Raw genomic sequence first — 110,900 nt, 5'->3', positions numbered from 1 at the left:
GTCGTCCGGCCGACGGGCCAGCTCGGCATCCCGGGACTCTACGTCCCCTCCGACCCGGGCGCGCCGGACGAGATGGCCGCGCAGGGTCGCCTCGGGATCGACTTCGGAAAGCTGTTCGAGAAAGGACAGAAGCTCGGCACCGGTCAGTGTAACGTCAAGAGCTACAACCGCGAACTCCGCGACCTCATCATCCAGGGTCGGGCGGACCCCTCGTGGGTCGTCTCCCACCGCGTCAACCTCGACGAAGCGCCCGAGATGTACCAGGCGTTCGACAGGCGCGACGAGGGCGTCACGAAGGTCCTGCTCGAACCGTAACCGTCTCGGCCTCTTTCCGATCTTCCTGCCTTCCGATCTTCCGGTCGATCCAGTCGCACGCCGCGGCCGGTCGACCCGACTTAGGTGCGGAGCCAGACGCCCGGGTGGTCGGCCCGGAGGTGGTCCTGGTAGGTTTTCACCATCTCCGCGTACGACGTCGTGAGCGCCTGCCACTCGCAGTGGTCGCACCGGCCGGTCAACAGGCCGCCCTGTCGATGTGAGGGGATGTTACACATACCAGGTCATTCCCAATCTCCCGTATCTATCTATCGACTCGGCTCTCACCGCTGAGAACGATCCCGTGCCGAGTCGCGCGCGGGGACAACGTCTTGACGATGCCAGCCGAATCGACCCCCATGTGCATGTACTGCACCTTCCGTGAGGACGGCTGGACGGCCCTCCTCGACTACGACGAGGTGTATCAGGAGGCGATCGACGCCCAGCGGGCGCGGGAGACCAACTACGGGTTCTACGAGGAGTGGGACGACCTCCGCGAGCAGGTCACGCCGGGAACGGGTCGCTGAGGCGGTCGAGCGGTTCCGAGTCCCGGAGGAGACAGTCGTCGAGTTCCCGTCTGACCTCGGCCTCGTCCATCTCCGTCCCGATGAACACCAGCCGGGTTCGACGGTCGTCGTCGGGCTTCCACTCTCCCAGCGGGCCGGCCCGGACCGACGGCCCGGCCTGGCTCAGCCCCATGACCGTGCCGGGACGCCCGGCGAGTTTGAAAAACCCCTTCGCTCGCACCACGTCACCACGCCAGTCGTCGAGCCACTCTCGGAAGCGTTCGGGGTGGAACGGCCGGTCGGTCTCGTAGGTGAACGTCGACACCGCGTGGGCGGCCCCGGCGTGGCGGTGGTCTCCGTGCCCCCGTCCGTGTTCCTCCCCGCCCTCGCCCGAGAGGTGACGCTTCCACCCCGCGGCGCGGCGTGCCTCCTCGAAGTCGAACAGACCGGTGCCGAGGACGGCCTCGGAGGACACGTCGGCGTACTCGGTTCGGTACAGGACCGCCCGCGGCTGGAGTTCGCGCACCAGCGCCGCCACCTCGTCGAGGGCGTCGTCGGGGACGGTGTCGCACTTGTTCAACAGGAGCACGTCACAGAACTCGATCTGGTCGACGAACACCGCCGAGAGCGCCCGGCCGCCCTCGCTGACCTCCCGGCTCGTCTCGGGGTCGAACTCCTTCCAGAAGCCGTAGGCGTCCACGACGGAGACCATCGTGTCGAGGCGGAACCGCTCGGTCGGGTCGACGTCCGAGGCGTCGGTCCCCAGGGTGAACGCCTGCGCGATCGGGACGGGCTCGGAGACGCCCGACGCCTCGACGACGAGGGAGTCGAACGTCCGCTCGTCGGCGAGGCGGGACACCTCGGTCAGGAGGTCGCCCTGCAGGCCACAGCAGATACAGCCGTTCGAGAGGTCGACGATGCCCGTCTCCTCGTTCTCCGCTTCGATGAGTTCCGCGTCGACGTTCACGTCGCCGACGTCGTTGACGACGACGGCGATCGTTCGCCCGCCCGGGTTCGCCAGCAGACGGTTCACGAGCGTCGTCTTGCCGGCACCGAGCGCGCCGCTCAGCACCGTCACTGGAACGCGGTCGTCGGATCCCCCACTCATGTTCGAACTGTGTATCCGAACGACATTAACCTCATCGCGGAGCCCCCCGACCGATCAGTCACTCGGCCGCGCGTCGGCGTCCGGCTCTCAGGGGGCGCCGACGACGACGAACGTGCTCTCTCGCGGCCCGTTCTCGATCTGTCGGCTCGCCTCGGGGGCGACGCGGACGGCGTCGCCGGGGTCCAGCGCCACCTCGTCGCCGTCGACGTACAGCGTTGCCTCGCCGTCGACGAGGTAGTACACCTCCTCGTGGTCCCTGTCGGCGTGGTCGTGTTCCATGCCGGTCCAGTTCGCCTCGCAGTCGACAACGGTCAGGCCGAGGTTCTCACAGCCGAGCGCGTCGCGGAGGAAGTACATTCCCTCCGCCTTCGGGTCGACGTCGCGGTAGTTGACCTTGGTGTAGGACATGCGTTCGAAATCAGACACGCCAGCGGTAAGTATGCTGTCGGTCGGTTCGCTCCCACCGCAGGTCGTGACCGTCGCGCCGGGCCGTCCGCCGCCGACCGCGCGACGCGACGGGAGAGGGGCCCGGGAGTGAAGCGTCACACAGCTGTCACGGGCGGTGACTGTGTGACCAACAAGGTTGTAGCCGTCCGTGTTGAACACGCGCGCATGGCCCGTCTGTTACCCTCCCTCGGCGACACCGCCGCGGCCGACGACCCCGCCCCGCGGGTCATCGGCCTGGACTCCGCCGACGCCGACGACCTCCTCGGCGTACTCTCCTCGCGGACCGCCCGTCGGATCCTCGCGACGCTCCACGAGGAACCCGCCTCGGCCTCCGAAGTCGCCGAGGGGGTCGAAACCTCCCTGCAGAACGTCCAGTACCACCTCGGCCGCATGCACGACGCCGGTCTCGTCGAGGTGGTCGACACGGTGTACTCCGAGAAGGGTCGGGAGATGAAACTGTACGCCCCAACCGACCGGCCGCTCGTCGTCGTCGCGGGGGACGACTCCGATACCGACGGGCTCCGGTCCGTCCTGACCCGCCTCCTCGGGGCCGTCGGCGTCCTCGCGCTGGTGAGCGCGCTCGTGCAGTTCCTCCTCGGGCGGACGACGACCGCCGCGGGGGCCGCCACGAGCGCGGACAGCGCCGAAGCCAGCCGGATCGCCGCCGGGACGACCGCGGCGGCCGCGACGACGGGCCTCCCGCCCGGACTGGTCTTCTTCTGCGGGGGGCTGGCCGTCCTCGTCGCCTGGTTCGGCGTTCGGGCGCTCCGAGCGCGGCGGGCGGGGGAGTAGCTATTCATACCTACACATCAAAGGGAGCGGCATGAACCACGAGGCCGAAGTGCGGGGGATCGGCGTCGGGATGAGCGACGACGGGTCGAACGTTCCGGCGGTTATTCTCTCTGCGCGCGAGGAGTTCCTTCCGATCGTCATCACGGGCGATCAGGCACAGGCGATCCAGCTCGCGCTCTCCGGCGAACCGTTCGAGCGGCCGCTCACACACGATCTCCTCGTCGACATGGTCACCGAGTTCGGCGGTGCCATCGACTCCGTCCGCATCGACGACCTCGCCGACGGCACGTTCTACGCGAAAATCGACACCGAACAGTACGACAGCGGCGAGCCGCACAAGTTCGTCTTCGACGCGCGCCCCTCCGACGCCATCGCCTTGTCCGTTCGCGTCGACTGCCCGATTCTCGTCTCCGACTCCGTGCTCGACATGGCCGGCCAGCCGCCGTCGCGGTTCGACGTCGAGGACGACGAGGACGACTTCGCCCGCTGAGGCGTGGTCGCCGTCGACCCCTCCTTCTGCCCGACCTGCGGCACGTCGCTCGGCCGCCGCCGCGCCGAGGGACGCGACCGCCCGTACTGCCCCGACTGCGAGACGATCGTCTGGCGCAACCCGGTTCCGACGGCCGGCGTCGCCGTCGTCGACCGTCGTGGCGACGAGTCCGCGGTGCTACTCGTCCGCCGCGCCCGCGACCCCGACGCCGGCGAGTGGGGGATCCCTGCGGGCTTTCTCGAACACGACGAGGGGGCCGCGGAAGCCGCGGCGCGCGAACTCCGCGAGGAGACCGGGCTGCGGGTCGCCGCCGACGCGCTGGACCTATTCGCCGTCGACGAGTTCGACCATCCGACCGGTCGCCATCTCGTGACGGTCGCGTACGTCGTCTCGCGCGACCGGACGACCGGCGATCCGACGCCCGGAAGCGACGCCACCGCGGCGCGGTTCTGGACGCTCGACGCGCTCGCCCGCGCAGGAGAGCCCCTCCGAGCGCACGACCACGACCGACTCGAGCGCGCACTCGGCGGGCGCTGACCTCGACGGCCGACCGCAGCCGACGACACGTTTCAAGAGCGACGCGCGCCTGGCCCGTTGCATGGCAGCCGAAACCGCGACGCTCGCGGAGTCACACACCGAGATGACCGAGTACCTGCTCCCGAACGACACGAACAACCTCGGACGGGCGCTCGGGGGCGTGGTCCTCCACTGGATGGACATCTGCGGCGCGATCGCGGCGATGCGCTTTGCGAACCGGCAGGTCGTCACCGCCTCGATGGACCACGTCGACTTCATTTCGCCGATCGACCTCGGCGAGGTCGCCGTCGTCGAGGGGTACGTGTTCGACGTCGGCCGGACCAGCATCGACGTGAAGGTCGACGTCCGCGCGGAGAACCCCCGGACCGACGACGAGCGGCAGACGACCACCTCCTTTTTCACGTTCGTCGCGCTCGACGAGTCGGGCACCCCCACGGCGGTCCCCCGCCTCGACTGCCCGACGGAGGCGGAGACGGAGCTCCGGACGGCCGCCCGCGCCGAGCGCCAGGCGCAGTTGGAGGCGATCGTCGAGCGGCTGGACGGCTGAGGCTCACTCCGGCGGCGGCCGTGCGCCGACCTCGACCGGCACTGTCTGCTCGCGCCCGTCCCGGCGGACGGTCGTCTCCACGACGTCGCCGGGGGCCGTCCGGATCGCCAGATGGGTCGCGAGCGCCGCCTGCGTCGGCGTCGGTGTGCCGTCGAGCGCGAGGATCACGTCCCCGCCGACCGGAACCGACTGGCTGAGCGCCCGCCTCTCGCGGTCGCTCCCGCGCAGGGCTCCCGCGGCCGGCCCGTCGGGGACGACGTCGACGACGAGCACGCCGCGGACGGCGTTGAGGTCGTTCGCGGCCGCGACCGCCGGCGTGACGTCGAGCAGACGGACGCCCATGAACGCGTGGTCGTACGCGCCCCTTTCGACGAGTGCGGGGACGACGCGCCGGGTGAGAGCCGCCGAGATCCCGAAGTTGACGTTCTCGCCCTGGCCGGAGTTGATGACGGCGACGACGCGCCCGTCGAGCGTCACCAGCGGGCCGCCCGAGTTGCCGGGGTTCACCGCGGCGTCGGTCTGGACCGCGTCGGGGATGCTGAAGCCGGTCTGGCTCGGGAGCGAGCGGTCGACGCCGCTGACGATCCCCGCCGACACCGACCCCCCGAAACTGAACGGCGCGCCCAGCGCGACGACCTGCGTCCCGACCGGCGGTTCGGCGTCGACGAGTTCCAGTGGCCGGGCCGCGTCCGGTGCGTCTACCGCGAGGACGGCCAGGTCGCTGTACACGTCCGTGCCGCGAATCGCCGCCGCCCGCCACGTCCCGTCGTCGAACCGCACCCGGACGCTCCGTGCGCCGTCGACGACGTGCTGGTTCGTCACGACGTGCGAGCCGTCGGGGTGGACGAACCCCGAGCCCTGCCCGAGCGGACCACCGGCACCGTAGACGCGGACGAGGACGACCGACGGGATGGTCTCTCGGTACACCGCCGTGTACGTCCCCTCGTCAGCAGCGACTTCGGTGTCGGTGTCACCGTCGACGGCCACCTGCTCCGGCGACGCCTCGCTCGCCGCCCCGGCGGGTGTCCCACGCCGTGTGTCGGCGTCGTCCGTGCTGGGGGCCGTGCTCGTGGGGGCCGAACAGCCCGCGACGACGGTTCCCGCCGCGGCGACCAGTGCGAGCAGTTCGCGCCGGGACCGGACGGCGTGATCGCGCGAATCCATAGCGTCTCGAGCATCGGCACGGCGATGAGCCTTGGGGACGTGGGAGTCGGACCCGGATGGCTTCGACCCGGTTCCACCGTTCCCGGGGGGACACGCTTTACTGTCGAGCCGTCTCACTCCCACTATGCTCGACGTCCCCACGCCGGAGCCACCGACGCTGAACGAGGTCGACCCCAACGAGTACGACGACGCCGAGGTGAGCGGTACCGACTACCACCGCGCCGACCTCGAACGGTTCCTCCACGAGGGCGCGTGGGACGAGGCGTTCGGACGGTGGGCCGAGACGAGCGACCTCTCGGCCGCCGAGTGGGCCATCGTCGAGGACCTCGACCTCGTCTCGCGGTTCGACTTCTTCTGGGACTCCTTCGCCGACCGCGTCGGCTACCACGCCCCCGGACTGCCCGAAGACTGGAAGGAGCGCGAGATCCACCCCGACCTGAGCTCGTGGGGGGAGGTGTCGGGGATCAACGCGGGGCTCACCGAACTCGGACAGGTCGTCTGTGACGTGCTCAAAGCGGAGTACGTCGACTGGGAGTCCGAGTACGAAGCCCCCGACGACCTGCCGGACTTCTCCTGACCGGCGACAGGGTTTTGAGTCGACTCCGCGAACGCGGCGAGTGATGCGCCGCCGAGCCCTCCTCTCCAGCGCCGCCCTCGGTCTCGCCACCGGCTGTCTCGCCGACAGCCGCCGTCAGGTCTCCGGTCCGATCCGGTTCGGTCACGCGACCGAACGGGTCCACGACGCCGCAGACGCGTTCGTCCGCGGCGGGCTCGGCGGGTCGTCACCCGAATCGCCGTACGCCGCCTGGCTCTTCTCGACGCCGCCGTCGGCCGACGTCAGCGTCTTTACCGATGCGCTCGGCGCGGAGACCCAGCGGCAGTGGGACAACGAGGTCCACAACGAGAACTACGACGCCGGCTTCGTGGTCCTCGCGCAGGTGCGGACGAAGCGGTCGCAGGCGACGCGGCTCTCTCCGTTCTCGCTCTCCTGTGACCCCGGCTGGACGGGGTGGCGTCGGGGGCGCGTCCCGGTGGGGCTCGACCCCGCGTCGCTGTCGGCGGACGAACTGCCAGACGCCGAGGAGGTAGTCTCGACGGTCGCCGTCTACCTGGAGTCGACCGAGTCGCCACGACGGGTGACCGTGCCCTTTCTCTCGCCGGCCGCGGACTCCTGTGCGGCGGCGAACGCGACGCCGACGGCCGCCACGTGGACGCCTCCATCGGCGTCCACGGCCGGTCTCGCCGCCGCTCGCCCCCGTCAGCTGTGATACCACGAGTCATTCAATGACGGTGACAGGTGGGTCGAATTTGGGAAAACTCTCTTTATTACATCGTCCTCCGATCCGACTGAGACATGACAGAGAAGTCACGCAGAGACGTTCTTCGCACGCTCGGAGGAGTCGCGGTCGTCGGCGGTCTTGCCGGCTGTTCGTCGAACCAGGGTGGATCGACGGAGACGGAGACGGCGACGCCCGAACCGACTGAGACGCCGATGTCGACCGAGACGGAAACCTCGACACCGGCCCCCGAGACGGCGATGCTCCGCGTGGCGCACCTCTCGCCCGACGCCCCGGCCGTCGACGTCGCCGTCGACGGCTCTGCGGTGCTCGAGGGCGTCTCGTTCGGTGCCGTCAGCGAGTATCTCGAGGTACCCGTCGGCACGCGCACGGTGACGATCGCCGCGGCCGACGACCCCTCGACGGTCGCCTTCGAGGGCGACATCGACGTCACGGAGGGCATCTTCACCGTCGCCGCCGTGGGCGAACTCGCCGAGGACTCGTTCGAGCCGCTCGTCCTCTCGGACGACAACACCGTCCCCGACGACGACACCGCACGGGTCCGCGTCGTCCACGCCTCGCCCGACGCGCCCGCGGTCGACATCACGGCCGGCGGCGACGCGCTGTTCGACGGCGTCGCCTTCGGAGAGTCGGGCTACGTCGAGGTTCCCGCGAACACGTACACGCTGAACGTCCGGGGCGACACGGAGTCGAACGACGGCGAGAGCGTCGCGTCGTTCGACGCCGAACTCAACGGCGGCACGGTGTACACGATCTTCGCTGCGGGCTACCTCACGCCCGACGACGAACCGGCCGACACGGCGTTCCAGCCCATCGCGGCGGTCGACGCCGGTGCCGGCGGCGGCGGGCTCGTCGAGAGCTCGGACGACGGCGGGATGGGCGGGATGGACGGGGACGTCTCGCTCCGCGTCGCCCATCTGTCGCCCGACGCGCCCGCGGTCGACGTGCTCGTCGACGGCTCCGCCGTGCTGGAGGACGTCCCGTTCGGCACCGTCAGCGACTACCTCTCGCTGTCGGCGGGCTCGTACCAGGTGACGGTCCAGGCCGCGGGCGACCCCGACACGGTCGTCTTCGACCAGTCGCTCGACCTCGACGCGGGGGCGTACACCGCCGCCGCCATCGGCGAACTCGAAGACGGCGCGGAGAACGCTTTCGCGGTCGAACTCCTGACCGACGACACCTCGGACCCCGCCGACGACACCGCGCGGGTCCGTCTCGTCCACGCCTCGCCCGACGCGCCCGCGGTCGACGTCACCGTCGAGTCGTCCGGTGACACGCTCGTGGACGGGGCCGCCTTCGGCGACGCCGCGACCGTCGAGGTGCCCGCCGGCTCGTACACACTCGAGGTCCGCCCCGACACGGAGTCGAACGACGGCGACGTGGTCACCACGTTCGACGTGACGGTCGAGGGCGGCACCGCCTACACCGCGTTCGCCCAGGGCTACCTCTCGCCCGACGACGAACCCGTCGACGAAGGCTTCGACCTCAACGTCGTCACCGACAACTGAGGCCGATGCCACCATCGACGGGGGCCGTTCGAGTCCGCCGGGCACCGGACCACGCCACGGACGCGATCCGGCGGCTCCTCTCCACCGAGCGCGGCGGGGGGAACCGCGTCCGGATCCTCCGCGCGCTCGGCGAGCGCCCCCGGAACGCCAACCGACTGGCCGTGGCGCTGGACCTCGACTACAAGACCGTCCGCCACCACCTCGGCGTCTTAGAGAAGGTCAAGGCGATCACGCGCAGTGGCGACCGGTACGGCGCGGTGTACGTGCCGACCGCCCGCGCCAGACGGTGCTGGGACGTCGTCGACGACGCGGTCGGAGAGTGACGACCGCGGACCGACTCACCCCTCGATTTCGGATCCGTCCCCGGTGGCCGGCGGCCGAAGAGCGCGCCCGCGTCCGGCCGACGCCTGCGGCGTGAACACCACCGTTTTGATATACGTCCACGGGTAGAAACGAGTATGGACGCAGACGAGGTCTCCGACCAGTACGCCCCCGCGGACGTCGAGTCGGCGGTCGAGACGTACTGGGACGACCACGACGCGTACGAGGCGGCGAAGGCGGCACACGCCGACGACCCCGCCTTCTTTTTCGTCGACGGCCCGCCGTACACCTCTGGACAGATGCACCTGGGCACGGCGTGGAACAAAACGCTGAAAGACGCGGTCATCCGCCGCAAGCGGATGGAGGGGTACGCCGTCGCCGACCGCCCCGGCTATGACATGCACGGCCTCCCGATCGAGGTAAAAGTCGAGGAGGAACTCGGTTTCGACTCGAAGAAGGACATCGAGGCGTACGGGATGGAGGCGTTCATCGAGGAGTGCAAGGCGTTCGCCGAGCGGAATCGGGAACACATGGACGAGGACTTCCAGTCGATCGGCACGTGGATGGACTGGGAGAACCCCTACAAGACGATCTCCCCGGAGTACATGGAGGCGGCGTGGTGGGCCTTCTCGAGGGTGCACGACAACGGGCTCGTCGAGCGCGGCAAGCGCGCGATCAACCAGTGTCCCCGGTGCGAGACGGCGATCGCCGACAACGAGGTCGAGTACCACGAGATCGAGTCGCCGTCGACCTACGTGACGTTCCCGCTGAGGGGGAGAGAAGGAAGCCTCGTCATCTGGACGACGACGCCGTGGACGATCCCCGCGAACACGTTCGTCGCCGTCGACGCCGAGATGACGTACCAGGCCGTCCGCGCCGAGAAGAACGGCGAGTCGGAGGTGCTGTACCTCGCCGAACCCTGCGTCGAGGAGGTGCTGAAGAAGGGCCGGTACGAGGAGTACGAGGTCGTCGAGGAACTCACGGGCGAGGAGATGGTCGGCTGGCAGTACGACCACCCCCTCGCCGCTGAGGTGCCGGACCACGCCGCCTTCGAGGGCGCGGGCGAGGTGTACACTGCCGAGTACGTCGAGGCCGACCGCACCGGGTTGGTGCACTCCGCGCCCGGCCACGGGCAGGAGGACTTCGAGCGCGGGCGGGAGCTCGGCCTCGAGGTGTTCTCGCCCGTCCGGGGCGACGGGACGTTCACCCCGGAGGCGGGGAAGTACGCCGGTACGTTCGTCCGCGACGCCAACGACGAGATCATCTCGGATCTCGACTCCCACGGGCGACTCCTGCACTCGGGGACCCACCACCACCGCTACGGGCAGTGCTGGCGCTGCGACACGGACATCGTCTTCCTGGCGACCGACCAGTGGTTCATCACGGTCACCGACGTCAAGGAGGAACTCCTCGACAACATCGGGGACAGTGAGTGGTTCCCGCAGTGGGCCCGTGACAACCGCTTCCGCAACTTCGTGGAAGACGCCCCCGACTGGAACGTCTCCCGACAGCGGTACTGGGGGATCCCCCTCCCGATCTGGGTGCCGAAAGACGAGGCGTACACCACGGAGGACATCCTCGTCGTCGGCACGCGCGAGGAACTCTCCGAGCGCGTCGACCAGGACGTCGACCCCGACGAATTGGACCTCCACCGACCCTCGGTCGACCCGCTGACGATCACCGAGGAGGGAACGACGTACGAGCGCGTCCCGGACGTCTTCGACGTCTGGATCGACTCCTCGGTGGCGACGTGGGGGACGCTCGACTTCCCCTCGTCGAGCGACGACGGCCCTTGGCCCGCCGACCTCATCATCGAGGCCCACGACCAGACTCGCGGGTGGTTCTGGTCCCAGCTGGGGATGGGAACCGCCGCCGTGGGCGAGGTACCCTACAAGCGCGTGCTGATGCACGGCTTCGCCAACGACAGCGACGGTCGGAAGATGTCGAAGTCGCTGGGCAACATCGTCACGCCCGAGGAAGCGATCGATCGGTTCGGCCGCGACCCCCTTCGTGCCTATCTGCTCTCGCACAACCAACACGGCGAGGACCTCGCGTTCGGGTGGGACGGCCTCGCCGACGTGCAGTCGACGCTCAACATCTTCTGGAACGTCTTCCGGTTCCCGCTGTCGTACATGGAACTCGACGGCTACGACCCCGCCGCGGCCGACCTCGCGGACGGCGACCTCACGGTCGTCGACGAGTGGGTGCTGTCCCGGTTGCAGTCGGTCGAACGCGAGGTCGACGACGCCTGGGCGGAGTACCGCGTCCACGACGCGCTCACCGCCGTGTTGGAGTTCGTCACGAGCGACGTCTCTCGCTTCTACGTGAAGGCGATCCGCGAGCGGATGTGGGAGGACGAGGATTCGGCGTCGAAGCGCGGCGCGTACGCCACGCTGTCGACGGTGCTCGACGAGGTCGTCAGGCTCGTCGCGCCCTTCACGCCCTACGTCGCCGAGCGGATGTACCAGCGACTCGACGGCTCGGCGACGACCGTTCACGCGCTGTCGGCACCGACGGCCGACGAGGGGCTCCACCGGCCCGAACTGGAGGGCGAGATGGCGGTCCTCCGGCGGGTCGAGGAGGCCGCGGCGAACGCCCGCCAGCAGGGTGGTCGGAAGCTCCGCTGGCCCGTCCCGCGGGTCGTCGTCGAGAGCGACGACGACGAGGTACGCGCGGCGGTCGACTCGCTCAGCGACCTCCTCGCCGAGCGGGTCAACGCCCGCGCGATCGAGGTCGTCGAAGCGTTCGACGAACTCGTCGAGTACGCCGACCCGCAGATGGGCGTCATCGGCCCCACCTTCGGCGCGGACGCCCAGCGGATCATGGGCGCGGTCGAGGGGGCGAGCCGTGACGACCTCGCCGGCGACGGCGACCTCGCCGTCGTGGTCGACGGCGACGAGTACGAACTCACCTCGGAGATGGTCGAGTGGCACGCCGAGCCGCCCGAGGACGTCTCGGCCGCCGACTTCGAGTCGGGGACGGTGTACGTCGACACGGCACTCACTGAGGAGATCGAGGCCGAAGGGTACGCCCGCGACGTGGTCCGCCGGATCCAGGAGATGCGCAAACGGCTCGATCTGCCCGTCGACGAGGAGATCAACACGTCGGTCGACGTGGCCGACGACCGGATCTCGGAACTCGTCGACCGTCACCGCGAGCTCATCGCCGAGGAGACCCGCACCGAGTCGTTCGTCGACTCACCCGACGAGATGGACCTCGTCGAAGAGTGGGACGTCGAGGGTGTCTCGGTCACGATCGGCATCGACCGGCTGGAGGCCGACAAACCGGCCGCCTGAGCGACAGTCACGGGCGAACTGATATTCCTTCCAATTAATCCCGACAAACACTTTTTACAGAGACCGCCGTCTGTCACTCCGCCGTATGAAGAAACTCATCAACGAACCGGCGGACGTAGTGGACGAGATGCTCGACGGGATGGTCGCGGCGTACCCAGACCAGGTACGTCGGCTCGACGACATCGAGGTGCTCGTCCGGGAGGACGCACCGATCGACGGCAAGGTCGGCATCGTCTCCGGCGGGGGCTCTGGGCACGAGCCGACCCACGCGGGCTATCTCGGCGAGGGAATGCTCGACGGGGCCGCGGCCGGGGAGGTGTTCACCTCGCCCACCGCGGACCAACTGCAAGAGATGATCCAGGCCTGTGACGGCGGCGCGGGCGTCCTCTGCGTCGTGAAGAACTACGAGGGCGACGTGATGAACTTCGACACCGCCGCGGAACTCGCGGCGATGGAGGACGTCGAGGTCGAACAGGTCGTGGTGAACGACGACGTCGCCGTCGAGGACTCGCTGTACACGTCGGGACGGCGCGGCGTCTGCGGCACGATCCTCGTCCACAAGGCGGCGGGCGCGAAGGCCCACCAGGGCGGCGACCTCGGCGAAGTCAAGGCCGTCGCCGAGAAAGTCATCGACAGCGTCGGCACGATGGGGATGGCGCTCACCTCCTGTGTCACCCCCGAGAAGGGCGAGCCGACGTTCGACCTCGGCGACGAGGAGATGGAACTCGGCATCGGTATCCACGGCGAACCGGGCACAGAACGGACCGACGTGATGAGCGCGGACGAGATCACTGAACACCTCACGGAGGGCGTCCTCGCGGATCTCGACCTCGATGAGGGTCAGGAGATCGTCACCATCGTCAACGGGATGGGCGGCACGCCGCTGTCGGAGCTGTTCATCGTCAACCGCAAGCTCCAGGAAATCGTCGACGATCACGGGCTGGAGACGTGGGACGCGTGGGTCGGTGACTACATGACCTCCCTCGACATGATGGGCTGTTCGATCACCGTGTGTGCGGTCGACGACGAACTGAAGGAACTGCTCGCACACCCCTGCGACACGCCGGCGCTGACCGTCCGCGACTGACCGACGACGCCTCTCGGAAGCGCGACGGGCCGCCGCGAGAGCCCTACCCCTACCCTTATTTCGGTGCCAACTGATTCCGATGCATGGCAGACACGGACGTTCAGGTGGAGGCACTGCACGCGGCGCTCGCGAACGTCGCCGACCGACTCGCGGCGGAGAAGACGTACCTGACGGAGCTAGACTCGGCCATCGGCGACGCCGACCACGGCGCGAACATGAACCGCGGCTTTCAGACCGTCCTCGAGAAGACGGAGGGGATGGACGGGGAGCCGGCCGAGATCGTCAAGGCGGTGGGCATGGCGATCGTGAGCGAGGTCGGCGGCGCGGCGGGGCCGCTGTACGGGGGGTCGATCCTGACTGCCAGCCAGGAACTCGACGAGGGGATCACGGCCGAGACGTCGGTGGCGTTCGCCGAGGCCTACCTCGAGAAGCTCCAGGACCGCGGCGGCGCGCAGATAGGCCAGAAGACGATGGTCGACGCCGTCACGCCCGCGGTCCACACGTACAAGAAGTCGATCGAGGAGGACGACCTGCCACCCCTCGAAGCGCTGGCGAAGACGGTCGACGCCGCCGAGCGCGGCGTGAACTTCACCGTCCCCATCCGGGCGACGAAGGGACGCGCCTCGTATCTGGGGTGGCGCTCTGTCGGCCACCGAGACCCCGGGGCGACGTCGACGCTTATCATCCTCGAAGAACTGCTGGAGACCGCCACCGAGTACCTCGACGGCGAGGAGGCGCTCGACCGCGACGCCACCTCGCCGACGGTCCCCGACGACGGCGACGACGCGGAGGAGGCGTAGATGGTCGGCCTCGTCGTCGTCTCGCACTCGGCGAAGGCGGCCGAGGGGATCTGTGAGGTGGCGGCACAGATGGCCACCGACGCCAACATCGAACCCGCCGGCGGCGAGGGAGACGGCGGCCTGGGCACGTCGGTCGACCGCATCTCCGCGGCTATCGACGCCGCCGACGACGGCGACGGCGTCGTCCTCCTGGTCGACCTCGGGAGCGCGGTGATGAACGCCGAACTCGCCGTGGAGACGAGCGACGCGGACGTGCGGATCGCCGACGCGCCCGTCCTCGAAGCGGCGGTCAACGCCGCCGTCGAAGCCACCAGCAAGAAGGCGACGCTCGACTCCGTGGTCGCCGCCGCCGAGGAGGCGCGCGACTACCGGAAGCTGAACTGACGAACCAAGGACTACTCCTCGACTTCCTCGGTCGACAGTACCGATTCGAGCGCGTCCAGCGCGGCCTCGCTGTCCTCCCCCTCGGCGACCAACCGCACGCGCTCGCCCGACTTCACCCCGAGTCCCGTCACCCCGAGCATGCTCCGCGCGTTGACGAGCGTGCCCTCCTCGGGGCCGATCTGTAGCTCGCAGTCGTACTCGTTCGCGGTCTCGACGAACTTCGACGCCGGACGGGCGTGGAGGCCCGCCTCCGGGACGACGGTGACGAGTCGTTCCATACCCCTCGGAGAGTGTACGAAGTGTTAGCCGCTTCGATCGCTCGCTTCGTGAGCCGTCCGGTGCCGTCGGTCGGGCGTCGCGCCCGGGTCGTGGCCGCGGCGCCGAACGGGCCCGCGACGGACCGAAGAGTCAAGTCATGTCAGACCAAGGTGGTGTGATGACACACGAGACTGACGTACTGGTGATCGGTGGGGGTGCGACCGGCGCAGGCGTCGCCCGCGACCTGGCGATGCGGGGACTGACGGTGACGCTGGCCGACCGGGGTGGGCTCTCCTCGGGCACGACGGGTCGCTCGCACGGCCTCCTGCACAGCGGGGCCCGGTACGCCGAGGCCGACGAGGTCGGAGCCCGCGAGTGCATCGCGGAGAACCGCATCCTGCGCGACATCGCCGGCCACTGCATCGGCGACACGGGAGGGCTGTTCGTCCAGCTCGCCGACGACGACCCGGCGTACTTCGACGAGAAGCTCGCGGCGTGCCGCGAGTACGACATCGACGCCGAGGTGATCTCGGGCGACGAGGCCCACGAGCGGGTCCCCGACCTCTCCCCCGACGTCGAGCGCGCGATGGTCGTCCCCGACGGCGTCGTCTATCCCTCGCGGCTCGTCGCGGCCAACGCCGCCGACGTCGAACGGCGTGAGGGAACCGTCCTGACGAACGCGCCCGTCGAGTCGATCGTCGTCGACGACGGTCGGGTCGCGACCGTCCACCTCGGCGGCGAGGCGGACACGGACGTCACCGCGTCGTACGTGGTGAACGCCACCGGCGCGTGGGCCGGGAAACTCGCGGCGATGGCGGGCGTCGAGGTCGAGATGCGCCCGACCAGCGGCGTGATGGTGTCGGTCGACTACCCCGACCTCGGGCCCGTCCTCAACCGCTGTCGGGACCCCGACGACGGCGACATCGTCATCCCACACGACGACCAGGCCGTCTTGGGGACGACGAGCAACGTCGTCGACGACCCCGACGCCTACCCCACCGACGAGGCGGAGGTCGAACGGATGTTCGCCGAGTGTGGCGAGATGCTCCCGGCCGTCCGCGACGCGGAGGTCCTCCGAACCTGGTGGGGCGTCCGCCCGCTCTACGCGCCCGACGAGGAAGCCCGCGGGAGCCAAAGCGGGGGCAAGGGGGCGAGCCGTGGTATCTCCCGCGGCTTCTTCGTCCTCGATCACGACGACGACGGCGTCGGGAACTTCGCGAGCATCGTCGGCGGGAAGCTGACGAGCTACCGGCTGATGGCCGAGGAGACCGCGGATCTCGTCGCCGACCGCCTGGGCGTCGACGAACCGTGCCGGACCGCCGACGAACCCCTCCCGGGCGTGGACGATACGACCGAACTGAACCGGTTCGTCTCCACGTACGACGCGCGGTCGCCGACCGACGAGGACGTGGTGGCCGGGGACTGACCGGGACCGACGGTCCACGGGAGCACAAGCCGGGACCGGGCTCTCCGTCAGTCACGAGTCTGACGTGGATTTATCCACCCGGTCGACGATCTATGCATGATGAACGGTGACGACCCACACGCGACGTCACCGAGCGTGCGCGTCGTGAACGAAGTCGCCGCCGCGAAAGGGGTCGATCCCGTCGAACTCGACCCGCTCTCGGAGTATCTCGATCTCGAATCCGTCGACGCCCTGTTGGAGAACAGTTCCGGAGGCGTCCGCGTCGAGTGTTCGATCGACGAACTCCGTGTGGCGGTGGAGGTCGGCTCCGACGGCCACGTCAGGGTCTCTCCGATACCGACCGAGTGACCCCGAGCGTGCGGCGTGCGGGCCGGCGCTCGACCGCCGACTGCCGTCTCAGACGACCGCTTCTTCGAGCAACTGGAGAGGGTGGCGGATCTCGTACCCGGTACCGTGTTCCATCTGTGAGGAACACGTCGGACACTCGGTCATGCCGACGTTCCCTTTCGCGTGGTGCATGTGGTCGAACATGTCCTCGCCGATCTTCATCGACTTCTCGTACTTCTCGGTCTTCCAGCCGTAGGTGCCCGAGATACCCGAACAGGAGGAGCCGACGTCTTCGATCTCGAAGCCGTCGACGTCTCTGAACAGTTCGACTGCCTGACGGTCGAGACCCTGACTGCGAGCGTGACACGGCGCGTGGTACGCCAGGTCGGGGTAGTCGACCGTCGCGCCGTCGAGTCGCTCTTGGATGTCCTCGTGGATGCGGAGGTACTCCAGCGACTCGTAGGTGTGGTTCGACACCTCCTCGATCCCGGAGATCTGGAACAGTTCGGGGTACTCCTGCTTCAGCGACATCGAACAGGAGGTACAGGAGGCGATGACGTCGTACCCCTCGTCGATGAGGTCCTTGAACTCGGGGACGTTCACGTTCGCCGCGCGTTCGGCGTCGTCTAACATCCCGTTCGCGAACATCGGCGTGCCGGAACAGCGCTGCCGCGGGACGGCCACCTGATAGCCGAACTCCTCGAACACCCTGACGAGCGCCTTGCCCACCTCGGGGCTGTTGTAGTTCGAGTAGCAGCCGTGGAAGTACGCGACGCGCTTTTCGTCCGACTGCACCTGCGCGCCGCCGCGCTCGCGCCACCACTCGCGGAACGTCTGGGTGGCGAACTCGGGGAACTCCCGTTCCGCGGTGATACCGAGCACCTTCTCGTTGATCTTCTGCACGAGGGAGTTACCCATCACGGCGTTCGTGATCCGGGGGACCTTGCTCCCGAGTTCGGCGAGCGTCCGGTAGTTCGCGAGGATCCTGTTACGGATGTACTCCCGGGAGGTGTGGTCCATCTGGTTCTCGACGTACTCGCCACGTGCCTCGTTGTGCATCTGGCTCAGCGGCACGCTGGAGGGACAGGCGTTGTCACAGCGCATACAGTTCGAGCAGGACATGATCGAGTCGTCGATCTCGACGTCGTCCTTGCGCTTGAGCCGCCACTGTTCGGGACCCTGGAACTTCGGCCCGGGGAACTCGTCGTCGACCTCGGCGACCGGACACGACGTATCACACGCCGTACATTTGTAACAGTTGTCCGCGCCAGGGCGGAGGTCCATGCCGTCGTCGAACACCTGTACGGGTTCGAAGTCGTCGATGCTGTCGATGCCTGCGCTGGGGTCGAACTCTGGGGGGGATTGTGCGTCACTCATGCGGATTCACCTGCCTCGCGGCCCGCGACCACTCCGGTCGCGAGCGAGACGCCGCTGGCCGACTTCTCGGCCGCGACGTCGGCGCCGCCGACGACACCGCCGGCGGCGAAGAGGTTCGCGAACTCTGCGTCTCCGTCGGCGTCCTGCGGACGGAGTCTGTCGTCGGGCGCGACGCCGAAGGCCGCAAAGGGGTGGTCGCCGAAGGCGTCGTCGACGAACCAGTCGTAGCGGTCCTCGGGGTGGGGGACGTGACAGTCGAAGAGGGGTTCGCGTACCCCCTCGCGCGACGAACCGATCCCCTTCCCGACGAGCCCGCCAGTCGCGAGGACGAACGCGTCCGCGTGGTAGGGAATCTCCCTCCCTTGCCGGTCGACGACGACGGCCGACAGCGCGTCGCCGTCGGTCTCGTACCCCACCGCCTTGTTCCCCGTCGACATCCCGACGCCGGCCTCGTCGAGCGCGTCGAACAGCAGGTCCTCCAGTCTGAGTCCCGGGAGCGAGGGCGGGCCCATCGGGACCTCGAACACCTCGGCACCGAGGTAGGATTCGAGGTCGTCGCGCACCTCGTGTCGGTGGTCGTCGCCCAAGAGCGAGGGGAAGCCGACGCGTTCGGCCCCGTCGAGGTGGGGTTCGACGGCCGCCGCGAGCGCCTCGCGCGTCCCACGGCTCCCGACATCCTCGTCGGTGTCGAGCGCCTTCGCGAAGCGGGTGACCTTCGCGTCCGCCCGGAACGTCTTCGGGAACTCGACGGTCACCCCGGTGACGTCGAACGGGACGCCCGCGGCGTCGAGGTGGTCCGCGGCCAGCGACGCCTCGAAGTCGGTCATCGACTCGAATCCAACGAGCAGCATGTCGCGGTCGTCGGAGGCGATCCCGCCGGCGGCCGCTCGCGGATACCGCGCCGTCGGCTTCACCGCGCCGCCGTGGGTCGGGACGAGCGCGTTCGTGTCCGTGTGGCCACCGAGGTACTCGTCGCCGGCGATTTGATCGAACAGCGCCAGTCCCTCGCGGACCGCGTCGCTCCCGACGACGCGGTAGGGGTGACCCTCGGGGAGCGAATCGAGCGCCTCGTAGGGGTCGGCGAGCGGCCCCGAGCCGTCGGCCGTGTAGCCGAGCACGTCGATCAGCCCGCTGGCGTGTCGAAGCGTGCTCTTCTTGTGGGAGATGAGCCGCACGCTGACTCCCGTCTCCGCGGCCGATAGCGCCGCGACGGAGCCCGCGATCCCGCCGCCGACCACGATGACGTCCTCGCTAATCGGCATCCTGCCGGCCTCCGTCAGCCGCCGCTCGCTCCGCCGTCGAGTCCTCTCCGACCGCCGGCCCGCCGTCGAACGCGCCGAAGTCAACCTCGGTGCCCGTTCGGACCGGGTCGCCGTCGCGGTTCATGGTCGTCGCGTGCAGCAGGTGTTTCAGCATTGCCTGCGAGAGCTGCTCGCCCCAGAGCGCGTGTCGCTCGCCCTTCCAGCGCTCCTGGTAGAGTTCGTCCAGCGCCTCGCGGGCGACCGGTTCGGGGTACTCCATGGCGAGTTCGTTCGCCATTCGGTGACAGCAAAAGGCCCCCTGGCAGTTACCCATCGACGCCCGCGTGCGGATGCGAACGGCGTTGAGGTCCGACCCGGCCTGCTTGATCCCGTCTCTGACCTCCGCGCGGGTGACGCCCTCACACTCGCAGACGGTCGGGTTCGGACCCTCGGTCTTCAGCACCTCGTCGGCGCGCGACCCCAGCCGCTGGACGGAGCGCCGACCGATTGGCGACCGGAGGCCGAACTCGTCCATGTAGTCACGGAGCACGGAGAAGTCCTCGCTCCCGGGGAGCGGGACGTCCGCGGTCCGACACTCGGTGGTGTCGCCGAACTTCTCGCAGACGTGGTCCGTGATCTTCTCGGCCATCATCCGGTACGTCGTGAACTTCCCGCCGACGATGCTCGTCATCCCCGGCAGATCGTCGCGGTCGTCGTGGTCGAGGAGAAAGAAGTCCCGCGTGATGTCGGTCGGGTCCGTCGTCCCCGTCCCCGGCGGCTCGTACAGCGGCCGAACGCCCCAGAACGACCGGATGGTCCGGGCCTCCTTGAGCATCGGCACGAGCTTCGACAGTTCGGAGATCATGAGATCGACCTCCCACTCCTCCTCGGGGTAATCCTCGGGGTCTTCGACCTCCTCGTCGGTCGTTCCGAGGATGGCCGTGGTCTCGTGCGGGACGATGATGTCCGCGTTCCCCTTCGGTTGACAGCGGTTGATGACCGTGTCGACCTGCCGGACGTTCATTATCGTCATGACGCCCTTCGACGGGCGGACCTCGATGTCGACGCCTGCCATGTCGCCGACGCGCCCTGCCCACGCGCCGGTGGCGTTCACCACGTAGTCGGCGTAGATCTTCTCGCGCTGGGCCGTCTTGCCGTGGACGCGCTTGCCCTGCCCCGAGGCGTGTTCGACCTCGACGCCGACGACCTCGCCCGCCTCGACGAGCACGTCGACGACCTTCGAGTGGGTCTCGATGCGCGCGCCGTGTTCCTCCGCGGAGGCGGCATTGGCGACGCAGAGCCGGAACGGATCGATCGCTCCGTCCGGCACCCGGATGGCCTTGTCGATGTCCTTCGCGAGGTACGGCTCCAACTGGCGGGCCTCCTCGTTCGAGAGCACCTCGGTCGGGATGCCGCAGTCGTGACAGCCCTGGAGCTTCTTCTCGAAGTACTCCTCGGTGTCCTCCGGTCGCTTGACGAACAGGCCACCGGTCATCTCGACGCAGTGGCTCGCAATCTCTCGCAGCACCCGGTTCTCCTCGATGCACTCCTTCGCGCTCGGCTGGTCGGTGACCGCGTACCTACCGCCGCTGTGCAGCAGCCCGTGCATTCGTCCCGTCGTGCCGTGCGTGAGGTTCCCCTGCTCGACGAGCGTGGCGTCCATGCCCCGCATCGCCAGGTCGCGGACGATCCCTGTGCCCGTCGAACCCCCACCGATGACCAGGACCTCTGGTGTGTCTGTCATTAATCTTTGTAAGGCTGAGAACGCGGACTACTTTACTTTACCCCTCCTCCGGACTCGGTACGTACTACCCGTGGTATCACGAACCGCGATCCGGTGTTCACCCCCCTGCGTGACCGTCGCTCCGGTGATCGCCGGAAACGCCTCCACGAAGCCGAGACGCTCCGATACATTCTCCATACTCCCTGCGTGCGCGAGCGTGCATTGACTGTTTAGGATCGCCGGAGACGTGTTCGACCGCCGACGAATTAGCAAAGTTTATCACACTCTTTCACACTGTTTACGGATACTGCCGGACCTCAGATAAAGAAACGTCCGGCACGGGCTGGCACACACAGGGTGCTACAACAATGAGTCAGGACACATACGTCGGTGCGATCGACCAAGGGACGACAGGAACGCGCTTCATGGTGTTCGATCACGCGGGTGAAGTGATCGCGAACGCCTACGAGAAGCACGAACAGATCTACCCCGAGCCGGGCTGGGTAGAGCACGACGCGACGGAGATCTGGCGGAACACGAAGCACGTCATCAACACGGCGCTCGACGAGGCCGGCCTCGACGCCGAGCAGCTCGAAGCGCTCGGCATCACGAACCAGCGCGAGACGACCGTGGTGTGGGACGCCGAGACGGGAAAGCCGGTCCACAACGCGCTCGTCTGGCAGGACCGCCGGACCACGGACCGCGTCGAAGAGATCCAGGAGGAGGACAAGGTCGAGTGGATCCGTGGCAAGACCGGTCTGGAGTGTGACGCGTACTTCTCTGCGACGAAGGCCGAGTGGATCCTCGACAACGCGGACCCGATCAAGCTGTCGCGCTCGCGGCCCGAAGACATCCGCGACCGCGCCGAGGCCGGCGAACTGATGATGGGGACGATCGACTCGTGGCTGATCTACAAGCTCACGGGCAACCACATCACGGACGTCACCAACGCCTCGCGGACGATGCTGTACAACATCCACGACAACGAGTGGGACGAGGAGCTCCTCGAGGAGTTCAACGTCCCTGCCTCGATGCTGCCCGAGGTCCGCCCGTCGTCGGACGACGAGTACTACGGCAGCACGGGCGAGACGTCACCCGACTTCCTCGACGCCGACATCCCAGTCGCCGGCGCACTCGGCGACCAGCAGGCCGCGCTGTTCGGCCAGACCTGCTTCGACGAGGGTGACGCGAAGAACACCTACGGCACCGGTTCGTTCATGCTGATGAATACCGGGAACGAGGCTGTCGCCTCCGAGCACGGTCTCCTCACTACGATCGGCTTCCAGCGGTCCGGCGAGCCGGTCCAGTACGCCCTTGAGGGGGCGATCTTCATCACCGGCGCGGCGATCGAGTGGCTCGAGGACATGACACTCATCGACAGCGCCGCCGAGACCGAAGAGCTCGCGCGCTCGGTTGAATCCACGGACGATGTCTACGTCGTCCCCGCGTTCGCCGGGCTCGGCGCGCCGCACTGGGACGGCCGTGCTCGCGGGACCATCGTCGGCATGACGCGTGGGACGCGGCGCGAACACGTCGTCCGCGCGACGCTCGAATCCATCGCGTACCAGACGCGCGACGTCGCCGAGGCGATGGAGGCCGACTCCGGCATCGACATGGGTGCGCTCCGCGTCGACGGCGGTGCAGTGAAGAACAACTTCCTTTGCCAACTGCAGGCGGACATCATAGACACCGACATCGTGCGCCCGGTCGTCGACGAGACCACCGCCCTCGGCTCCGCGTACGCCGCGGGGCTCGCGGTGGGCTACTGGGACACGATCGACGAACTCCGCGACAACTGGCAGGTCGACCGCGAGTTCGAGCCCGACGACGACGCCGACTACGAGTCGAACTACGAGCGCTGGAACGAGGCGGTCGCCCGCTCGGAGGACTGGGCTCGCGACGGTGGTGACGACTAGATGACGTTCCTCCTGCAAGCCTCGGCGATCATCGACGCCATCGCGAACCCCGGGCTGTTGCTCGCGGCGTTTGCAGGCGGTGCGTTCGGTGCGGCGATCGGCGCCCTGCCGGCGTTCTGTTTCACCGGCTTCATGGTCATCGCCGGTGAGGCGGCCAACCTCGCGGTGAGCGCGGTCGGGAGCGCCGAGGCCGTCTCGGCCGCCAACCTGGGCGCGCCGGGCATCACCGGTTCCATCGCGTTCGGGACCGTGTTCGGTCCACACATCTCCTTCGCCGGCGGTGCGGCCGCCGCGGCCTACGCCGCGAAGAAGGGGTACATGGACGAGTTCGGCTTCGACTACCACGAGGCGAAGAACATCCCGGCGGCGCTGGGGACCCAGCCCGACGTGCTCGTTGTGGGTGGGCTCTTCGGCATCCTCGGGTACATCATCACGGCCATCTCGGGGACGGTCGGTCTCCCGTGGGACCCGATCGCCATCGCCGTCGTCCTCTCGGCGGTCGCACACCGCCTCGTGTTCGGCTACGATCTGATCGGGACCGTCCGCGGCGGCGGCCTCTTCGACATGGGGCCGTTCGAGCGCGGCGAGATGCGGTCGAGTGGCGGTGCGGCCGCCACCGACGGCGGCGAGGTCAAAGAACGCCTGGCGGTCGAGCCGTGGCTCGGCCACCAGTACGAGTGGGGTAACGTCGCCATGATCGGCCTCGTGGCCGGTCTCCTCGGCGGCGTCATCGCGCTGACGACCGGGAGTGCGTTCCTTGGCTTCGGGATCAGCGCCGCGTCGCTGACGTTCCTCAACCTCGGCGTCGCGAAGATCCCAGTGACCCATCACATCACGCTCCCCGCCTCGACGGCCGCCCTGGCCGTCACGGGCGGTGCCGCCGAAGTCGGCGCGGCCGCGATGGTCGTCGCCGGTGTCTTCGGTGTCAGTGGCGCCCTCACCGGCGAGGTCGTCCAGCGGATCTTCTACGCACACGCCGACACGCACTTCGACCCGCCGGCCGCGGCCATCGTGGTGAACACGCTCGTCATCGCGCTCCTGGCCATCGCTGGCGTCTTCAGCACCAGCGTCTGGGTTCCGACGCTGGGGCTGTAGTCGCCCTCGCCGTTCCGGCGTGGCTCCGATCTGACGAATCGTTCTCCGACCGTGCTTTCGACGGCTCTCTCAGAAGACGTGTCGCAGCAGCATCGACCCGGTAGCGCACGACAGACCCGTCACGTGACACCCCGCACCACACCCGGCATGGACCTCGACGAACGCATCGAACGACGTCGACGCGGCGAGAGCGAACGCGCACTCGTCCGTGATTTCGACGTACTGAGCCCCGTCACCCACCTGGCCGAGCCGAACGGACGCGGGCCAGTCCTCGAACGCCTGCTCGACGTGCTCGATCCGACGTTCGATAGCGGACAGCCCGACGACGCGTACGTCTGGGGCCCCAAGGGTGCCGGCAAGTCGGCGGTCATCAGCGCACTGTTCGGGCGGCTCTCCGAACAGAACAACCGGCGCCGGTCGACGATCCTCACGACCACCCGCGCCGTCGCGCCGCCGACCACGGCGTTCGTCTACGTCGACGCTCGGTACGCCACCAGCGAGTTCGCGCTGTACCACGACGTACTCGACAGCATCGTCGAGGAGTCGGTCCCGGAGGGTGGGGTCGGGACGGCCGACCTCCGCGACCGACTCGACGACGAACTCAGCGGCTCGACGCAGGCCGTCGTCGCGGTCGACCACCTCGACGAGTCCGACACGTTCTCCGTCGAACGTCTCTCGGAACTGCTCGACCTGCCCGCCGTCTCGTACGTCGCGGTCGGCCGCGAGCCGCCGGGAGAGGACTCCGACCCGGTCGCGGCCGGCGTCACCGAGACGGTCGAAGTGGCGCGGTACGAACGGCACGCGCTGGTCGACCTGCTCACCCAGCGAGCCTCGCTCGGCCTCGCGCGCGGCGCGCTGTCGCACGGCGACATCCGCGACGTGGCGTCGTGGGCCGACGGCGACGCCCACGACGCCCTCGCGGCCGTCTGTGGCGCGGCAGACCACGCGCTCGAACGCGGCGCGAACCGGATCAGGACGGCCGACCTCGAGGTCGGGATGGAGGCGGTCCCGTGGCAGTCCGTGTCGCTCGGTCGCGTCCTCGCCCTGCCGGTGAACCGCCAGCGGATCCTGCTTCGACTCCTCGACCTTGACGCGGCCTCGGTGTCGTCGGTCACCGCCGCGACGGACGCGCTCACCGCCGACCCCCAGGTCGGCCTCTCGGCGACCACGGTCAAGCGCGTCCTCTACGAACTCGCGGAGGCCGGCATCGTCAAACGGGTCGAGACCGAGGGAGATAACGGACTCGGCCGGCCACCGAGTCGGCTCGAACCGCAGTTCCCGACCCGCGTCTTCCGGCGACTGGTCGACGCGACTGTCTGACCGGCTCTCGCCGCCGCACGCCCGCCGAGCCGACGGGCGAACGACGCTTCTTTCACCGCCGCCCGCCGACCGACGGGCATGACACCACCCCTCGCGCTCGACATCGACGGGACGCTCACCACGCCCGGCGGTGCCGTTGATCCGCGCGCCTTCGACGTGCTTCCGGCGTGGGACGCGCCGGTCGTCCTCGCCACGGGGAAGTCGTTCCCGTATCCGATCGCCCTCTGTCACTTCGTCGGGATTCCCGAGACGGTCGTCGCCGAAAACGGCGGCGTCGTCTGTGTCGGCGACACCGTCCGGTTCGCCGGCGACCGCGCGCGCGCCGAACGCGTGATCGAGACGTTCGAAGCCCGCGGCGGCGACACCGGTTGGGGCGACGCCGACCTCGCAAACCGGTGGCGCGAGACGGAACTCATCGTCTCGATGGCGGCCGACGAGAGCCTCCTCCGGGAGGTCGCCGCCGAGTACGAGATGGAGGTGGTCGACACCGGCTACGCGTACCACGTGAAGACGCCCGGCGTCGAGAAGGGGAACGGCCTCGAACTCGTCGCGGCGGAACTCGGCGTCGACCCCGGGACGTTCGTCGCCGTCGGTGACAGCGAGAACGACGCGTCGACGTTCGCGGTCGCGGGCCGGTCGTTCGCGGTGGCGAACGCCGACCCGGTCGCCGGAGAAGCCGCCGACGTCGTGCTCGACGCGGGCTACATGGACGGCACGCTCGCAGTGCTGGAGTCGGTCCGCACGTAGGGTGGTCAGTCCGTCCGCGTCGACGCCTCGATCCAGGAGCCGAACTCGTCGAGCACGTCCGCCTCGTCGAACCGCTCGACGCAGGGGACGTCGTACGGGTGACAGTCGACGACGCGAGCGACGAGGTCGTCGTACCGCTCGTCGGTGGTCTTCAACAGCAGGATCACCTCGTCGTCCTCGACCACCTCGCCCGCCCAGCGGTACGTCGATTCACAGCGCACGCGGTTGACGCAGGCGGCGAGTCGCTCCTCGACGACCGTCCGAGCGATCTCGCCCGCCGCGTCGGGCGGCGCGGTGACGTACGCCGTCGGCACGATCAGTCCTCGAAGGGGGCGAACCGCCCGTTGATGTCCCACTCGTGGATACAGTAGGTGTTGCCGGCGCGTCGCTCGCCGTCCTCGACGACGATCCGCCAGCTTTCGGCCGTCGTGTCCCAGATCTCCCGACGGCCGCACCGTTCGCAGGCACGGTCGGTCGGCCGTCGCAGGTCGCCGTGAGTCATACGGACAGCGCCGTTCGCCAGGGATTTAACCCTGTCTCAGTCCGCCGTGCGGTCCCCGTCGGCGTCGGCGGCGACCGCACGGTCGACGCCGGGCGAGAGCGCACAGAGCGGTCCCAGCGGCGCCACGAGGACGACCACCTCGAATGAGAGCCCCTCCAGCCTCGTCACCCGCCGCTCGCGGAGGGTGAACCCGTGGCGGTCGTAGAACGCACGACCGACGGCGTTGGCCGCCATGACGACCGCCCGGAGCGTCCCCGCGGGGTGGAGGCGTCTGGCCGTCGCCCCCAACAGCGCCGTCCCCACGCCACGGCCCCACGCGCCGGGGTGGACGTACAGTCGCGACAGCGCGCCGTCGCCGCCGGCCACGTGCCGCCCCTGGGCGAACCCGATCACGCCCGACGCACGCTCGGCGACGACGAACGGACCGCGGTCGGCGATCTCACGCCTGAGGTCGCCCGGGGCGTACCAGGCGTCGACGAGGCGGTCGACGGCCGCGGCTCCGAGCCGGTCGTCGTACGCGGCGTGCCAGGACGGGCCGGCGACGGCACGGATCGCGGCTCCGTCGGTGGGGTCGGCGTCGCGGACGCTGAACACGACTCTTCGCGCGCGTTCCGGAGGCATTAGGCTACCGCCGCCCGTCCCCTCGGTATGGGCTTTCACACGTTCGACGTCGACCGCGCCGACGCGCTCGAAGACCCCGGGCGGTACCGCTTTTGCTCGCGCGAGGAGTTGCTCTCGCTCGTCGACCCCGCGCCGACGGACGTCGTCGCGGATCTCGGGAGCGGGACGGGCTTTTACACCGACGAGCTCGCGCCGTTCGTGGAGACGCTGTACGCCGTCGACGTCCAGACGGCGATGCACGACATCTACCGCGAGCAGGGGCTCCCCGAACCCGTCGACCTCGTCACCGCCGAGGTCGCGGACCTCCCCTTTGCCGACGACACGCTCGACGCCGCGTTCTCGACGATGACCTACCACGAGTTCGCCACCGACGAGTCGCTGGCCGAACTCGCCCGCGTGGTCCGTCCCGGCGGCCGTGTCGTCACCGTCGACTGGTCCGCCGAAGGTGACGGGGTCGACGGGCCGCCGACCGACGAACGGTACGCCCTCGGTCACGCCGTCTCCGCGTTCGCCGACGCCGGCTTCGTGACGACCCACGCCGTCGACCGCCGCGAGACGTTCGTCTGCGTCGTTCGCCGCGAGGCCTGACCGGTCCGGGATCGGTACCGACGGTCGCGATCCGTGGTGACGAAGCCGGGACCCCGACGCCCCGAACTGAATAGACGTTTATCCAATTTTCCTCCAGTGTTTGCGCGTTGCATTATGACATTATATCGTTAATGGAGGTATAGGGAGAAGGATTAAGCCGTTGTCCAGACATCCGTATGACATGGTACTGCACAACGCCTCGATCGACCCGCACAAGAGTACACACGGCTACTACGAGTGTCAGGCCTGTGGGGCCCGGACGACGAGCGACCACCGCTTGGAGACGTGCCCCGCCTGCGGCGGCGACGTCCGGAACATCGCCGTCGCCCGCGAGTAACGAACCCGGCCGCCGCCCTGCTGGTTCTTTTCTGCCGCGTGCTCCGTTTCCGTTACGCCGCGTCCGACCCGTCGCCGAGTCCCAACGACGTGCTCCGCTCGACGAGGACGACGATCACGCCGCCGACCACCGCGGCGGCGAGGAACGTGCCGACGAGCTCCGGCGTCCAGCCGCGGTTGGCCTCGGCGAGCCGACGGCTCACGTCGGCGATCGGTGCGCGCAACGCACCCACGATGAGGCTGACGAGGAAGGCGAGCGTCGCCTCGCGGCGGCGGCTGAGCGCCCACTGGACGACGTGTGAGGTGGTGAACAGCCCAACGAGCGCCCCAGTGACGAACGTCACGACGGTGACGAGCGAGGGGCCGAGACCGGGGACACTCCCCCCGAGCGCGACCGCCAACAGCCCGTCGACCGCCTCCCGCAGCGTCCCGATCATGAACTCGTACTGGCCGATGAGGATGAGGATGAGCGACCCGGAGATACCGGGCAGGACGAGCGCGCTGACGGCGATCATACCGGCGAAAAAGGTCACCAGCGGACGGTGACCGAACGCCGCGGCGGCGCGTCCGGAGACGACGAACGCGAAGGAGAAGCCCGCGACCGCGGCGACCACACGGCCCCGCGTGTCGAACTGCACGTCGCTCCACAACACCACCGCCGAGGCGGCGATCAGCCCGAAGAAGAAGCCGAACGTGAGCACGGGTACCGTCTCGATGGCCGTGTCGACGACCCGCGTGACCGTGATGACGGCCGTCACGACGCCCGTTCCCAGCACCGCCAGGAACACGAGGTCCATCTCGCGGGCGGCTCGCCACGCGTCGGCCCGCGTCTCACCGGGCACGACGACCCCCAGGAACTCCCGCAACCGACCGGGGGAGACGGCGGTGATCGCGCCGATGAGCCGTTCGTAGATGCCCGTCACGAGGGCGATCGTCCCGCCCGAGACGCCCGGCACCGCGTCGGCGGTCCCCATACAGATCCCCTTCAGGTAGATGATGAGCCAGCCGAGGGCCGCGTCGCGGCGGTTCATCTCAGCGGACGCGCGCTGCGGGATCGATCGGAGCGGACGGCGCAACGCGCTCGGCGGTCGCGTCGGACGCCGGCTCCGCCGGCGCGTCCGCCGCGCCGGTCGCGGTCGTCGACGGCGTGGTCGGTGCCGTTGGGGTCGTCGGTGTCGTCGGCTCGACACCGGCCTCGACGTCGCTGAACGACAGTTCGTTCGTCTCGCGCTCGAGGGTCACGTCGACCGTCCCCTGCTGGTCGCCGTTGACCTGTCCCTCGCTCACGGTGAGGTTCGACCGGTACTGCTCGACGCCCGCGGAGCCGTTGAGTTCGACGAGTTCGCCGGGCGTGCTGATAGTGTACGGGCCGGTCGCGCGGACGCTCACGTTGGTGTACCCGTTGTCCGGTCCGTAGTCGTCGTAGCCGGTCGTCGAGTACGGTAGCACCATCGTGAACTCGCCGTCGGCGTTCGCCTGCGCCTGCTGTCGGTAGGTGAAGGTGTAGTTGCCGGTCGGGGCGCGCATCTCGACCTCGGCGGTCACGTTCGCGTTCGGCGGTGCACCGCTCCCCTCGACGCGCGCACCCGGAACCCGCTCGAACGTCTTCAGCCACGAGGGGTTCGTGACGAACGTTCGGGCCGCCGGATAGCCCGTCAGCTGCTGGGTGAGGAGGTACTGCCGCTGGTACGACCCCGAACTGACCGCCGACTCGTTGCTGACCTTCACGAGCCGGTAGTGTTGTAGTGCTGGCACTCGCTCGGAGGGCAACGCACCGATACCGCCGACCTGGGCGCTCCCGTCTTGCTCGACGTACGCGCGCGCCTGGGTCATGTTCCGGAACTCGCGGACGCTGTCCGTCCGGTTACTCGGGAACGTCCGAACATCGATGTTCTGGCCGGTCTGGGTCTGCGCCTGGCGGTTCTCCCAGTCGACCACGACGGGCCGCGGCTCGACCGCGCTCCCGTGGTAGTGGTACAGCCGGATCATCTGGCTCTCGTAGTACCGCTGGTCGCGGACGGTGATGCTCCCGCGGAAGTTCTGGGTATACATCTGGTTGACGAAGTCCTCGCGGGAGACGTTCTGCTCGTCGTAGAAGACGACCGGCGCGCCGAACTTCGAGTTGGGCGAGGCCATCTGCCAGTCGACCATGACGAACCGCGTGTCGTTGCCCTCCTCGCTCTGTCGGGCCAACACCGTCTCTGCCTGCTCCTCCGTGGGCGCGAGCAGGTAGTTCGCGGCTTCACGCGCCCCCTCCTGGAACGGGTTGGCGTTCGGGATCCGCTCGCCGCGGACCGTGATCCAGTGGCCGTAGTCCCACCACGACTGGACGCCGTACGCCCCATCCGGGTACGCGAAGTCCTCGGTTCGCTCGAACGTGCCGTAGTAGTCCATCTCGTTCGACGCGCCGCCGAGGGTCCCCTCCGCGGGCGTCTCGTTCGCCATCCACCGGAGGCTCCCGTCCCACTCGAGGACGCTCCCGGGGGCGTTCCCCTGGGCCGTCTCCCACGCGGTCGTGCTGCTGTCGAACTCTGGGTTGCCCGTGTTGCGGACGTTTAGCGGAACCACGAGCACCGGCGCGAGGACGAGCATGACGACGACGCCGACAGTGATGACCTGCCACGCGCTGATCTCCGACACCGACTTCGGGAGCGACTGGAGGTCGATCATGCGTAGGAGTTCGCCGAGCAGGTGCGCGTTCATCACCGCGACGACCACGGCGAGGTAGTAGTTGAACCGGACCTGCGTGAACGCTGCCGCCGTGATGAACGCCGCCCAGACGACGATCAGCAGGCGGTCGGAGTCGTAGTCCGTGAGCAACGTCGCGCCGACGAGCAGAAGCGCCACGACGATGAGGCTGGTGACCTGCGAGTTCAGCCCGACGAAGTCGCCGATCGTGCCGAACACGCTCGGAACGAGAAAGATCAACGCAACGACGGCGAGCGCCCCGCCGACGTACGCCAACTGGCGCGTCTCCCCCTCGTCGACGAGCGGCTTGGCGAGCAGCCAGACCGCGGCCGCGACGCCAGTGAAGAGGGTGAAGCCGTACTCCAGGAGGATCCGCCCCGTCGCGTCGACGGACTGCTGCTGGAGGGTGCCGGGCGAGAGGAACGCCTGTGCCTCGCCGATGGTACGAGTCGCGGCCGCCTGCGAGAAGCCGACGATGCGGAAGAGGCCACCCTGGACGGCGTCGAGCGTCGAGGGGACCACGAGCGCGACGACGCCGAATCCGATGACGGCGACGCCGAACACGCCGAGTGGGAACAGCGCCGGGTCGACGTCGCGGTGCTCCCACTGGCGGGCGAGCCACGCGAAGCCGACGGCGCTGGCGGCGACCGCGGCCGGGGCAGCCACCTGGAGGAGCGAGAACTCGGCCGACGCGAACGACAGCGTCTGCAGCGGGATCAACATGAGGACGGCCGTGACGCCGCCCGCGACCGCGCCGACGAACGCGATGGGGTCGGGCGTCCGGCCGGCGACGACCGTGCTCGCGATCTTGAGCGGGAGGAAGACGCCGAAGATCCCGACGAGGAGGATGCCCGGCGGCCACACCCACATGTAGCCCGCCATCGCCACGCCGGCGAGGGCGGCGTAGATCGCCGGTCGGCGGAGTTCGTCGACCTCCCGGGCGGTGACGAGTTCCCAGATCGGCTTCTCCTCCGCGGCGACCGAGAGCGCGACGACGAGCGCCAGCACGGCGAGCGCCTGGAAGAACGGCTCCGCCCCGTTGTGGTCGGCGAAGCCGACGATCGTCCGCTGGAGGAACGTCCCGGGCAGGAGCGCCAGGATGACCACGCCGAACAGGCCGCCGGCGCGACCACCGAGGCGCGCGCCGAGGTAGTACGTCGGGATCACCGCGAGCGCACCGAACGCCACGGGGGCGACGAGAAGCGTCGTCGAGACGAGCGACTGACTGGGCGATCCGAACCCGACGACGAGCGCAACCGTGGCGACGATCTGGTCGTACAGCGTCCCGAACTGCCCGACGCTCGTTCCGTACGGGAAGTACGTCCAGGGGTCGAACGGCATCGTCGCCGGCCAGTTCCGGACCGTGTAGTTCACCTCACGCAGGTGGTACCATGCGTCGTTTCCGCGGAAGTAAACCGTCCCGTCCTGCGTGAACGTGTCCATCCGTTGGAGGCGGATGGCCACCATGAACGCCATCGCCACGAAGAGAACGGGGACGTGGAACCAGTCTTCGAAGGTGTCGAGGACGGACTGCCCGTCGGCGACGGACACCTCCTCGGCACGCTCGCTACGCTGACTCATTGTTCGTGTGGACCGCCATCGCGCGCATAAGCCTTGTGAAACGCCACGCGTCGTGGGGTTACGCCGACGTACGCACCGGCGTGCGGTGTTCTCTCGCCCCGTCTGGCGGCCGCCGATCAGTGACTCCGACCGGCGTCCCCGCACGACGAAGGACCGTCAGCGTCAGCCGGTGTCGCCCGGCGTCCGCACGCTCACCAGGTCAACCCCTCGTAGACGATCCCCTCGCGGGGTTCGACGCAGTGGCGACCGTCGAGGACGAGCGGCGTGGCCATCGCGTCGAACGCGGCGTCGAGCGCCGCGTACGCCGGCCAGGCGGTCGCCACGATGCAGGCGTGTGCGCCGTCGAGCGCTTCTTCCGGCGTGTCGACGGCCGCGAAGTCGAGGTCGGGGAACGACGCCCGGAACGTCTCGACCGCGGCGGGGTCGTGGGCGACGACCTCCGCACCCCGCTCGGAGAGCCCGCGGAGGAGCGCCGCCGACCGCGTCTCCCGAACGTCGTCGGTGCCGGGCTTGAACGCCAGTCCGAGCAGTGCGACCCGTTTCCCCGCGACGTCGACGTGGTCGTCGAGGAGCGACAGCAGCCGCTGGGGCATCAGGTCGTTCACCTCGACGGCGGCGCTCAACATGGGCGGCTCGTAGCCCGCGTCCCGCGCGGCGGCGGTGATGGCCGCGACGTCCTTCGGGAAACACGATCCGCCCCAGCCGAGCCCCGAGTCGAGGAAGGCACGCTGGATGCGGTCGTCGAGCCCCATCGCGTCGGCGATCTCGTATGTGTCGACCCCGAGTTCCTTGCAGATGTTCCCGAGATCGTTGATGAGCGAAACCTTCGCCGCGAGGAAGGCGTTGTTCGCGTACTTCATCATCTCAGCCTCCCTCGTTCCCGTCTCGACGACCGTCGTCTCGCTCCGTTCCGTGAGCGACTCGTAGAGCGCGCGCTGGTCGCGAAGGGTCCGGTCGTCGTCTGCTCCGAGAACGACCTTGTCGGGGTCGAGGAAGTCGGCCACCGCGGTCCCCTCGCGGAGGAACTCGGGGTTCATCCCCACCCCGACCGTCTCGCCGAGCGTCTTGCCGCTCGCGGCCTCGATCGTGGGCGCAATCAGGTCTTGGGTCGTCCCCGGAACGACCGTGCTCTTGACGACGACCGTGTGCCACCCCTCCTTCGCGGCGAGCGTCTCCCCGAGCTGTTCGGCTCCGGCCTCCATGATCGAGAGGTCGATGCGTCCGCTGGCGTCGGAGGGCGTCGGGAGGGCGACGAACGTCACGTCCGTCTCGAGCACCGCCTCGTAGTCGGTCGTCGCCCGGAGCCGCCCCGTGTCGGTGACGTGTCGCGCGACGAGCTCCGGCAGTCGGTCCTCGTGGATCGGTGGCTTCCCGTCGTTGATCGTGTCGACGATACCCTCGTCGATGTCGACGTTGACGACGTCGTGGCCGAGATCGGCCAGACAGGCCGCGAGCGTCGTCCCCACGTAGCCGCTCCCGATGACGCTGATCTGCATGACTGTCCGTCGAACGAGCAGTGAGAAAAAGCCGCCGTCTATCGGCGACCTGGAGTGGGCCACGCCGTCCCAGCGATGGGACCGGCCGATCCATCCGTTCGACCGACCCGTCCGTTCGACCGACGCGCGTCACCGGCGAAGACGAGAAGACATATGAGACGCGGTCGAGAGATGCCGCCCAGTGAAGGTTTCCGTCGTCATCTGCACGTACTCGCCGGCGGTGTTCGACCACTTCGTCGACGCCGCCAACAGCCTCTTGGCGCAGACGTACGACGACGTCGAACTGGTGGTCGTCGTCGACGGCGACGAGACGCTCGCCGGGCAGGTTCGAGATCGGTACGGGAGCCACGACGACGTCGTGATCCACTGCAACGACCGGAACAGGGGGCTCTCGGAGAGCCGCAACGTCGGGGTCGATCTCGCCGCCGGCGACGTCGTCGCGTTCATGGATGACGACGCCGTCGCCCACCCCGACTGGATCGAGCGCCTCGTCGACCTGTACGACCACCACGGCGCCGTCGCGGCCGGCGGGCGGATGGCCGGTCGGTGGGTCGCCGGGCGGCCGTCGTTCCTCCCCGCGGAGTTCGACTGGCTCGTCGGCGTCACCCACCGCGGCTTCCCGACCGACGAGCAGGAGGTGCGCAACACGTTCGGCTCGAACATCTCCTTTCGGCGCGAGGTGTTCGAGGAACTCGGTGGGTTCGAGACGAACCTGGGACGCTCGGGGGAGAAGAACCTCCAGGGCGAGGAGACGGAGTTCGCCGCACGGGTGCGAGAGCGGTACGGACAGGGCGTCTGGTACGACCCCGACGCCGTCGTCGAACACAAGGTGTTCGACTACCGGACCGACCCACGGTGGCTCGTCGACCGCGCGTTCTGGCAGGGGTACTCGAAGCGGACCATGGCGACGATTCTCCCAGACAACGACGACGACGAGGAGACCGACTTCCTCCGGTTTCTCCTCACGGAGTCGCTCCCCGGGCGGGCCGCCTCGCTCGTGCGGTCGCCGTCGGTCGCCGACGGGCTCCAACTGCTCTCGCTCCTCGCGTTCACCGCCCTCGTCGGCCTCGGCTACCTCTACGCGATCGTCCAGGCTGTCCGCACCGACTGAGTCCCACTACGACACCAATGCACGCACCCGACGACGCTCACACGACGACTGACGACGCGCCACTCGACGGCGCAGCGGAACCGACCGCCGCGGTCGACGGCGTGACGATCGCGCTGTTTTTCACCTTCGGCGTGACGATACGCGCGTGGTTCGAAGACGGCATGCTCGACCGCGAGGTGGCCGTCTACAACCGCCTCGCCGATCACGCCGACCACGTCTACCTCTTCACGTACGGCGACGCGTCCGACCGCGCGTACACGGACCACCTCGCCGACAACGTGGAGATCGTCCCGAAGCGCCGCGTCCACAACGACCTGCTGTACTCGTTTCTCGCCCCCCTCGTCCACTACCGGCTCCTCCGGGAGGTCGACGTGGTGAAGACGAACCAGATGCTCGGTTCGTGGACCGCGCTTCTCGCGAAGTACCTCTGCGGTCCGGCGCTGGTCGTCCGGACGGGCTACGTCCTCTCGACGTTCTACGACGAACTCGACAAGCCGCTCCCGATCCGCGTCGTGGCGACCACGCTCGAGGCGGTGGCGTACTGCTTCGCAGACGCCGTGTTCACCTCCTCTCCCCGCGGGCACGCGTCCGTCGAAGACCGGTACTGGGTTCGCGGCGAACATCTCATGCTCCCGAACTACATCGAGACCGACGTCTTCCGGCCGATAGACGTCGAGACACGCCCGAACAGCCTCTGTTTCGTGGGCCGACTCGCTCCACAGAAGAACCTTCGCGCGCTCGTCCGCGCTCTCGGCCCGACGCCGTACCGCCTGACGGTCGTCGGGGACGGAGCACTCCGCGACGATCTGGCCGAGCTGGCCGACGAGGTCGGTGCCGACGTGACCTTCGTGGGGCGGGTCCCGAACCACGACCTCCCGGCGCTGTTGAACGAACACGAGGCGTTCGTCCTCCCGTCGAAGTTCGAAGGGATGCCGAAAACCCTGCTCGAAGCGATGTCCTGCGGGCTGGCGGTCGTCGGCACCGACGTACAGGGGATCAACGAGGTTGTCACCCACGGGACGGACGGACTGCTCTGTGAGACCGATCCAGCGTCGCTTCGGGCGGCGATCGATAGAGTGATCACCGACGCGGCGCTCCGGGAGGAACTGGGGACGAACGCCCGGCGGACGATCGATACGGAGTACAGCCTCGACACGATCGCCGGGCGTGAGGCGGCGCTGTACGGGCGGCTCGTTCGGGAGGAGAGTTGATGCGGGTCGCCGTCGTCAGTTCGGGTCACGTTCCCTCGCAGTGGGCACACAGTGTCGCGGTCGCGAAGAACGCCAACGGCTTCGCACAACTGGGACACGACGTCGAACTGCTCACCGTCGAGCGGCTGTCCGAGAGACGACACCGCCGCGAGGTATCGTCCGTGACCGACTACTACGGGATCGACTCGTCGATCGACGTCCGCTTTTTCACCGACCGGACGCCGTACTACCTTCGCGACGTCTGGCCACTGGGGCTCGCGCTCGACGCGCTGACGTACGCGACGTTCGGGGCCGCCCGGCGGGTGGCCGACCCCGAACGCGCCATCGTCGACCGCTGCGTCGACGCGGGCGTCGACGTCTGCTACTGCCGGTCGTACCGAGCGGTCAACTACGCCGTCGAACGCGGTGTCCCGACCGTCATGGAGACACACACGCCGCGCATCCGGAAACCGTCGCTCAAACGAGCCGTTCGCAACAGCACGTCGCCGGAGTTCCGCCTGCTCGTGACGATCTCCGAGCGGCTGAAGACGAACTTCGTCGACGCTGGCGTCCCCGAGGAGAAGGTCGCTGTCCTGCAAGACGGCGTCGACTTGGCGCAGTTCGACGCCGCGCCCGACAAGCACACTGCCCGGGAGCGGGTGTCGCTCCCGCAGGACAGCGACGTCGTGATGTACCTCGGCTCGCTACACGCCGACAAGGGGATCGAACACGTCCTGCGCGTCGCCGCGCGCCTGCCCGACCGACGGTTCCAACTCGTCGGTGGCTCCGACGACGACGTCGCGAAGTGGCGCGGTGTGGCGGCCGACCTCAACGCCGAGAACGCTCACTTCTCGGGCCACGTCGAGAACTGCCTCGTCCCGACGTACCTCGCGGCCGCCGACGTGCTGTTGATGCCGTACGACACCGAACGAGAGGTCACGTTGATGGATCTGGAGTCGACGTCGCCGCTGAAACTGTTCGAGTATCTCGCGTCGAGGCGGCCGGTCGTCTCCAGCGACATTCCCGCTGTCAGCCGAACCGTCGAACACGAACAGGACGCGCTGCTCGCGGCGCCGAACGACATCGACGAACTGGCCGCGTTCGTCGAACGCGCCCTCGACGACGAGGCGCTGGCCGACCGGCTCTCGCGGAACGCTTATGAGACGGCGACACGGTACTCATGGCGTGACCGGTGTAAGCGAATCCTGTCCCTGGCAGGGGTGACCGAGTGAGATGTGTGGCATCACCGGTGAAATCGCGGCCGACCCCCTCGATCTCGACCTGTTCGACGCGATGCTCGACGAACTCACCCACCGAGGGCCCGACGGGCGTGGCGTCTACACGAGCGACGACGAGCGCGTGGCACTCGGCTCGCGCCGCCTCTCGATCATCGACACGAGCGCGGCGGGGGACATGCCACTCACGAACGAGACGGGCGACGTCTGGATCGTCTACAACGGCGAGACGTACAACTACCAGCCCGTCCGCGAGGAGCTACAGGCGCGGGGTCACGAGTTCACCAGCGAGACCGACACCGAAGTCATCCTCCACGCCTACGAGGAGTGGGGGACCGACTGCGTCGAGCGGTTCCGGGGGATGTTCGTCTTCGCCATCTGGGACGAACGCGAGGAGCGACTGGTCGTCGCCCGCGACCGCCTGGGTATCAAGCCGTGTTACTACTACGACGTCGACGATCGGTTCGTCTTCGCCTCGGAACTGAAGTCGATCGTCCGAGACCCCGCCGTCCCGCGGGAGGTCGACCCGGCGGCCGTCCACGACTTCCTGCTGTACCGGTACGTGCCGGCTCCCCGATCGATCTGGCAGGGCATCCGGAAGCTCCCACCCGGCCACCTCCTCGTCCACGAGGACGGCACGACGGAGCTCACGGAGTACTGGAGCCTCGACGAGGCGGTCGACGCTCGACGAGCCGAGTTGGATCGAGCAGACGACCCCGAGGCCGTCGTCGAAGGACTGCTCGACGACGCGGTCGCAGAACACCTCGTCAGCGACGTCCCGCTGAGCGTCCTCCTGAGCGGGGGACTAGATTCGAGTCTCGTGACGGCCTTCGCCAGCCGCCACCTCGACGAGACCTCGACCTACTCGCTGGGGTTCGACGGGACCGACGACGAACTCCCGCACGCTCGCACCGTCGCGGGCGCGTTCGGGACGGCCCACACGGAACGAACGCTCTCCTCGCAGGACCTGTCGGACCTCGCCGAACGGCTCATGTACTACTACGACGAGCCGATCGGCGACAGTTCGATCTTCCCGACGTTCATGATCATGGAGGCGATCAGCGAGGAGTTCAAAGTCGCGCTCTCGGGTGACGGTGGCGACGAGGCCTTCGCCGGCTACAACTGGTACAGCCGGCACCGCCGGTACGAGGCACTCGGCGACTTCGCGGGGCTGTTCGGCGCGCTCGACGGGCTCCTGGGGGTCGTCCCGTCGTCGCTCGACAACCGGTACGTCGACGCGGTTCGCTCGCGGCTCGAACCTTTCGACCGCTCGGGCCTCGACCGGTACCGACATCTCATGGCGCCGCGGTTCGAGACGAGCGAGGTGACGGAGCTGTTGAGCGACGACCTGGCGGCGGAACTGAGCGACGCCGACGACGTGCTCGCGGCGCGAGCGTCGTCCGGACTCGACTCCATCCCCGACCTGCAACGGTTCGACGCACAGACGTTCATGGTCGATGATATCCTGGTGAAAGTCGACCGCGCGAGCATGGCAAACTCCCTGGAGGTGCGGGTCCCGTTCCTCGATCACCGACTGCTCACGTACACGCTCGCGCTCGACGAGGAGACGCTGTTCGACGACGGGGAGAAGAAACACCTGCTGAAGCGAGTCGCCCGCCGGGTGTTGCCGGATTCGATCCTCGACCGGGAGAAACAGGGTTTTTCAGCCCCGCTCGACGAACTGGGGTTCATCGACGAACATCTCCACCTCGTCCGGAACTCCCGGGCGGCCGCAGACGGCGTCTTCGAACAGGACGCGCTCGACGCCCTGCTCGCGAGGTCGACCGGGAGTGCGCGCGACCAGGCGAAGCTCTGGCTGCTCATCTCGTTCGAGCTGTGGTATCGGGAGTGGGCCAACCCCGCCGACTCCGACTCGGCGCCCGAACGTGTGCGGTCTCCATCGACATGACTGGCAACGATCAACGGGTACCGGATCGCAGCCTCGTCGACACGCTCGGCGGCGTCAAGGAGTCGATCCTTAACCCCTTGTACGGCCGACTGGCCGAGTTCCGCGGTGATATCGTCACCTACCACGGTGTCACCCTTGACCTCGAACCGCCGGTCGTCACGCGGCGGATCAAGGCGGCGATCGCACGCAACCACTACGAGATCGGCGAGAAACAGCTGCTGGATCGCTACCTGGATCGCTCGACGCCACTCGTCGAACTCGGCGGCGGGCTCGGGTTCATCGGGGCGTACACCGATCGACTACTCGACCCGGGGACGACTCACGTCGTGGTTGAGGCCAACGAACGGTTGATTCCGGTGTTGGAGGACACCCGCCGCCGGAACGACGCCGCCTTCGAGATCGTCCACGGCGCGTATGCGCCGGGTCAATCAACGGCGACGCTGTACACGCACCCGCACTTCTGGAGCAACTCGACGCGGAGTTCGTCCGACGCGGGCGTCGAGGTCCCTGCGACCTCGCTTCGCGAACTTCGCGAACGGTTCGACCTCGACGAGTTCGCGCTGATCGTCGACATCGAGGGTGCCGAGGTCGACCTGCTCGACGAACTGGCCCTCGTCGAAGAGTACTGCTCGCTGCTGGTACTCGAACTCCACGACACGAAGTCCGAACATACGGAGATCGCCGACGACATCGTCGCGCTTCGCGAACGGCTCGACGCCTCGTCGATGACGCTGGTCGAAGCGGACGAGACGAAACGGGTGTACCGGGCGAACGAAACAGAGTAGCGTTACGATGATCCTCCGCGAACTCCTCAGCCAGTTCCCGACACAGCTGTTGCGGCTGGCGTTCTTCCTGTGTTTCTTTGCCGCCGCGGGTGTGGCGATCTACTTCCGCGACCGCTCGGTCTCGCGCCAGGGGTTCATCGCGCTATTTTTGGTCTTCCTCCTGTTGAGCGGGTCGACCGGGCTGTTCGCGTGGCCCTTCTTCAACTGGCACCTGTATCCGGGCGAGCGCTCCACCGAGGAGTCGTTCTACGAGCTCCGCGTGGTCGACGCCGACGGTGACGAGCTGAAATACGACGCCCGGGCGGCTCCACCGATCCTCGCGACGCCGGTCAAGCGGTTGACCGCACAGATGGCGACGGAGTACACGGCGGAGCAACGGCGGCAGATGGGCTGTTATCTCCTCGACCGGGCGCGGTCGTACAGGGCCGAAGTCGGCGAGCCGTCGATCGTCGAGGCGGTGAAGTTCCCGCGGCATCAGTTCGGGTTCCGGTGGCAGCCGCGGCACCTCGACGGAATCGATCGCATCACGGCTGTCCGTGGGTACGCCGTCACCGTCGGGGTCACCCCCGACGGTCGCGAACTGGAACGGTACGACGCCGAGGCAGCGTTCACGGTTCACGGAGACGAATGCTCGTAAACTACTGGGAGGGTGTCATAGAACGATTAGCACACCAAAGAGCAGGGTGAACGCTGAGGTGGATGAGTTCAGCGACCCTGCAAGATGATCCTTCGGTAGACTCGTTCTTCAATGCCGTGGAGACAGAGACGCTAGCGCTGTTCGAGCACCTCTCTTTCGAGTTTCTCGAAGAGTTCGACGTGTTCGCCCCGGCGAAGACGGGGCGAACACGAGACCACGAACCACCAGAACTGATGCGTGGCTTTCTCCACTGCTACTACAAGGACATCTACGGCATTCGTCCCGTTGAACGAGAGCTTCGGAACACGGTCGTCTGGCTGAGCTGTGGATTCGATCGACCGCCGTCGAGAGACGCGGTCGATCGCTTTCTCACCGATCTTGAACACGTCGTTGACAAGGTGTTCGACCACCTCGTCGAGCAGGCCGCCCGGCGCGGCCTGCTCGACTTGACCTACTGTATCGATTCAACAGACGTGAGGGCGATGCCCGCCGATCCAGACGCCTCAAAGTGCTACGATCCAACCGACGACGAGTACTACTACGGCTACGGCTGTACGATCGTCTCGACCGGGCAAAAGATCCCGATCGGAGCGGAGTTCACCGAGAGTAAGCAAGCGCCAGAAGAGACGGCGATGCGCGTCACGCGTGACGCGCTCGCCGTCGCCACACCGATCTGGATGGTCGGTGACAGCGCCTACGACACGCTCGACTGGCACGACCACCTGCTGACCGCAGGGGTCGTGCCAGTCGCTCCATACAACGCCCGGAACGCTGATGACCCGAAAGACATTGAGTACAGGGTCGAAGACCGCATCACCGAACACGGCGAGGACGTTCAGTTGAAGCAGTCCACGTTGGATGAGACGTACAACCGCCGTAGTGGAGTCGAACGAACCAACGAATCAGTGAAGGACTGCGGCCTCGGGCGAACGCACGCCCGAGGCCGCGTCCACGCACGGGCGCAGGTATTTCTCGCCCTGTGCCTTCGCCTCGTCGTCGCAATCACCAACTACGAACGTGGAGACAATCCGGGAAGTACCGTGATCACGGTGTGAGAACTCTTCTATGACACCCTCAAACTACTGGCGCAACCCGGATCGAGCGAGCCCGGTGAACCTCGCAGTCGTTCGGGTGCTCACAGGGCTCTACGCCGTCTGGAAGCTGCTCTCGTACGAGTGGCTCGCGCTCTCGACGTATCCGTACGTCGTCTTCGCCGAGAGCCCGCACGCGTACCTCGTCTCCCCGGTCGTACTGGACGTGCTCCCGGCGCTCGTCGCGGTCACAGTCGGTCTCATTTTGGCCGTCGTCGTCGGGTACCGACTCGCCGCGACCGGCTTTCTGAGTGCGGTACTCCTCGCGTACCTCAGCGGTGTCCACTACGCCGTTTCGAACCAGGGGAGCACGTTCCTCCCGGTCGTGTACCTGCTCTTGCTCTTCGCACTGTTCAGTTCGGAAGACCGCCTCTCGGTGGACGCGATCCGGCGCACGGCCGGGTGGTCGACGGCCTCGCTCAACAGACGCCTCACCACCGACACGCCCGAGACCTACCGTCACTCCGCGTTGCAGTGGACGCTGCTCGTCGTCGCGTTCGTCTACTTCTTCACCGGGCTGGGCAAGATCCTCGACGGCGGGGCCCAGTGGGCCACCGCAGGGAACCTCTCACGCACTATCCTCACCGACTCGTACATGTATCTCGACGGGGTTCCGCCCGTGGGCCGGTTCATCATCGAACACGAGGTCCTGGCGCTCGGCGCGGGCGCGGGGACGCTCGTTCTCGAACTCGGGTTCGTCTTCGTCGTCGTGCTCGGCGCCCCGCTGTGGCCCGCCGTGGTTGGGCTGTTGGGGATGCACACCTTCATCGCGGTCGGGATGCACATCCTCTTTTTCGATCAGTACCTACTGTTCACGCTGTTCCTGCCGTGGGACGACATCTACGGCCGCCTCTGGCGGCCCGAACCACTGACCGTCCTGTACGACGACGACTGTCACGTCTGCGCCCGGTTGCTGTACCCGTTCGAACTGCTCGACGTCGACGACAGCATCGAGTTCGTCACGCCGGCGACCGCTCCGGAGCGGTGTCCATCGGAGGTCGACGCCCCTCCAACGACGGCGGTGTCCGTCTTCGACGAACGTGGAGACGGATCCCACGGCTACCGTGCCCTTCGCTACCTGGCCGTTCACTCACGTGTCCTCGCACCCCTCGGCTGGGCGATGGGGATCGGCCCGTGTGCGACGCTGTGCCAGTCGGCGTACGACCGCGCTACCGCCGATCGGGCGCAGCAAGCAGATCAGGGTGCAGAGAATCGCTCTTCGGAAGAGGTGTGATCGGCCCGGCGACTCGGGCTCTCGACCCGGTGCGTTCTGGCTCGGAGACGCCCGCTTCGCTCTCGAACGACGGGACCGAGCGTCGTCGGTCACATCGGAGACGAGTGTGAGGGCTTAACTGAATCGACGCGGAACCGGGTAGCGAATGAAAGTCGCGATCCTCGGACTGGACTCATTGGATGTGGACCGGGTTCGGGACCGATACGACCTCCCGACGCTCCGCCTCGCCGAGAACGCGAAACTCGACCTGGAAGGACTCACGGGGGCGGAGGTCCACACGAAGATCATCTGGCCCATCCTGCTGGACGGGAACCACCCGAACCACGGCGACGCCGAGGTGTCCACGCCGCAGCGGCTCTCACGTCTCGCACGCTCGGTGGGACTCCCCGAGGGCGTCCGCCAGCGACTCGGGAGCCTCTTCGACGAGATCCGCGTCTTCGACGAGATCGGTCGGAGTCTCACCGTCGCCGACTCCTTTCTCGCCGCGGCCGACACGCCGGCGGCGATCAGCGTCCCGGGGCTCTCGGAGATGACGGTCGCGACCGAGGTCCGAAGCGCCCTCTCCGGGCAGATGCGCGCGGAGTCGATCCAGCCGACCCGAGGGTTCTGGCACGCCTGCGAGGTGGAACACGAGGTCAAACGGGCGGCGACGCTGGCGGCGCTCGACGAGACGGACGTGGTGATGACTCACTTCTACGCGCTGGACGCGGTCCAGCACGTCGCACAGAACACGGACGAAGCGCGGGTCGAAGCCTGGTACCGTCGGTACGCGGACCTCGTCGAGGAGGTGTGCGACGCGGTCGGCGACGACGGTGTCGTCGTCCTCCTCTCCGATCACGGGATGGTCGACGGGGTCCACGGTCCGGATGGTAAGGGCGCGTACGCCTACGCGGCGAGCAGTCGGCCGCTCGGAATCGACGACGGCACGCCCATCAGCGAGGTTCCGTCCGTGCTTCGGAGCCTCGTTGCGGACGCGACGACGGCGAACCTCGACCGGAACACCGATACGGACGAGGAAGCGCCTCTCGGAGACGAGTCGGTCGCCGCCGAACGCCGACAGCATCTCGAAGACCTGGGGTACTTCTGATCGGACGGGGACGCGAGCCGAGACCGAATAGCTGATACGCCCCGTTCGGGAACATCCCCGTCGTGACGGGCCCACCGCGCGTCAGTGTCCTCATGGGCGTGTACAACGGCCTCCCGTACCTCAGGGAGTCGATCGAGAGCGTCCTCGACCAGACGTACGCGGACTTCGAGTTCCTCGTGATCGACGACGCCTCAACGGACGGAACGGCGGACGTCGTCGCGGAGTACGCAGAGGAGGACGACCGGATACGGCTGCTCCGGAACGAGGAGAACCGGGGACTGACGTGGTCGCTGAACCGCGCGCTCGACGCCGCCACCGGTGAGTTCGTCGCCCGCCAGGACGCCGACGACCGCTCGGAGCGCACCCGGTTCGAGCGCCAGGTCGCGTATCTCGACAGCCACCCGGACGTCGCCGTCGTCGGCACCGGGGCGCGACTCGTCGACGCGGCCGGCGAGACGGTCGACAGACGGCTCGTCCGATCGGACCCCTCGCTGGCCGACCTCCAGCGCAAGAACCATCTGATTCACGGGTCTGTCATGGGCCGACGGCGGGCGTTCGCCGACGTCGACGGCTACGACGAGTTCTTCAGGTACTCACAGGATTACGACCTGTGGCTCCGGCTGGCCGTGGATCACGAACTGGCGAACGTTGCCGACCCGCTGTACGTGCTCCGCGAACACGAGGAGAGCGTCTACTTCAGCCGGCGGGACGAGTCGACGCTGTACGCGTTTCTCGCGCGAGGACAGTCGACCGGCGTTCTCGATCCGGAGACCGTGGCCACGGTCCGCGCCGAGGGCATCGAGACGCTCTACGACCACCTGTCGGCCTCGCAGCGGGCGGCGTTCCACCGGGCGCTGGCCGCGCGGTATCTCCGGTACGGCCACCCCGAGATGGCCCGTTCGGAGGCCGAGGAGGCGATACGGCAGGCCGACCCCGCCACGAGCGCGTATCTGCCGTACGCGCTCAGTTTCGCGGGTCCGCGCGCGCTCGCCGCGCTCCGGTGGACCGTCCGAAGAGTGCTAAACCTGGCCACCGCGGTGCACAACGCCACCTGGGCCCAGCGATGACGACGGCCGACCGGACTCACCAGTCATGAGACTCGGACAGTCGTCGCTGGTGACGTTCGCCGCGCAGTTCCTCGGATCGATCATCGGCTTTCTCGCCATCGTCTTCGTCTCTCGCGAACTCGGGGCGGCCGTACTCGGGATGTACTTCCTGGCGCTAGCGGTGCAGAACTGGGTCAGGATGTTCTCGACCGCGGGGGTCGTCACGTCGGTGACGAAGCGGATGAGCGCGGCCGAGGGCGACGGCGCGAGATATCTGAGCGCCGGTGTCGTCATTCAGGGAGCGATCACCGTGGTTGCCCTCGGACTCATGCTGCTGTTCCGCGGCCGGATCGACTCGTTCGTCGGCGAGCCGGTGACGCCGTTCCTGATCGCCATCGTCGGCCTCGGAAGCCTCTACTCACTTGTGAAAGCCGGGCTGATGGGCCAACAGCGTGTCCACGTCTCCTCGCTGCTCGATCCGGTAGACCAGACGTTCGGCGGTGCGGTACAGGTCCTGCTCGTCGCGCTGGGACTGGGGCTGGTCGGTGCCCTCACGGGGAAGATCGTCGGGCTCCTCGTCGTCGTCACGCTCGGGGCGGTGCTCCTCAACGTGCAGTTCGTTCGCCCCGAACGAGCCGACCTCGAAAGCATCCTCTCGTTCGCCAGATACGCGTGGATCCAGGGGTTCCAGTCGAAGACGTACATCTACCTCGACACGGTCGTCATCGGCGCGTTCGCGGCGTCGCAGTTCGTCGGGTTCTACCAGGTTTCGTTCAACGTCGCCGCGATCCTGGCGCTGTTCGGCGTCTCGGTGATTCGGACGCTGTTCCCTGCGCTGAGTACCGCCGACAGCGCCGACGATCCCGAGTTGGCGGCGTCGCTGTTCTCGGACGGGATCGCCTTCTCGGGGCTCCTCCTCGTTCCCGGGATCGTCGGCAGCGCCCTCATCGGCGGGGACGTGCTTCGTATCTACGGCCCCGAGTTCACGGTTGCACGATGGATCCTGGTGCTGTTAGTCGTGAGTCAGCTGTTCTACGTGTACATGACCCAGACCGTGACGATGCTCAACGCCCTCGACCGGCCGGGGCAGGCGTTCCGCGTCAACGCGGTGTTCATCGTCGCGAACCTGCTCCTCAACGTCTGGCTGGTGCCGACCGTCGGCTACGAAGGGGCCGCGGTCGCGAGCGGGCTCACGGCCCTGCTGGGGTTCGCCCTGGGGTACCGGCTGGTGGCGTCGTCCGTTTCGGTCTCGCTCCCTGTCGGCGAAGTCGCTCGACAGGTGGTCGCGGCACTCGTCATGGGCGTGGCCGTCGGGGCGATGCTCCAGGTGCGAACCCCGGCGACGTTGCCCGGGCCGCCGACGATCGGAACTGTGTTCTACGCTCTCGTCGGCGCGGTCGTCTACGGTGTCGTCCTGTACGGACTGTCCGCCCGCGTGCGGACCGTCGTCCACGAGAACCTCCCGGTCGCTCCCGACTGGGCCTGACCCGCCAGCGACGGCGGGACGAACGGTTCCGAGCGCGTCAGGGGACGAGCGCGGTGATCGGGGCCCAGTCGTCCCGGACGATCTCCAGGCGACCCCACTCACCGTCCTCGAACGCCTCGCCGACCGCCCGCGCGACGCCCGCGGCTCGTTTCCGGATGAGGGCGTACTCCGGGAGCCGGCGGAGGTACGGCAGGCTGTTGAGATACTCGAACGGGCCGGTGTCGGTGACGAACCATCGCGTCCACTCGTTCTCGTAGAGGAAACAGTCGTCGAAGACGTGGATCGGGGGGGTCTGACCACCGCGTTCGGTTCCGAGCTCGATCTCCCGGCGGACGTGTTCGTACGTATGTCGGCCGTCGTGGAAGATCAGGTCGATCGATCCGCCGTCCCACTCCGAGAGGATCGCCAGCGAGTCACCGGTGTGGTGTCGGAGGGGGAGCCCCCCGTCGGTTGCGAACGGTTCGACGAGTTCGTGGACGGTCATCTGTCTCCCGCGGGCCGGGTCGTCATCGTCGTGTTTCTTCACGTGCCAGTCGCGCGGTTCGCCGGGCGACTGTACGTCGATGGTGTGGACCGCTCCGCCCGCCTCGCGGTCGGCGACCGCCCGCGCGGCGCAGACCGCCGAGAAGCCGCGCGCGGTCCCGACGTTGACGATCGTTTCGATCGAGGGTGTCCGCCGGACGAGATTGTAGAGGTAGAGCCCGTACGACCGGTACGCACCACCGCGCAACCGGAGGACCGCGTCGTCGTACCACGGCGGGGTCTCCGGCGAGTCGAATCGCTCGGAGAGGCGGTCGTAGATTACCTGGGTCGCCATGGTCACTCTCCTTGGAATCCGGGTAAAACAGTTTGGGTTCAGGTGCGTGAGCCGCTCTCTCGACCGAGAGGCCGGCCGACGGTGAACGAGTGGTTTTTATCACACCACCTGCCGAACGGCGAGATATATGAAAGCAGTCGTCCTCGCCGCCGGGAAGGGCACCCGGCTCCGGCCGCTGACCGAAGACAAACCGAAAGTGCTCGTCGAGGTGGACGACCGGCCGATCCTCGCGGACGTGTTCGACACGCTGATCGACGTCGGCATCGACGAGTTCGTCGTCGTCGTCGGCTACCTCAAGGAGCGGATCATCGAGCGGTTCGGCGACGAGTACCGCGGGGTCCCGATCACGTACGCCCACCAGCGCAAACAGCTTGGGCTCGCACACGCGCTCCTCACCGTCGAGGAGCACATCGACGACGACTTCGTGTTGATGCTCGGCGACAACGTCTTCCGGGCGAACATCCAGGACGTGGTCAACCGACAGCAGGAGACGCGGACCGACGCGGCCTTTCTCGTCGAGCAGGTTCCCATCGAGGAGGCGTCCAGATACGGCGTCCTCCGGACGAACGAGTACGGCGAGATCGTCGAGGTGATGGAAAAGCCCGACGACCCGCCGTCGAACCTCGTCATGACGGGCTTTTACACGTTCTCGCCGGCAATCTTCCACGCCTGCCACCTCGTCCAGCCGTCGGCCCGTGGCGAGTACGAACTCCCCGACGCCATCGACCTCCTCATCCAGTCGGGTCGGACGATCGACGCCATCCGGATGGAGGGGTGGCGCATCGACGTCGGCTACCCCGAGGACCGCGCGCGCGCCGAACAGCGGCTCCGGGAACTCGACGGGCGGGCGACCGCCGAGGGGAGCAACACTCCCGCGGACGCAGACGCGGGTTCGGGTGCCGAACAGGCGATCGAAGAGGGTGACGCCACCGAGACGTGAGCCGCGACCGGCCGGCGTGAGCCACGCTCTCGCCGACCGGAATCGACAAAAGACCCCGGCTGGATGTGGGAGACGAAGGAAATGCGCGTACTCGTTACCGGGGGAGCCGGCTTCATCGGCTCACACATCACCGAAGGGCTCCTGAGTGAGGGCCACGACGTCGTCGTCCTCGACAACCTCGAACCGTACTACGACGTCGGCATCAAGCGACGCAACATCGAGGTCTGTCGCGACCTCGGCGGCGACAGCTACACCGCGGTCGACGGCTCCATCCTCGACGAGGAACTGGTCGCAGAGGTCTTCGACGAGCACGACGTCGAGTTCGTCTACCACCAGGCGGCACAGGCCGGCGTTCGGGCGAGCGTCGAGGCGCCGAAGCGCGTCCACGAGATCAACACGACCGGCCTCCTCGATCTGCTCGAGGTAGCCGCCGACGCCGGGGTCGAGCGGTTCGTCCACGCCTCTTCGTCTTCGGTCTACGGGCGGGACGAATACCTCCCGTACGACGAGGACCACCCCACGAACCCGCGCTCCCCGTACGGCGTCACCAAACTCACGGCGGAACACTACTGCAACGTCTGGTCGGATCTGTTCGACCTCCCATGCGTGAACCTCCGGTACTTCACGGTCTACGGGCCGCGCATGCGGCCGAACATGGCCATCTCGAACTTCGTCTCCCGGTGTCTGAACGGCGATCCGCCCGTGATCTACGGCGACGGGAAACAGACGCGGGACTTCACGTACGTCGACGACATCGTCGAGGCGAACCTCGCTCTTCTCGACACCGACGCCGCGGACGTCGAGACGATGAACATCGGCTCGACGGGCAACATCACCATCACCGACCTCGCGCAGTACGTCGTCGACGAGACGGGCGCGGACGTCGAGATCGTCTACGACGACGCCCAGGAAGCCGACGCCAGACACACCCACTCGGACGTCTCGAAAGCCCGGGAACTCATCGACTACCGGCCGACGACGAGCATCCGCGAAGGCGTCTCGAAGTTCATCGACTGGTACCGCCAGAACCGCGACTGGTACGAACCGCTCGTACTCGACTCGTAGTCGCCGCCCGGTCGTGGAGAGAGGGAAAGTGAGGTGCGCGGCCGTCGGCAGACCGGCTCACTCGACGGTGACGCTCTTCGCGAGGTTCCGGGGTTTGTCGATCGATCGGCCTTTGAGCTTCGCCACGTGGTAGGCGAACAGCTGGAAACAGACGTTCGCGACGAGCGGCGAGAGCGCGCCGAGTTCGGGCACCTCGAAGGAGCGGTCGAGGAACTTCTCGGCGTCCGCGACCGAGGTACAGCCGAGCACGGGCGCGCCGCGCGACTCGACTTCTTTGACGTTGTTGAGCGTCGCGTGCGCGTTCGCCCCCTGCGAGAGGACCGCGAGCACGGGCGAGTCGGACGTGACGAGCGCCAGTGGGCCGTGTTTCAGCTCCCCCGCCGCGAACCCCTCGGCGTGGACGTACGCGATCTCCTTCAGCTTCAGTGCGCCTTCGAGCGCGACGGGGTAGCCGAGCTTCCGGCCGATGAAGAAGAACGCCCCGCCGTCGGCGTACGTCTCGGCCGCGTCCCTGACCGCCGCTTCGGCGTCGAGCACTCGCTGGACAGCCCCGGGGAGCTGTCGGACGTTGGAGAGGAACTCGATGGCCTCGGTCGTCGACATCGTTCCGCGCGCGCGGGCGACCGAGACGGTCAACAGTGCGAGCGTCGCGACCTGCGAGACGAACGTCTTGGTCGCCGCGACGCCGATCTCGGGGCCGGCGCGGATGAAGACGGTGTCGTCGGCTTCGCGGGTCACGGTGCTCCCGAGGGTGTTCGTCACCGCGAGACTGCGGGCCCCGGCGCGCTTGGCGCGCCGGAGCGCGGAGAGGGTGTCGGCCGTCTCGCCGCTCTGGGTGACCGGGACGACGAGCGTCCGCCACGGGTCGCGGCCCCCGTCGAACTCGTACTCGCTCGCGACCTCCGCGCTGGCGCGCACGTCGGCGAGCGATTCGACGAGCTGTGCGGCGTACAGCCCCGCGTGATACGACGTCCCGCAGGCGATGAACGTCACCTCGTCGAGGGAGTTGAGGTACTCCTTCGGGAGGTCGATCTCGATCTCGGCCTCGCCGTTGAGTTCGTCGATTCGACCCGACAGGGTCTGTCGGAGCGCCGTGGGTTGCTCGTGGATCTCCTTGAGCATGTAGTGGTCGTAGCCGCTCTTCTCGGCGGCCTCGGCCTCCCACTCGACGCGTTCTCTGGGGCGGTCGACGGCGCGACCGTCGTTCGTGATCTCGACGCCTCCCTCCGAGAGCACCGCGACGTCGCCGTCCTCGACGTACGTCACCTCGCGGGTGTGTTCGAGGAAGGCGGTGACGTCGCTCGCGATGAAGTTGCCCGTCTCGCCGTGTCCCACGACGAGGGGGTTGTCCCGTCGCGCGGCGACGATCCCGTCGAAGTCGGCTGCCACGACCCCGAGCGCGAACGTCCCTTCGAGGCGGTCGAGGGTACGTGCGACCGCTTCGGGCAGGTCGTGGCCCGCGTCGCGGAACGTCTCGACGAGGTGCGGCACCACCTCCGTGTCGGTCTCGGAGGTGAACGCGTGGTCGCCCAACTCCTCGCGGAGGCTGTCGTAGTTCTCGATGATGCCGTTGTGGACGACGGCGACGTCACCCGTGCAGTCGGTGTGCGGGTGGGCGTTCGCGTCCGTCGGCTTGCCGTGGGTGCTCCAGCGCGTGTGCCCGACGCCGACGGTGGCGTCGTCGTCTGCGGGGAGCGCGAGGTCGGCGATCCGGCCGGCCTGTTTGAACAGTCGGAGTCCGTCATCCCCGCCGAGTGCGACGCCGACGGAGTCGTAGCCGCGGTACTCGAGGTTCTCCAGTCCGGTCCGGAGGATCGGAAGCGCCCGTTGCTCGCCGGCGTAGCCGATAATGCCACACATCTCAGCCCCTCCTGACCGCCGCGCCGTCTTCGAGGTGACCGTCGACCGTCGTCCCCTCGTGGATCCGGGCACCGTTGCCGATGATCGTCCCCGGCGCGAGCGTCACCCCGCCACCGATGGTGACGTTGTCGCCGACGACGGCACCGAGACGGACCGACTCGTACAGTTCGCCCGCGAGCGCGACGGTCGCGAGGCCGCCTTCGACCGTGCAGTTGGGCCCGACGACGGTGTTCGAGCCGACGACGCAGTCCTGGACCACGGCACCCGCCTCGACGGTCGCGTCGGGGAGGATCACCGAGTTCGACACCACGGCGTTCGCGCCGATCTCGGCGTTGGCACCGAGGCTCGAGCCCGCTAGGAGCGTCGCGTTCGGATGGACGTGGACGTCGTCGGCGACGTCGACCGGACCGGCCACGGTCGCGGCGTCGTGGACGGCGGCCGCACGGTCGATCCGGCCGTTGGTCTCGTCGAGGACGCTGCCGTTCACCGAGAGCAGGTCCCACGGCTCGGAGACGTCGAGCCACCGCCCGCCGTAGCGAACCGCCCGGACCGTCCCCTCGGCCGCCAGACGTTCGAGCGCAGCGGTGATCGGTGACTCGCCCGGCGTCTCTACTCCCCGAATGGCGTCGAACACGTCGCTCGTGAACTTGTAGACGCCGGCGTTGATGAGGTCGCTCCGCGCCGCGTACTCCGGTGGTTTCTCCTCGACGGAGACCACCCGGTCGCCGTCGACCTCGACGACCCCGTACGAACTCGGCGTCTCCGACCGGCTGACGGCGACCGCGGGTGCCGGCGTCGATTCGTCGGCGACACGCGAAACGAGCGCGCTGTCGATGATCCGGTCGCCGTTCAGGACGACGAACTCCCCGTCGAGGTGTGGCTCGGCCTGTTCGACCGCGTGCCCGGTACCCAGCTGCTTCTCCTGGACGGCGTAGGTGATCTCCACCCCCCAGTCGTCGCCGTCGCCGAAGTGGCTCTGGATGCGCTCGCGCTTGTAGCCGACCACGAGCACCAGCTTCTCCAGACCCGCGTCGGCGACGGCCTCGACGACGTGTTCGAGGAGGGGACGGTTGGCGATTGGGATCATCGGTTTCGGCCTCGTGCGGGTGAGCGGTCTGAGACGCATCCCCTCACCTGCCGCGAGGATGACTGCATACATACTCCCGTTCTGATTGGACAGTCGCCCGGATATATCTATGGTGGGTGGCATCGGGAGCGGCCATCCGGCGGTCGGACGAGGGGAGCGAGAGCGGAAGTGTTATTTAAAACATGGACGTTAGCGCCGTTGATGCCCCATCGTGACGACGTCTGCGTTCTCGTGCCGACACTCGACGAGAGCGAGACGATCGGCGAGGTCGTCAGCGGCTACCGCGAGGAGGGGTTCGAGAACGTGCTCGTCGTCGACGGCGGCTCCACCGACGGGACTCGGGAGGCCGCGAGGGACGCCGGCGCGCACGTGGTCCTCCAGTCGGCGGACGGAAAGGGTCAGGCGGTCCGTGAGGCGGTCCGCGACCACATCGACGCGCCGTACGTGCTGATGGTCGACGGCGACGGGACCTACCTCCCGTCGGACGCCGCCGCGATGGTGGCCCCGCTCGACGAGGGCTACGAGCACGTGATCGGCGACCGCTTCGCGGACATGCACGACGGGGCGATGACGCGGCTGAACCGGGTCGGAAACCGACTGTTCAACCGGGCGTTCGCGTTCATCCACGGCACCGACTTCGGCGACATCCTCTCGGGCTACCGGGCCTTTACTCGCGAATCGTTCGAGGAGATGACGCTCTCCGCGGAGGGATTCGGTATCGAGACGGAGATGGCCGTCGAGTGCGCGAAACACCGGATCGAGACGATGGTCGTTCCCATCACGTACCTCCCCCGGCCGTCGGGGTCGAACACCAACCTCAGCCCGCTTCGCGACGGCGGTATCATCCTCCTCGAACTGTACCGACGGGCGAAGACGAACAACCCGCTGTTTTACTTCGGGAGCATCGGCACGCTCTCCATGGCCGTCGGCGTCCTGATCGGGATCTGGGTTGGCGTCGAGTGGTTCACCCGCGGTATCGGCCACGAGGCGATCGCGGTCGTCTCCGCGCTCGGCATCCTCTTCGGTGTCCAGTTGCTGATGTTCGGGGTGCTCTCCGATCTCATCTTCTCGTTGCACCGCGAGCAGATGCGGCGGCTGGAGCGGCTCGAAGAGGAGTGACGAAGAGGCGAGAGACGGGAGTCGGTGATCGGCGGGCGACCGGTCGGGCTCAGAACGGCAACAGGCCGCGGAGCCGGCCCACGAGGCTGTTCGACGCGGCGGAGCGGTACTCCTCGAACACCGGGTGCAGCGTGTCGAGGAGGTCCCGCCTGGACTCGTACGTCGTCGCGGGGGCCGAGTCGAGTATCTCCGACAACGCGACTGTCCCGCCGGAGGCGTCGTACGGCACCTGCACGTCACCGATCGACCTGATGATCTCCTCACCGGTCGCGGGGTAGTCGATCCGCTCGTCGAGGTGCGGTTCGAGCGCCGCGATCCCGAACTCGATGTGATCTGCGTCGGACCCGTCCTGTTGTGGTGGCCTGACTCCCATTGGCTCTCGCTACGCGGTCCTCCGTTGAAAAACCCCCGAAGCCGGTCGCCGAACCGGCGCTCCGGCGGCGACGGTCCGCAAACGGTAACCGACACCGGCCCCCTTCCCCGACCATGGCAGAGTACACAACGGTCTCGATCCCGAAAGACCTCGCCGAACGCGTCGACGAGACGATCGAGGGGACGAGTTTCTCCTCGACGAGCGATCTCGTTCGGTTCCTGCTCCGGAGTATCGTCATCCAGTACGAACGGACCGGTGGCCTGACCGAAGCGGAGTTCGAAGAGATCGCCGACCAACTCGTCGACCTCGGGTACCTCGAGTAGTCAGGGAGCGACGTCCCCGAGCGTCTCCTCCGGCGGCACCGCGTCGATCTCTCTGAGTGCGAGCCGGTTCCCCGATCGATCGTACGCCCGGACCGCCATCCGCTCCCACGGCGGGACGGCGACGAGCACCGCGGCCGCGAAGTCGTCTCGCTTCGTCGGTTCGCGCGGTCCCTGCGGGTGGGCGTGGAAGCGCGCCCGGCCCCGCCCCGCCGGCGTCGACAGATCGAGACCGAACACCGCGGTGACGGACCGTCCCGCCTCCGGGAGGTAAAAGTGCGTCAGCACCGGCGTCTCCGCGTCGATCCCGAGGTCCGCCTCGAACGCCCCGGCACGAGTCGGTGTCAGAACCACGCTGAGCGGCTCTGGCTCGGCGCTCTCGCTCATGTCGAGCAGGACGTCGAGGAGGCCGCTCGTGACGTATATCGGCCGGTTGTCGTCACCGGCGTCGCCGTCGTGGGCGTCGTCGTCGTCCGCGGTCGAGGTGTCGCGCTCGCCGTACACGCGCTTAGTAGGGGCTCCGGACTGAAAAAGCGTGTCGAAGCTGCCGTGTTACAACAGTTCCCGAAACGCCCTGGCGTAGGCGGCGGGCAGCCGCGACCGGGCGTTGTCGAGCGCGTCGTGGACGGCGGTCGCGGCGTCGTCGAAGACGCCCTCGCCGTGTCCGACGAGCACGCGCTCGGGGTCGAGCCCGCGGAACGCCCGCTTCGGCGGTGCGGGGCGGAGCATCGGGTGGACGCCGAGGGGTTCCCCTGGGGCGCAGAAGTACGACGCCGTGCCGAGCGCCTCGGGGACCACGAGCGTCCCCGTCTCGTCGTGGTAGAGCCCGACCTCCTGCCACGGGGGCAACGACCGGTCCACGATCGTCAGGGCGCGGTAGCCGGTGTCAGCGAGCTCGCGCCCGAACCGTTCCGTCGGCGCGTCGAGTTTCGACGCCACACCGGTCATCCAGTCGGGGACGTACACCGGGACGTCGTGGCGACGGGCGACCGCGGCCGCGTCGCGTTTGTGTCGGTCGAGACAGACCACGACGCCGGCGACGTCGCCGACGGAGGCGAGCAGGTCGTCGAGCCCCGGCGCGTCGACGGGGTCGACGACCCACGCCTCGTCGTCACCGGACTCCGTCCGGCTGCCCGCGGAGCTCCGCTCCGAACTGCCGACGGCGAGGGCGTGGCTCGCGCGCTGCATCCCCTCCTCGGGGTGCGCGAGCCACCCGACGCCGCCGTCCCACCGGTCGATCTCCCGCAACTGACCCGTTCCGCGGCCCTTCATCGGCATGGTCGGAGGGAGGGACCGGACGCGCATAAAAAACCCGGAGCCGGCTCTCGAACACGACGCGGTCGGCCGGATCCATGGCCACCGCGACGCCTCGACACCGCGGATCCGACCCGAGCGCCTCGGTCGGTTCGATTGCGAGTGGGTTCGGACCGAGGGTTCGGGCCGACGAAACCGACCGACAGTATAACTCGACGGCTGTCGAAACGAGAGTGATGCTCTCCACGCTCACACATCTCGCGCTCGAAGTGAAACACCTCGACCGGGCGCGCTCGTTCTACACCGAACACCTCGGCCTCGAACCGACCGCACAGTCCGAGACGGAGGTGGTCTTCCGGACCGGCGAGACCGCGGTCGTGCTCCGACGGCCGAGCGGCGTTCCACGGGGCGGGCTCCACGTCCACTACGCCTTTGCGACTGGCGCGGACGCCTACGAGACGTGGGAGGCGCGGCTCTCATCGCTCCCCACCGTGGCGTTCGACTTCGGCGGGTCGCGCTCGCTGTACGTCGACGATCCGGACGACCACTGCGTCGAGGTCGGCACCGTCGCCGACGCGTCGACGGACGACCTCGTCGGTGTCTTCGAGGTCGTCCTGGAGGTCGAAGACCTCCCCGCAGCAGTCGAGCGCTACCGCGCGCTCGGCTTCGAGGTCGTCGACCGCGGCGACGATCGTCGCCGAGTTCGGCTCCGTGGGCCCGTTGACCTCGAACTCTGGGAACCGCAGTTGGGAATCGCCGACGCGCGTGGCGGCGTCCACGTCGACCTCGGGTTCGTCGCCGACGATCCCACGGGGGCCGCGCGGGCGGTCGCCCCCGACGCCGACCCCGAGCCGGTCGAGCACGGTGTTCGCGTCCGCGAGGCCGACGGCCACGTCCTAACGTTCGTCGGCGAGTCGGACGCGTAGCTCGCTGGTGGGAGAGCAACTCACCTCCGAAGGTCCGCGGCCGAAGAGCGGGCGAACGGACGACACGCGAGCGACCCGACGGGCAGTGTGCCGTCACTTCGCGCGGTGCCCGTCGGTGGGAGTCAGCGCACGTGACCGGTGGCCGCTCACCGGTATATGAACTTCAGGAGAGGCGATCGGTGTCGATGCTCACGCCCGGAGGGGCGACGACGAGGAACCGCCGGAAGTGCATCAGCTCCCCGCCCATGTCCCTGATGTCGCGAGCGAAGCCGGCCGCGAGCTGGTTGAGATCCCCTTCGATGGCGAGAAAGAGGACGCTCCCGCCCTCGACGGCGGCGGTCCACTCGCCGGGCGGCGTCGAGCCGTCGAGGATTCCGAGTATCACGTTCCCCTCGATGTCGTCAGTGTCGAGGTACTCCTCGGCGCCGCGGAGATCGAGGTCGAAGTCGCTCATACCGGTCGGTTGCGGTCGCACGAGAAAAACGTTCTGTCGGGCCTCGTGGGCGGACGAACCGTCTCTGCAGCCCCCCGTCGGATACTACGCCGGAGGCGGGTTGTGCGATGGACACGGATGGGGGTTCGGCGCAGTTCACGTGGGAGTTCCGACGGGCGGTTCACGGGTCGGCCGAGTGTCGTCCTCGCGATTCGACGTCAGACCCCTCGATCTCACACCGAGTCCGCCTCCGCCGTCGAGGCCTCCGGGATCCGTCTCCGCCGCGAGCGCACGTGTGACAGCGACACTTTGCCGCTGAAAGTGGGACAACGCGCCCGCGACGCAGAACGGCGCTAGCTTCGACCGTCGTCTGTGGCTTCCGCGACGCCGGTGAGTTCGTCCACCTCGAGACGGACGAGCGCGAACACCATCTCGTCGGGGGCCTCGAAGACGTGGTAGAACGGGATCGCGAGTTCGCGGTCGGCCTGGCTGACAGACTCGCCGGGCAGCCGGTGTTTCGCGAGATCCTCGACGGTGTTTCGGTGTTCCAGCCTGCCACGCGCGACGACGCTTTGCCAGCCCGTGTCCGTCTCGGCGGCGACGACGAACGTCGCGCGGTCCGTGGCTTCGATATACTCGCGCTTGCGACTCCCCGGGGCGTAACCGAGTCGGAAGTAGATATCCCCGGTCTCCGGTGCGTAGGTAAACCCCACCGGCACGGCGTAGGACTCGTTTTCTTTCGCGAACGAGAGGGTTCCCGTCGGCTGACTCGCGAGGAACGCGTCGATCGCTGCCTGGTCGAGCGCGCTTGCGGTCGAAGGTGCCATACGCCCACTTCGCCCTGCGATAGTGTAAACGCACCGAGACGGCGGATCGACACCACCGACCGGGACGGCGGCGTCCGCTCCTGCGACGCTGGCGTCCGCTCCTGTGACGCCGGCGACTCCGATCGAGAAACACACAGCAACGACACGTCCTGCGTCGAGAGGGCCTGTGCCGCTGATACGGCTGGTTGCGGTGCGGTGCACGCCTCACGACGGGAAGGACACCTTTATGTAGGGCCGTGGTCTGGAAGGAAGTACAATGTCCAATAACATGGACGTGGAGGACACTTCGTCGGGTTCCCCGGCGGGTCGAGTTCTTCCAGGGCACACTGGAAACCACTTCTGAAATCGAGACGGTACGGATTTTCGACACGACGCTCCGCGACGGAGAGCAGTCGCCACGCACCTCGTTCTCGTACGACGAGAAGCGAGAGATAGCGACGCTGCTCGACGCGATGGGGACGCACGTCATCGAGGCAGGCTTCCCCGTGAACTCGGACGCCGAGTTCGAGGCAGTCAGAGATATCGCTTCGGCGTCGGAGACGACGACTTGCGGGCTGGCCCGCGTCGTCGACAAGGACGTCGAGGCCGCGCTGGAGTCGGGCGTCGACATGGTACACGTCTTCGTCTCGACCAGCGACGTTCAGTTGCAGGACTCGATGCACGCCTCGCGTGCGGAGGCTGTCGAGCGCGCCGTCGAGAGCGTCAAGCGGGTCAAAGACGCGGGTGTCGAGTGCATGTTCTCGCCGATGGACGCCACCCGGACGGAGAAGGCGTTCCTCTTTGAGATCATCGAGGCCGTCTCCGCGGAGGGCGTCGACTGGATCAACATCCCCGACACGTGCGGGGTGTGTACGCCGACGCGGATGGCGAACCTGGTCGGCGAGATCGTCGACGTGACCGACGCGCGGATCGACGTGCACGCACACGACGACTTCGGGCTGGCGGCCGCGAACGCGATGGCCGGCTTCGAGGCCGGCGCGGCACAGGCGCAGGTGTCGGTGAACGGCATCGGCGAGCGCGCCGGCAACGCCGCCTACGAGGAGGTCGTGATGTCCGCCGAGTCGCTGTACGGCATCGACACCGGCATCGACACCCGGCGGATCACGGAGCTGTCGCGGATCGTCGAGACCGCCAGCGACATCCCGGTGCCGCAGAACAAGCCCGTGGTGGGGCGCAACGCCTTCTCCCACGAGAGCGGCATCCACGCCGCCGGCGTGCTGGAGAACGCCAGCACGTTCGAGCCGGGGGTGATGACGCCGGAGATGGTCGGCGCCTCCCGCGAGTTCGTCCTCGGCAAGCACACGGGGACGCACTCGGTCCGCAAGCGGCTCGTGGACGCCGGGTTCGAGCCGACCGACGCTCAGGTGAGAGAGATCACCCGCCGCGTCAAGGATTACGGGGCCGAGAAACAGCGGGTCACGGTGACCGAACTGGAGCGGTTCGCCGACGAGGTCGGCGTCGACCGCGTCGAGGACGAAGAGGAGGAGGTCCGGGCGTAACATGGTCCCGGCCTCGTTCGCGTCACGTCGCGAGCGACAGGTCCGCGTCGGTCCGGTGCGGGCGCGTGGCGGCCGGGGGCCGCGGTCGCTCCCGCGTCGCTCACGAAAGGGTTTTATGACCCGAGCGTATCGGTCCCGATACGATGAGGCATCTCACCCGCGAAGGCGGCGCTCGGCCGACGAGCGCACGCGCTCTCCGGGTCGGTGCCGCCGCTATTCGGTCGATTGTAGGGGCTGCCTAGGCCCCTCACTCACTCTTCTCCGCGCCGATCGTACCGTCCACCGAACACATCGGGGTGTGTCGATCACCCCATCAGGCCAAGCCGAGAAACGTAACACATGAGCGAACGTGCGACACCGACACCCGAGACGGACGACCCCACACACGGGGCGGCCGACACGGAGGAACAGCCACGAACGGACGACGCGGACGACGAACGACCGCCGGTGACCACCGGTGCCTCGTCCGTGGTCCGCGCCCTCGAAGCCGCGGGCGTGGAAGCGGCGTTCGGCGTCCAGGGCGGTGCCATCATGCCCGTCTACGACGCCCTCTACGACTCGCCGATCCGCCACGTGATGATGGCCCACGAGCAGGGGGCGTCCCACGCCGCCGACGCGTACGGCGTCGTCAAGGGGGAGCCGGGGGTCTGTCTCGCCACGTCGGGTCCCGGCGCGACGAACCTCGTCACGGGCATCGCCGACGCGAACATGGATTCGGACGCCGTGCTCGCGCTCACCGGGCAGGTGCCGAGCGACATGGTCGGCTCGGACGCCTTCCAGGAGACCGACACCATCGGCGTCACCGCGCCCATCACGAAACACAACTACTTCGCGGGCGACGCGGACACGGTCGGCGATACGGTCGGCGAGGCGTTCGCCCTCGCCGGCATGGGCCGTCCGGGACCGACGCTGGTCGACCTCCCGAAGGACGTCACGCAGGGCGAGGCAGGCCGCGAACCCGGTCCGGCCCGCCCGCCGAAGACGTACAACCCGCAGATGGAGGCCGACGAGCAGGACGTGAAGGTCGCGGCGAGGGCCATCGAGAACGCCGAGAAGCCCCTGCTGCTGTTCGGCGGCGGCGTCATCAAGGCCAACGCCTCCAAAACCGCCCGCGCGTTCGCCATCGATCACGGCATCCCCGTGGTGACGACGATGCCCGGCATCGGGAGCTTCCCCGAGGATCACGAGCTCTGCCTGTCGTGGGCCGGCATGCACGGCACCGGCTACGCGAACATGGCGATCACCCACACGGACCTGCTGATCGCGGTCGGAACCCGGTTCGACGACCGGCTCACCGGCGGCATCGACTCGTTCGCGCCCGAGGCCGAGGTGCTCCACATCGACATCGACCCCGCGGAGATCTCGAAGAACATCCACGCGGACTACCCGCTCGTCGGCGACGCGGGCCGCGTCATCGACCAGGTCGACACCGCGATGGAGCACTCGCCGGACGCCCGCGAGTGGCGCGAGCAGTGCGGGCAGTGGAAGGAGGAGTACCCGATGGACTACGCGGCGCCGTCGGACGAACCCCTCAAACCGCAGTTCGTCGTCGAGGCGTTCGACGAGGCCACCGCCGACGACACGATCGTTACGACGGGCGTGGGCCAGCACCAGATGTGGGCCTCGCAGTACTGGACGTACCGCGAGCCGCGGACGTGGGTCTCCTCTCATGGACTAGGAACGATGGGCTACGGCCTCCCGGCGGCGATCGGCGCGCGCCTCGCCGCGGACCAGATGGGCCAGGAGGACCGCTCGGTCGTGTGTTTCGACGGCGACGGCTCCTTCCTGATGACGATGCAGGAGCTCTCCGTGGCCGTGCGCGAGAACATGGATATCACCGTCGCAGTGCTCAACAACGAGTACATCGGGATGGTGCGACAGTGGCAGGACGCCTTCTACGAGGGCCGACACATGGCCGCCGAGTACAACTGGTGTCCCGAGTTCGACCGCCTCGCCGAAGCGTTCGGCGCGCGCGGCTGGCGCGTCGACGACTACGATCAGGTGGTCGACGCCGTCTCGGAGGCGTTGGCGTACGACGGGCCCTCGGTCATCGACTTCCACGTCGATCCGGGCGAGAACGTCTACCCGATGGTCGCCTCGGGCGCACCCAACGGCAAGTTCGCGCTCTCGGAGGACCAGCTATGAGCTCCGATCGGACGACCGAGACCGAGTCGAACACCGCCGAGAACGTCCACCGGACGGGACTGAAAGGCCCTGGACCGGACGAGCGGCCCCACCCACAGGGGCGACGCAACAGCCAGGGCATCCGCATCGACCCCGAGGTCGAGGCCGAGCCCGACACCCGCGAGGCGGTGCTCTCGGCGTTGGTCCTCAACGAGCCGGGCGTGCTCGCCCGCGCCTCGGGGCTGTTCGCCCGCCGGCAGTTCAACATCGAGTCGCTCACCGTCGGGACGACCCAGAGCGAGGAGTACTCGCGGATCACGCTCGTCATCCGCGAGCCCGAACCGGGCATCGAGCAGGCCAAAAAGCAGTTAGAGAAACTCGTGCCGGTCATCTCGGTGACCGAACTCACGGACGAGGCGGTCCGGCGCGAACTCGCGCTGATCAAGATCGAGGGCGAACACCCCGACCAGATCGCCGCCGTCGCGGAGATGTACGACGGGCGGGTCGTCGACGCGTGCGCGGACGCGATCACGGTCGAGGTGACGGGGCCGAAGAACACGATCGAGAACGCGCTCGACACGTTCGAGCGCTTCGGCGTCCGCGAGATCGTCCGGACCGGGACGGCCGCGCTGGAGGCGGGCGCGAACGCGACAGCGAAACACTGGCCCGACGAGTGAGGCAGAACGGGACCGAAACGTAAAAATCACAGTTTCCCACCTATCCGACTACTACACATGTCAGACGCAGACTTCACCATCGACGTATACTACGACGACGACGCGGATCGCTCACAGATCGACGACAAGACGGTCGCTGTCCTCGGCTACGGGAGCCAGGGCCACGCCCACGCGCAGAACCTCGCCGACTCGGGGATCGACGTGGTCGTCGGCCTCCGTGAGGACTCCTCCTCGCGCGCGGCGGCCGAAGCCGACGGCCTCCGGGTGGCGACGCCCGTCGAGGCGGCCGCTCAGGCGGAGATCGTCTCCGTGCTGGTCCCCGACACGGTCCAGCCGGCGGTGTTCGACGACATCAGCGACGAACTCGAACCGGGCAACACCCTGCAGTTCGCCCACGGCTTCAACATCCACTACAACCAGATCCTCCCCCCCGAGGACGTCGACGTGACCATGATCGCGCCGAAGTCCCCGGGCCACCTCGTCCGCCGCAACTACGAGAACGGCGAGGGCACACCCGGCCTCCTCGCGGTGTACCAAGACGCAACCGGCGAGGCCAAAGCGGAGGCGCTGGCGTACGCCCACGCCATCGGCTGTACGCGCGCCGGCGTCGTCGAAACCACGTTCCGCGAGGAGACCGAGACGGACCTCTTCGGCGAGCAGGCCGTCCTCTGCGGCGGGATCGCCTCGCTCATCAAACAGGGGTACGAGACGCTCGTCGACGCGGGCTACTCGAAGGAGATGGCGTACTTCGAGTGTCTCAACGAGATGAAACTCATCGTCGACCTGATGTACGAGGGCGGGCTCGGCGCGATGTGGGGGTCGGTCTCCGACACCGCCGAGTTCGGCGGACTCACCCGCGGGGACCGTGTCATCGACGACCACGCCCGGGAGAACATGGAAGCGATCCTCGAAGAGGTCCAGAACGGGGAGTTCGCCCAGGAGTGGATCACCGAGAACCAGGCCAACCGACCGAAGTACTGGCAGCTCCGCGCACAGGAGGAGAACCACGAGATCGAGGAGGTCGGTGCGCGCCTCCGTGGGCTGTTCGCGTGGGCCGACGAGGAGGACGAGGAGACGGCCGACGACGAGAAGATCACACTGGGAGAGTAGCGATGACACGAATGGACGAAATCGAGCACACGAACCCCCACACGGGGGAGGCGTTCGGCGCGAACGGCGGCGTCTTCGCGCGCGGGCCCGCGGCCGCCGACGGCGGCACCGAGGACGACGAGATGCGAGACGTCGCCCACGAAGCCCCCGACGGCGACGGGGCGAACGAGGTGTGGACGCGCGGATCCAAAAACGGTGAACAGACCACCGACGGGGTCAAACCGGTCGAGCAAGTAACAGGGAACAGTACTGATGAGTGAAGGAACACTGTACGACAAGGTATGGGACCGCCACACGGTGACGACGCTCCCGACGGGACAGACACAGCTGTTCGTCGGGTTGCACCTCATCCACGAGGTGACGAGTCCCCAGGCGTTCGGGATGCTCCGTGAGCGTGGGCTTGAGGTGGCGTTCCCCGAACTGACGCACGCGACCGTCGACCACATCGTTCCCACGGCGGACCAGTCGCGTCCCTACGGCGATTCGGCGGCCGAGGAGATGATGTCGGAACTCGAGGAGAACGTCCGTGAGTCGGGGATCGAGTTCGACGACCCCACGACGGGGAACCAGGGCATCGTCCACGTCATCGGGCCGGAGCAGGGCATCACCCAGCCCGGCAAGACTATCGTCTGTGGTGACAGTCACACGTCGACCCACGGCGCGTTCGGCGCGCTCGCGTTCGGGATCGGCACCTCGCAGATCCGCGACGTGCTGGCGACGGGCTGTATCGCCATGGAGAAGCAGAAGGTCCGCAAGATCGAGGTCACCGGGGAGCTCGGAGCGGGCGTCGAGGCGAAGGACATCATCCTCGAGATCATTCGTCGGCTGGGCACCGAAGGGGGTGTCGGCTACGTCTACGAGTACGCCGGCGAGGCCATCGAGTCGCTCGGCATGGAGGGGCGGATGAGCATCTGCAACATGTCCATCGAGGGCGGTGCCCGCGCGGGCTACGTCAACCCCGACCAGACCACCTACGAGTGGCTCGCCGAGACCGACGAGTTCAGAGACGATCCCGAGCGGTTCGAGGAACTGAAGCCGTACTGGGAGTCAGTCAGATCGGACGACGACGCCGAGTACGACGACGTCGTCGTCATCGACGGCGACGAACTCGAACCCGTCGTCACGTGGGGAACGACGCCCGGACAGGGCATCGGCATCACGGAGCCGATCCCGGCTCCAGAGGAGCTCCCGGAGGCGAAACAGGACACCGCCCGCCGCGCGCAGGAACACATGCGCGTCACGCCGGGCGACACGATGGACGGCTACAAGATCGACGTCGCCTTCCTCGGCTCCTGTACGAACTCGCGGCTGGCGGACCTCCGTCGCGCCGCCACCATCGTCGAGGGGCGACAGGTCCACCCGGACGTCCGCGCCATGGTCGTCCCCGGCAGCCAGCGCGTCCAGCGCGCAGCCGAGGAGGAAGGGCTCAAAGAGATCTTCACCGAGGCCGGCTTCGACTGGCGGAACGCGGGCTGTTCGATGTGTCTCGGCATGAACGAGGACCAGCTACAGGGCGACGAGGCCTGCGCGTCGTCGTCGAACCGGAACTTCATCGGCCGGCAAGGGTCGAAGGACGGCCGCACGGTGCTGATGAACCCACGGATGGTCGCCGCCGCGGCGATCAAAGGGGAAGTGACTGACGTGCGCGACCTCAAGGAGGTGGCCGTCGCATGAGCGAGCGACGCGAGCGAATGCGAGTACGCCAGAGCGACGCTCTGGAGGTGGTCGCATGAGCGACGTCGAGATCCCAGAGGTCGACTACGTGTCGGGGAGTGGGGTTCCGATCCGCGGCAACGACATCGACACCGACCAGATCATCCCGGCGCGCTTCATGAAGGTCGTCACCTTCGACGGCCTCGGCGAGTTCGCGTTCTTCGACCTGCGGTACGAGGACGACGACACACCGAAGGAGCATCCGTTCAACGAGGAGCGGTTCCAGGACTCCTCGGTACTCGTTGTCAACGCCAACTTCGGTTGTGGCTCCTCGCGCGAACACGCCCCGCAGGCGCTCATGCGCTGGGGCATCGACGCCGTCATCGGCGAATCGTTCGCCGAGATCTTCGCCGGCAACTGCCTCGCGCTCGGCATCCCGACTGTCACCGCGGACTCGGAGACGATCGAGACCATCCAGGCGTTCGTCGACGAGAACCCGCACGCCGAGATCGAGGTCGACGTCGCGGCCGAGACGGTCACCTACGGGGACACCGTGGTCGACGTCACGGTCGACGACGCACAGCGGAAGGCGCTCGTCGACGGCGAGTGGGACACCACGGCGCTGATGCGCTCGAACAAGAACGCCGTGCGCGACCTGGCGGGCTCGCTCCCGTATCTCGAACTCGAATCCTGACCTGACGGGCTCACGGCGTCACCGTGGTCGCCGTGGCCGTCGTTCGTGGCGCCGACAGTTCACGATCGACTCACTCGACGCCCGCCGTGATCCGCTCGATCCCTGACGGCGAGAAGAGCCCATCCGATCCTTCGGGCGGGCTGAAGGGGTTACGCCGGCTCTTCTTCGCCGCCGACGAGCTCGTCGAACCGGGCGGGGTCCTCCGTCAACTCGCGGAAGGTCGCCGCGGCGAGAAACCGCGTCGGTGCGACGACCCACTCGCTCGTCGCCGGGTCGTACGGCTCGGGCGCGTCGGTGTCGAACCACCACGCGACGTAGCGGCCGTCTTCGAGTCTGGCCGTCGGGAGGAGCCGATCTTTGACCATCGTATCGACGCGGGTCTCCGGATCGAGCGCCGGCGTTCCGTCGGGTGCCGGGGGTTCGAGGATCTCGATCGAGACGTGCCGGTTCCCCGGTTCCCCGTCGGATTCGGTGGGTTCCTCGCTCATCGTCGGCCTGCCTCCGGTGACCGCGACGGTGTCCGGTGAGCGGTCGCCCGTGTCCGCCATCGGCGGTGCATACGCCGTCAGTCGACGCCCCCACGCATAAGTCTCAGTCGGTCACCCGTCAGACGCGCCCGCGCACGGACCGACCCATTCATCACGGGGCCGCACACCTGGGTAAGCATGACCGACGAAATCGTCGTGGTTCCCGGTGACGGTATCGGACAGGAAGTGGTCCCGGCCGCGCGCGAGGTGCTGGAGGCAGTCGGCGACTTCGAGTTCATCGAGGCGCGGGCGGGCGACCACGTCCGCGAATCGGAGGGCGAGGCCCTCCCCGAAGAAACGTTCGACCTCGCCGCCTCCGCCGACGCCACGCTGTTCGGCGCGGCCGGCGAGACCGCCGCAGACGTCGTCATCCCGCTTCGGCGGGCCGTCGGCTCGTTCGTCAACGTCCGTCCCGCGCGGGCGTATCCGGGCGTCGACGCGCTCAAACCCGAGACGGATCTCGTCTTCCTCCGTGAGAACACTGAAGGCGTCTACGGCGGCCACGAACACCGGCTGACCGAGGACGTCTCGACGCTCACCCGGGTCGTCACGGGGTCGGCGTCGCGGCGGCTCGCGCGCTTTGCCTGCGAATACGCCGAGGAGGGTGATTTCGAGGGGTTCACCGTCGCACACAAGGCGAACGTCATGCGGGAGACCGACGGGCGGTTCAAGGAGGCCGTCGAGACGGTCGCCGAGAAGCGCGGCGTCGAGACCGAGGACGCGCTGATGGACGCGCTGGCCATGCACCTGTGTCTCCACCCCGAGGAGTACGGCGTCATCGTCTGCCCGAACCTCGCGGGCGACGTCCTGTCGGACCTCGCGGCGGGGCTCGTCGGCGGGCTCGGACTGCTCCCGTCGGCGAACCTCGGTCCCGACCGCGGGCTCTTCGAGCCCGTCCACGGGACGGCCCCCGACATCGCGGGACAGGGCGTCGCCAACCCGTCGGCGACCATCCTCTCGGCGGCGATGCTCTTGGACTCGCTCGGGTACACGGACGAGGCCGACGCGGTGAACGGCGCGGTCGAAGCGGTCCTCGCCGAGGGACCGCGGACGCCCGACCTCGGCGGCGACGCCTCGACCGACGACGTGACCGCCGCGGTGCTCTCCCGACTGGACTGAGCCGACCCTCCAGTCCACCCGAGTATACGTTCCAGGACTCGCGGGTCGAAACAAACACCGACACGCGCGTTCGGACCGGGTAATCGTTAAGAAGGACGCGGACCGACACACGAACGAGCAACCCCAAACGATGTTACCGGCAGAGCGCAGACGACGGATCGCCGAACGGGTGACCGAACAGGGCGGCCAGTCGGTCGACGAACTCGCCAGCGCGCTCGACGTCTCGAAGGCCACCATCCGCCGCGACCTCACGGAACTCGAAGAGCGCGGGCTCGTCGACCGCTCCCACGGCGGGGCGGTCCCCGTCATGTCGGTCGGCGGGGAGCAGACGTACGACCAGCGCGAGATCCAGAACCTCGACGCCAAGCGGGCCATCGCCGACCACGCGATCGACGAGATCATCGACGGGTCGGTCGTCTTCTTCGACTCGGGAACGACCACGATGGAGGTCGCCCGCGCGGCCCCGAAGGACGGGTCGTTCCTCGCGGTGACGAACTCCCCGCGGCTGGCGGTCGAACTCGGCAAGGAAGAGAACGAGGTGAAGCTCACCGGCGGAACGCTCCGTCGGCGAACCCGCGCGCTTGTCGGCCCGACGGCGGAGTCGTTCATGGGGCGACTGAACTTCGACTTGCTCTTTCTCGGGACGAACGCGATCCACGACGACGGGAGCCTGACGACGCCGAACGAGGACGAAGCCCGCATGAAACAGCTGATGGTCGAGCGCTCGAAGCGGGTCGTGCTCGTCTCGGACTCGTCGAAGCTGTCGCGGCAGAGCTTCGTCCAGTTCGCCCACCTGGACGACGTGGACGTGTTCATTACGGACGCGCCGATCCCCGACCACCACGACCGGTTCGAGGCGTCGGAGGTCTCCGTCGTGATCGCCGAGTAACGTCCCCTTCGAGGCGGCCGACGCGTCCGTGTCGACTCCCGACGGTCGACCATCTGAGCCACCGACAGGTCTCCCCGAGCGGGCGAACCCCGGACTTCCGGGCGGGGCGCGCGCGAACCCAGACCGTGAGGCCTCCGGGGCTGGATGTGTCGCACATTATTGCTTCACACATTTCAATCAAAAACAATCATATCCAAAAATATTTTTGCACAGTACGCCGAACGATCGTGATGTAGTATGGGATCCGTCGTCGACAGAACGTGTGTTTCGACCCCGGCAAGGCCGCCGTCGCCAGCGCCACAGAAGCGAGAGATGAGGGGACCCCGACCTCGCACCGCCCCGTCGAGACGAACGGCTCCCGTCCGCCGTCGTCGCGCCGTCACCCGCCGCGGACGTGACGACTGACAGACCCACCCGATCACGAAGCCAATGACAATCGACCCAACCGACATCGACCGCCTGACACCGCCCGAACTGGTAACGCTCGCCGATCCACCCGCGTCGAAGGAGGCGTGTATCGAGTTCCTCCTCGACGTCGCGGTCGAGGCCGGCCGCGTGGAGGACCGCGAACAGGCGCTCGCCGACCTGCTCCAGCGCGAGGAGGAGGCGACGACCGGCGTCGGATTCGGCATCGGCATCCCCCACGCGAAGACGACCGCGGTGTCGGAGCCGGCGGTCGTGTTCGGCCGCTCCGAGGCGGGCATCGACTTCGACGCGATGGACGACGAACCGGCACACCTGCTGTTCATGCTCCTCGTGCCGGCCGAGGGCGGGGAGGAACATCTCGAGATCCTGAGTTCGCTCTCGCGGGCGCTCATGCACGAGTCGGTCCGCGACTCGCTTCGCACGGCCGACTCCGTCGCGGGCGTCCGCAGCGCGCTGAAGGAGGCGGTGTCCGGATGAGCAACGCCGCCTCCGAACGCCGCCTCCGCGGCGAAGGCGCGACGCCGCTCGCCGGCGTGGGACGGGTGGTGTGGTACCGTCCCGCGGAAGCGACCGACCTCGGCGAACCGCCAGAGTCGATCGACGAGGAGGCCGAACTGGCCCGGTTCCGCGAGGCGCGCGAGACCGCCCATACGGAACTCGAACGCGAGCGCGAGGAGACCCGCGAGCGCGTCGGCGAGGCGGAGGCCGAAGTGTTCGGCGCACACCTCCAGTTCCTCGGGGACCCCCAGATCGAAGACGGCGTCGCGGCGGCGGTCGCCGACGGCCTGCCGGCCCAACACGCGGTCCGGGAGGCGTTCGCCGGCCCGATCGAGCAGTTCGAGGGGATGGAGGGGCGGATGGCCGAGCGCGCGGACGATCTCCGGGACGTGCGCGACCGCCTGCTCCGCGTGCTCACCGGTGGCCGGCGGGTCGATCTGCGGTCGCTCCCCCAGGGGAGCGTCGTGTTCGCCGAGCGGCTCACGCCCTCGGACACGGCACAGCTCGACCCCGAGGTCGTCTCGGGGTTCGTCACCGTCACTGGCGGCCGGACGTCGCACGCGGCGATCTTCGCCCGCTCGCTCGCGCTCCCGGCCGTCGTCGGCGTCGGTGACGAACTCACCGCCGTCGAGGACGGAACCGAAGTCGTAGTCGACGGCGACGCGGGCGAGGTCGTCGTCGATCCGACCGAGGAGACCAAATCCGCGGCGACGGGCGGCGTCGACGCCCCGATCCGGGCGGAACCGGTCGCGACCGCCGACGGGGTCGAGATCGAGGTCGCCGCGAACGTCGGCCGGCCCGCCGAGATCGAGGCCGCCGTCGCTCGCGGTGCCGACGGCGTCGGCCTCTACCGCTCGGAGTTCCTCTTCGTCGACCGCGAGACGCCCCCGTCGGAGGACGAACAGTACGAGGCCTACCGCGACGCGCTCGACGCCTTCCCGGAGGGTCGCGTCGTCGTCCGAACCCTCGACATCGGCGGCGACAAACCCGTTCCGTACCTTGATCTCCCCGAGGAGGAGAACCCGTTCCTCGGTGACCGGGGGATCAGACGGTCACTCGGGGGTGACGCGGACCTGTTCGAGACGCAACTGCGCGCACTCCTCCGGGCGGCCGCCGACGGGGCGGGCCGGTTGGCGGTCATGCTCCCGCTCGTCTCGACCGTCGAGGAGGTGCGAGCGGCCCGCGAGCGTCTCGACGCGGTCGCCGCCGATCTCGTGACCGACGACACCGATCACGCCGACCCCGAGTTCGGCGTGATGATCGAGACGCCCGCCGCCGTCTTCATGGGGTCGGACCTCGCCCGCGAGGTCGACTTCTTCTCGATCGGCACGAACGACCTCGCGCAGTACGTGATGGCCGCCGCGCGCGGCAACGAGCGCGTCGCCGAACTCAGGGACTTCCGTCAGCCGGCCGTCGTCCGGGCGATCCGCGAGACCGTCCGCGCGGCCGACGGGACCGACTGCTGGGTCGGCATGTGCGGCGAGATGGCGGGTGATCCCGATCTGACGGAGCTACTCGTCGGGCTCGGACTTGACGAACTGTCGATGAGCGCCGTGACCGTGCCGGCGGTGAAACAGCGCGTCGCGGAGGTCGACACCGCCACGGCGAGCGAGCGCGCGGAGGCCGTCGCCGGTGCCAGCACGAGGGAGCAAGCGATCGATCGCCTGCGTCGGGAGGCGGGCGAACAGTGAAGCTCGTCGCGGTCACCGCCTGTCCGACCGGCATCGCACACAGCCAGATGGCCGCGGAGAACCTCGAAACGACCGCCGAGGAGCTGGGTCACGAGATCAAAGTCGAGGTACAGGGATCGATGGGCGCGCAGAACGAACTCACTGCCGACGACATCGCGAACGCGGACGCCGTTATCATCACGGCCGACACCGCCGTCCAGCGCGACCGGTTCGAGGGCAAGCCCCTCGTCAAGAAGACGGTGAAAGACGGCGTCAACGACGCCGCGGGCGTCATCCGGGAGGCCGAGCGACTCGTCGAGGACGGTGCGGGGACGACCACGGGCAGTGATGACCGCGACGGCGACGACGCGGACGCGGATGCGGACGCGGACACAGGGGCGGCGGAGCCGTCGCGACGGGGCGGCGACCGCGAGAAGGGCCTGTTCGCCCGGCTGAAGCGACTGTTCTCGTGACTCCGGAAACGCTGGTGGATTTAAGATCGCTCGCCGTTTCGTATTAGCTATGGCACAGATTAGCCTCGACGACGAGACGGTCGAGCGCCTCGACAACCTCCGCGTCGAAGACGAGGAGTACGACGAGATCATCAACGAACTCATCAACATCTACCGCGCGAGCGAACTGACGCTATTTCACACCGGGGACGAGTACTAACCGTCGTACGACTGGCGGACCTGCTCCCACTTCCCGTTCGCTTCGAGGTGTGACTGGAGTTCGTCGGCGTACTCCTGGACGAGTCGTTCGGCCGCGGCGAGTTTGGCCTCCTGGTCCCCCTGGCCGTTTCCGAGCCCGAGCGCGCTCTTCACCGTGTCGAAGACGCCGCCATCGTCCGATCCCGACCCCGGCGACCCGCCGGCCATCGAGCGCTGCCGCTTGCTCGCTTCCTCGATGTGGGGCATCATCCCTTCGAGCTTCTCGGTGTCGGCGACGATCCGGGCGGCGTCGGGATCCTCGGGGTTTTCGATGTCGAACTCCGCGGCGGTCATGATGAGGCTCCACTCTTGGCTCTCGAACTCCGAGGCCATCACACGGTCGTTGAACTCCCGATCGACCGTCATCCGGTCGCCGACGATCCGATCTGTCCAGTCTGTCATGCCTCCGCCTATGACGAGACGCGGTATCAGGATTTCCCTCGCGAGCGCGTCCGACCCGTCCGACCCGAGTGCCGTTCGTCAGTCGCGGCTGCCGTGGGGTGCGAGAAACGCTACGCCGACCGAGTTGGACGCCGAGCCACGGCCACGACCCCGTCAACTCCAGGGGCTCTCCGGGTCGTCGTTGTGGCGACGCTGCTCGGCGTAGATCGAGAACGACAGCTCGATCTCGTCACCCTGTATCTCGTTTCCGACCTCGAAAGGCAGTCGCCACCGGATGGAGAGGGTCCTCGTCCCGGTCCGAAAGCTGTCGAGCCTGACCCCTCCTGCCGCCTCGTCGGTTCGGTCCACTAGATCACTGAGTGCCTCGTCCTCGAAGAGCGAGGTCTCGTCGGAATCGAGCTCACAGTCTCGGTCGTCGTCCCAGAAGAGATCGACGACGATCTCGTCTGCCAGGTCGGTGTGATTCGACCCCGTCGACTGTTCGGTCTCACAGACGGCGAACTCGACGAAACTGATGCCCTGTTCGATTCCCTGCTCGTTCGTCGCCGGGGTCCTGATCTCGTCGGTCGAGACCGTGCAGTCGTCGAACGTGGTGGTGTCGGTGGTCGTGCTCGACTTGACCGTGACGGCACACAGTCCGTAGGAGCCCTCGATCACTTCGGCGGTGAACGCGACCGCCTCGTCGGCTTTGCCGGACTCTGGCTTCTCTTCCGTGATCGTCACCTCGACCGTGACGGTCTCACCGTCGACGCCGAACTCGTAGACACCAGGGTCGACCTGACGCCCGTTCTCGACGGTGTCGAACGTGTCGCCGTCGTAGTTCTCGATCTTGCCGACCGTCGTGCACGTGGTCTCGTCGACTGGATCGGGATCGCCCTCGGTTTCGTCGTCGATCTCGACCGCGAGCCACACCCACGCGGGGTTCGTGTCGTTGTGAACGCGTAGACTGAAACAGCCGGTGTCTCCCGGCTTGACGTCCTCGAAGGCTGCGGCCACCTCGCCGTCGGTCTGGGTCGGCGACATCGAGTCGACCTGCGTGCCGTTGTGGATCGCCTGCCAGTCGAGTTCGACGTCGAGTTCGCCGGCCGAGAACGTCGTCACTACCTCCTCGGTATCACTGAGGAGCGCCCGGGTTCCAACACCACCGAGTGTGGCACCCCCACCGATCAGTCCCAGTGATGTCAGCACCGTCCGTCGGCTCAGTTCCATGCGTTCACACCTCAGGTCCCACCCACGGAGTCGAACCGTGGACCGTGAACCGTCGTGGGACTACGACTGCTCGATCGTGAACTCGGGCGAGGCGGCGACAGAGTAGCCACCGGTGCCGCTGAGTCCCGAGTAGTCGAATCGGACGCCGAGTTCGAAGGTCCGAACCTTCGCTTCGCGTGCCGGGAGCTCCGGTCCGTCTTCGCCGGAGCCGAGTTCGATGTCGCGTTCGTCGAGCACCCGGGCCAGCGCCCAGAGCGTTCCGGGGACCTCCGACACGTCGTCGCCCTCGTACCTGGCGAGGGTGATCCGCGCCGACTTGAGCGCCTCCTCGCGGGTCGAGCCGTTGAGCCCCCGGACATCGACGGAGAGTCGGGTCAACAGTAGACGATCGGCGTCCACTGTTCCCTCGTTCGAAACCTCCCAGTCAGCGACGTACTCCTCCGAACGGTTGCCGGAAGCCTCGTCGCTCGACACCGCTCCAGGCTCATCGCCTTGATCCGTTTCGGCTTCGGACTCGGTCGGTTCCGGCGTGTCGGTCTCGGTCGACTCCGGCGTCTCCGTCGATTGACCCGTCGACTCCGGTGTGTCGGTCTCGGTCGGCTCCGGCGTGTCGGTCTCGGCCGGTTCCGGCGTGTCGGTCTCGGCCGGTTCCGGCGTGTCGGTCTCGGTCGGCTCCGGCGTGTCGGTCTCGGTCGGCTCCGGCGTGTCGGTCTCGGCCGGTTCCGGCGTGTCGGTCTCAGCCGACTCCGGCGTCTCCGTCGAATCGTCCGTCTGCTCCGGCGTGTCGGTCGACTCGTCGGTCGGTTCCGGTGTCGATTCCGGCGTTGAGTCGGCTGTCTCCGTCATGGCCCGAACTCCTGGGTCTCGGGGCTCACTTTGAGGATCACTCGACCCGCCTGGAACGACGCCGTCGCCTCCTCGCGATCGGAGAGTGCGGCGTGCGTGCCGGCCCCACCGAGTGCCGAGCCGGCACCGACGACGGCGACACTCGCGAGCAGCTTCCGTCGTGTGATTTCGGATTCGTTACTCATCTGTTTCACCGTCCACTACTTCGAGTGACTCGTACAGTTCCCACAGCTCCGACGTGATCAGGAGCGTCACCGGAGCGACGACGAAGAGGATCCACCCCGTCTTCGTGCTCGCGAACGCCGTCAGGTATCCCAAGTAGGGGATCGAGAAGGCGACCACCCCGACGATCTCGCTCCTGTAGACCGGCTCGGGGTCGGGATCTTCGTTGTTGTCTCCCTTTGTCCGGAACCTGATCGAGTCGTCGGCCTGGTGTTTCTCGACGACTCTGTGGGTAGTGGTCGGCTGACCTCGTGCGTCCGCGAAGGTAATTACGTTGCCTTCGTCGATTCGCTCGGCCGGCACGTCCTTGACGAAGACGACCGATCCAGTCGGAATCGCCGGCTCCATACTGCCGGACTGGACGACAAACGAGTAGTCCGCTCCGACGGCAGCAGGGAACGCGTTCGCGAGCAGTGCAGCTACCACTATCAGCAGGGCGAGCACCGCGACCGTTTTAGCCGCCCTGCGGATCATGGAGTTTAGGACGTGTGCGTTCCATCTGGCGCGTACGACGTGAAGTCAGGAGCCTCCGTGTGACGGCTCTGGATGAACTGGAAGTCCAGCTTGATAGAACAGCGGTCTCCCTGAATCACGTTACCGACACCGAACGGGATGTGGAAGTCGTACCCGAAATTCAGTGTGTCGCCCGGCTTGAGCGGTGCGACACTCTGCGTGTTGTTGCCCGAGTCTCCCTGATTTCCATCGAGCATGACAGACCCTTTAGCGAGGCTTGCGTGGCCCCCGCTGGCGGTCTGGTATCCGATGGTCATATCGTCATCGTTCCAGAGCGCAGTCCCAATCGCGTTGAGGTTCTGCGAGATGTCGAGCAGGTTTCGCGGAGCGAGGTAGTATTCCATGCTCGGGTCGATTCCGTCGAGATTTCCGGGCAGGGTATCTGCATCGAATTGACCCTGCGCAGTGAACCCGCTATCGTCTTTGGGCTGCGCGTTCGACCAGAATCCAGTCGGCGTTGCACCTTGGTACTGACCGGTGAACCCGTTCGAGTCGAAGAACGAGCAGCTGGCGTCGTTGTCGTAGTACGGGAGTGCCCAGATGTTCTGAGCGAGTTCACCCTCGCCATCGACCATTGCAGCATCGCTCTGCGACGTGAGGTCACCCGTCTCCGGGTCCACGTTGGTAGACGACACATCGTCGTCTGCACCCATCTCAGGCTCGAAGTTCTTGTAGTCGTAGTTGTCCACGACGTTGATGCCGGAGGCAACCCAGGCCTCGTTGTCTTGGACCGTGAGGCTGAAATTGACACAGCCGTAGTCGCCAGGCTTCACGTCATCGAAGTGAACGTCAATCGGAACTGCTCTTCCGTTGTAGCCCGACGCTTCGAGGTCGCTGTCGACAGTGATTGCCGACGAGAACTCACCGCCACTTCCGACCTCAGTACCGTTGTAAGAGCCACTCCACTCAAGCGTACCGTCGAGGCCGCCAGCAGTGAACGTGACCGCTCTGTCTTCAGTGTCGCTGAACTGTGCGTACGTCCCCCCGACACCGAGCGCACCGGCCAGTCCGATGCTCCCGATTCCGGCGAGGGCCTTCCGTCGTGACAGCGTGACCTTGCTGTCTGAGTTGTCGTCTGCCATCGTCGTTCAGGCTCGTCGCGAGCCAGTTAGCTCATTGAACCTTATTGTATTCAGTAATTACACGATCGGCCACATAACGGCCGATTGGATGGGATCTGGGTACCCCTGTCGACCGCTAAACTCTCGATTAACAGCCCGGAAAGGGGACGCTACGCAGCCACTGGGACCGGCATACGTTCCGTCTGCTAGATCATGTATAGGGTACTGACTGTTCAACAAGAGTGTATGAGATGGGGGACATCGATCGGCGTTGGGAGTGGAGGAGCGCACGTGAGCAGCGAGGAGATCTTCGACCTGCTCCGGAACGAACGACGACGAGGAGTCATCCGAGAGCTGTGTTCGCGCGCGGGCCAGCTGACGGTCAGAGGCCTGTCCGAGCGGATCGCGGAGCAGGAGACGGGTGAGTCGCCGCCGCCCCGGTGCGCGCGCGACAGCGTCTACAACTCGCTCATCCAGACGCACCTCCCGAAACTGGACGAGTACGAGGTGGTCGAGTACGACGCGGGCAGGAAGACCGTGGCTCTCGACGACGGCGCCGAGGCGGTGACGCTGTACCTCGAAGTCGTCTCCCCGTACGGGATCACGTGGATGAGCTACTACCGGTCGATCGCGGTCGTGTCGATGCTCGTCGTTCTCGCCGGCGAACTCGGCGCGCCAGGCATCGTCGCGATCCCCGACGTTCTCTGGCCCGTGCTGTTCCTCGTCGTCGTGGCCGTCTCGATGGCGAGACAGTTCTGGCGGCGACGCTGGCTGCTGTTGAACCGATACCTCACGTGAAGCTGAGCCGGTCTTTCGGGAACCGCTGAGTGTACCCACGGATTTATTCCGTCCGCTGACTCTTCCCTTCGCATGGAACGGTACGACCTCCTCTACCGCCTCTACCAGGACTTCGACACGGGGGCGATCCGTGACCTCCAGACGTTCGTCGACGTCTTCCCCGCGGTCGACTCCCGCGTCGCGCTCGACTACTGGCAGGACGCCACGGACGAACTCGCCGAGCGCAAAGACGAGGTGCGGGAGGCGTTCGACGACGGCGAGACGCTCGCCGAGGTGGCGGCCACGGCGAACCGCGACCAGGCGTTCACCGGGTTGGATCTCTACTCGAAGTACGGGCGTGCGGTGAACGTGCTCGTGTTGGACGTCGACGAGACGCTCCGCTCGGCGGGCAGCACGGACAACGAGATCCCGCGCGAGACGCTGTCCGTCCTCACGGAGTTCCACGAGGCGGGCGTCCCGATCGTCATCTGCACGGGACAGACCCTGGAGAACGTCAAGGGGTTTCTCATCCAGGGACTCGGCAACGAGATCGTCCACTCGACGGACGTGAGCATCGTCTACGAGACCGGGACGGGGGTGTTCACTCCGGGGCACGGCTCAGAGACGAAACGGCTCCTGTACGACGAACTCGACCCGGAGATGATCGGGGTCTTCGACCGGGTCCGCTCGCGGGTCCTCTCGGAAGCGCCTGCCGAGGTGGCGCAGGGCACACACCTGCAGGGCAACGAGTTCAACATTACGCTCAAACCGAACTTCGACGTCGGCTCCCCCGACGCGGAGCGTATCATCGACCGCGCGATGGTCTACCTCCTCGACCTGCTCGGCCGGGCGGTCGAGGAGACGACGGACGCGGTGTCGACGGATGGGCCCGAACTCGCCCGGGCGTACTTCGCCGGCACCGATCCCGAGATCGAGAACGTCCTGGTGAGCGAGGGCGAGTCGGTCGACCGCACGCTCGAAGACGTTCCCGACGCCGTGGCCGAGATCTTCGAGCGGGTCGACGTCGCCTACTACCACGCGGACGCGGCCGAGATCGGCTCGCTGGAACTCAACAAACCGCGCGGCGTCCAGGCCGCCCTGGAGGTGCTCGGCATCGAGGACCCGTTCTTGATCATGATGGGCGACTCGAAGTCCGACCTTCGGGTGATGAAGTGGGCCGCGGAGAACGACTGCGGTATCGGTGCGGCCCCCAAACACTCCTCGACGGCCGTCCTCGACCACGTCCGCGCGACGGACGAGCTCGTCTTCGAACCCGGGGACGCGGCCTCGATGCTCCGGACGGTCTACGTGATGAACCTGCTGGCGGCGTTCTGAGAGCCGTCCAGGACCCGTGACAGTATGGTCGTCGGGGGAGACGAAGCTTATGCCGACACCGCGCCAATACTTCTCGTTCCACGAACGGAACGCCGATCATGAACCCGACACTCGCGCCCATCACACACGGCGTCTCCCGGTGGGCCGGCGTCGACATCGACCCGACCCCCGATGGAGTGACGTTCCGCGTCGAGCGCCACGTCCTCGCCCGACTCGCCACGAGTGGGGAACTCACCGTCCCGACGACGCCGGCGCTTCGTGACCAGTTGCTGACCGACGGCTTCGCTGACGGCGTCCCCGGCCGTCCCGACCAGGCCCGCTATCGTGTCCGATCGGCCGCGGACGTCCCCGGTGCGATCCGGCTTCTCCGGGTCGCGTACCTCCACCGACGCGCCGCCCGTGCGCCACACATGCCGCTCGACGACCACCTCCGCCGGCTGGGTGCGAGTACCGAACTCGTCGCGCTCGTGATCCCCGCCGACCGCGAGAGCGCCTGACGCGCCGCCGACCGGACCGTACACGCCGTCTCCTACGTCTCCAAAGATTTACCAGCTATCGAGTGAACCCACGACCATGGGAATCGACTACGGTTCACTCCACGACCCGAACGCGGAGTACACCATGCGGGAGCTCTCCGCGGGGACGATGGGCGTCACGGCCGAGCGCGGTGGCGGCCGCGACGTCGAGATCACGGACGTCCAGACGACGATGGTCGACGGGAACTTCCCGTGGACTCTGGTTCGCGTCTACACGGACGCGGGCGTCGTCGGCACCGGCGAGGCGTACTGGGGTGCGGGCGTTCCGGAACTCATCGAGCGGATGAAGCCGTTCGTCGTCGGCGAGAACCCCCTCGACATCGATCGGCTGTACGAACATCTGGTCCAGAAGATGTCCGGCGAGGGGAGCGTCGAGGGCGTCACCGTCACCGCCATCGCGGGCATCGAGATCGCCCTGCACGACCTCGCGGGCAAGATCCTCGACGTGCCGGCGTACCAGCTCCTCGGCGGGAAGTACCGCGACCACGTTCGGGTCTACTGCGACTGCCACACGGCCGACGAGGCCGACCCCGACGCCTGCGCGGACGAGGCCGAGCGCGTCGTCGAGGAGTTGGGATACGACGCGCTGAAGTTCGATCTCGACGTCCCCTCGGGGCTGGAGAAGGATCGCGCGAACCGCCACCTCCGCCCCGGGGAGATCCGGCACAAAGCCGAGATCGTCGAGGCGGTGACCGAGCGCGTCAAGGACCGCGCGGACGTCGCCTTCGACTGTCACTGGACGTTCTCGGGCGGGAGCGCCAAACGGCTCGCCGCCGCACTCGAGGAGTACGACGTCTGGTGGCTCGAAGACCCCGTCCCGCCGGAGAACCTCGCGGTGCAAGAGGAGGTCACGAAGTCGACGACGACGCCGATCACCGTGGGCGAGAACCGCTACAGAGTGACCGAAGAGCGCCGACTGATCGAGAACCAGGCGGTCGACATCATCGCCCCCGACCTGCCCAAGGTGGGCGGGATGCGCGAGACGCGGAAGATCGCCGACGTCGCCAACCAGTACTACGTGCCGGTGGCGATGCACAACGTCTCCTCGCCCGTGGCGACGATGGCCTCCGCGCACGTCGGCACCGCGATCCCGAACGCCCTCGCGGTGGAGTACCACTCCTACCAGCTGGGCTGGTGGGAAGAGCTGGTCGAAGAGGACGTCATCGTCGACGGCTACATCGAGATCCCCGAGAAGCCGGGGCTCGGCGTGACCCTCGACATGGACGCCGTCGAAGAGCACATGGTCGAAGGCGAGGAACTGTTCGACGAAGCGTAAGCGCAGTGTCGCTTCGTCGGGCAAGCGAATCTTCGATTCGCGGTGTTCGACGAGGAGTGAACCGGCTCTTCGCGCCCGAACAGCGCCGATTTTCGGAGTTCGCCGAGCAGATCTCGGAAGCGAACCCGCCTCCCGTTTTTGTCGCTCGCGGCCGTGGAGACACCAGATGTCGGTCGCAAACGCGCTCGAGGATCTGGCCCGTGACCTCGCAGCGGCCGTGCCGGCTGTCGACGAACGCGCCGAACACGAACGGTGGCAGCCCGGCCTCGGCGCGTTCGAATAGGAGCGGCAGCTCGAACGCCTCGTCACAGCGCTCCGTGAGACGGGCGACTGGACGGTCGAGCGCGAGGCAGCGTACCCGCACAGCGGCCAGCGGTGTGACTTCGTGGTCGAAGCGGCCGGCCGACGGATTCCACTCGAGGCGAAACTGCTCCGCTTCCGGCGGGACAACGGGGACCGCGAACCGAACGCGTTCGGGACCGTCGTCGATCCGTTCTGGAACTCGCTGGTGGCGGATGCACGGAAACTCGCCCGGAGTGGGTTCGCGGCCCCGTGTGGGCTCCTCGGACTCTCCTACGAGCGAACGAACGACGGAGCCCCAGCGGGAGACGTGGCGACGCTCGCGGAGAAGGTCTGTCTGGACGTCGGGTTCTGGTTCGACATCGACGTGCGGACGCGCGCGATCGAGCGGTTCGAGGGACTGCGACATCCCGTCCACCAGCAGGGTGCGGTCGTCACGTGGGAACTGAGACCGGACTGTGTTCTGAGATTTCTCGGCTCCGCCGTCGGTTCGCGGGAGACCGGCGGACGGACAGCGACGACGCGGATCCCGCGCGGTTGCCAGGGCGCTGACGCCACAGTCCTCCCCAGCCGATTCGCTCACTCGCTCTGTCGCTCGTTCGCTCATCCCTCGCGCGGTGCCGGCGCGACATGGCGTCGCGACAGCGCGCGCCACCGGCACGTCGTGGGTTCTGTCGACGCGAGCACCGGACTGGACGGGCCCCATCGAGCCAACAGTTTTGCCGGTCCCTCGCGTGGCGTACTGTCGCATGTCACTCGACTATACGGTCGACCACGAACTGTCCGACGGCGACGAGCACATCCACAACGCCTGGGACAACAGCCTCGATCCGATTCTCACCGTCGAGCCGGGCGAGGTGGTTCGCTTCGAGTGTCGCGACGCGCTCGACGGGCAGGTCGGCCCGGACTCGGACGTCGAGGACCTCGCGACCGCGAGTTTCGATCCCGTCCACCCGCTGACGGGGCCGGTCGCGGTCGAGGGTGCCGAACCCGGCGACGTCCTCGCCGTCGAGTTCCTCGACTTCGAGCACAAGGGCTGGGGCTTCACGGGCTTTATGCCCGGCGAGATGGGCCTCGGCCTCCTCCCCGAGGACTTTGCCGACGCGGGCCTACACGTCTGGGATCTCGACGACGGCGCGGCCCACTTCGTCGACGGCATCGAGGTCCCACTGGACATGTTCCCCGGCATCGCGGGCGTCGCCCCCGCGGAGACCGGCGAACACGACACGCTTCCACCCAGGGACACCGGCGGCAACTTCGACATCAAACACCTCACCGCGGGGTCGACGCTCTACCTCCCCGTCGAGGTCGGGGGCGCGCTCTTTTCGACGGGTGACTGCCACGCTGCGCAGGGTGACGGTGAGGTCTGCGTGACGGGTATCGAAGCACCGATGTTCGTCACCGCGCGCTTCGACGTGCTGAAAGAGAAGTCGATCACCCAGCCCGAACTGGAGACGACGGGGCCGTTCACCCCAACGGGCGCGGACGAACCGATGTACGGCACCGCGGGGATCGCCGACGACCTGATGGTCGCGACGAAGAAGGCCGTCCGGCACATGATCGACCACCTCGAGGCCGAGCGCGGGCTCACCCGTGGCGAGGCGTACATCCTCTGTTCGGCGGCGGTCGACCTGAAGATCAGCGAGGTCGTCGACGCCCCCAACTGGACGGTGACGGCGTACCTGCCCGAGAGCGTCTTCCCCTGAGCGCTGCGCTCGTGCTCACTCCAGGCGGACGCCCTCGGCGGACGCGCAGACGAACGTTCGCGGGTGGACATCGGCCTCCTCGGAGAGCGCCCGGTCGACGCGCGCGGAGAACTCGTCGACGGCGTCGGCGGCGACGAGCGCGACGACGCTCCCGCCGAAGCCGCCGCCGGTCATCCGCGCGCCGACGACGCCGTCGGTCGTCCACGCGACGTCGACCACGGCGTCGAGTTCTCGGCAGGACACCTCGTAGTCGTCGCGGAGGCTGGCGTGGGACTCGTACATCCGGTCGCCGACCGCGTCGAAGTCGCCCGCCGAGAGCGCGGCAGCGGCCGCCCGTACCCGCTCGTTCTCCGTGACGACGTGGCGGACGCGACGGCGAAGCGGGGCCGACAGGTGGTCGGCGTGTGCGAGGAAGTCGTCACGGTCGACGTCGCGCAACGTGTCGACGCCGCCGAGCAGGTCGTTCAGCCGCTCTGCCGCCTCCCGACACTCGGCCACGCGGTCGTTGTACGCCGACGCGGCCAGCTCGTGCTCGACGCGGGTGTCGACGACGACCACGCGGTAGTCGTCGTCGGGAAACGGGACGCGCTCGGTCTCGCGCGAGCGACAGTCCAAGAAGAGCGCCTCGTCCGCCCGGCAGAGCGCGCTCGCGTACTGATCCATGATGCCGCAGTCGAGGCCGACGAAGCCCGTTTCGGCGCGCCAGGCCGCCTCCGCGAGACGCCCCTTCGGGAGGTCCGTGCCGGTTTCGACCCCCGGGTCGAGCCCGTAGGCCGCCGCCGCGGTCGCCACTTCGAGGGCGGCCGACGAGGAGAGGCCCGCACCCTGCGGAACGTCGCCCGTCACGAGGAGGTCGAGGCCGTCGCCGACCGGCGCGAGCCCCGCCGCGTCGAGTTCGACGAGGACGCCCAGCGGGTAGTTCGCCCACGAGTCGTCCCGGTCGTCGATCGGATCGTCGGGGAGGCCGTCGACGACCACCTCGTCGGCGAACTCCGTCGACCGGAGACGGATCCGACCGTCGTCCCGCGGCGCGAGGGCGACCGCGGTCCGGAGATCGACGGCCATCGGGAGCACGAGCCCCTCGTTGTAGTCGGTGTGCCCGCCGACGAGGTTCACCCGGCCCGGGGCACTCGCTACCGCCGTCGGTGTCCGGCCGTACGCCTCCGAGAACGCCGCGCGTGGCTCCCCTGCGGTCATCGTCTGGCTCGTCAGTACCGGGGGTGAGCGCTTCAATCCCGGGGGTCGTGACCGCGGGTGTGACCGGCGACCGGAGTCGATGCGGGCCGTCACGATCGCGCGCGGCCGTCGTCAACCGGTCCGTGGCTCGGCGACCGTCGGATCGACCTGCCGACCGACGTAGACGAGACTCCCCAAGAGTAAGAGCGCCGCGGCGGGGACGAGAAAGCCGAACGACGCGACGATGACGCCCGACGCTTGGATGCCCAGTGCGATGAGGACGACCGGCCCACAGCAGGCCGTCCCCGAGAGGAGCGCCGGGAGGCCGGCGAGGAGTCCCGATCCCCGAGCGCCGCTCCCGATCCCACACGCGGCGGGGTGTCGCCAGGCCAGGAACGACACCGCGAGGTTCACGCCGACGAGGAGCGCGAGCGCCGCGCCGATGGCGACGTTCACGGGCGCGACGAGGAGTTCGAGCGGGCCGACCACGAGCGCTGCGACCGGTTCGAAGGCGAGGGGTCCCCGCGACTCGAACATCCGCGCCAGCGGGTCGGAGACGACGAGGGAGTCGAAGCCGCCGCCGCCGGTGAACCGGAGATGCCCGAGGACGTAGAGGTACAGCCCGAGATACAGGAGGCTGACACCGACGAGGATCGCTCGGGCGTCGCGCCGGACGACGGCACCGCGGACGGCGACGAGCGTCTTCGAGAGGGCCGCGCGCCCGCGATCGACGAGGCCGGTCATCACGCGACCACCACGGTTTCGGGGTAGAAACCCGCCCACGCGAACCACATCGCGTCGAAGTCGACCACCCGTCCGAGCGGGAGCGCGTCGGGAGCGACCGTCTCGCCGCCGACCGACACCTGCCCGTCGGCGTACGAGAGGTCGGTTCCGTCGCCGCGGTAGACGTGTGCCGTGTCGAGCGCGGGATCGTACACGGCGTGGAAGGTCGTCCCCCCGACTTCGCCCGTCAGGAGCCCCTGCTCCCGGAGCGACTCCTTGCGGAAGGCGACTGCCCCCTCCCGCGGGCGTGCCCCGACGACGACTGCTTTCTCCTGGTAGCGGTCGTCCGCCGACAGTGGGGCGAAGAGGGTGTTCTTGTTGGTGTAGTAGCCCCGTGGGGGATTGTACTCGCCGTAGGGGTCGCGGTTGTAGTTGCGGACGTGGCCCGTCTCCTCCGAGAGCACGACCGTGTCGGGGTGGGCCGCCTTCCACTCACCCCAGGTCGTCCACGCGAGGGGGAACTCCGTGAGCGACTGCCCCTCGAAGGGCCCGGATATGGCCGTCGCGAGCACCTGCGGCCACCGCGAGTCCGTCTCACGGTCGTACATCACGAGGTTCGAGTTGACCAGCCGCCCCGACACGCCGAACTCCGTCTCCCCGCGGAAGAAGCCCATCGCCGTCCCCGTGAGCGGGCAGTACGTGACCGAGACGTTCTCTCCGTCGATGGCGTCGTTCGTGATCTCGTGCCAGACGAGGACCCGCTGGGGGTACGCCTTCACGTCGCTCTCGCCCGCGACGCCGAAGACGATGTCACCCGGCGCGAGGAACTCATCGGCCTCCGAGACCGACCAAAAGGATGGCTCGTCGACCGAGGGGATGCCGTCCTTCGGCGGGCCGCCGCTGAGCGTTTCGTCGCGAAGTCGGGCGAACGACCACTCGACCGGGAGCGGCTGGTCGCGCGTCGGCAGGACGCTCGTGTCGGTCGAGTAGTCGCCGCCGTCGCTGGCAGCCTCGGCCGAGCCTCGTCCGGTCGCCGACTGCGTCGATCCGCTGTCGGCCGCCTCGGTGGCGGTGTCTGTTTCGCTCGACCCGCCCGTCCCGTCGGCGTCCCCGAGACAGCCGGCCAGCCCCGCGAGCCCCGCGAGCCCGACGCCCGACGCCGCGAGGAACGCCCGTCGACCCGGTACCCATGACATACTCCTGATCGGTTCTCCTCCCGAATAACCGTATAGCGGCCGTGCATCCGCGAGACCACAGCGCCAGCCGCCGTGTCCAGCGCGGTGCCGGTGCCCACGTCGGGTCACGCGCGGCGGCGACCCTCACTCGCTCGCGTCGCCGCGGAGTCGCTCCGCGATCTCCTGTCCGACCGCTCGCGGCGACGCCTCGACGACCGTGATCTCGTCGCCGACGCGGACCGCTCCCGGCTCGAGGACGTCGGCGCAGATCCCGCCTCGCCCCTCTTTCAGCGCGCGGGCGACGCCGTCCTCACCGGCGACGCGTTCGACGTGTGCGCACGGTGGCCGCGGGCGTGTGCCCCTGAACGTCGCCTCGCCGACCCGGAACGTCGTCTCCAGGAGCGACCGGAGGTCGACGCCGCGCGTGACGACGTTGCGTCGGTGCCGGCCGTCGGAGAGATCGATGTCGTACCGCTCGCGGATCTCGCCGATCGCCTCGCCCGCGACGAACGTCACCTCGCAGACGTCGTACGGCGAGTAGTGGCCACTCCCGAAGAGGTAGCGGTCGCCGCGCAGGCCGCCCTCGACGGCGTCGACCGACTCGTGTGCGTCCATCGGCTCGCCATCCGCGGGCGCGGTGAATACAGCTTCGACCCGTCCCATGCCGGGAGGGACGAAGCGTGGGGAGAAAGCGGTTCTGTCCGCCGGGGCGTTCGACTGCCCCGACGCGACCACCGGCGGTCACGCGGGTTCGCGTCGGTGACGACTCGCTCCGAGGCGGTGCGCTCAGGCGGCCTGCTCGCGCCTGCGTCGGACGCCGACGCCGCGCACGACGATCCGGATCCCGTCGGTGTAGGCGGTGTCGATCGTCGCCTCCCAGCCGTGGGTGCGGGCGAGCATCCGGAGGTTCGGCAGGAGCATCCCGGACGCCGCGTCGGGGACGGAGACGCCGTACCGGAAGAAGTCCTCGGGCGCGTCATCGCCCACGGGGTGGCCGTCGTCGGTGATCGAAAAGCCGTCGTCGTCGAGGGCGACCGCGACCGTCGACGCGTCGTTGTGGACCGCGAAGGCGAAGGCGCTCTCGAAGAGCCCGTGGACGCGACCCCTGTCGGCGTCGACCTGTCCGTCGGCGTCGACCGACAGCGAGACGTCGCCGGTGTCGACTGCGTCCCAGGCGGCTTCGGTGGTCGCCGCCAGGTCGACGCAGTCGGTGCCCTCCAGCGTCTGCCCGTGTCGCGCGAGCTCCGCCAGGTCGCCGACGATGTCCGACATCCGGTCGGCCGTTCGCGAGGCCGTCCGCAACGACTCCCGGGCGGTCTGTACGTCGCCGCTTTCGAGCGCTTCCCCGGCGATGGTCACCCGCCCGCTGACGATCTGGAGCGTGTTGAGCAGTTCGTGTCTGATCGCGGCGGCGAACCCTTCGAGCTGTTCGTTCTGTCGGTCGAGTTCCCGGCGCTGGCGCTCCGTGTTGGTCACGTCGGTGAAGACCACGAGCCGTCCGATGTCGGTCTGGCCCATGGTGAAGGCGGTGTCGCTCACGAGGTAGTACCGCGTCTCCCCGTCGCGGGTGCGGTCGAGCACCGGCTCGTCGGTGCCGAGGCGGGCCGCCGCGTCCGGGAGCACGGCGCTGAACGAGGCACCCGGCGCGCCCGCCAGCGACGGAAACAGCGCCCGAGCCCGGTCGTTGAACTGCCGGATCCGCCCGTCGTCGTCCAGGTACACCACCGCGTCGTCGACGCCGTCCGTGAGCTGGACGGCCAGGAACTCCTCCTCGAAGACGTACAGCACCCCGACGGCGAAGACGGCGACGCCGAGCGGTTCGTAGTTGATGTCGATGAGGCTCGTACTGGCGAAGCCGACGATGTCGAACACCACCGGGAGGCCGGTGATGGCCGCGACGATCCCGAGGGGGCGGGTATCGTAGTCGGATTCGAGGAACAGCTCGTACAGCATGAAGAAGCCGACGGCGACGAGCGCGTACGAGAGCCCGGAGACGATCCAGTGGAACGTCCCGTGTATGACGGTCAGGTGGGGGAACGGCTCCGTCACGAACTCGGTCGTGAAGTAGATCCCGTGGAACGGGTTCGTGAGCTTCACCGCGACGATGGCGAGATACACCGCGACCGCGGCCCGCCGGTAGGTCGGGTCCGTGTGGAACGAGCGGTGGGTGTACGCCGAGCAGAAGTACAGCCAGGCACCGACGGTCGTGAGGCCGACTACCAGGCTGACGAGATAGCTGCCGTACGAGCGTGTCATAGAAGAGTTCACATGGCTCGCTGAATCAGCTTAGACAAATTGAAACCGCCGTGCACTTGGTGCACGCTGTTCTCAGATTGTTTTAGCTATGGCAAAAGAGAAGTTCGGAGTCGCTGTTGACGGGGAAATCGTGCGAAAAGTGGATGAATTGGTCGCTGAGTGTGACGATCTCGGAGCCAGCCGCTCCGAGATCGTCGAAGCCATCCTCACAGCGTTCGTTCACTCCGAGACGAACCACGTTGAACGGGTGCGAGAAATCATTATTCGGAAACGAAAGGGCACTCTCTGACTGGTTTTGAACTCCGTGCACCGAGTGCACGTACTTCTGAGCTAATAACCTGATATAATAGTAATCAAACTGACTATAGTGTGTGAAGAGTTCTATGACACGCTCGCCGTACTGCAACCGGGGGGTCGGTGCGACCAGGAAGCCGAGTTCCCACGCGGCCCAGCCCCCACTCCCGGCGATGAGCGCGACGAGTCCGCGGCGGGTCTCGGCGTCGTCGATCCGCCGCGCGCGGACGAGTGCGACCGCACAGACGAGTGTTGCACCACCGTACGCGAGCACGTAGCCGAGAAACGCCCACGAGACGACGAAGAGACCCATATGCCCGATGGTAGGAACTCCACTACTTAGTGCTGACACTCCGGTTTTCCGCCATGAGAATCAGATCTCCTGCGCGGCGGCGAGCGGACGGCTCCACTCAGCAGACGTCCTTGACACCGAGTCCCAGCTCGGTCAGCCCGTCGGCGTAGTCGTCGTACGCGACCTGGATCACGTACTCGGCCACCATGCGCGCGCGCTCCCACTCGGCGTCGTCCGTGCAGTGCTCGTCGAGGAGCGCGACGCCGTCGTCGATCACGGCTGCGGTCTCGGACTTGAGATCGCGGAAGAGGTCCGCACCCGACTCGTCGGCCTCGTTGATGAAGAAGCCGATGAGCTGGGTGTGCGTGCGGAGACTGACGAGCGGTCGGCCGACCATCCCGCTCGCGACGCGTTCGATCGTCTCCTCGCGTCCCCGCAGGTACGCGTGCATCGGTCCGCCGTCGGCGAGGTCGACCTCGCCGTCGAGCGCCGCGAGGACGCGGTCGAGGTGGGTGTCCTCCTGGGCGGCGACCGCCTCGAACGCCGCCCTCGCGCCGTCGTGTGGCTCGTCGGCCGCCCACGCGCGGAACGTCTCGCGGGCGGCGTGTTCGGAGTGGGCCGCCACCTCGAGGACGCGCTCGCGTTCGATCCGTGCGCCGGTCAGCGCGATGAGCAGCTTGCTCGATCCCAGCCGGTCGAGTTCCGTGCGCTTCGCCGACTCGACCGACTCGCGGAACGTGTCGCCGTCCATACTCGTCGAAGGGCGCGGGCTGGTTTCAACGTTTCCGCGGGGCCGGACGCCGTCGGCCGACCGCACGGACCGTGCCCGACGCCGACTGCCGCCCGTTCGTTTTTGCCGATCGCCCGCCTACGGGAGATATGAGCGAGTATCCGCAGGCGTCGGGGCCGGTCGACGCCGTCGCGCCGACCGAACTGGCCGAACAGCTCCGGACGGGCGAGCCGGTGTCGGTTCTCGATGTCCGCAACCGCGCCGACGCCGAGGCGTGGCCGCTGTCGGGCGCGGCGGTGACCACCGTCCAGATCCCGTACTACCGGTTCGTCGAGGCCGACGTCACCGACGCCGTCGACGACCTCGCACGCGAGGTGCGCGAGGCACTGGACGAACCGGTCCTCGTCGTCTGTGGCCGCGGCGAGTCGAGCGCGTACGTCGCCGAACTCCTCGAGGCCGAGGGGCTTGCCGCCGCGAACCTCGACGAGGGAATGCGCGGGTGGGCCCGCGTCTCCCACACCGTCGAGATCGAGACCGACTCGGCCACCGTCGTCCAGTACCAGCGCCCCTCCTCGGGCTGTCTGTCGTACCTCGTCGTCTCGGGCGACGAGGCGCTGGTCGTCGACCCCCTGCGGGCGTTCACTGACCGCTACGTCGCCGCCGCGCGCGACCACGGTGTCGAGCTGGTCGCGGCGGTCGACACGCACGTCCACGCCGACCACGTCAGCGGCGTCCGCGACCTCAGGGCGGCGACCGACGCGGACGTGCTCCTCCCCGCGGGTGCCCGCGAGCGGGGGCTCTCCTTCGACGCCCGACTCGTCGGGGCGGGCGACACGATCGAGGTGGGTGAGGTCGCGCTCGACGCCGTGGCGCTTCCGGGCCACACGACCGAGATGCTCGGCTACCGACTGGGGGGTCTGCTGTTCGCCGGGGACACCGTCTTCCTCGAGAGCGTCGCCCGGCCGGACCTCGAAGCGGGCGACGAGGGCGCACCCGACGCCGCCCGACGCCTGCACGCGACGCTGTCGGCGCTCGACGACGACCGCCTGATCGCGCCGGCACACTTCTCGGACGCCGCCCGACCGAACGACGCCGGCGCGTACGTCGCACGGATGGGAGACCTCCGAGGGCGCCTCCACGCGCTGTCGCTTGCTCCCGACGAGTTCATCGACTTCGTCCTCGCCGACATGCCGCCGCGCCCCGCGAACTACGAGGAGATCATCGCGGTGAACCTCGGGCGGGAGTCCGCCGCCGCCGACGAGTCGTTCGAGCTCGAACTCGGGCCGAACAACTGCGCGGCGACCCGTGCCGCGGACGCCGACTGAGGCGACGTCGCGTCCCCCTCCGCCGGAGAGTCCCCCACCGCGGGAGGGACGCGCCACGGAGGCGGTCACCGCCTGGAGCGACAGCACGCGCTCTGGGCGTCGGTGAAACGAGCACTCGCCGCAGAGAAGCCGCGACGGCGGGGCGACCGGCTCGGGTCAGTCGTCGGCCGCCGCTGAGTCGACCGCCGCACCGTCGGTGTCGATGCTCGGCGGATACGAACCGCGGTCGAGCTTCAGGTCGGACTGGGGGCGGGCCATACACGTGAGCGCGTACGATTCCTGTTCCTCGTCGGTGAGCGCGTGGGCGGCGGGCTGTGTCACCTCTCCGTCGAGGATCTCGGCCGAACAGGCGAGACACATCCCGACGCGACAGGAGTACTCCTGGGCGATGCCGGCGTCGAGACACGCGCGGAGGATCGTCTCCGTGTCGGAGACGGTGATCGTCTCGCCCGTGTTGACGAACTCGACCGTGTAGTCGGTCATACCGCGCGTTCGACCGAGCGGAGCAAAACTCTTTATGCATCCCGCCGGCCGCGCGGCGACACACCACGTCGACGTGGGCGGGTGGCCGGGCGGTCGGGCCACCCGGGTCGGTCTGACCGCCGCCGACGCCAGACTCCGCACGCCGACACCACCACGCCCTCGTCTCTACGCCGTGTCGGCGTCGTTTCCACCGGATCCGGACTCGGCGGTCGCGTCCTCGTCGTCCGGGCCGACCGTCAGGACGGGAGCCGGCGACGTGCGGACGGTCCGTTCGGTCACGCTCCCGAGGAGGAATCGCTCGACCCCCTGGCGGCCGTGGGTGCCCATCACCACGAGGTCGATGTCGTGTTCGGTCACGTAGTCGCGGATGGCCCGGTGGACCGGGCCGATGACGACCTCGGTCTCGGTCTCGATGCCGGCGGCCGCACAGCGCGTTTCGACCGCCTCGACCGCGGACTCCCCCTCGCGTTCCAGCGCATCGATCACGGCGTCGACGCCCGCTTCGAGCGACGAGTACAGCGCCACGTCGACGACGTACAGTGCGTGGACCGTCGCACCGAACGTCGTGGCGAGTTCGACCGCGTGGTCGACCGCGCGCTCGGCGGCGGGGCTTCCGTCGGTCGGAACCAGGATCGCGTCGTACATACCGCATGCGTCACCACGCCGGGGCTTAGGTGTTGGTGACGGTTCCCGGGTGCCGGGAGCAGCCGATCGTCCGACGAAACGAGCGTCGGCCGCGGTGCGGTTCGCCCGCGAACCATCCGCGCGTGCTGGACGCCGTCCGCCCGACGCACCCGCCGCGAACCGAAACGTTTCTGCCGCGAGCGTCGGCACGAAGAGCCATGTCACGGGCCGGTCGCGTCGACTCCACCCGCGCCGTCGTCGGCGTGATCGCCGTGGTCGCGCTGTCGATCCGGCTCGTCGGACTCGACGGCCGTCCGTTCCACTGGGACGAGGCCCGCGTCGGGGTCTGGGCGCTTCGGTTCGCCCGCGCGGGCGCGTTCGAGTACCGCCCAGTCGCTGGCGGACCGCTCCCGTACCACCTCGCGCGTGGCTCGTTCGCGCTGTTCGGCGCGACCGACGCCGCCGCTCGCCTCCCCGTCGCGCTCGTCGGCGGCCTCCTCCCCCTCTCGGCGCTCGGGCTCCGCGGTCGGCTCGCAGACGATGAGACCGTCTTCCTCGCGGTGATCCTCGCCGCCTCGCCACCGCTGTTGTACTACACGCGCGTCCTCCGCGGCGACGCCCTCCTCGCCGCGGCGGCGTTCGTCGCGTGCGTCCTCGTCGTCCGCGCGGTCGACTCGGGTCGTCGGGGGGCCGCTTACGGCGCGGTGCTGGCGGTCGCGGCCGCGGTCGCCGCCTCCGGCTTCGTCGTTGCCACGTTCGCGTGCGTCCTCGTCGCCTGCGCCGTCGTCTTCGACGCGCGGCGACTCCCGGGCGACGCGCTCGCGGCACTCTCGGACCGTCTTCGGGCGGAGTCGACGCTCCTCGCCCGACTGTTCCTCGTGTTCGTCGCCGCGGTCGTCTTCCTCTACGCCCCGCGCGGCGGGAGCGTGAGCCTCTGGTCGCCGGCGACGTTCCCGCGGGCCGTGGCGTTCGCCTTCAGCGAGGCACCGGGCCGCTTTTTCGCCGTACGGGTCGCCTCCCGGTACGCCGACGGCGCGACCCACCCGCTCGTGCCGTTCGTCATCTCGCTCGTGCGGACGCTCCTCGCCGCGGCGCTCCCGACCGTCGCGCTCGCGGTCGTCGGTGCCCTCTCGGAACGGTACGTCGGGGCGGACCGGACGGTCGTCGCGTTCTTCGCCGTGTGGGCCGCCGCCGCGGTCCTCTTTTTCCCGACCATCGCGGAGGTCGACGCGCCCTGGACGGCCGTCCACGCCGTCGTCCCGCTGGCGGTTCCGGCAGCGGTCGGGGCCGGACGCGGCGTGGCGTACGGCCGGGCGGCCGTCTCGCGTGCGGACGCCTCCGCGGTCGCCGCCGTGTTGCTCGTGGTCGTCGCCGGCGTCGCCCAGGTCGGGGGGGTCCTCGCGAGCGATGTCTACGGGCCGCCGACGCCCGACGGCGCGCTCGCGGAGTACGGCCAGCCCGCGGACGACCTGGAGCCGTTCGCCGCGAACGTCTCGGCGGCGGGCGAGGGGGAGCCGGCGGTGTTGTACTACGGCGACCGCTTCCACACGGGTGACTGGGCCGTCGCCGACGGCCCGCCCGTTCCCACGGCGTGGGGCGGTCAGCTCCCCCTGCCGTGGTACGTCGCCCGCGAGGGAGCCGAGGCGACGACGCTGGCGTCGAACGCGGCGCTCCCCGCCGACCCGCCGCCGGTCGTCGTCGTCGACCCCGACGACGCCGGGTCGGTCGAGCCACGGCTGCCGGGGTACGAGCGCAGCCGCTACCGGCTTGGACTGTGGAACCGCGAGATCGTCGTGTTCGTCCGCGTCTGAGCCGACTCAGCGGAAGCCCATCGCTTCGATCTGTTCTTGGTACCGATTCCGGATCGTGACCTCGGTGACCTGCGCGACGTCGGCGACCTCGCGCTGGGTCTTCTTCTCGTTACAGAGCAGCGAGGCGGCGTAGATCGCCGCCGCGGCGAACCCTGTGGGCGACTTCCCCGACAGCAGACCCTGCTCGGCGGAGACGTCGATGATCTCTGTCGCCTTCGCCTGGACCTCCTCAGAGAGGTTCAGCGCGCTCGCAAAGCGGGGGACGAACTGCTTGGGGTCGACCGGCTTGAGTTCGAGGCCGAGCTCCTGGGAGATGTACCGATACGTGCGGCCGATCTCCTTCTGCGGCACTCGGGACACCTCGGCGACCTCGTCCAGCGACCGCGGGATGCCCTCCTGCCGGCAGGCGGCGTACAGCGCGCTCGTGGCGACGCCCTCGATACTTCGTCCGCGGATGAGGTCCTCGTTGAGCGCCCGTCGGTAGATGACCGACGCGACCTCTCGTACCGACCGTGGGACGCCCAGCGCGCTTGCCATGCGGTCGATCTCGCTCAGCGCGAACTGGAGGTTGCGCTCGCCGGCGTCCTTCGTCCGGATGCGCTCTTGCCACTTGCGCAGCCGATGCATCTGCGATCGTTTCTCCGAGGAGAGCGACCGTCCGTAGGCGTCCTTGTCCTTCCAGTCGATCGTCGTCGTCAACCCGCGGTCGTGCATCGTCTCGGTGATCGGTGCGCCGACTCGGGACTTCGACTGACGCTCGGAGTGGTTGAACGCCCGCCACTCCGGCCCCCGGTCGATCTGCCGCTCGTCGAGGACGAGCCCACAGTCGTCACACACTAACTCCCCCTGGTCGGCGTCGGTGACGATGTTTTCCGAGTCACACTCAGGACAGACGATCTCCTCATCCGTTTCCTGTTCCGATGCCTGCTCGCGCTGACGCTGCCGACTCGGACGTTCCATTATAAGGTTTGTGGTGAGGGGTAAATTTAAACCTTTGTAACAGATTTTTGATATAGTCTCGAACGGCGGCGAGAACTCCTCGGGAGGGACGTCCCGCTGTTTGCCGGTTTTCCGTGGCTTCGTCGCCGTCGGTCGGGGCGGGTGCTCCGACACGAACGGCCCGGCGATTACTCGCGGGTAGTGGCGGTGGGGTCACTCGACGGAGGGGGGATGCCTGTGAGCGTGTGACCCCGTTTCACCCGAGGTGCCGGAGACGTATCAGCGGACAGCGGTCTGGCGTCCCCCGGGCACGCCCGTCGCCGCCGGCATTACTCGCGTACATGCGGGAAGATTTTAGCATAACCGGAAGATATGGGTACCCATGACGCGCTCACCGAACACGACGGACAGGTCGGGCGGAGGCGCACGGATCGATCCGGGTTGCCGTCAGGCGTCGCCGAGGGGTGCGTAGCCGTGGCGACGAAGGCCGCACTGGAGACACAACTCGCCGTCGTCGCGGGGTTCGAGAACCCGAGCGTGAGCCTCGAACAGTACCCGACGCCGCCCGAACTCGCCGCACACGTCGTCCACGTCGCCGACCTCAACGACGACATCGAGGGTCGGACCGTCGTCGACCTCGGAACCGGGACCGGGATGCTCGCGCTCGGTGCGGCCTTGCGCGGCCCGGCGCGGGTGATCGGCCTCGACGTCGACCGCGAGGCGCTGTCGACCGCCCGCGCGAACCGGGTCCGGGTCGGAACGACCGCACCCATCCACTGGGTCCAGGCCGACGCGACGCGGTGTCCGCTCCGACTGACGGAGCGGACGACGGTGGTGATGAACCCGCCGTTCGGCGCACAGCGCGGCCACGAACACGCCGACCGGGCGTTCCTCGCGACGGCCGCCGAGCTCGCCGACGTCTCGTACTCGATCCACAACGCCGGGAGCCAGGAGTTCGTCGAGGCGTTCGCCGCCGACAACGGCGGCGAGGTGACCCACGCGTTCGAGGCCACGTTCGACCTCGCCCGTCAGTTCGACTTCCACGAGGAGAATCGCAAAGAGCTCCGGACCGAGGTGTACCGGATCGTCTGGGCCGGGGACTAGTTCCGCTGACCGGGGTACGTCTCGGGCTTCGCGACCCGGACCCGCGTCCCCTCGTAGTGTGCGACGAGAGCCTTCTTCGTCCGCTGGAGTTCGACGCCTTCGAGCGTCACCGACTCGCCCGCCGGCGGGATGGGCGCGCTCGCGGTCTCGTTGCCGTGAGTGACCCTGACGACGAACCCCGTCGGCTCGGCGGCGACGGTGACGTTTCGGCCACTGACGATCGGCCTGGCTGTCGCGGGCGGCGACCGGTAGACGGTCCGGGTGTCGCCGTCGTGCGTCGCGTTGATCCGGTAGACGTCGCCGCCACCGACGACCGTCCACCCCGACCGGTCGACGACGACCACGTCGCGCCAGCCGACGCCGCCGACCCGGACGGGAAGCCGCCCGGCGAACGCTAGTCGACCTTTGGTGACGGCCGTGGTCCAGATGCCGCGGTCGCGGCTGCGGACGATGACGCCGGAAGTGTTGACGGCCGTCGTCTCGCCGAACGCGCTGACGTCGACGGCCGAGATCATCCCGTCGGGGACGTCCTCGGCGTACGTCACCTCGTAGTCGCGGACCTGGACCGGATCGCCCGGCAGGGGGGCGTCAGAGGCGGTGAAAAGGTTTACCGGCACCGCGGGGCCGGCGAGGGCCGACGCCGACAGCACCATGACGACGACGCCCCACTCCCACCGGGGGAGCGTGAGCAGGTCCGGTTTTCCGCCGTCGCTGAGGGCGCGCCCGAACAGGGGCCGGTCGGAGGCGGTGACCGTCAGCGCGACGACCGTCGCGAGCGCGAAGACGAGGACGACGCCGAGCGCACGGAAGAGGACGAACGTCTCGCCGCCGCGGAACCAGTAGACGGCCCACATCGACTGCGAGACGGCAAAGAGGAGCACACCGCCCCACGTCCGGGCGGTGGGCGGCCGCGGGTCGCCGCGTCGACGGAGGAGCCAGACGCCGAGGAGGACGCCGACGAGCAGGCCGACCGCGTGGCCCTGGATGGCGATCTCGGCCCACCACGGCGACGAGAACGTGGGCTGGGCTTTCGCCTGGACGGTCGGCATCTGGAGCGCCGCCCGGATCAGTCCGAGCACGCGACCGGCGACGAGCGCGACGACCGTCGCCACTGGGTAGCGAACGAGCGCGAAGCCGGCGAAGGCGAACACCACCCCGGAGAAGCCGATGACGGGGCCGATGGCCACGACCGACGTGGCGACGGTGACGACGACGACGGCGGCGGGAAAGAGGACGAACGCACGGACGTACGGGTTGGTCCGCCACGAGGAGAACGACGACGAGCCGCGCCGGGTGGGGAAGTGTCCCCACGCGTACTCTGCCAGCGGGGCGAACACGAGCGTCCCGACGAGGTTCCCGATGAGGTGGTTCGGGCCCGCGTGTGCGAAGCCCGAGACGACGAGGCCGAGCGGGTAGAAGTACGACCACGCGCGGAACGGGACGACGATCGGCGACACCCAGTGGTCGATCCCGCCCTGGATGAAGAGGTAGACGCCGAGGACCATCGCGCTCACGACGAACGTCCCCCACGGGACGCCCGCGAGGAAGCGCCGGCGGAGCAGCTGCCCCCACCGTCCGGCGGGGCGCTCGATGTACCAGACAGTCAGGAGAGAGAGGGCGACGACGCCGAGAACGGCCAGCTGCTGCAGCGGGAGCCAGGGGGGAACGGGTGGGGGTGTGAACGGCACGGCTATCTACGTCGTGTCGGCTGGTCGAGGTGATCCGGCGTCACGCCTCAGAGTTTCGACTCCGCGTCCTCGGCGAGCTCCTCCATGCGCTTGCCGACACGGCCGGCGCTGGAGAACTCGTCGTCCGACATCGCGGCCGCGAGCGCGCTTCCGAGCACGAACACCGCGTGTTTGTGTTCGCTCTTGGACTTGTGAACGTGCGAGGGATCGACCCCGAGCCCCTCGTACTCGTCGAACAGTCCCTCGGGGACCTCTTCGCGCCCTTTGAAGTGATCTTTGATCGTCACGAGCTGTTCGTGTAGCTCTAACAGTTCGTCCTTGTGCATATACACGCGTACGAGCGAGTTCCGTTTAAGCATTGTTGGGGGGCTGCTGACACGGCCGCCGTGGCCCCAGTGACAGCGAACGCTCGTCCCTCGGTCAGTCGACCGTTCCGCGTGACGGTCTGGACGATCGGCCCGGCTCAGCGGTCGTCGCGAGGGGAGCGGCGGTCGTCCACGGCGTCTCCCTCGCCGTGCTCAGCGGGGTCGCCCGCGGCGGACGCGCGTCCGGGGAGGCGAACGCCGAACCGCTCCTCGTCGAACCCACCACGGGCCGCCAGCGCGAGCGTGGCCGGGGCTCTCGCGGACGACCGGCACGGCAGGAAACGTCCTCACGACGAGCCACGGAGCCGCCGGAAAGGACGACGCCCCCGTCCCGCGTGGGAGGCTCAGACGGCGACGGACCGTCAGAACACGTACTCGTCTTCGTGACCCATCATCCCGTCGTCTTGGAACTCTTGGTCGTCGTCGATCGGGCCGCTGGTCTTGAACGCACGCAGCCCCGTCGAGAGCAACTCCTCGATGGCCTCCTCCCGGTTGACGAACTCCCCCTCTTCGACCATCTGCGCGATCTGCATCTCCAGGTGCTCGGGGACCGTTATCTCTACTGTAGGCATCTGACTGTGGGGGGGTTTGAAGTGACCATATTTAGTTCTGGCGGGGGTGTAGCCGGCCGAGCGATCGTCGTGAACTGCCGCCTCACGCCCGTTGACAACCGTTCGGCCCGAGGGGTCCGGCGGACGCGCCGAGTCGCGTCGTCGCGTCCGCCGGGTCCTCCCCAGCCGCCCGGTAGTCACGGCCCGCGCCGGGGCGGCGTCACGGGCCGACCCGAACCCGACAGTATAGGTGCGTCCGTTCCCAACCGCGCGTATGAACGACGTCACGGAGCTCTACCGGGAGTTCGGCGACGAACGCCTCCCGCCGGGCCAGCGCGAGACGAGTCGCTTCCCCGTCCTCTCGAAATCCGGGACGCCGGGGGTCGAGCGCGAGGAGTGGCGCTTCGAGGTCTGGGGTGCCGTCGACGACCCGCTCGAACTCACGTGGGAGGCGTTCCACGAGCTTCCCACCGAGACGCAGCGACAGGACTTCCACTGCGTCACCGGCTGGAGCAAGTTCGACTGCGAGTTCACGGGCGTCACTTTCCCCACACTCGCCGAGGCGGCCGGCGTCACCGACGACGCGGTCCACGTCATGTTCCACGCGATGGACGACTACACGACGAACCTCCCGCTCGCGGACTGCATGCGCGAGGAGGTTCTGTTCGCCTCGGAGTACGACGGCGAACCCCTCCCGTCGGACCACGGCGGGCCGCTCCGCGTCGTCACCCCACACAGGTACGCGTACAAGGGCGCGAAGTGGGTCTCCGGCGTGGAGTTCCTGACCGAGCCCGAACGCGGTTACTGGGAGAAGCGGGGCTACTCCAACACGGCGAACCCCTGGGAGGAAGAACGGTACGCCTGAGCCCCGCGCTCCCGGGCCACACCCCGGCTCGTGACGCCGGTAGGTTCGTCCCGAGCGAAACGCGCGCCGGCCGCGAATCATAGTCAGGTACAAGAGCACGTGGTCCCGAGGGTCGGACGATGGAACCGCCACAGACTGGCGGGGTCGACAACCTCGTCAGCCGGACGGTACGGATACGGGATCCACCGTTCCGGGCCGTCCTCGAGGCGGCGACGCGACCGCGGACGGTCTGGAGTGCACCGGGTGACGCCACCGTGGTCGGCAGCGGTGCCGCGGCCACCGTCACGGCGAACGGGCCGGACCGGTTCGCCCACGTTCGCGAGGCAGCGGAAGCGCTCTTCGAGACCGGCGACGTCCACGCCGGTACGGAGGCGGCCCGCCCGCGGCTGTTCGGGGGCTTCGCCTTCCACGACGAGGGTGCCGAACGGGACCCCTGGCGCGACTTCCCGGACGCCCGCTTCGTCTTCCCCCGCGTGCAGGTGACGTACGCCGACAACGGCACGTGGCTCACGGTCAACGCGGTCGGGTCCGAGGCGACCGTCGAGGCCGTCGAATCACGGCTCGACGCCGAACGCGACCGGCTCGCCGACCTGACTGCCGAGCCGATGCGATCGCGCCCGGGGATCCGCTCGCGAACCCGAACGACGGCCGTCGAGGACTGGCGAACGGGCGTCGAGGCCGCGGTCTCGCGGATCCGCTCGGGCGACCTGCGGAAGGTCGTCCTCGCGCAGGCGCTCGACGTCGACCTCGACTCGCCACTGTCGCTGTCGGACACGCTCGCACGGCTCGACGAGAAGTACCCCGACTGTCACCGCTTCCTCGTCGAACCCGCCGACGGCGAGACGAGCTTCTTCGGCGCGACGCCCGAGCGACTCGTCTCCGTACGCGGGCGGACGGTCGAGACGGGGGCGCTCGCGGGTACGACAGGGCGCGGTGAGACGCCCGCGGAGGACGAGTGGCTCGCCCAGGAGCTTATGGACTCCGAGAAGAACGTCCACGAGCACGACCTCGTCGCCGAGACGATCCGCGAGCAGCTCGCCCCGTTCGCCGCGTCGGTCGCGACGGGCGAGCGCCGAGTGCGCCGGCTGGCGACCGTCCAGCACCTCTGGACGCCGATCACCGCCGAACTCGACCGCGACTACCACGTCCTCGACTTGGTCGAGGCGCTCCACCCGACGCCCGCCGTCGGCGGGCTCCCCCCCGAAGCCGCGCTGGCGACGATCCGCGAGACGGAGCCGTTCGACCGCGGGTGGTACGCCGCCCCCGTCGGCTGGATCGACGCCGCCGGCTACGGCTCGTTCGCCGTCGCGCTCCGCTCGGCGGTGGCCGCCGAGCGGGAGGTGACGCTGTTCGCGGGGGTCGGCATCGTCGCCGACTCCGACCCCGACCGCGAGTGGGACGAGGTCCAGCTGAAGTACCGGCCGATCCTCGACGAACTCGAAGACGACACCTGAACCGTTCGGTCACCGTCCGCACGTCTCCGTCGACCACACACCGACGAGCGTCGGGTGACGGAGGACTCGCGCGACGCTCCGGCGGCCTATGCTCGCCGCCCGCGTCGTCTTCGACCGTCGCGACCCGTCAGCGCGACCCGGTCGGATCGAGCTCCGCCAGCGCGTCGCCGTCGCCCTCGTACGCGTCGAGGCAGTCGCCGATCGTCCACGTCTGCTCGCCGTTCCGGCAGGGGAAGACGCCGACGAGGTCGCCGTCGGCCGAGACCGCGAGGCTCATCATCGGGAGCGTGAGCAGCTCGCGCTCCCGACCGATGAGCGACGAGACGGTCCGCACGTCGAACGCCGGGCGGACGCTCAGCCCATGTGCGGCCGCCCACCGCTCGAACCGCTCGAACGTCTCGACGACCGGGTCGGCGCTGGTCCCGTCGGACAGCACCACCTCGTCGGGCCACGTGCGGACCTTGAAGTCGTCGATCGCCCCAGTCGCCCGGAGCCGCCCGAGTCGGTCGATGACGGTCGTCCGCGAGCCACACACCGGCGTTCGCGTCCGGAGCACCATCGACACCGCCGCGGCCGTCGACTCCGTCTCCCCGGCGTGCGGTGCGTCGTCGGTCGCCCCCCCGACCTCCGCTGTGTCCCCGTTCATAGATGATAATCGTCTAACTACATCGACTTACGTGTGAAAAGCGTTCGCTAGAACGAAGATAATGAATAATATGGTCACTATATTGGCTTCAGAGTTGCGGAATCTGACGTCGTGAGGCAAAAGCGTCAGGAATCGAGGCACGGGGCCGTCGCGGCAGTCGACGGCGTGAGCCGAACCCACAGGAGTATTGACGCCCTCCCCCGAACACGGGGCAATGACCGCGCCGAACCGGAACACGCTCTGGGCCGAGGCGTTCGTCGACGAGCTGGCCCGCGGCGGCGTCTCCGCCGTCTGCATCACGCCCGGGAGTCGCTCGACGCCGCTGACAGTGGCGTTCGACCGCCACGAGGACGTCCACGTCTTCTCGCACCTCGACGAGCGCTCCTCGGCCTTCTTCGCGCTCGGGCGGGCCCGCCGCACGGGTGAGGTGACGCCGCTCGTCTGTACCTCGGGCACCGCCGCGGCGAACTTTCATCCCGCTGTTATCGAGGCGTCGCAGGCACGCGTTCCCCTCCTGGTGCTGACGGCCGACCGGCCCCCGGAGCTCCGTGATTCGGGTGCCAACCAGACGATCGACCAGGAGAAGCTGTTCGGTTCTTCCGTGAGATGGTACCGCGACGTCGCCGAACCCGCGCCGACGGATCGAACGCTCCGGTCACTTCGGACGACCGCCGCCCGGGCGCTGGCGAAGGCGACCGTCGCACCCGCCGGTCCGGTCCACCTCAACTTCCCCTTCCGGAAGCCGCTCGAACCGACCCGCGTCGACAGTGACGTGCCGGACGACCTCCCCGACCTCGCCGCGCGCGGCCGCGACGGCGACGCGCCGTTCGTCCGGACGACCGCCGGTGCGGCCGCGGTCGGCGAGGAGGACCTGCGGACAGTCGCGAGCGCGCTCGACGTCGATCGGGGGCTCGTCGTCGCCGGCCCCGCCGACGCCCCCGGTGTCGACGGCGAGTCGATCGCGGCGCTCGCCCACGCGACGGGCTTTCCGGTGCTCGCGGACCCGCTTTCGGGGCTTCGGTTCGGCGGTCACGTCCGGACGACGCCCGTCGTCGGCGGCTACGACGGCTTCCTCGACGAATCGCTGACGCGAACGTGGCCCGACCCGGAGGTCGTCCTCCGGGTCGGCGCGTCGCCCACCTCGAAACCGCTCCGGAAGTACCTCGCCCGAACGGGCGCACGGCAGTTCGTCGTCGATCCCGCCGCGGGCTGGCGCGAGGCCGAGTTCGCCGCGACCGACCTCGTCGTCGCCGATCCCGCGACGCTCGCGTGGCGACTCGCGCAGGCGCTCGGGCGCGGGTCGGGGAGCGACTCCTGGCGCGAGCGGTGGCTCGACGCCGAGGCGGCCCACTTCGCGGAGTGCGAGGAGTCGCCGTCGTTCTGTGAGGGTCGCCTGCTCGCGTCGGTGGTCGAGGCGGCTCCCGACCCCGCGACACTCTTCGTCTCGAACTCGATGCCCGTCCGTGACCTGGATCGCTTCGCCGCGCCGTCGACGAAGTCGCTGACCGTGCTCGGCAACCGGGGGGCGTCGGGGATCGACGGGGTCGTCTCGACCGCGCTCGGCGCGGCCAGCGCGACCACCGACCCGTTGACGCTCGTCACGGGCGACCTCGCGTACTACCACGACATGAACGGCCTGCTCGCGCTGGGACGGTGCGACGTCGACGCGACGATCGTCCTGATCAACAACGACGGCGGCGGCATCTTCCACATGCTCCCGATCGCGGACTTCGAGCCGCCCTTCACCGAGCAGTTCGTGACGCCGCACGACCTGGACTTCGCACCGACCGAGGGTTTGTACGATCTCTCGTTCGCGCGCGTGCCCGAGGCGGAGTTCCGCGACACGTACGCCGAGGCGGTGTCGAACGAGGGGACGCACGTCGTCGAGGTCGAGACCGACGCCGAGGCGAGCCACCGGGTCCGAGCGCGGCTGAAAGAGCGCGTGATCGACCGGATCCAGTAGCCTCCAACACCGTTAATTGGCTCCTCGTCTACCGTCGAACCATGGACGAGCACCGCGGGACCACACCCGAGATCGAGGAGCGTCGGGTCCGCCTCCGGCCGGAGAACGACGCCGTCGGCACCTGGCTCGAACGGCTCTTCGACGCCACCTCCGAGCTCGTCGTCTTCGCCATCCCGGCGCTCGTCCTCGTCGTGCTGTTCAACAGCGCGACCCTGAGCGGGCGGACGATCCTCACGGCGACGGGGTTCGTCCTCGTCGCCGCGGCGGTGAAACGCCGGACGCTCGCCGTCGGCGCCGAGTGGCCGAAAACGAGCACCCGACTGAGCGTCGCCCGCCTCGCGTACTTCAACGCCGTCGTCGTCTGCGGGGTCGCCCTTCCGGGGCTCGTCGGCGTGGCGACCGGCGGCGGCCCCGCGCTGTTGCTCCCGACCGCGTTCGTCGTCGGCGCGGTCGGCGCGGGGCTGTTCCCCCCGCTCGTCGCGACCCTGGGTCGGTAACGCCCGACCGGGGGCGAAGTCGGGAGACACGAATCTTTTTGCGCGTCGGTCCCGCCGTCGAAGCATGGTCTCGGAACTCTTCGACGCCGCGCGGTGGGAACCGGTGGACGCCGCCGCGGAGTTCACCGACGTCACGTATCACCGCGCCGTCGACGTCCCCGCCGTCAGGATCGCGTTCGACCGACCCGAGGTCAGAAACGCGTTCCGCCCCCGGACGGTCGACGAACTGTACGTCGCGCTCGATCACGCCCGCCAGGACCCCGACGTCGGCTGCGTCCTCCTAACCGGCAACGGCCCCTCCGAGACGGACGGGGGCTGGGCGTTCTCCTCCGGCGGCGACCAGGCCATCCGCGGCGCGTCGGGCTACGAGTACGACGGCGACGAAAGCGAGGACGACGCCGACGACACGCCGCGGGTCGGTCGGCTCCACATCCTCGAAGTCCAGCGGCTCATCCGGTTCATGCCCAAGCCGGTCGTCGCCGTGGTTCCGGGTTGGGCCGTCGGCGGGGGACACTCCCTGCACGTGGTCTGTGACCTCACGCTCGCCTCGCGCGAACACGCCGTCTTTAAACAGACCGACGCCGACGTCGCCTCCTTCGACGGCGGCTTCGGCTCCGCGTATCTCGCCCACCAGGTCGGCCAGAAGAAGGCCCGGGAGATCTTCTTCCTCGGACGGGACTACGACGCCGCGGAGGCCGCGGAGATGGGGATGGTGAACGAGGTCGTCGATCACGACGAGTTAGAGGACGTCGCGCTGGCGTGGGCCGACGAGATCACGAAGAAGTCGCCGACTGCCATCCGGATGCTCAAGTTCGCGTTCAATCTCGACACCGACGGCATGGTCGGTCAGCAGGTGTTCGCCGGGGAGGCGACGCGGTTGGCGTACATGACCGACGAAGCACAGGAAGGCAGAGACGCGTTCCTCGAAAAGCGCGAACCCAGGTTCAGGCAGTTCCCCTGGCACTACTAGGCTTTTGCGTTCCGCTCGTTCTTCCCCCGGAACGCCGTACAGCCGACGCGCGACGCGTAGATTCTCACGGGGTGTGCGCTCGGCGTCGACACTCGTCTCGCGGGTCTCGCCGCCGATGGATTCGCGCACGGCCAGTGGGTCGTTCCTCGTCTGGTCGCCGTTCGTTCGTCCTGAGCCCTTCGTCGGGTCCAACGGCGCGACGAGGCTTTTTGAGTGGCCGTCTTCCCGGCTCCGTTGGGACCGAGAAAGCCGAAGCACTCGCCCCCCTTCGACGTCGAGTGAGACGTCTCTGACCGCTTCAGCCCCACCGTCGTACGTCACGTGAACGTCCGCTGCGCCGATAGCGGCTGGACGATTCGAGGCGTCCAGCTCGTGCTCGGATCGGTGTCGTGCCTGTTGCGATGCCAGAAGGCAAGAAGACATCGAGACGAACTCCCAGAGGCAGTTCTCGAATTCGTGGGGCGTTTGAACTCATCGCCCGGTCACGGAGTGAGTCGTTCTCCGTCAGTCGGGGAGCGGTGGCCACGTCGTCGCCACCGTCTCCTCGATGAGTCGAGTCTGGGCGCGACGTAACCGCTCAGAGACCGACGACGCGGAGATGTCCAACTCTCCGGCGACGTCTTCCAGTGACGCCCGCCGTGGGATGTCGAAATACCCTCGTTCGTAGGCGATTCGGAGTGCCTCGTGTTGCCGGTCGGTGAGTCCGCCCCCCGGCGGTTCGGACTCCCCGTCTCGCGTGAGGCGGTGCAACCGGAAGCCAGCGTTGCGCTGCCAGAACGATGAGAACGTACCGAACGCGTCCCTGTTGGCGAACCAGCCAGTCTGTCGCCACCCGCCCGGTACCACGTCGATCCGCTCGATGATCGCGTCGGCCGTCGCGAGCGCCTCGAGACCTTCGAGGTCGTCGAGGCTCTCACCGAGTTGTTCCGCCAAACTGAGTGCGGGGAATATCTGGTACCGACGGGTTTCGCCGGCCTGCCCGACGAGCGTCCACTCCCCGACGTCGTATGCGTCCGTGAATGCGTCCTCGATTGCCGTCTGAGACCCGTCTTGTACGGTAACGAGAAACAACGGCCGGTTCCCGTGATTGAACTGCATGTCGAGCGTCAGCGTTGCTTCGGGAACGTCTGCTGCCACCCCCGCGAGCGGTAACGCCTGACAGTCGATATCGAACTCAGCCACGAGTCCCATATGTTACCGTTTCGACCGATCGTAATGGGGATGTCGAAAACGTCGATCAACACGGGAACGCCTGACGAGCACTGATCCAGCCGGCGCTAACGAACTCGTCGGTCTGTTCTGTCTGGGCTCTGTCTCCCCATCCGGGTGCCGTATAAACGGCCCGATGACTGAGAGAACGAGTTAGCCTCGTCGTCCTCGAACAGGAAGTTGCATGGTGACGACACAGTCCACAGATGGTTCCGAGATAGCCTACGAACGACACGGCGACGGTCAGCCTCTGATCTTTCTCCACGGGGGGATGGCCCCCCGGCAGTACTGGAACCCAGTCCTGCCGCACTTCGAGGAGTACGCCGCCGTGATCCCGCAGCGACCGGGCTTCGGCACGTGCCTCGACGATCTCGAAACGACGAGCGCCGATGACGTACTGAACCGTGAGACTCAGTACGTACGCACCCTCGTCGACCTCGTCGACGGCGAGCCGATCCTGTTCGGCCACTCCTTCGGTGCGTTGACGGCAGTCGAGTCCGCGACGGACGCGGCGGTCGGGGCGGTGATCGCGTACGAACCGGCGGTGCTCCCAGACGACTACCGGACGCGAGCCGATCTCGCCGACCGAATGGCGGCACTCGTCGAGGACGGTGAACGACAGGAAGCCGTAAAGCGCTACGTCGAACAGGTCCTCCACCCCCATGGAATCGACGACCTCGACGCGTGGTTGGCGGAGTGGCCGGTCTGGCCTGACTGCGTGGAACTGGCCGAAGAGGTCGTCCGGATGAACCGCGCCGTCGAACAGTACCAGCTACCGGAGACGCTCGATGTCACAGCGCCAGTCCTCGTGATGACGGGCACTGACGGACCTGACTTCCTCCGCGAGAGCGCTCGCGGTGTTCACGAGGCGCTTCCACACAGCCGTCTCGTCGAATTCGACGGTGTCAGCCACGGCGGCCCAGGTGAAGCGCCGGGCCGAATCGCATCGGAGATCGATGCGTTCCTTCGCGAGTAGTCTAAACGGGCAGGGATACACCACGGGGAACAGCCGTCGATCGGTGTGCTCGTACGCCCTCTAGACGACAGGTCCTCATCGGACTCGGCGCGACAGCCGCGGCCGGATTCGCTGGCCGTAGCGGCTCTGTCTCGGGTAGGCCGGAGACGATCGACTGTCACAGTTCCGCCCGTTCGCACGGTGCCGCTCAGGCGAGGCCTGCGTACTCGAGGACTTTGCGGCGGTCTGGGACTGGCGTGTCTGACTGCATGCTTAGCTCGGCGGAAGGGTCCCGCCGCCGTTGTCGGGCGGGTCATCATTGTCAGTATCGTTGCCTCCCGGTCCGTCGCTCCCACCGCCATTGTCTTCCCCGTTATTTCCCGGGGTGTTCGGCGGTGGCGGACCGTTCGGGTCATCAGGATCGTCACCGGCTTTCGCGCGGTAGTACGCGGCGCGCTGGTCGAGGCGGTCGGCGGTCCGTTCGAGAACGCGTGCCGTCCGGTCAAGGCGGTCGGCCCGCCGTAGCGCACGGGGCGAACAGCGGCGACCCGCGGTCGCGGCGGCGCGGTCACTTCCGAGATACCAATCCGGCGCATCGCCGAGCTCTCGATTGCTTTCGTGGGACACGCCGGCCGTCTCATCTTCGAGGGCTTCGGACTCTGCTGCATACTGTCGCTATCCCTCGGCGAGTTCGCCTCGACTCACGGGTTTCTCGACGGCAATTTCCCGTTTTCTTTGTGGATGATTATTTTATCCCCTCCGTGAACGTCGAACTTCTCCCGGAGTTCTTTCGGGAGGGTGACCTGCCCGCGTTCTCCAAGCTCAGGCTTCTCGTTGCGGCTCGTACATACTCACATCACGTTCATATTCAAACGGCTCCCTGCTCCTACAGATGCACACTGGGAATCGTCCATACTATCCACGCTCGGCGGATCAGTCACCAAGACGGTCTTCGAGCCGGCCAAGGATTTCCCAGAGCAACGGAATTGGCTGGAGGCTGCTGAAGGAGATCGCCTCATACGCGTACTCGTCACTAGCCGCCGGACGTTCTTGATAGTGCGCCCATCCGTCTACGTGCGGGTTTGGTTCGTGGTGCCACCCACAGTCGAAGCCCGAGCTTTCGCTGTGATAAAAGGCGAACTCTGGGTCTGCGTCGGCAGTCTCGCCCGCGTACCACCGAATCGTAAGCGTTCCCCCGTCTGCTTCGCTTCCGAGGATAGCCGGATCAAGTGTCGCAACGACACGGGTGAATTGCCCGGGGGTTCTCCGCTTGCGTGCAGGATGGCAGGATGCCGCTCGATCGTGCGTCTGAGTTCGAGTAGAACCGTGTGATACCTGTCCGGGGTCATAGCCGCCGTCGAACGCGAACATTCGGTCAGGCAGATACTGGGGCACTCCCAGCGTAGTCGGAGTAGTGTTCGATAGCGTCCTCGACGAGTTGGAGACGATACGCGATGATCTCCCAGTCGTTCGCAGTCCGGCGCATCTCTCGCGTTTTTTTCAGCAGTATCGGTATGTGCCGCCTGCTCGCGAAGCTCGCTCGGTGAAGCCGCGTCGTGCTCGGTCTGCCACTCCTCAACCTGTTCTTGCAGGTCGCCACGCAATTCGAGAAGGCCGTCGCGGTCGCAGTTGTCGAGGAGGTCGCGGAGAGCCTGCATTCGCGTGTAGAGCGGGTCAGGTGCGTACTGAGTTGCGGTGCCCCCAGAGACGGTCCGGAGAACGTTCATCTCGAATCGACGTTCTCCGCCGCCGAGTGGGTGCAGCGCGGACACGACATCGCCGATGTAACCGTCGAGCACGACACGGACCTGTACGACAGCGCGCGCACGGCGACAGTCAAGGAGATCATTGACATGGACTACGATGATATGCTGGACGGGCCAGGCGTCCCGATGTCGGAGTACCACGAGAAACACGTCGAACAGGACGTCATCGACTCGATGCGGGCCGGGGATCCCGTCATTGCTGACCTGCAGTACGGGAGCGGCGAGGATTCGATCTTCCCGCAGCTCTTGGAGTACTGTAAGGTCATTCCGACGTTCGACCAGTTGGGCCGCGTCGATGAAACGTTCCTGAACGTCATCCACAACGAGAGCCGGATGAAACCAGAAGAACGGTTCAACGTCGTCACGTCGTTCGTCGACCTGCTCGGCCCGACCCCGTACTTCGACTTCGACCCGGTCCCGCAGCCAACAAACGCCGGGTACCGAGAGCAAAAGACACCGAATATCCCGAACCTGCGGTTCGGCGATGGCCGAACAGGGTACTACGGGGCTGGCGGGCTGGAACGGAATGGCTACGGCGTGTACAAGGCTCCAGAGTCGTTCGACATCATCGCGCTGTATCCGGACAGCGAACAAGCCGCAGCACGACCGTACGTCCTCTCAGTACTCGGCAAGCTCGCGGAATACGACGGAAAGCCGACGAAGTTCGACCAGGAGACCTACGAACTGGGCTCGGAGTTCCACTACTCCCAGCATGCACAGAAGGCGAGCGACTACGATGCGGCGCTAATCGTCGTCCCTGATAAGGACAAAGCTGCGGCAGCAGACTACGACGACCCGTATCCTGAGTTTAAGCGCCGACTTGGACAACTCGGGGTGCCGAGTCAGATGATCACCATCGACAATCTCGGCAACGACAGCTATCTCGGGAACATCGGTTCGTCTCTAATCGGGAAAGCGGGCGGTGTGCCGTGGCGGATCGACGACGTTCCAGGGGATGTTGACGCGTTCGTCGGCCTCGATGTGACCTACGACCATGCGACAAAACAACACCTCGGCGCGGCCGCGAACGTCATCATGGCCGACGGAACCATCCTCGCGTCCGAGGCCGTCACGAAGCAAGCTGGCGAGACGTTCGACGAGGACGACGTAGCGAACGTCATCAAGCACGTTCTGGAAATCTTCGCCGAAGAGGAAGGCCGACCACCGCGGCACGTAGTCATCCATCGTGACGGGAAGTTCTACCTCGACATCGAGAGCCTGATCAAGCGTCTCGACAAGGCTAGGGATCTCATCCAGCGCTTCGACCTCGTCGAGATCCGAAAATCCGGGAACCCCCGCATCGCCGAGTACGACGAATCGAAATCACGGTTCGATATCGCGGACAAAGGCGTCGCCTTCCACGTCCACAACGGCGACCATTCCTACCTGACCACGACCGGTGGGAAGGAGGGTAGTCCTGGCACGCCGCGGCCGCTACAGATCGTGAAACGCCACGGATCGACAGACCTCGACACGCTCGCGGAGCAAACCTACTGGCTGTCGGAGGCACACGTTGGTTCGCTGAGTCGGTCCACCCGGCTTCCAATCACCACGTACTACGCCGACAAGTGCGCCGACTTCGCCATGAAGGGCTACCTCACCAAGGGCAGCGTCATCCGCGGTGTCCCATACATCTGACCATGCGCCAGTACAGCCTCACGCAACCACGCACGCACTCATCACCACACCGGTAACCCTCGCATGACCAAGACAGAATTCGAAGCAACAGTCGAGTTCGATGACGGCAGCACCGCTGACCTGGAGATGGCTGCCGACAAATCATGGGACAGTTTTCTGAACTACTTCGGTGACGCCCAGCACGTCTACTGCGTCACGTACAGTCAGTCCCCGGCGTTCATCTACAAGATGTTTCAGAACCGGGACCTCGCAGTGGACTCACTGGAAGTCATCGTCGGAGACAACCAACACGACGACTACCGGCGGTCGCTGAAGAACACGAACAACGCGAAGAAAATCGCCGCGCAACTGGAATCGCTGCGACGAGACGGTGATCTCCGCATCCATACTGTCGATTCCGCGCGCGTCCTCCTCCACACGAAGCTCTACATCGTCGAGAATCAGGACGGGTCTCGCACACTCATTTGTGGGTCGGCGAACCTCTCCAAGCAGGCATGGCAGGGGAGCAAACAAACCAACGTCAACATGGCCTGGCGTACCGACGGGGACACGCCCGTCGACGAGTGGTTCGAACGGCTCTACGCGTTCCACAGGGACTACGCGACGCCGTTCATGGAGGACCTCACGGAGGAGATCGAAGACGCCGAAACGGCAGAAGAAGAGGCGAAGATCTACGACATCTGGCTGGGCGGGGACGAGTTCAGTGACGACCCGGTCGCCGAGCTGAACGCCCGACTCGACGAAGCGGTTGACGACGACCAAGTCAACACGTACAACGTCGTCACCGATGCCGAAGAAGCAGAGAAAGCGGTGTTCGCCGCCGAAGATACGGACACCGACCCAACAGAGATCAGTCCGGACAAACGTGTACGCCTCTCCCCGCAGGGTCTCGAAGACGCCATCTCGAATCTGGACGACACGCTATCCGCCAATAACATCCGTATCAACGACGGTGAAATCGTAGCGACACCCGCCGGCATTGCACGGTACAAAGAGACCTTCACCGGATACCCCGACCTCAACGTCGACAAGGACGAGAACACAGTCGGGCTGCGAGTTGACGACTCCGTCCTCGAATTAACGGCTCCCCTCCCGGACGATCCGCAGGAAGTCGCTGACGCGCTCGACTTGATCGAGCAGTACGTCGAAACGGTGGGCGAGTTCGGTGAAACGCGAACGACGAAAGAAACGCGGGCACACTTCTACGAGGGAGTTATCTACTTCTGCTGGGCCCCATTCGCCAACTACTGCGCCCATCACTACGCCGAATACGAATCTGCGGAACTGGACAAGGACCTACCGTTCCTGTTTCTTCACGGCGACAACGACAGCGGGAAGGGCATGTTCCTGCGGTTCGGGGCGCGGCTCATCTCGAACGGGTACGTACAGGAGGTCACCACCGGCGACGACTTCATCAAAAACAATATCGAGCGTGCTCGTGCGTCGGACACTGTTTTCCCGTACATCGTTGACGACGTGGCGAAGTCAAAGATCGACCGAGACATCATCAAATCGTACTGGGAGGGGAAGTGGGACGGCTCCATCCAGATGCCCACGTTCATCTTCTCCTCGAACGACTCGACGAAACCGAAATCCGAACTTCGGACCCGGATGAAGACGCTGGATTTCAACGTCAATTTCTCCGAACTGGAGAAAGACGAGCGGGAAGCCGCCGCGCAGATCGCGGGCCAGGCGGACAGCTGTAATCTGTTCCCGTGGTTCGCCCACCTGTTCTTGCAGCGGGATATCTCGCTGCCAGACCAGTCCGACCGGCTGGCGGATGCTCGGGACGTGTTCGCGGAGCTGTACGCGTATGCCGAGAAGGAACCACCGGAATACGTGCCACTAGAGAAACCCGCCGAACAGGAACACGACCCGGGACGACGGAAGTGGATCAGCGCGCTGTCCGACGGGCTATGTGAACTCGATTTCAAGGACGACGGGCGTGTTA

At 67.8% G+C, this 110,900-nt stretch carries 111 protein-coding genes and 2 pseudogenes (2 of these 113 cut by a window edge); 67 read left to right on the top strand and 46 right to left on the bottom strand.

Going from position 1 to position 110,900, the window contains the following annotated elements:
• Window positions 1-315 carry the 3' portion of a glutathione-independent formaldehyde dehydrogenase gene (locus NKJ07_RS07980; protein WP_318570425.1) on the top strand. The gene continues 846 nt to the left of window position 1, outside the view, so only the last 315 of its 1,161 coding nucleotides appear in the window; its start codon lies beyond the left edge, outside the window; its stop codon occupies window positions 313-315.
• A gap of 80 nt (window positions 316-395) precedes the next feature.
• On the opposite strand, the gene NKJ07_RS07975 is transcribed toward NKJ07_RS07980, so the two are convergent.
• Window positions 396-551 (bottom strand): hypothetical protein, encoded by a 156-nt coding sequence (locus NKJ07_RS07975; RefSeq protein WP_318570056.1) that lies wholly within the window; start codon window positions 549-551, stop codon window positions 396-398.
• Window positions 552-671: 120 nt separating this feature from the next.
• Between NKJ07_RS07975 and NKJ07_RS07970 the strand changes: the two genes are divergently transcribed.
• On the top strand, window positions 672-839 hold the full coding sequence (locus NKJ07_RS07970; RefSeq protein ID WP_318570055.1) for a hypothetical protein: 168 nt from the start codon (window positions 672-674) through the stop codon (window positions 837-839).
• Here the strand turns inward: NKJ07_RS07970 and NKJ07_RS07965 are convergent.
• A complete protein-coding gene (locus tag NKJ07_RS07965) occupies window positions 817-1,926 on the bottom strand; it encodes a CobW family GTP-binding protein (RefSeq protein ID WP_318570054.1) in 1,110 nt (369 codons plus the stop codon). The genes NKJ07_RS07970 and NKJ07_RS07965 overlap by 23 nt on opposite strands.
• Window positions 1,927-2,013: 87 nt before the next feature.
• Window positions 2,014-2,334 carry a cupin domain-containing protein gene (locus NKJ07_RS07960; RefSeq protein ID WP_318570053.1) on the bottom strand — a complete coding sequence of 107 codons (321 nt, stop codon included), beginning with the start codon at window positions 2,332-2,334 and terminating at the stop codon, window positions 2,014-2,016.
• 204 nt (window positions 2,335-2,538) lie between these two features.
• Between NKJ07_RS07960 and NKJ07_RS07955 the strand changes: the two genes are divergently transcribed.
• The 4 genes from NKJ07_RS07955 (at window position 2,539) to NKJ07_RS07940 (ending at window position 4,739) form a co-directional block, all read left to right on the top strand.
• Window positions 2,539-3,165, top strand: a complete 627-nt coding sequence (locus NKJ07_RS07955) for an ArsR/SmtB family transcription factor (RefSeq protein ID WP_318570052.1) — start codon at window positions 2,539-2,541, stop codon at window positions 3,163-3,165.
• Window positions 3,166-3,196: 31 nt separating this feature from the next.
• Window positions 3,197-3,655 carry a bifunctional nuclease family protein gene (locus NKJ07_RS07950; protein WP_318570051.1) on the top strand — a complete coding sequence of 153 codons (459 nt, stop codon included), beginning with the start codon at window positions 3,197-3,199 and terminating at the stop codon, window positions 3,653-3,655.
• Between the two features lie 3 nt (window positions 3,656-3,658).
• Window positions 3,659-4,192: an NUDIX domain-containing protein gene (locus NKJ07_RS07945; RefSeq protein WP_318570050.1), complete on the top strand. Its 534-nt coding sequence runs from the start codon at window positions 3,659-3,661 to the stop codon at window positions 4,190-4,192.
• 61 nt (window positions 4,193-4,253) lie between these two features.
• On the top strand, window positions 4,254-4,739 hold the full coding sequence (locus tag NKJ07_RS07940) for an acyl-CoA thioesterase (protein WP_318570049.1): 486 nt from the start codon (window positions 4,254-4,256) through the stop codon (window positions 4,737-4,739).
• Between the two features lie 3 nt (window positions 4,740-4,742).
• Here the strand turns inward: NKJ07_RS07940 and NKJ07_RS07935 are convergent, their stop codons facing one another.
• A complete protein-coding gene (locus NKJ07_RS07935; protein WP_318570048.1) occupies window positions 4,743-5,903 on the bottom strand; it encodes a S1C family serine protease in 1,161 nt (386 codons plus the stop codon).
• A 124-nt stretch (window positions 5,904-6,027) separates the two neighbouring features.
• Here NKJ07_RS07935 and NKJ07_RS07930 point away from each other — a divergent pair, with 124 nt between their 5' ends.
• From NKJ07_RS07930 to dhaM, 8 genes are all read left to right on the top strand, one after another.
• Window positions 6,028-6,480 carry a DUF7992 family protein gene (locus NKJ07_RS07930; RefSeq protein ID WP_318570047.1) on the top strand — a complete coding sequence of 151 codons (453 nt, stop codon included), beginning with the start codon at window positions 6,028-6,030 and terminating at the stop codon, window positions 6,478-6,480.
• A gap of 43 nt (window positions 6,481-6,523) precedes the next feature.
• Window positions 6,524-7,171: a hypothetical protein gene (locus tag NKJ07_RS07925; protein WP_318570046.1), complete on the top strand. Its 648-nt coding sequence runs from the start codon at window positions 6,524-6,526 to the stop codon at window positions 7,169-7,171.
• A gap of 86 nt (window positions 7,172-7,257) precedes the next feature.
• A complete protein-coding gene (locus tag NKJ07_RS07920) occupies window positions 7,258-8,709 on the top strand; it encodes a DUF4397 domain-containing protein (RefSeq protein ID WP_318570045.1) in 1,452 nt (483 codons plus the stop codon).
• Window positions 8,710-8,714: 5 nt separating this feature from the next.
• A complete protein-coding gene (locus NKJ07_RS07915; RefSeq protein ID WP_318570044.1) occupies window positions 8,715-9,032 on the top strand; it encodes an ArsR/SmtB family transcription factor in 318 nt (105 codons plus the stop codon).
• 135 nt (window positions 9,033-9,167) lie between these two features.
• Window positions 9,168-12,326, top strand: coding sequence for an isoleucine--tRNA ligase (ileS, locus tag NKJ07_RS07910; RefSeq protein ID WP_318570043.1), 3,159 nt, complete (start codon window positions 9,168-9,170; stop codon window positions 12,324-12,326).
• 85 nt (window positions 12,327-12,411) lie between these two features.
• The gene (gene dhaK, locus NKJ07_RS07905; protein WP_318570042.1) at window positions 12,412-13,413 is read left to right on the top strand and encodes a dihydroxyacetone kinase subunit DhaK; all 1,002 of its coding nucleotides are present in this window, start codon (window positions 12,412-12,414) and stop codon (window positions 13,411-13,413) included.
• 83 nt (window positions 13,414-13,496) lie between these two features.
• Complete coding sequence (dhaL, locus tag NKJ07_RS07900) at window positions 13,497-14,213, top strand: dihydroxyacetone kinase subunit DhaL (protein ID WP_318570041.1); 717 nt, start codon at window positions 13,497-13,499, stop codon at window positions 14,211-14,213.
• Window positions 14,214-14,597, top strand: coding sequence for a dihydroxyacetone kinase phosphoryl donor subunit DhaM (gene dhaM, locus NKJ07_RS07895; RefSeq protein ID WP_318570040.1), 384 nt, complete (start codon window positions 14,214-14,216; stop codon window positions 14,595-14,597). It begins immediately after the preceding gene.
• Window positions 14,598-14,608: 11 nt separating this feature from the next.
• Here the strand turns inward: dhaM and ptsH1 are convergent, their stop codons facing one another.
• Complete coding sequence (gene ptsH1 / locus NKJ07_RS07890; RefSeq protein WP_318570039.1) at window positions 14,609-14,875, bottom strand: phosphocarrier protein HPr; 267 nt, start codon at window positions 14,873-14,875, stop codon at window positions 14,609-14,611.
• Between the two features lie 158 nt (window positions 14,876-15,033).
• On the opposite strand from ptsH1, the gene NKJ07_RS07885 reads away from it, so the two are divergent.
• Both NKJ07_RS07885 and NKJ07_RS07880 read left to right on the top strand, forming a co-directional pair.
• Window positions 15,034-16,281 (top strand): FAD-dependent oxidoreductase, encoded by a 1,248-nt coding sequence (locus tag NKJ07_RS07885; RefSeq protein WP_318570038.1) that lies wholly within the window; start codon window positions 15,034-15,036, stop codon window positions 16,279-16,281.
• Between the two features lie 96 nt (window positions 16,282-16,377).
• Window positions 16,378-16,629 (top strand): HalOD1 output domain-containing protein, encoded by a 252-nt coding sequence (locus NKJ07_RS07880; RefSeq protein WP_318570037.1) that lies wholly within the window; start codon window positions 16,378-16,380, stop codon window positions 16,627-16,629.
• 48 nt (window positions 16,630-16,677) lie between these two features.
• Here NKJ07_RS07880 and NKJ07_RS07875 read toward each other — a convergent pair whose 3' ends face one another.
• Genes NKJ07_RS07875 through glpA form a run of 3 tightly spaced genes read right to left on the bottom strand, consistent with a single transcriptional unit; the run spans window position 16,678 to window position 20,970 of the window.
• Window positions 16,678-17,985, bottom strand: a complete 1,308-nt coding sequence (locus NKJ07_RS07875) for an anaerobic glycerol-3-phosphate dehydrogenase subunit C (protein ID WP_318570036.1) — start codon at window positions 17,983-17,985, stop codon at window positions 16,678-16,680.
• Window positions 17,982-19,247 carry a glycerol-3-phosphate dehydrogenase subunit GlpB gene (gene glpB / locus NKJ07_RS07870; RefSeq protein WP_318570035.1) on the bottom strand — a complete coding sequence of 422 codons (1,266 nt, stop codon included), beginning with the start codon at window positions 19,245-19,247 and terminating at the stop codon, window positions 17,982-17,984. The genes NKJ07_RS07875 and glpB overlap by 4 nt, the downstream gene beginning before the upstream one ends.
• The gene (gene glpA / locus NKJ07_RS07865) at window positions 19,237-20,970 is read right to left on the bottom strand and encodes an anaerobic glycerol-3-phosphate dehydrogenase subunit GlpA (protein WP_318570034.1); all 1,734 of its coding nucleotides are present in this window, start codon (window positions 20,968-20,970) and stop codon (window positions 19,237-19,239) included. Before glpA ends, glpB begins: the two co-directional genes overlap by 11 nt.
• A gap of 347 nt (window positions 20,971-21,317) precedes the next feature.
• Between glpA and glpK the strand changes: the two genes are divergently transcribed.
• The 4 genes from glpK to NKJ07_RS07845 all read left to right on the top strand — a co-directional run bounded on the left by glpK (window position 21,318) and on the right by NKJ07_RS07845 (window position 26,027).
• Entirely contained in the window at window positions 21,318-22,865 is a 1,548-nt protein-coding gene (glpK, locus tag NKJ07_RS07860) for a glycerol kinase GlpK (RefSeq protein WP_318570033.1), read from the top strand.
• Window positions 22,866-23,960 carry a DUF7973 family transport facilitator gene (locus NKJ07_RS07855; RefSeq protein ID WP_318570032.1) on the top strand — a complete coding sequence of 365 codons (1,095 nt, stop codon included), beginning with the start codon at window positions 22,866-22,868 and terminating at the stop codon, window positions 23,958-23,960. It begins immediately after the preceding gene.
• Between the two features lie 147 nt (window positions 23,961-24,107).
• Window positions 24,108-25,280 carry a Cdc6/Cdc18 family protein gene (locus NKJ07_RS07850; protein ID WP_318570031.1) on the top strand — a complete coding sequence of 391 codons (1,173 nt, stop codon included), beginning with the start codon at window positions 24,108-24,110 and terminating at the stop codon, window positions 25,278-25,280.
• 78 nt (window positions 25,281-25,358) lie between these two features.
• Complete coding sequence (locus NKJ07_RS07845) at window positions 25,359-26,027, top strand: HAD-IIB family hydrolase (protein WP_318570030.1); 669 nt, start codon at window positions 25,359-25,361, stop codon at window positions 26,025-26,027.
• 5 nt (window positions 26,028-26,032) lie between these two features.
• Here NKJ07_RS07845 and cutA read toward each other — a convergent pair whose 3' ends face one another.
• Genes cutA through NKJ07_RS07830 form a run of 3 tightly spaced genes read right to left on the bottom strand, consistent with a single transcriptional unit; the run spans window position 26,033 to window position 27,150 of the window.
• A complete protein-coding gene (gene cutA / locus NKJ07_RS07840; RefSeq protein ID WP_318570029.1) occupies window positions 26,033-26,341 on the bottom strand; it encodes a divalent-cation tolerance protein CutA in 309 nt (102 codons plus the stop codon).
• 2 nt (window positions 26,342-26,343) lie between these two features.
• Window positions 26,344-26,529 (bottom strand): HEWD family protein, encoded by a 186-nt coding sequence (locus tag NKJ07_RS07835; RefSeq protein WP_318570028.1) that lies wholly within the window; start codon window positions 26,527-26,529, stop codon window positions 26,344-26,346.
• A gap of 36 nt (window positions 26,530-26,565) precedes the next feature.
• Entirely contained in the window at window positions 26,566-27,150 is a 585-nt protein-coding gene (locus NKJ07_RS07830) for a GNAT family N-acetyltransferase (protein WP_318570027.1), read from the bottom strand.
• A 27-nt stretch (window positions 27,151-27,177) separates the two neighbouring features.
• On the opposite strand from NKJ07_RS07830, the gene NKJ07_RS07825 reads away from it, so the two are divergent.
• The gene (locus NKJ07_RS07825; RefSeq protein WP_318570026.1) at window positions 27,178-27,738 is read left to right on the top strand and encodes a class I SAM-dependent methyltransferase; all 561 of its coding nucleotides are present in this window, start codon (window positions 27,178-27,180) and stop codon (window positions 27,736-27,738) included.
• Window positions 27,739-27,919: 181 nt separating this feature from the next.
• Window positions 27,920-28,075, top strand: coding sequence for a rubrerythrin-like domain-containing protein (locus tag NKJ07_RS07820; RefSeq protein ID WP_318570025.1), 156 nt, complete (start codon window positions 27,920-27,922; stop codon window positions 28,073-28,075).
• Between the two features lie 52 nt (window positions 28,076-28,127).
• Here the strand turns inward: NKJ07_RS07820 and NKJ07_RS07815 are convergent, their stop codons facing one another.
• The 3 genes from NKJ07_RS07815 to aglM form a co-directional block, all read right to left on the bottom strand.
• The gene (locus NKJ07_RS07815; protein WP_318570024.1) at window positions 28,128-29,105 is read right to left on the bottom strand and encodes a DUF368 domain-containing protein; all 978 of its coding nucleotides are present in this window, start codon (window positions 29,103-29,105) and stop codon (window positions 28,128-28,130) included.
• Window position 29,106: 1 nt separating this feature from the next.
• The gene (locus NKJ07_RS07810) at window positions 29,107-32,343 is read right to left on the bottom strand and encodes an oligosaccharyl transferase, archaeosortase A system-associated (protein WP_318570023.1); all 3,237 of its coding nucleotides are present in this window, start codon (window positions 32,341-32,343) and stop codon (window positions 29,107-29,109) included.
• A 191-nt stretch (window positions 32,344-32,534) separates the two neighbouring features.
• Window positions 32,535-33,839 carry a UDP-glucose 6-dehydrogenase AglM gene (aglM, locus tag NKJ07_RS07805; RefSeq protein WP_318570022.1) on the bottom strand — a complete coding sequence of 435 codons (1,305 nt, stop codon included), beginning with the start codon at window positions 33,837-33,839 and terminating at the stop codon, window positions 32,535-32,537.
• A 181-nt stretch (window positions 33,840-34,020) separates the two neighbouring features.
• Between aglM and aglG the strand changes: the two genes are divergently transcribed.
• From aglG to NKJ07_RS07750, 11 genes are all read left to right on the top strand, one after another.
• Window positions 34,021-34,950 carry a glucosyl-dolichyl phosphate glucuronosyltransferase gene (gene aglG / locus NKJ07_RS07800; RefSeq protein WP_318570021.1) on the top strand — a complete coding sequence of 310 codons (930 nt, stop codon included), beginning with the start codon at window positions 34,021-34,023 and terminating at the stop codon, window positions 34,948-34,950.
• Window positions 34,951-34,967: 17 nt separating this feature from the next.
• Window positions 34,968-36,161 carry a glycosyltransferase family 4 protein gene (locus NKJ07_RS07795; RefSeq protein ID WP_318570020.1) on the top strand — a complete coding sequence of 398 codons (1,194 nt, stop codon included), beginning with the start codon at window positions 34,968-34,970 and terminating at the stop codon, window positions 36,159-36,161.
• A complete protein-coding gene (locus tag NKJ07_RS07790; RefSeq protein WP_318570019.1) occupies window positions 36,161-37,372 on the top strand; it encodes a glycosyltransferase family 4 protein in 1,212 nt (403 codons plus the stop codon). The genes NKJ07_RS07795 and NKJ07_RS07790 overlap by 1 nt, the downstream gene beginning before the upstream one ends.
• A 1-nt stretch (window position 37,373) precedes the next feature.
• Window positions 37,374-39,284: an asparagine synthase (glutamine-hydrolyzing) gene (asnB, locus tag NKJ07_RS07785; RefSeq protein WP_318570018.1), complete on the top strand. Its 1,911-nt coding sequence runs from the start codon at window positions 37,374-37,376 to the stop codon at window positions 39,282-39,284.
• Window positions 39,281-40,069 (top strand): FkbM family methyltransferase, encoded by a 789-nt coding sequence (locus NKJ07_RS07780; RefSeq protein WP_318570017.1) that lies wholly within the window; start codon window positions 39,281-39,283, stop codon window positions 40,067-40,069. The genes asnB and NKJ07_RS07780 overlap by 4 nt, the downstream gene beginning before the upstream one ends.
• A gap of 7 nt (window positions 40,070-40,076) precedes the next feature.
• On the top strand, window positions 40,077-40,706 hold the full coding sequence (locus NKJ07_RS07775; RefSeq protein WP_318570016.1) for a hypothetical protein: 630 nt from the start codon (window positions 40,077-40,079) through the stop codon (window positions 40,704-40,706).
• Window positions 40,707-40,768: 62 nt separating this feature from the next.
• Complete coding sequence (locus tag NKJ07_RS07770) at window positions 40,769-41,761, top strand: transposase (RefSeq protein ID WP_318566693.1); 993 nt, start codon at window positions 40,769-40,771, stop codon at window positions 41,759-41,761.
• A gap of 10 nt (window positions 41,762-41,771) precedes the next feature.
• Window positions 41,772-43,031: a hypothetical protein gene (locus NKJ07_RS07765; RefSeq protein WP_318570015.1), complete on the top strand. Its 1,260-nt coding sequence runs from the start codon at window positions 41,772-41,774 to the stop codon at window positions 43,029-43,031.
• 145 nt (window positions 43,032-43,176) lie between these two features.
• Window positions 43,177-44,118 carry an alkaline phosphatase family protein gene (locus NKJ07_RS07760; RefSeq protein ID WP_318570014.1) on the top strand — a complete coding sequence of 314 codons (942 nt, stop codon included), beginning with the start codon at window positions 43,177-43,179 and terminating at the stop codon, window positions 44,116-44,118.
• Between the two features lie 62 nt (window positions 44,119-44,180).
• The gene (locus tag NKJ07_RS07755; protein ID WP_318570013.1) at window positions 44,181-45,185 is read left to right on the top strand and encodes a glycosyltransferase family 2 protein; all 1,005 of its coding nucleotides are present in this window, start codon (window positions 44,181-44,183) and stop codon (window positions 45,183-45,185) included.
• Between the two features lie 25 nt (window positions 45,186-45,210).
• Window positions 45,211-46,650, top strand: coding sequence for an oligosaccharide flippase family protein (locus tag NKJ07_RS07750; protein ID WP_318570012.1), 1,440 nt, complete (start codon window positions 45,211-45,213; stop codon window positions 46,648-46,650).
• 37 nt (window positions 46,651-46,687) lie between these two features.
• Here the strand turns inward: NKJ07_RS07750 and NKJ07_RS07745 are convergent, their stop codons facing one another.
• On the bottom strand, window positions 46,688-47,467 hold the full coding sequence (locus NKJ07_RS07745) for a class I SAM-dependent methyltransferase (RefSeq protein WP_318570011.1): 780 nt from the start codon (window positions 47,465-47,467) through the stop codon (window positions 46,688-46,690).
• A gap of 127 nt (window positions 47,468-47,594) precedes the next feature.
• Here NKJ07_RS07745 and aglF point away from each other — a divergent pair, with 127 nt between their 5' ends.
• Together aglF and NKJ07_RS07735 are read left to right on the top strand one after the other, a co-directional pair.
• Window positions 47,595-48,407, top strand: coding sequence for a UTP--glucose-1-phosphate uridylyltransferase AglF (aglF, locus tag NKJ07_RS07740; RefSeq protein ID WP_318570010.1), 813 nt, complete (start codon window positions 47,595-47,597; stop codon window positions 48,405-48,407).
• Window positions 48,408-48,488: 81 nt separating this feature from the next.
• Entirely contained in the window at window positions 48,489-49,472 is a 984-nt protein-coding gene (locus tag NKJ07_RS07735; RefSeq protein ID WP_318570009.1) for an NAD-dependent epimerase/dehydratase family protein, read from the top strand.
• A 57-nt stretch (window positions 49,473-49,529) separates the two neighbouring features.
• On the opposite strand, the gene glmS is transcribed toward NKJ07_RS07735, so the two are convergent.
• Window positions 49,530-51,332, bottom strand: a complete 1,803-nt coding sequence (gene glmS / locus NKJ07_RS07730; protein ID WP_318570008.1) for a glutamine--fructose-6-phosphate transaminase (isomerizing) — start codon at window positions 51,330-51,332, stop codon at window positions 49,530-49,532.
• Window position 51,333: 1 nt separating this feature from the next.
• On the bottom strand, window positions 51,334-52,491 hold the full coding sequence (glmU, locus tag NKJ07_RS07725; RefSeq protein WP_318570007.1) for a bifunctional sugar-1-phosphate nucleotidylyltransferase/acetyltransferase: 1,158 nt from the start codon (window positions 52,489-52,491) through the stop codon (window positions 51,334-51,336).
• 129 nt (window positions 52,492-52,620) lie between these two features.
• Here glmU and aglJ point away from each other — a divergent pair, with 129 nt between their 5' ends.
• Window positions 52,621-53,538 (top strand): S-layer glycoprotein N-glycosyltransferase AglJ, encoded by a 918-nt coding sequence (aglJ, locus tag NKJ07_RS07720; protein ID WP_318570006.1) that lies wholly within the window; start codon window positions 52,621-52,623, stop codon window positions 53,536-53,538.
• A gap of 49 nt (window positions 53,539-53,587) precedes the next feature.
• On the opposite strand, the gene NKJ07_RS07715 is transcribed toward aglJ, so the two are convergent.
• The gene (locus NKJ07_RS07715; protein WP_318570005.1) at window positions 53,588-53,911 is read right to left on the bottom strand and encodes a DUF5789 family protein; all 324 of its coding nucleotides are present in this window, start codon (window positions 53,909-53,911) and stop codon (window positions 53,588-53,590) included.
• A gap of 113 nt (window positions 53,912-54,024) precedes the next feature.
• Here NKJ07_RS07715 and NKJ07_RS07710 point away from each other — a divergent pair, with 113 nt between their 5' ends.
• A complete protein-coding gene (locus NKJ07_RS07710; protein ID WP_318570004.1) occupies window positions 54,025-54,234 on the top strand; it encodes a ribbon-helix-helix domain-containing protein in 210 nt (69 codons plus the stop codon).
• Here NKJ07_RS07710 and NKJ07_RS07705 read toward each other — a convergent pair whose 3' ends face one another.
• A complete protein-coding gene (locus NKJ07_RS07705) occupies window positions 54,235-54,735 on the bottom strand; it encodes a JAB/MPN domain protein-containing protein (protein WP_318570003.1) in 501 nt (166 codons plus the stop codon).
• A gap of 48 nt (window positions 54,736-54,783) precedes the next feature.
• Complete coding sequence (locus NKJ07_RS07700; protein WP_318570002.1) at window positions 54,784-55,509, bottom strand: hypothetical protein; 726 nt, start codon at window positions 55,507-55,509, stop codon at window positions 54,784-54,786.
• Between the two features lie 212 nt (window positions 55,510-55,721).
• On the opposite strand from NKJ07_RS07700, the gene NKJ07_RS07695 reads away from it, so the two are divergent.
• A complete protein-coding gene (locus tag NKJ07_RS07695; protein ID WP_318570001.1) occupies window positions 55,722-56,411 on the top strand; it encodes a VOC family protein in 690 nt (229 codons plus the stop codon).
• A 163-nt stretch (window positions 56,412-56,574) separates the two neighbouring features.
• Here the strand turns inward: NKJ07_RS07695 and NKJ07_RS07690 are convergent, their stop codons facing one another.
• The gene (locus tag NKJ07_RS07690; protein ID WP_318570000.1) at window positions 56,575-56,865 is read right to left on the bottom strand and encodes a DUF5779 family protein; all 291 of its coding nucleotides are present in this window, start codon (window positions 56,863-56,865) and stop codon (window positions 56,575-56,577) included.
• Window positions 56,866-57,197: 332 nt separating this feature from the next.
• Window positions 57,198-57,671 carry a pyridoxamine 5'-phosphate oxidase family protein gene (locus NKJ07_RS07685; RefSeq protein WP_318569999.1) on the bottom strand — a complete coding sequence of 158 codons (474 nt, stop codon included), beginning with the start codon at window positions 57,669-57,671 and terminating at the stop codon, window positions 57,198-57,200.
• Between the two features lie 263 nt (window positions 57,672-57,934).
• On the opposite strand from NKJ07_RS07685, the gene NKJ07_RS07680 reads away from it, so the two are divergent.
• The 7 genes from NKJ07_RS07680 (at window position 57,935) to leuD (ending at window position 65,428) form a co-directional block, all read left to right on the top strand.
• Window positions 57,935-59,170 carry a LeuA family protein gene (locus tag NKJ07_RS07680; protein WP_425504749.1) on the top strand — a complete coding sequence of 412 codons (1,236 nt, stop codon included), beginning with the start codon at window positions 57,935-57,937 and terminating at the stop codon, window positions 59,168-59,170.
• 339 nt (window positions 59,171-59,509) lie between these two features.
• On the top strand, window positions 59,510-61,315 hold the full coding sequence (ilvB, locus tag NKJ07_RS07675; protein ID WP_318569997.1) for a biosynthetic-type acetolactate synthase large subunit: 1,806 nt from the start codon (window positions 59,510-59,512) through the stop codon (window positions 61,313-61,315).
• The gene (ilvN, locus tag NKJ07_RS07670; protein WP_318569996.1) at window positions 61,312-61,971 is read left to right on the top strand and encodes an acetolactate synthase small subunit; all 660 of its coding nucleotides are present in this window, start codon (window positions 61,312-61,314) and stop codon (window positions 61,969-61,971) included. Before ilvB ends, ilvN begins: the two co-directional genes overlap by 4 nt.
• Before the next feature lie 57 nt (window positions 61,972-62,028).
• A complete protein-coding gene (gene ilvC, locus NKJ07_RS07665) occupies window positions 62,029-63,081 on the top strand; it encodes a ketol-acid reductoisomerase (RefSeq protein WP_318569995.1) in 1,053 nt (350 codons plus the stop codon).
• A gap of 2 nt (window positions 63,082-63,083) precedes the next feature.
• The gene (locus tag NKJ07_RS07660) at window positions 63,084-63,341 is read left to right on the top strand and encodes a DUF7989 family protein (protein WP_318569994.1); all 258 of its coding nucleotides are present in this window, start codon (window positions 63,084-63,086) and stop codon (window positions 63,339-63,341) included.
• Window positions 63,334-64,755 carry a 3-isopropylmalate dehydratase large subunit gene (gene leuC, locus NKJ07_RS07655; RefSeq protein ID WP_318569993.1) on the top strand — a complete coding sequence of 474 codons (1,422 nt, stop codon included), beginning with the start codon at window positions 63,334-63,336 and terminating at the stop codon, window positions 64,753-64,755. The genes NKJ07_RS07660 and leuC overlap by 8 nt, the downstream gene beginning before the upstream one ends.
• A 55-nt stretch (window positions 64,756-64,810) precedes the next feature.
• Window positions 64,811-65,428 (top strand): 3-isopropylmalate dehydratase small subunit, encoded by a 618-nt coding sequence (leuD, locus tag NKJ07_RS07650; protein ID WP_318569992.1) that lies wholly within the window; start codon window positions 64,811-64,813, stop codon window positions 65,426-65,428.
• A gap of 149 nt (window positions 65,429-65,577) precedes the next feature.
• On the opposite strand, the gene NKJ07_RS07645 is transcribed toward leuD, so the two are convergent.
• On the bottom strand, window positions 65,578-65,916 hold the full coding sequence (locus NKJ07_RS07645; RefSeq protein ID WP_318569991.1) for a hypothetical protein: 339 nt from the start codon (window positions 65,914-65,916) through the stop codon (window positions 65,578-65,580).
• 177 nt (window positions 65,917-66,093) lie between these two features.
• On the opposite strand from NKJ07_RS07645, the gene NKJ07_RS07640 reads away from it, so the two are divergent.
• The 6 genes from NKJ07_RS07640 to NKJ07_RS07615 all read left to right on the top strand — a co-directional run bounded on the left by NKJ07_RS07640 (window position 66,094) and on the right by NKJ07_RS07615 (window position 71,229).
• Window positions 66,094-67,074: an isocitrate/isopropylmalate dehydrogenase family protein gene (locus NKJ07_RS07640; protein ID WP_318569990.1), complete on the top strand. Its 981-nt coding sequence runs from the start codon at window positions 66,094-66,096 to the stop codon at window positions 67,072-67,074.
• Between the two features lie 130 nt (window positions 67,075-67,204).
• Window positions 67,205-67,963, top strand: a complete 759-nt coding sequence (gene glpR / locus NKJ07_RS07635) for an HTH-type transcriptional regulator GlpR (RefSeq protein WP_318569989.1) — start codon at window positions 67,205-67,207, stop codon at window positions 67,961-67,963.
• 429 nt (window positions 67,964-68,392) lie between these two features.
• Window positions 68,393-68,866 (top strand): PTS sugar transporter subunit IIA, encoded by a 474-nt coding sequence (locus NKJ07_RS07630; protein ID WP_318569988.1) that lies wholly within the window; start codon window positions 68,393-68,395, stop codon window positions 68,864-68,866.
• Window positions 68,863-70,578: a phosphoenolpyruvate--protein phosphotransferase gene (gene ptsP, locus NKJ07_RS07625; RefSeq protein WP_318569987.1), complete on the top strand. Its 1,716-nt coding sequence runs from the start codon at window positions 68,863-68,865 to the stop codon at window positions 70,576-70,578. Before NKJ07_RS07630 ends, ptsP begins: the two co-directional genes overlap by 4 nt.
• Window positions 70,575-71,030 carry a PTS fructose transporter subunit IIB gene (locus tag NKJ07_RS07620; protein WP_425504734.1) on the top strand — a complete coding sequence of 152 codons (456 nt, stop codon included), beginning with the start codon at window positions 70,575-70,577 and terminating at the stop codon, window positions 71,028-71,030. Before ptsP ends, NKJ07_RS07620 begins: the two co-directional genes overlap by 4 nt.
• A gap of 49 nt (window positions 71,031-71,079) precedes the next feature.
• Complete coding sequence (locus NKJ07_RS07615) at window positions 71,080-71,229, top strand: DUF7557 family protein (protein ID WP_318569986.1); 150 nt, start codon at window positions 71,080-71,082, stop codon at window positions 71,227-71,229.
• On the opposite strand, the gene NKJ07_RS07610 is transcribed toward NKJ07_RS07615, so the two are convergent.
• From NKJ07_RS07610 to NKJ07_RS07585, 6 genes are all read right to left on the bottom strand, one after another.
• Window positions 71,226-71,669, bottom strand: a complete 444-nt coding sequence (locus NKJ07_RS07610) for a DUF5799 family protein (RefSeq protein ID WP_318569985.1) — start codon at window positions 71,667-71,669, stop codon at window positions 71,226-71,228. The two genes, NKJ07_RS07615 and NKJ07_RS07610, sit on opposite strands and share 4 nt — an antisense overlap.
• A 153-nt stretch (window positions 71,670-71,822) precedes the next feature.
• Window positions 71,823-72,878: a SipW-dependent-type signal peptide-containing protein gene (locus NKJ07_RS07605; protein ID WP_318569984.1), complete on the bottom strand. Its 1,056-nt coding sequence runs from the start codon at window positions 72,876-72,878 to the stop codon at window positions 71,823-71,825.
• A gap of 60 nt (window positions 72,879-72,938) precedes the next feature.
• Window positions 72,939-73,724, bottom strand: a complete 786-nt coding sequence (locus tag NKJ07_RS07600; RefSeq protein WP_318569983.1) for a hypothetical protein — start codon at window positions 73,722-73,724, stop codon at window positions 72,939-72,941.
• On the bottom strand, window positions 73,721-73,909 hold the full coding sequence (locus NKJ07_RS07595) for a TasA family protein (protein WP_318569982.1): 189 nt from the start codon (window positions 73,907-73,909) through the stop codon (window positions 73,721-73,723). Before NKJ07_RS07595 ends, NKJ07_RS07600 begins: the two co-directional genes overlap by 4 nt.
• Window positions 73,902-74,420: a signal peptidase I gene (locus tag NKJ07_RS07590; protein ID WP_318569981.1), complete on the bottom strand. Its 519-nt coding sequence runs from the start codon at window positions 74,418-74,420 to the stop codon at window positions 73,902-73,904. The genes NKJ07_RS07595 and NKJ07_RS07590 overlap by 8 nt, the downstream gene beginning before the upstream one ends.
• 5 nt (window positions 74,421-74,425) lie before the next feature.
• Window positions 74,426-75,541, bottom strand: a complete 1,116-nt coding sequence (locus tag NKJ07_RS07585; RefSeq protein WP_318569980.1) for a SipW-dependent-type signal peptide-containing protein — start codon at window positions 75,539-75,541, stop codon at window positions 74,426-74,428.
• A gap of 270 nt (window positions 75,542-75,811) precedes the next feature.
• Here NKJ07_RS07585 and NKJ07_RS07580 point away from each other — a divergent pair, with 270 nt between their 5' ends.
• The 5 genes from NKJ07_RS07580 to NKJ07_RS07560 all read left to right on the top strand — a co-directional run bounded on the left by NKJ07_RS07580 (window position 75,812) and on the right by NKJ07_RS07560 (window position 81,450).
• Window positions 75,812-76,318 (top strand): DUF7344 domain-containing protein, encoded by a 507-nt coding sequence (locus NKJ07_RS07580; RefSeq protein WP_318569979.1) that lies wholly within the window; start codon window positions 75,812-75,814, stop codon window positions 76,316-76,318.
• Between the two features lie 72 nt (window positions 76,319-76,390).
• Entirely contained in the window at window positions 76,391-77,632 is a 1,242-nt protein-coding gene (locus NKJ07_RS07575) for an HAD hydrolase family protein (RefSeq protein WP_318569978.1), read from the top strand.
• Between the two features lie 98 nt (window positions 77,633-77,730).
• Window positions 77,731-78,129, top strand: a complete 399-nt coding sequence (locus tag NKJ07_RS07570) for a luciferase domain-containing protein (RefSeq protein WP_318569977.1) — start codon at window positions 77,731-77,733, stop codon at window positions 78,127-78,129.
• Between the two features lie 76 nt (window positions 78,130-78,205).
• Complete coding sequence (locus NKJ07_RS07565) at window positions 78,206-79,444, top strand: mandelate racemase/muconate lactonizing enzyme family protein (RefSeq protein WP_318569976.1); 1,239 nt, start codon at window positions 78,206-78,208, stop codon at window positions 79,442-79,444.
• Window positions 79,445-80,493: 1,049 nt separating this feature from the next.
• The gene (locus NKJ07_RS07560; RefSeq protein ID WP_318569975.1) at window positions 80,494-81,450 is read left to right on the top strand and encodes an acetamidase/formamidase family protein; all 957 of its coding nucleotides are present in this window, start codon (window positions 80,494-80,496) and stop codon (window positions 81,448-81,450) included.
• Between the two features lie 15 nt (window positions 81,451-81,465).
• Here NKJ07_RS07560 and galK read toward each other — a convergent pair whose 3' ends face one another.
• The 7 genes from galK to NKJ07_RS07525 form a co-directional block, all read right to left on the bottom strand.
• A complete protein-coding gene (gene galK, locus NKJ07_RS07555) occupies window positions 81,466-82,647 on the bottom strand; it encodes a galactokinase (RefSeq protein ID WP_318569974.1) in 1,182 nt (393 codons plus the stop codon).
• Between the two features lie 111 nt (window positions 82,648-82,758).
• Complete coding sequence (locus NKJ07_RS07550) at window positions 82,759-83,370, bottom strand: hypothetical protein (protein ID WP_318569973.1); 612 nt, start codon at window positions 83,368-83,370, stop codon at window positions 82,759-82,761.
• Window positions 83,370-84,545, bottom strand: coding sequence for a DUF3179 domain-containing protein (locus NKJ07_RS07545; protein ID WP_318569972.1), 1,176 nt, complete (start codon window positions 84,543-84,545; stop codon window positions 83,370-83,372). Before NKJ07_RS07545 ends, NKJ07_RS07550 begins: the two co-directional genes overlap by 1 nt.
• Window positions 84,546-84,668: 123 nt before the next feature.
• Entirely contained in the window at window positions 84,669-85,187 is a 519-nt protein-coding gene (locus tag NKJ07_RS07540; protein WP_318569971.1) for an MOSC domain-containing protein, read from the bottom strand.
• 123 nt (window positions 85,188-85,310) lie between these two features.
• The gene (locus tag NKJ07_RS07535; RefSeq protein WP_318569970.1) at window positions 85,311-86,780 is read right to left on the bottom strand and encodes a histidine kinase N-terminal 7TM domain-containing protein; all 1,470 of its coding nucleotides are present in this window, start codon (window positions 86,778-86,780) and stop codon (window positions 85,311-85,313) included.
• A gap of 82 nt (window positions 86,781-86,862) precedes the next feature.
• Entirely contained in the window at window positions 86,863-87,387 is a 525-nt protein-coding gene (locus NKJ07_RS07530) for a hypothetical protein (RefSeq protein WP_318569969.1), read from the bottom strand.
• 97 nt (window positions 87,388-87,484) lie between these two features.
• Window positions 87,485-88,117, bottom strand: a complete 633-nt coding sequence (locus NKJ07_RS07525; RefSeq protein WP_318569968.1) for a rubrerythrin family protein — start codon at window positions 88,115-88,117, stop codon at window positions 87,485-87,487.
• A 128-nt stretch (window positions 88,118-88,245) separates the two neighbouring features.
• On the opposite strand from NKJ07_RS07525, the gene NKJ07_RS07520 reads away from it, so the two are divergent.
• Window positions 88,246-89,421 (top strand): MBL fold metallo-hydrolase, encoded by a 1,176-nt coding sequence (locus tag NKJ07_RS07520; RefSeq protein ID WP_318569967.1) that lies wholly within the window; start codon window positions 88,246-88,248, stop codon window positions 89,419-89,421.
• A 156-nt stretch (window positions 89,422-89,577) separates the two neighbouring features.
• Here the strand turns inward: NKJ07_RS07520 and NKJ07_RS07515 are convergent, their stop codons facing one another.
• Window positions 89,578-89,904 carry a 2Fe-2S iron-sulfur cluster-binding protein gene (locus tag NKJ07_RS07515; RefSeq protein ID WP_318569966.1) on the bottom strand — a complete coding sequence of 109 codons (327 nt, stop codon included), beginning with the start codon at window positions 89,902-89,904 and terminating at the stop codon, window positions 89,578-89,580.
• A 165-nt stretch (window positions 89,905-90,069) separates the two neighbouring features.
• The gene (locus tag NKJ07_RS07510; RefSeq protein WP_318569965.1) at window positions 90,070-90,549 is read right to left on the bottom strand and encodes a universal stress protein; all 480 of its coding nucleotides are present in this window, start codon (window positions 90,547-90,549) and stop codon (window positions 90,070-90,072) included.
• A gap of 197 nt (window positions 90,550-90,746) precedes the next feature.
• On the opposite strand from NKJ07_RS07510, the gene NKJ07_RS07505 reads away from it, so the two are divergent.
• Window positions 90,747-92,339: a flippase activity-associated protein Agl23 gene (locus NKJ07_RS07505; RefSeq protein WP_318569964.1), complete on the top strand. Its 1,593-nt coding sequence runs from the start codon at window positions 90,747-90,749 to the stop codon at window positions 92,337-92,339.
• A gap of 6 nt (window positions 92,340-92,345) precedes the next feature.
• Here the strand turns inward: NKJ07_RS07505 and NKJ07_RS07500 are convergent, their stop codons facing one another.
• Entirely contained in the window at window positions 92,346-93,299 is a 954-nt protein-coding gene (locus NKJ07_RS07500; protein WP_318569963.1) for a transcription initiation factor IIB, read from the bottom strand.
• Window positions 93,300-93,752: 453 nt separating this feature from the next.
• Here NKJ07_RS07500 and NKJ07_RS07495 point away from each other — a divergent pair, with 453 nt between their 5' ends.
• Window positions 93,753-94,382 carry an METTL5 family protein gene (locus NKJ07_RS07495; protein ID WP_318570423.1) on the top strand — a complete coding sequence of 210 codons (630 nt, stop codon included), beginning with the start codon at window positions 93,753-93,755 and terminating at the stop codon, window positions 94,380-94,382.
• Here NKJ07_RS07495 and NKJ07_RS07490 read toward each other — a convergent pair.
• The 3 genes from NKJ07_RS07490 to NKJ07_RS07480 all read right to left on the bottom strand — a co-directional run bounded on the left by NKJ07_RS07490 (window position 94,379) and on the right by NKJ07_RS07480 (window position 97,007).
• On the bottom strand, window positions 94,379-96,070 hold the full coding sequence (locus tag NKJ07_RS07490; protein WP_318569962.1) for a rhomboid family intramembrane serine protease: 1,692 nt from the start codon (window positions 96,068-96,070) through the stop codon (window positions 94,379-94,381). The genes NKJ07_RS07495 and NKJ07_RS07490 overlap by 4 nt on opposite strands.
• A gap of 47 nt (window positions 96,071-96,117) precedes the next feature.
• On the bottom strand, window positions 96,118-96,396 hold the full coding sequence (locus NKJ07_RS07485) for a UPF0058 family protein (protein ID WP_318569961.1): 279 nt from the start codon (window positions 96,394-96,396) through the stop codon (window positions 96,118-96,120).
• Between the two features lie 401 nt (window positions 96,397-96,797).
• The gene (locus tag NKJ07_RS07480; protein WP_318569960.1) at window positions 96,798-97,007 is read right to left on the bottom strand and encodes a DUF7120 family protein; all 210 of its coding nucleotides are present in this window, start codon (window positions 97,005-97,007) and stop codon (window positions 96,798-96,800) included.
• A 253-nt stretch (window positions 97,008-97,260) separates the two neighbouring features.
• Between NKJ07_RS07480 and NKJ07_RS07475 the strand changes: the two genes are divergently transcribed.
• Window positions 97,261-97,851: a sulfite oxidase-like oxidoreductase gene (locus NKJ07_RS07475; RefSeq protein WP_318569959.1), complete on the top strand. Its 591-nt coding sequence runs from the start codon at window positions 97,261-97,263 to the stop codon at window positions 97,849-97,851.
• A 119-nt stretch (window positions 97,852-97,970) separates the two neighbouring features.
• Complete coding sequence (locus tag NKJ07_RS07470) at window positions 97,971-99,305, top strand: isochorismate synthase (protein WP_318569958.1); 1,335 nt, start codon at window positions 97,971-97,973, stop codon at window positions 99,303-99,305.
• A 127-nt stretch (window positions 99,306-99,432) separates the two neighbouring features.
• On the opposite strand, the gene NKJ07_RS07465 is transcribed toward NKJ07_RS07470, so the two are convergent.
• Window positions 99,433-99,951, bottom strand: coding sequence for an HTH domain-containing protein (locus NKJ07_RS07465; protein ID WP_318569957.1), 519 nt, complete (start codon window positions 99,949-99,951; stop codon window positions 99,433-99,435).
• Window positions 99,952-100,165: 214 nt separating this feature from the next.
• Here NKJ07_RS07465 and menD point away from each other — a divergent pair, with 214 nt between their 5' ends.
• The 3 genes from menD to NKJ07_RS07450 all read left to right on the top strand — a co-directional run bounded on the left by menD (window position 100,166) and on the right by NKJ07_RS07450 (window position 103,381).
• Window positions 100,166-101,914, top strand: a complete 1,749-nt coding sequence (gene menD, locus NKJ07_RS07460) for a 2-succinyl-5-enolpyruvyl-6-hydroxy-3-cyclohexene-1-carboxylic-acid synthase (protein ID WP_318569956.1) — start codon at window positions 100,166-100,168, stop codon at window positions 101,912-101,914.
• A 41-nt stretch (window positions 101,915-101,955) separates the two neighbouring features.
• A complete protein-coding gene (locus NKJ07_RS07455) occupies window positions 101,956-102,411 on the top strand; it encodes a DUF8215 family protein (RefSeq protein WP_318569955.1) in 456 nt (151 codons plus the stop codon).
• 64 nt (window positions 102,412-102,475) lie between these two features.
• Complete coding sequence (locus NKJ07_RS07450) at window positions 102,476-103,381, top strand: 1,4-dihydroxy-2-naphthoyl-CoA synthase (protein WP_318569954.1); 906 nt, start codon at window positions 102,476-102,478, stop codon at window positions 103,379-103,381.
• Between the two features lie 504 nt (window positions 103,382-103,885).
• Here NKJ07_RS07450 and NKJ07_RS07445 read toward each other — a convergent pair.
• A complete protein-coding gene (locus NKJ07_RS07445; protein WP_318569953.1) occupies window positions 103,886-104,572 on the bottom strand; it encodes a helix-turn-helix domain-containing protein in 687 nt (228 codons plus the stop codon).
• Between the two features lie 202 nt (window positions 104,573-104,774).
• On the opposite strand from NKJ07_RS07445, the gene NKJ07_RS07440 reads away from it, so the two are divergent.
• Window positions 104,775-105,566, top strand: coding sequence for an alpha/beta fold hydrolase (locus NKJ07_RS07440; protein ID WP_318569952.1), 792 nt, complete (start codon window positions 104,775-104,777; stop codon window positions 105,564-105,566).
• A gap of 680 nt (window positions 105,567-106,246) precedes the next feature.
• Here the strand turns inward: NKJ07_RS07440 and NKJ07_RS07435 are convergent.
• Window positions 106,247-106,318: pseudogene (locus NKJ07_RS07435) on the bottom strand (hypothetical protein); the annotation flags it as partial.
• A gap of 780 nt (window positions 106,319-107,098) precedes the next feature.
• Window positions 107,099-107,272: pseudogene (locus NKJ07_RS24400) on the bottom strand (DUF7342 family protein); the annotation flags it as partial.
• A 126-nt stretch (window positions 107,273-107,398) separates the two neighbouring features.
• Between NKJ07_RS24400 and NKJ07_RS07430 the strand changes: the two are divergent.
• On the top strand, window positions 107,399-108,949 hold the full coding sequence (locus tag NKJ07_RS07430) for a Piwi domain-containing protein (protein WP_425504748.1): 1,551 nt from the start codon (window positions 107,399-107,401) through the stop codon (window positions 108,947-108,949).
• A gap of 63 nt (window positions 108,950-109,012) precedes the next feature.
• Window positions 109,013-110,900, top strand: partial view of a phospholipase D family protein gene (locus NKJ07_RS07425; protein ID WP_318569950.1) — the 5' portion only. 233 nt of this gene lie beyond the right edge of the window; 1,888 of the gene's 2,121 nt are visible here — the first part of the coding sequence; it begins with the start codon at window positions 109,013-109,015; the stop codon falls past the right edge of the window.

Source organism: Salinigranum marinum (assembly GCF_024228675.1).
Lineage (GTDB): Archaea > Halobacteriota > Halobacteria > Halobacteriales > Haloferacaceae > Salinigranum > Salinigranum marinum.
This window is presented reverse-complemented; position numbering and strand designations above follow the sequence as displayed.

What these genes read in the sequence shown, in the direction of transcription:
- NKJ07_RS07975 (WP_318570056.1), bottom strand. Translation starts at nt 551, where the DNA reads ATGTGTAACATCCCCTCACATCGACAGGGCGGCCTGTTGACCGGCCGG.
- NKJ07_RS07970 (WP_318570055.1), top strand. Translation starts at nt 672, where the DNA reads ATGTGCATGTACTGCACCTTCCGTGAGGACGGCTGGACGGCCCTCCTC.
- NKJ07_RS07965 (WP_318570054.1), bottom strand. Translation starts at nt 1,926, where the DNA reads ATGAGTGGGGGATCCGACGACCGCGTTCCAGTGACGGTGCTGAGCGGC.
- NKJ07_RS07960 (WP_318570053.1), bottom strand. Translation starts at nt 2,334, where the DNA reads ATGTCCTACACCAAGGTCAACTACCGCGACGTCGACCCGAAGGCGGAG.
- NKJ07_RS07955 (WP_318570052.1), top strand. Translation starts at nt 2,539, where the DNA reads ATGGCCCGTCTGTTACCCTCCCTCGGCGACACCGCCGCGGCCGACGAC.
- NKJ07_RS07950 (WP_318570051.1), top strand. Translation starts at nt 3,197, where the DNA reads ATGAACCACGAGGCCGAAGTGCGGGGGATCGGCGTCGGGATGAGCGAC.
- NKJ07_RS07940 (WP_318570049.1), top strand. Translation starts at nt 4,254, where the DNA reads ATGGCAGCCGAAACCGCGACGCTCGCGGAGTCACACACCGAGATGACC.
- NKJ07_RS07935 (WP_318570048.1), bottom strand. Translation starts at nt 5,903, where the DNA reads ATGGATTCGCGCGATCACGCCGTCCGGTCCCGGCGCGAACTGCTCGCA.
- NKJ07_RS07930 (WP_318570047.1), top strand. Translation starts at nt 6,028, where the DNA reads ATGCTCGACGTCCCCACGCCGGAGCCACCGACGCTGAACGAGGTCGAC.
- NKJ07_RS07925 (WP_318570046.1), top strand. Translation starts at nt 6,524, where the DNA reads ATGCGCCGCCGAGCCCTCCTCTCCAGCGCCGCCCTCGGTCTCGCCACC.
- NKJ07_RS07920 (WP_318570045.1), top strand. Translation starts at nt 7,258, where the DNA reads ATGACAGAGAAGTCACGCAGAGACGTTCTTCGCACGCTCGGAGGAGTC.
- NKJ07_RS07915 (WP_318570044.1), top strand. Translation starts at nt 8,715, where the DNA reads ATGCCACCATCGACGGGGGCCGTTCGAGTCCGCCGGGCACCGGACCAC.
- ileS (WP_318570043.1), top strand. Translation starts at nt 9,168, where the DNA reads ATGGACGCAGACGAGGTCTCCGACCAGTACGCCCCCGCGGACGTCGAG.
- dhaK (WP_318570042.1), top strand. Translation starts at nt 12,412, where the DNA reads ATGAAGAAACTCATCAACGAACCGGCGGACGTAGTGGACGAGATGCTC.
- dhaL (WP_318570041.1), top strand. Translation starts at nt 13,497, where the DNA reads ATGGCAGACACGGACGTTCAGGTGGAGGCACTGCACGCGGCGCTCGCG.
- dhaM (WP_318570040.1), top strand. Translation starts at nt 14,214, where the DNA reads ATGGTCGGCCTCGTCGTCGTCTCGCACTCGGCGAAGGCGGCCGAGGGG.
- ptsH1 (WP_318570039.1), bottom strand. Translation starts at nt 14,875, where the DNA reads ATGGAACGACTCGTCACCGTCGTCCCGGAGGCGGGCCTCCACGCCCGT.
- NKJ07_RS07885 (WP_318570038.1), top strand. Translation starts at nt 15,034, where the DNA reads ATGACACACGAGACTGACGTACTGGTGATCGGTGGGGGTGCGACCGGC.
- NKJ07_RS07880 (WP_318570037.1), top strand. Translation starts at nt 16,378, where the DNA reads ATGATGAACGGTGACGACCCACACGCGACGTCACCGAGCGTGCGCGTC.
- NKJ07_RS07875 (WP_318570036.1), bottom strand. Translation starts at nt 17,985, where the DNA reads ATGAGTGACGCACAATCCCCCCCAGAGTTCGACCCCAGCGCAGGCATC.
- glpB (WP_318570035.1), bottom strand. Translation starts at nt 19,247, where the DNA reads ATGCCGATTAGCGAGGACGTCATCGTGGTCGGCGGCGGGATCGCGGGC.
- glpA (WP_318570034.1), bottom strand. Translation starts at nt 20,970, where the DNA reads ATGACAGACACACCAGAGGTCCTGGTCATCGGTGGGGGTTCGACGGGC.
- glpK (WP_318570033.1), top strand. Translation starts at nt 21,318, where the DNA reads ATGAGTCAGGACACATACGTCGGTGCGATCGACCAAGGGACGACAGGA.
- NKJ07_RS07855 (WP_318570032.1), top strand. Translation starts at nt 22,866, where the DNA reads ATGACGTTCCTCCTGCAAGCCTCGGCGATCATCGACGCCATCGCGAAC.
- NKJ07_RS07850 (WP_318570031.1), top strand. Translation starts at nt 24,108, where the DNA reads ATGGACCTCGACGAACGCATCGAACGACGTCGACGCGGCGAGAGCGAA.
- NKJ07_RS07845 (WP_318570030.1), top strand. Translation starts at nt 25,359, where the DNA reads ATGACACCACCCCTCGCGCTCGACATCGACGGGACGCTCACCACGCCC.
- NKJ07_RS07835 (WP_318570028.1), bottom strand. Translation starts at nt 26,529, where the DNA reads ATGACTCACGGCGACCTGCGACGGCCGACCGACCGTGCCTGCGAACGG.
- NKJ07_RS07830 (WP_318570027.1), bottom strand. Translation starts at nt 27,150, where the DNA reads ATGCCTCCGGAACGCGCGCGAAGAGTCGTGTTCAGCGTCCGCGACGCC.
- NKJ07_RS07825 (WP_318570026.1), top strand. Translation starts at nt 27,178, where the DNA reads ATGGGCTTTCACACGTTCGACGTCGACCGCGCCGACGCGCTCGAAGAC.
- NKJ07_RS07820 (WP_318570025.1), top strand. Translation starts at nt 27,920, where the DNA reads ATGGTACTGCACAACGCCTCGATCGACCCGCACAAGAGTACACACGGC.
- NKJ07_RS07815 (WP_318570024.1), bottom strand. Translation starts at nt 29,105, where the DNA reads ATGAACCGCCGCGACGCGGCCCTCGGCTGGCTCATCATCTACCTGAAG.
- NKJ07_RS07810 (WP_318570023.1), bottom strand. Translation starts at nt 32,343, where the DNA reads ATGAGTCAGCGTAGCGAGCGTGCCGAGGAGGTGTCCGTCGCCGACGGG.
- aglM (WP_318570022.1), bottom strand. Translation starts at nt 33,839, where the DNA reads ATGCAGATCAGCGTCATCGGGAGCGGCTACGTGGGGACGACGCTCGCG.
- NKJ07_RS07795 (WP_318570020.1), top strand. Translation starts at nt 34,968, where the DNA reads ATGCACGCACCCGACGACGCTCACACGACGACTGACGACGCGCCACTC.
- NKJ07_RS07790 (WP_318570019.1), top strand. Translation starts at nt 36,161, where the DNA reads ATGCGGGTCGCCGTCGTCAGTTCGGGTCACGTTCCCTCGCAGTGGGCA.
- asnB (WP_318570018.1), top strand. Translation starts at nt 37,374, where the DNA reads ATGTGTGGCATCACCGGTGAAATCGCGGCCGACCCCCTCGATCTCGAC.
- NKJ07_RS07780 (WP_318570017.1), top strand. Translation starts at nt 39,281, where the DNA reads ATGACTGGCAACGATCAACGGGTACCGGATCGCAGCCTCGTCGACACG.
- NKJ07_RS07775 (WP_318570016.1), top strand. Translation starts at nt 40,077, where the DNA reads ATGATCCTCCGCGAACTCCTCAGCCAGTTCCCGACACAGCTGTTGCGG.
- NKJ07_RS07770 (WP_318566693.1), top strand. Translation starts at nt 40,769, where the DNA reads ATGAGTTCAGCGACCCTGCAAGATGATCCTTCGGTAGACTCGTTCTTC.
- NKJ07_RS07765 (WP_318570015.1), top strand. Translation starts at nt 41,772, where the DNA reads ATGACACCCTCAAACTACTGGCGCAACCCGGATCGAGCGAGCCCGGTG.
- NKJ07_RS07760 (WP_318570014.1), top strand. Translation starts at nt 43,177, where the DNA reads ATGAAAGTCGCGATCCTCGGACTGGACTCATTGGATGTGGACCGGGTT.
- NKJ07_RS07750 (WP_318570012.1), top strand. Translation starts at nt 45,211, where the DNA reads ATGAGACTCGGACAGTCGTCGCTGGTGACGTTCGCCGCGCAGTTCCTC.
- NKJ07_RS07745 (WP_318570011.1), bottom strand. Translation starts at nt 47,467, where the DNA reads ATGGCGACCCAGGTAATCTACGACCGCCTCTCCGAGCGATTCGACTCG.
- aglF (WP_318570010.1), top strand. Translation starts at nt 47,595, where the DNA reads ATGAAAGCAGTCGTCCTCGCCGCCGGGAAGGGCACCCGGCTCCGGCCG.
- NKJ07_RS07735 (WP_318570009.1), top strand. Translation starts at nt 48,489, where the DNA reads ATGCGCGTACTCGTTACCGGGGGAGCCGGCTTCATCGGCTCACACATC.
- glmS (WP_318570008.1), bottom strand. Translation starts at nt 51,332, where the DNA reads ATGTGTGGCATTATCGGCTACGCCGGCGAGCAACGGGCGCTTCCGATC.
- glmU (WP_318570007.1), bottom strand. Translation starts at nt 52,491, where the DNA reads ATGTATGCAGTCATCCTCGCGGCAGGTGAGGGGATGCGTCTCAGACCG.
- aglJ (WP_318570006.1), top strand. Translation starts at nt 52,621, where the DNA reads ATGCCCCATCGTGACGACGTCTGCGTTCTCGTGCCGACACTCGACGAG.
- NKJ07_RS07715 (WP_318570005.1), bottom strand. Translation starts at nt 53,911, where the DNA reads ATGGGAGTCAGGCCACCACAACAGGACGGGTCCGACGCAGATCACATC.
- NKJ07_RS07710 (WP_318570004.1), top strand. Translation starts at nt 54,025, where the DNA reads ATGGCAGAGTACACAACGGTCTCGATCCCGAAAGACCTCGCCGAACGC.
- NKJ07_RS07700 (WP_318570002.1), bottom strand. Translation starts at nt 55,509, where the DNA reads ATGCCGATGAAGGGCCGCGGAACGGGTCAGTTGCGGGAGATCGACCGG.
- NKJ07_RS07695 (WP_318570001.1), top strand. Translation starts at nt 55,722, where the DNA reads ATGCTCTCCACGCTCACACATCTCGCGCTCGAAGTGAAACACCTCGAC.
- NKJ07_RS07690 (WP_318570000.1), bottom strand. Translation starts at nt 56,865, where the DNA reads ATGAGCGACTTCGACCTCGATCTCCGCGGCGCCGAGGAGTACCTCGAC.
- NKJ07_RS07685 (WP_318569999.1), bottom strand. Translation starts at nt 57,671, where the DNA reads ATGGCACCTTCGACCGCAAGCGCGCTCGACCAGGCAGCGATCGACGCG.
- ilvB (WP_318569997.1), top strand. Translation starts at nt 59,510, where the DNA reads ATGAGCGAACGTGCGACACCGACACCCGAGACGGACGACCCCACACAC.
- ilvN (WP_318569996.1), top strand. Translation starts at nt 61,312, where the DNA reads ATGAGCTCCGATCGGACGACCGAGACCGAGTCGAACACCGCCGAGAAC.
- ilvC (WP_318569995.1), top strand. Translation starts at nt 62,029, where the DNA reads ATGTCAGACGCAGACTTCACCATCGACGTATACTACGACGACGACGCG.
- NKJ07_RS07660 (WP_318569994.1), top strand. Translation starts at nt 63,084, where the DNA reads ATGACACGAATGGACGAAATCGAGCACACGAACCCCCACACGGGGGAG.
- leuC (WP_318569993.1), top strand. Translation starts at nt 63,334, where the DNA reads ATGAGTGAAGGAACACTGTACGACAAGGTATGGGACCGCCACACGGTG.
- leuD (WP_318569992.1), top strand. Translation starts at nt 64,811, where the DNA reads ATGAGCGACGTCGAGATCCCAGAGGTCGACTACGTGTCGGGGAGTGGG.
- NKJ07_RS07645 (WP_318569991.1), bottom strand. Translation starts at nt 65,916, where the DNA reads ATGAGCGAGGAACCCACCGAATCCGACGGGGAACCGGGGAACCGGCAC.
- NKJ07_RS07640 (WP_318569990.1), top strand. Translation starts at nt 66,094, where the DNA reads ATGACCGACGAAATCGTCGTGGTTCCCGGTGACGGTATCGGACAGGAA.
- glpR (WP_318569989.1), top strand. Translation starts at nt 67,205, where the DNA reads ATGTTACCGGCAGAGCGCAGACGACGGATCGCCGAACGGGTGACCGAA.
- NKJ07_RS07630 (WP_318569988.1), top strand. Translation starts at nt 68,393, where the DNA reads ATGACAATCGACCCAACCGACATCGACCGCCTGACACCGCCCGAACTG.
- ptsP (WP_318569987.1), top strand. Translation starts at nt 68,863, where the DNA reads ATGAGCAACGCCGCCTCCGAACGCCGCCTCCGCGGCGAAGGCGCGACG.
- NKJ07_RS07615 (WP_318569986.1), top strand. Translation starts at nt 71,080, where the DNA reads ATGGCACAGATTAGCCTCGACGACGAGACGGTCGAGCGCCTCGACAAC.
- NKJ07_RS07610 (WP_318569985.1), bottom strand. Translation starts at nt 71,669, where the DNA reads ATGACAGACTGGACAGATCGGATCGTCGGCGACCGGATGACGGTCGAT.
- NKJ07_RS07605 (WP_318569984.1), bottom strand. Translation starts at nt 72,878, where the DNA reads ATGGAACTGAGCCGACGGACGGTGCTGACATCACTGGGACTGATCGGT.
- NKJ07_RS07600 (WP_318569983.1), bottom strand. Translation starts at nt 73,724, where the DNA reads ATGACGGAGACAGCCGACTCAACGCCGGAATCGACACCGGAACCGACC.
- NKJ07_RS07595 (WP_318569982.1), bottom strand. Translation starts at nt 73,909, where the DNA reads ATGAGTAACGAATCCGAAATCACACGACGGAAGCTGCTCGCGAGTGTC.
- NKJ07_RS07590 (WP_318569981.1), bottom strand. Translation starts at nt 74,420, where the DNA reads ATGATCCGCAGGGCGGCTAAAACGGTCGCGGTGCTCGCCCTGCTGATA.
- NKJ07_RS07585 (WP_318569980.1), bottom strand. Translation starts at nt 75,541, where the DNA reads ATGGCAGACGACAACTCAGACAGCAAGGTCACGCTGTCACGACGGAAG.
- NKJ07_RS07575 (WP_318569978.1), top strand. Translation starts at nt 76,391, where the DNA reads ATGGAACGGTACGACCTCCTCTACCGCCTCTACCAGGACTTCGACACG.
- NKJ07_RS07570 (WP_318569977.1), top strand. Translation starts at nt 77,731, where the DNA reads ATGAACCCGACACTCGCGCCCATCACACACGGCGTCTCCCGGTGGGCC.
- NKJ07_RS07565 (WP_318569976.1), top strand. Translation starts at nt 78,206, where the DNA reads ATGGGAATCGACTACGGTTCACTCCACGACCCGAACGCGGAGTACACC.
- NKJ07_RS07560 (WP_318569975.1), top strand. Translation starts at nt 80,494, where the DNA reads ATGTCACTCGACTATACGGTCGACCACGAACTGTCCGACGGCGACGAG.
- galK (WP_318569974.1), bottom strand. Translation starts at nt 82,647, where the DNA reads ATGACCGCAGGGGAGCCACGCGCGGCGTTCTCGGAGGCGTACGGCCGG.
- NKJ07_RS07550 (WP_318569973.1), bottom strand. Translation starts at nt 83,370, where the DNA reads ATGACCGGCCTCGTCGATCGCGGGCGCGCGGCCCTCTCGAAGACGCTC.
- NKJ07_RS07545 (WP_318569972.1), bottom strand. Translation starts at nt 84,545, where the DNA reads ATGTCATGGGTACCGGGTCGACGGGCGTTCCTCGCGGCGTCGGGCGTC.
- NKJ07_RS07540 (WP_318569971.1), bottom strand. Translation starts at nt 85,187, where the DNA reads ATGGGACGGGTCGAAGCTGTATTCACCGCGCCCGCGGATGGCGAGCCG.
- NKJ07_RS07535 (WP_318569970.1), bottom strand. Translation starts at nt 86,780, where the DNA reads ATGACACGCTCGTACGGCAGCTATCTCGTCAGCCTGGTAGTCGGCCTC.
- NKJ07_RS07530 (WP_318569969.1), bottom strand. Translation starts at nt 87,387, where the DNA reads ATGGGTCTCTTCGTCGTCTCGTGGGCGTTTCTCGGCTACGTGCTCGCG.
- NKJ07_RS07525 (WP_318569968.1), bottom strand. Translation starts at nt 88,117, where the DNA reads ATGGACGGCGACACGTTCCGCGAGTCGGTCGAGTCGGCGAAGCGCACG.
- NKJ07_RS07520 (WP_318569967.1), top strand. Translation starts at nt 88,246, where the DNA reads ATGAGCGAGTATCCGCAGGCGTCGGGGCCGGTCGACGCCGTCGCGCCG.
- NKJ07_RS07515 (WP_318569966.1), bottom strand. Translation starts at nt 89,904, where the DNA reads ATGACCGACTACACGGTCGAGTTCGTCAACACGGGCGAGACGATCACC.
- NKJ07_RS07510 (WP_318569965.1), bottom strand. Translation starts at nt 90,549, where the DNA reads ATGTACGACGCGATCCTGGTTCCGACCGACGGAAGCCCCGCCGCCGAG.
- NKJ07_RS07505 (WP_318569964.1), top strand. Translation starts at nt 90,747, where the DNA reads ATGTCACGGGCCGGTCGCGTCGACTCCACCCGCGCCGTCGTCGGCGTG.
- NKJ07_RS07500 (WP_318569963.1), bottom strand. Translation starts at nt 93,299, where the DNA reads ATGGAACGTCCGAGTCGGCAGCGTCAGCGCGAGCAGGCATCGGAACAG.
- NKJ07_RS07485 (WP_318569961.1), bottom strand. Translation starts at nt 96,396, where the DNA reads ATGCACAAGGACGAACTGTTAGAGCTACACGAACAGCTCGTGACGATC.
- NKJ07_RS07480 (WP_318569960.1), bottom strand. Translation starts at nt 97,007, where the DNA reads ATGCCTACAGTAGAGATAACGGTCCCCGAGCACCTGGAGATGCAGATC.
- NKJ07_RS07475 (WP_318569959.1), top strand. Translation starts at nt 97,261, where the DNA reads ATGAACGACGTCACGGAGCTCTACCGGGAGTTCGGCGACGAACGCCTC.
- NKJ07_RS07470 (WP_318569958.1), top strand. Translation starts at nt 97,971, where the DNA reads ATGGAACCGCCACAGACTGGCGGGGTCGACAACCTCGTCAGCCGGACG.
- NKJ07_RS07465 (WP_318569957.1), bottom strand. Translation starts at nt 99,951, where the DNA reads ATGAACGGGGACACAGCGGAGGTCGGGGGGGCGACCGACGACGCACCG.
- menD (WP_318569956.1), top strand. Translation starts at nt 100,166, where the DNA reads ATGACCGCGCCGAACCGGAACACGCTCTGGGCCGAGGCGTTCGTCGAC.
- NKJ07_RS07455 (WP_318569955.1), top strand. Translation starts at nt 101,956, where the DNA reads ATGGACGAGCACCGCGGGACCACACCCGAGATCGAGGAGCGTCGGGTC.
- NKJ07_RS07450 (WP_318569954.1), top strand. Translation starts at nt 102,476, where the DNA reads ATGGTCTCGGAACTCTTCGACGCCGCGCGGTGGGAACCGGTGGACGCC.
- NKJ07_RS07445 (WP_318569953.1), bottom strand. Translation starts at nt 104,572, where the DNA reads ATGGGACTCGTGGCTGAGTTCGATATCGACTGTCAGGCGTTACCGCTC.
- NKJ07_RS07440 (WP_318569952.1), top strand. Translation starts at nt 104,775, where the DNA reads ATGGTGACGACACAGTCCACAGATGGTTCCGAGATAGCCTACGAACGA.
- NKJ07_RS07430 (WP_425504748.1), top strand. Translation starts at nt 107,399, where the DNA reads ATGGACTACGATGATATGCTGGACGGGCCAGGCGTCCCGATGTCGGAG.